Annotated in this window: 104 protein-coding genes and 1 tRNA gene (2 of these 105 cut by a window edge); 69 read left to right on the top strand and 36 right to left on the bottom strand. The window is 62.4% G+C overall.

Translation table 11 applies throughout. From position 1 onward, the window contains the following. The 3 genes from WDN01_02490 to WDN01_02500 form a co-directional block, all read right to left on the bottom strand. On the bottom strand, positions 1 to 351 hold the beginning of the coding sequence (locus WDN01_02490; GenBank protein MEJ0024872.1) for a tetratricopeptide repeat-containing sensor histidine kinase. It extends 1,788 nt beyond the left edge of the window; the window shows 351 of its 2,139 coding nt (coding positions 1–351); the start codon lies at positions 349 to 351; its stop codon lies off the left edge, out of view. A 161-nt stretch (positions 352 to 512) separates the two neighbouring features. Beyond that, positions 513 to 1,688, bottom strand: coding sequence for an efflux RND transporter periplasmic adaptor subunit (locus WDN01_02495; protein ID MEJ0024873.1), 1,176 nt, complete (start codon positions 1,686 to 1,688; stop codon positions 513 to 515). After that, a complete protein-coding gene (locus tag WDN01_02500) occupies positions 1,681 to 4,887 on the bottom strand; it encodes an efflux RND transporter permease subunit (protein ID MEJ0024874.1) in 3,207 nt (1,068 codons plus the stop codon). Before WDN01_02500 ends, WDN01_02495 begins: the two co-directional genes overlap by 8 nt. Positions 4,888 to 5,118: 231 nt before the next feature. Between WDN01_02500 and WDN01_02505 the strand changes: the two genes are divergently transcribed. The 4 genes from WDN01_02505 to WDN01_02520 all read left to right on the top strand — a co-directional run bounded on the left by WDN01_02505 (position 5,119) and on the right by WDN01_02520 (position 9,646). Further along, positions 5,119 to 5,736, top strand: a complete 618-nt coding sequence (locus WDN01_02505) for a TetR/AcrR family transcriptional regulator (protein MEJ0024875.1) — start codon at positions 5,119 to 5,121, stop codon at positions 5,734 to 5,736. 106 nt (positions 5,737 to 5,842) lie between these two features. Next, the gene (locus tag WDN01_02510; GenBank protein ID MEJ0024876.1) at positions 5,843 to 7,453 is read left to right on the top strand and encodes a toll/interleukin-1 receptor domain-containing protein; all 1,611 of its coding nucleotides are present in this window, start codon (positions 5,843 to 5,845) and stop codon (positions 7,451 to 7,453) included. Next, entirely contained in the window at positions 7,450 to 8,025 is a 576-nt protein-coding gene (locus WDN01_02515) for a nucleotide synthetase (GenBank protein ID MEJ0024877.1), read from the top strand. Before WDN01_02510 ends, WDN01_02515 begins: the two co-directional genes overlap by 4 nt. A 37-nt stretch (positions 8,026 to 8,062) precedes the next feature. Next, on the top strand, positions 8,063 to 9,646 hold the full coding sequence (locus tag WDN01_02520; protein MEJ0024878.1) for a tetratricopeptide repeat-containing protein: 1,584 nt from the start codon (positions 8,063 to 8,065) through the stop codon (positions 9,644 to 9,646). On the opposite strand, the gene WDN01_02525 is transcribed toward WDN01_02520, so the two are convergent. Then, complete coding sequence (locus WDN01_02525; protein ID MEJ0024879.1) at positions 9,643 to 10,287, bottom strand: Crp/Fnr family transcriptional regulator; 645 nt, start codon at positions 10,285 to 10,287, stop codon at positions 9,643 to 9,645. The two genes, WDN01_02520 and WDN01_02525, sit on opposite strands and share 4 nt — an antisense overlap. Before the next feature lie 250 nt (positions 10,288 to 10,537). Between WDN01_02525 and WDN01_02530 the strand changes: the two genes are divergently transcribed. The 4 genes from WDN01_02530 to WDN01_02545 all read left to right on the top strand — a co-directional run bounded on the left by WDN01_02530 (position 10,538) and on the right by WDN01_02545 (position 14,660). Continuing rightward, a complete protein-coding gene (locus WDN01_02530) occupies positions 10,538 to 11,530 on the top strand; it encodes a glutathione S-transferase family protein (GenBank protein ID MEJ0024880.1) in 993 nt (330 codons plus the stop codon). Between the two features lie 67 nt (positions 11,531 to 11,597). After that, positions 11,598 to 12,242: a TetR/AcrR family transcriptional regulator gene (locus tag WDN01_02535; protein MEJ0024881.1), complete on the top strand. Its 645-nt coding sequence runs from the start codon at positions 11,598 to 11,600 to the stop codon at positions 12,240 to 12,242. Next, positions 12,239 to 13,165 (top strand): VOC family protein, encoded by a 927-nt coding sequence (locus WDN01_02540; protein ID MEJ0024882.1) that lies wholly within the window; start codon positions 12,239 to 12,241, stop codon positions 13,163 to 13,165. Before WDN01_02535 ends, WDN01_02540 begins: the two co-directional genes overlap by 4 nt. A gap of 4 nt (positions 13,166 to 13,169) precedes the next feature. Further along, entirely contained in the window at positions 13,170 to 14,660 is a 1,491-nt protein-coding gene (locus tag WDN01_02545) for a bifunctional 3-(3-hydroxy-phenyl)propionate/3-hydroxycinnamic acid hydroxylase (GenBank protein ID MEJ0024883.1), read from the top strand. A 4-nt stretch (positions 14,661 to 14,664) separates the two neighbouring features. On the opposite strand, the gene WDN01_02550 is transcribed toward WDN01_02545, so the two are convergent. Genes WDN01_02550 through WDN01_02565 form a run of 4 tightly spaced genes read right to left on the bottom strand, consistent with a single transcriptional unit; the run spans position 14,665 to position 19,274 of the window. Then, the gene (locus WDN01_02550; GenBank protein ID MEJ0024884.1) at positions 14,665 to 16,215 is read right to left on the bottom strand and encodes a DHA2 family efflux MFS transporter permease subunit; all 1,551 of its coding nucleotides are present in this window, start codon (positions 16,213 to 16,215) and stop codon (positions 14,665 to 14,667) included. Beyond that, the gene (locus tag WDN01_02555; protein ID MEJ0024885.1) at positions 16,212 to 17,360 is read right to left on the bottom strand and encodes an HlyD family efflux transporter periplasmic adaptor subunit; all 1,149 of its coding nucleotides are present in this window, start codon (positions 17,358 to 17,360) and stop codon (positions 16,212 to 16,214) included. The genes WDN01_02550 and WDN01_02555 overlap by 4 nt, the downstream gene beginning before the upstream one ends. Beyond that, positions 17,353 to 18,789, bottom strand: coding sequence for an efflux transporter outer membrane subunit (locus tag WDN01_02560; protein ID MEJ0024886.1), 1,437 nt, complete (start codon positions 18,787 to 18,789; stop codon positions 17,353 to 17,355). Before WDN01_02560 ends, WDN01_02555 begins: the two co-directional genes overlap by 8 nt. Next, complete coding sequence (locus WDN01_02565) at positions 18,786 to 19,274, bottom strand: MarR family transcriptional regulator (protein ID MEJ0024887.1); 489 nt, start codon at positions 19,272 to 19,274, stop codon at positions 18,786 to 18,788. The genes WDN01_02560 and WDN01_02565 overlap by 4 nt, the downstream gene beginning before the upstream one ends. A 445-nt stretch (positions 19,275 to 19,719) precedes the next feature. On the opposite strand from WDN01_02565, the gene WDN01_02570 reads away from it, so the two are divergent. Then, complete coding sequence (locus tag WDN01_02570) at positions 19,720 to 21,954, top strand: PQQ-dependent dehydrogenase, methanol/ethanol family (protein ID MEJ0024888.1); 2,235 nt, start codon at positions 19,720 to 19,722, stop codon at positions 21,952 to 21,954. Between the two features lie 13 nt (positions 21,955 to 21,967). Here WDN01_02570 and WDN01_02575 read toward each other — a convergent pair whose 3' ends face one another. Further along, entirely contained in the window at positions 21,968 to 23,320 is a 1,353-nt protein-coding gene (locus WDN01_02575; protein ID MEJ0024889.1) for a M48 family metallopeptidase, read from the bottom strand. Positions 23,321 to 23,547: 227 nt separating this feature from the next. On the opposite strand from WDN01_02575, the gene WDN01_02580 reads away from it, so the two are divergent. Further along, the gene (locus WDN01_02580) at positions 23,548 to 24,282 is read left to right on the top strand and encodes an alpha/beta hydrolase (protein MEJ0024890.1); all 735 of its coding nucleotides are present in this window, start codon (positions 23,548 to 23,550) and stop codon (positions 24,280 to 24,282) included. Position 24,283: 1 nt separating this feature from the next. Continuing rightward, positions 24,284 to 25,027 carry a tetratricopeptide repeat protein gene (locus tag WDN01_02585; protein MEJ0024891.1) on the top strand — a complete coding sequence of 248 codons (744 nt, stop codon included), beginning with the start codon at positions 24,284 to 24,286 and terminating at the stop codon, positions 25,025 to 25,027. On the opposite strand, the gene queG is transcribed toward WDN01_02585, so the two are convergent. The 4 genes from queG to WDN01_02605 are packed head-to-tail and all read right to left on the bottom strand — an operon-like array spanning position 25,024 to position 27,780. After that, complete coding sequence (gene queG / locus WDN01_02590; GenBank protein MEJ0024892.1) at positions 25,024 to 26,142, bottom strand: tRNA epoxyqueuosine(34) reductase QueG; 1,119 nt, start codon at positions 26,140 to 26,142, stop codon at positions 25,024 to 25,026. The genes WDN01_02585 and queG overlap by 4 nt on opposite strands. Beyond that, positions 26,123 to 26,767, bottom strand: a complete 645-nt coding sequence (locus tag WDN01_02595) for a glutathione S-transferase family protein (GenBank protein ID MEJ0024893.1) — start codon at positions 26,765 to 26,767, stop codon at positions 26,123 to 26,125. The genes queG and WDN01_02595 overlap by 20 nt, the downstream gene beginning before the upstream one ends. Before the next feature lie 37 nt (positions 26,768 to 26,804). Then, positions 26,805 to 27,566 carry a monofunctional biosynthetic peptidoglycan transglycosylase gene (gene mtgA / locus WDN01_02600; GenBank protein ID MEJ0024894.1) on the bottom strand — a complete coding sequence of 254 codons (762 nt, stop codon included), beginning with the start codon at positions 27,564 to 27,566 and terminating at the stop codon, positions 26,805 to 26,807. 49 nt (positions 27,567 to 27,615) lie between these two features. Then, on the bottom strand, positions 27,616 to 27,780 hold the full coding sequence (locus tag WDN01_02605; GenBank protein MEJ0024895.1) for a Flp family type IVb pilin: 165 nt from the start codon (positions 27,778 to 27,780) through the stop codon (positions 27,616 to 27,618). A 186-nt stretch (positions 27,781 to 27,966) separates the two neighbouring features. Between WDN01_02605 and WDN01_02610 the strand changes: the two genes are divergently transcribed. Continuing rightward, a complete protein-coding gene (locus tag WDN01_02610; protein MEJ0024896.1) occupies positions 27,967 to 28,776 on the top strand; it encodes an undecaprenyl-diphosphate phosphatase in 810 nt (269 codons plus the stop codon). Here WDN01_02610 and WDN01_02615 read toward each other — a convergent pair. From WDN01_02615 to WDN01_02625, 3 genes are read right to left on the bottom strand one after another with little or no spacing between them, the layout of a single operon-like run. Next, complete coding sequence (locus tag WDN01_02615; protein ID MEJ0024897.1) at positions 28,751 to 29,725, bottom strand: complex I NDUFA9 subunit family protein; 975 nt, start codon at positions 29,723 to 29,725, stop codon at positions 28,751 to 28,753. The genes WDN01_02610 and WDN01_02615 overlap by 26 nt on opposite strands. Before the next feature lie 57 nt (positions 29,726 to 29,782). Then, entirely contained in the window at positions 29,783 to 30,067 is a 285-nt protein-coding gene (locus tag WDN01_02620) for a hypothetical protein (protein ID MEJ0024898.1), read from the bottom strand. A gap of 2 nt (positions 30,068 to 30,069) precedes the next feature. After that, positions 30,070 to 30,393, bottom strand: coding sequence for a heavy metal-binding domain-containing protein (locus WDN01_02625; GenBank protein ID MEJ0024899.1), 324 nt, complete (start codon positions 30,391 to 30,393; stop codon positions 30,070 to 30,072). Between the two features lie 173 nt (positions 30,394 to 30,566). On the opposite strand from WDN01_02625, the gene WDN01_02630 reads away from it, so the two are divergent. From WDN01_02630 to WDN01_02645, 4 genes are all read left to right on the top strand, one after another. Continuing rightward, positions 30,567 to 30,651, top strand: a tRNA-Leu gene (locus WDN01_02630). Between the two features lie 192 nt (positions 30,652 to 30,843). Then, positions 30,844 to 32,058, top strand: coding sequence for an integrase arm-type DNA-binding domain-containing protein (locus WDN01_02635; protein ID MEJ0024900.1), 1,215 nt, complete (start codon positions 30,844 to 30,846; stop codon positions 32,056 to 32,058). An 890-nt stretch (positions 32,059 to 32,948) separates the two neighbouring features. Next, positions 32,949 to 33,395, top strand: coding sequence for a response regulator (locus WDN01_02640; GenBank protein MEJ0024901.1), 447 nt, complete (start codon positions 32,949 to 32,951; stop codon positions 33,393 to 33,395). Beyond that, entirely contained in the window at positions 33,392 to 34,600 is a 1,209-nt protein-coding gene (locus tag WDN01_02645) for a histidine kinase dimerization/phosphoacceptor domain -containing protein (GenBank protein ID MEJ0024902.1), read from the top strand. Before WDN01_02640 ends, WDN01_02645 begins: the two co-directional genes overlap by 4 nt. Before the next feature lie 179 nt (positions 34,601 to 34,779). Here WDN01_02645 and WDN01_02650 read toward each other — a convergent pair whose 3' ends face one another. From WDN01_02650 to WDN01_02665, 4 genes are all read right to left on the bottom strand, one after another. Continuing rightward, positions 34,780 to 35,601, bottom strand: coding sequence for a class III extradiol ring-cleavage dioxygenase (locus WDN01_02650; GenBank protein ID MEJ0024903.1), 822 nt, complete (start codon positions 35,599 to 35,601; stop codon positions 34,780 to 34,782). 223 nt (positions 35,602 to 35,824) lie between these two features. After that, positions 35,825 to 37,186 (bottom strand): hypothetical protein, encoded by a 1,362-nt coding sequence (locus WDN01_02655; GenBank protein MEJ0024904.1) that lies wholly within the window; start codon positions 37,184 to 37,186, stop codon positions 35,825 to 35,827. 221 nt (positions 37,187 to 37,407) lie between these two features. Beyond that, positions 37,408 to 37,779, bottom strand: coding sequence for a hypothetical protein (locus tag WDN01_02660; protein ID MEJ0024905.1), 372 nt, complete (start codon positions 37,777 to 37,779; stop codon positions 37,408 to 37,410). 22 nt (positions 37,780 to 37,801) lie between these two features. Further along, positions 37,802 to 38,233 (bottom strand): hypothetical protein, encoded by a 432-nt coding sequence (locus WDN01_02665; protein MEJ0024906.1) that lies wholly within the window; start codon positions 38,231 to 38,233, stop codon positions 37,802 to 37,804. A 213-nt stretch (positions 38,234 to 38,446) separates the two neighbouring features. Between WDN01_02665 and WDN01_02670 the strand changes: the two genes are divergently transcribed. Continuing rightward, on the top strand, positions 38,447 to 40,690 hold the full coding sequence (locus WDN01_02670; protein MEJ0024907.1) for a TonB-dependent receptor: 2,244 nt from the start codon (positions 38,447 to 38,449) through the stop codon (positions 40,688 to 40,690). Here WDN01_02670 and WDN01_02675 read toward each other — a convergent pair. Beyond that, complete coding sequence (locus WDN01_02675) at positions 40,684 to 41,595, bottom strand: LysR family transcriptional regulator (GenBank protein ID MEJ0024908.1); 912 nt, start codon at positions 41,593 to 41,595, stop codon at positions 40,684 to 40,686. The genes WDN01_02670 and WDN01_02675 overlap by 7 nt on opposite strands. A 102-nt stretch (positions 41,596 to 41,697) precedes the next feature. Here WDN01_02675 and WDN01_02680 point away from each other — a divergent pair, with 102 nt between their 5' ends. After that, the gene (locus tag WDN01_02680) at positions 41,698 to 42,129 is read left to right on the top strand and encodes a DoxX family protein (protein ID MEJ0024909.1); all 432 of its coding nucleotides are present in this window, start codon (positions 41,698 to 41,700) and stop codon (positions 42,127 to 42,129) included. Between the two features lie 148 nt (positions 42,130 to 42,277). On the opposite strand, the gene WDN01_02685 is transcribed toward WDN01_02680, so the two are convergent. Beyond that, positions 42,278 to 43,111: an alpha/beta hydrolase gene (locus WDN01_02685; protein MEJ0024910.1), complete on the bottom strand. Its 834-nt coding sequence runs from the start codon at positions 43,109 to 43,111 to the stop codon at positions 42,278 to 42,280. Between the two features lie 175 nt (positions 43,112 to 43,286). On the opposite strand from WDN01_02685, the gene WDN01_02690 reads away from it, so the two are divergent. From WDN01_02690 to hcaB, 6 genes are all read left to right on the top strand, one after another. After that, positions 43,287 to 43,973: a GntR family transcriptional regulator gene (locus WDN01_02690; GenBank protein MEJ0024911.1), complete on the top strand. Its 687-nt coding sequence runs from the start codon at positions 43,287 to 43,289 to the stop codon at positions 43,971 to 43,973. A gap of 62 nt (positions 43,974 to 44,035) precedes the next feature. Further along, positions 44,036 to 45,391, top strand: a complete 1,356-nt coding sequence (locus tag WDN01_02695) for an aromatic ring-hydroxylating dioxygenase subunit alpha (GenBank protein MEJ0024912.1) — start codon at positions 44,036 to 44,038, stop codon at positions 45,389 to 45,391. Next, a complete protein-coding gene (locus tag WDN01_02700) occupies positions 45,378 to 45,950 on the top strand; it encodes a 3-phenylpropionate/cinnamic acid dioxygenase subunit beta (GenBank protein MEJ0024913.1) in 573 nt (190 codons plus the stop codon). Before WDN01_02695 ends, WDN01_02700 begins: the two co-directional genes overlap by 14 nt. A 7-nt stretch (positions 45,951 to 45,957) precedes the next feature. After that, the gene (locus tag WDN01_02705; GenBank protein MEJ0024914.1) at positions 45,958 to 46,281 is read left to right on the top strand and encodes a bifunctional 3-phenylpropionate/cinnamic acid dioxygenase ferredoxin subunit; all 324 of its coding nucleotides are present in this window, start codon (positions 45,958 to 45,960) and stop codon (positions 46,279 to 46,281) included. Beyond that, positions 46,278 to 47,519, top strand: coding sequence for an FAD-dependent oxidoreductase (locus WDN01_02710; GenBank protein ID MEJ0024915.1), 1,242 nt, complete (start codon positions 46,278 to 46,280; stop codon positions 47,517 to 47,519). The genes WDN01_02705 and WDN01_02710 overlap by 4 nt, the downstream gene beginning before the upstream one ends. Continuing rightward, entirely contained in the window at positions 47,506 to 48,354 is an 849-nt protein-coding gene (gene hcaB / locus WDN01_02715; protein ID MEJ0024916.1) for a 3-(cis-5,6-dihydroxycyclohexa-1,3-dien-1-yl)propanoate dehydrogenase, read from the top strand. Before WDN01_02710 ends, hcaB begins: the two co-directional genes overlap by 14 nt. Positions 48,355 to 48,481: 127 nt before the next feature. Here hcaB and WDN01_02720 read toward each other — a convergent pair whose 3' ends face one another. Then, positions 48,482 to 48,961, bottom strand: a complete 480-nt coding sequence (locus WDN01_02720; protein MEJ0024917.1) for an IclR family transcriptional regulator C-terminal domain-containing protein — start codon at positions 48,959 to 48,961, stop codon at positions 48,482 to 48,484. A gap of 445 nt (positions 48,962 to 49,406) precedes the next feature. Between WDN01_02720 and WDN01_02725 the strand changes: the two genes are divergently transcribed. From WDN01_02725 to WDN01_02750, 6 genes are all read left to right on the top strand, one after another. Further along, positions 49,407 to 50,195 (top strand): fumarylacetoacetate hydrolase family protein, encoded by a 789-nt coding sequence (locus WDN01_02725; GenBank protein MEJ0024918.1) that lies wholly within the window; start codon positions 49,407 to 49,409, stop codon positions 50,193 to 50,195. Further along, positions 50,192 to 51,136 carry an acetaldehyde dehydrogenase (acetylating) gene (locus tag WDN01_02730; GenBank protein ID MEJ0024919.1) on the top strand — a complete coding sequence of 315 codons (945 nt, stop codon included), beginning with the start codon at positions 50,192 to 50,194 and terminating at the stop codon, positions 51,134 to 51,136. Before WDN01_02725 ends, WDN01_02730 begins: the two co-directional genes overlap by 4 nt. Then, positions 51,133 to 52,170: a 4-hydroxy-2-oxovalerate aldolase gene (dmpG, locus tag WDN01_02735; protein MEJ0024920.1), complete on the top strand. Its 1,038-nt coding sequence runs from the start codon at positions 51,133 to 51,135 to the stop codon at positions 52,168 to 52,170. The genes WDN01_02730 and dmpG overlap by 4 nt, the downstream gene beginning before the upstream one ends. An 87-nt stretch (positions 52,171 to 52,257) precedes the next feature. Next, positions 52,258 to 53,136, top strand: coding sequence for a VOC family protein (locus WDN01_02740; protein ID MEJ0024921.1), 879 nt, complete (start codon positions 52,258 to 52,260; stop codon positions 53,134 to 53,136). A gap of 45 nt (positions 53,137 to 53,181) precedes the next feature. Further along, entirely contained in the window at positions 53,182 to 54,969 is a 1,788-nt protein-coding gene (locus WDN01_02745; GenBank protein ID MEJ0024922.1) for an FAD-dependent monooxygenase, read from the top strand. A 106-nt stretch (positions 54,970 to 55,075) separates the two neighbouring features. After that, the gene (locus WDN01_02750) at positions 55,076 to 55,867 is read left to right on the top strand and encodes a DUF2285 domain-containing protein (protein MEJ0024923.1); all 792 of its coding nucleotides are present in this window, start codon (positions 55,076 to 55,078) and stop codon (positions 55,865 to 55,867) included. 6 nt (positions 55,868 to 55,873) lie between these two features. On the opposite strand, the gene WDN01_02755 is transcribed toward WDN01_02750, so the two are convergent. Together WDN01_02755 and WDN01_02760 are read right to left on the bottom strand one after the other, a co-directional pair. Continuing rightward, positions 55,874 to 56,140: a DUF2285 domain-containing protein gene (locus tag WDN01_02755; GenBank protein MEJ0024924.1), complete on the bottom strand. Its 267-nt coding sequence runs from the start codon at positions 56,138 to 56,140 to the stop codon at positions 55,874 to 55,876. A gap of 148 nt (positions 56,141 to 56,288) precedes the next feature. Beyond that, on the bottom strand, positions 56,289 to 56,735 hold the full coding sequence (locus tag WDN01_02760) for a helix-turn-helix transcriptional regulator (protein ID MEJ0024925.1): 447 nt from the start codon (positions 56,733 to 56,735) through the stop codon (positions 56,289 to 56,291). 125 nt (positions 56,736 to 56,860) lie between these two features. On the opposite strand from WDN01_02760, the gene WDN01_02765 reads away from it, so the two are divergent. Continuing rightward, positions 56,861 to 57,100 carry a helix-turn-helix domain-containing protein gene (locus tag WDN01_02765; GenBank protein ID MEJ0024926.1) on the top strand — a complete coding sequence of 80 codons (240 nt, stop codon included), beginning with the start codon at positions 56,861 to 56,863 and terminating at the stop codon, positions 57,098 to 57,100. 447 nt (positions 57,101 to 57,547) lie between these two features. Further along, on the top strand, positions 57,548 to 58,567 hold the full coding sequence (locus tag WDN01_02770) for a DUF4238 domain-containing protein (protein ID MEJ0024927.1): 1,020 nt from the start codon (positions 57,548 to 57,550) through the stop codon (positions 58,565 to 58,567). Between the two features lie 47 nt (positions 58,568 to 58,614). Here the strand turns inward: WDN01_02770 and WDN01_02775 are convergent, their stop codons facing one another. From WDN01_02775 to WDN01_02790, 4 genes are all read right to left on the bottom strand, one after another. Then, positions 58,615 to 59,784: a restriction endonuclease gene (locus tag WDN01_02775; GenBank protein ID MEJ0024928.1), complete on the bottom strand. Its 1,170-nt coding sequence runs from the start codon at positions 59,782 to 59,784 to the stop codon at positions 58,615 to 58,617. Between the two features lie 403 nt (positions 59,785 to 60,187). Continuing rightward, the gene (locus WDN01_02780; GenBank protein MEJ0024929.1) at positions 60,188 to 60,979 is read right to left on the bottom strand and encodes an alpha/beta hydrolase; all 792 of its coding nucleotides are present in this window, start codon (positions 60,977 to 60,979) and stop codon (positions 60,188 to 60,190) included. A 188-nt stretch (positions 60,980 to 61,167) separates the two neighbouring features. Then, entirely contained in the window at positions 61,168 to 61,758 is a 591-nt protein-coding gene (locus tag WDN01_02785) for a TetR family transcriptional regulator C-terminal domain-containing protein (GenBank protein ID MEJ0024930.1), read from the bottom strand. Positions 61,759 to 62,123: 365 nt separating this feature from the next. After that, on the bottom strand, positions 62,124 to 64,025 hold the full coding sequence (locus tag WDN01_02790; GenBank protein ID MEJ0024931.1) for a hypothetical protein: 1,902 nt from the start codon (positions 64,023 to 64,025) through the stop codon (positions 62,124 to 62,126). A 178-nt stretch (positions 64,026 to 64,203) separates the two neighbouring features. Between WDN01_02790 and WDN01_02795 the strand changes: the two genes are divergently transcribed. The 7 genes from WDN01_02795 to WDN01_02825 all read left to right on the top strand — a co-directional run bounded on the left by WDN01_02795 (position 64,204) and on the right by WDN01_02825 (position 74,076). After that, a complete protein-coding gene (locus WDN01_02795) occupies positions 64,204 to 64,527 on the top strand; it encodes a hypothetical protein (GenBank protein MEJ0024932.1) in 324 nt (107 codons plus the stop codon). After that, the gene (locus tag WDN01_02800) at positions 64,473 to 64,796 is read left to right on the top strand and encodes a HigA family addiction module antitoxin (protein ID MEJ0024933.1); all 324 of its coding nucleotides are present in this window, start codon (positions 64,473 to 64,475) and stop codon (positions 64,794 to 64,796) included. The genes WDN01_02795 and WDN01_02800 overlap by 55 nt, the downstream gene beginning before the upstream one ends. Positions 64,797 to 65,077: 281 nt before the next feature. Further along, positions 65,078 to 67,969: an ATP-binding protein gene (locus WDN01_02805; protein MEJ0024934.1), complete on the top strand. Its 2,892-nt coding sequence runs from the start codon at positions 65,078 to 65,080 to the stop codon at positions 67,967 to 67,969. Then, on the top strand, positions 67,959 to 69,455 hold the full coding sequence (locus WDN01_02810; GenBank protein MEJ0024935.1) for a hypothetical protein: 1,497 nt from the start codon (positions 67,959 to 67,961) through the stop codon (positions 69,453 to 69,455). Before WDN01_02805 ends, WDN01_02810 begins: the two co-directional genes overlap by 11 nt. A 467-nt stretch (positions 69,456 to 69,922) precedes the next feature. Further along, on the top strand, positions 69,923 to 70,942 hold the full coding sequence (locus tag WDN01_02815) for an IS110 family transposase (protein ID MEJ0024936.1): 1,020 nt from the start codon (positions 69,923 to 69,925) through the stop codon (positions 70,940 to 70,942). Positions 70,943 to 71,325: 383 nt separating this feature from the next. Then, entirely contained in the window at positions 71,326 to 72,267 is a 942-nt protein-coding gene (locus WDN01_02820; protein ID MEJ0024937.1) for a zincin-like metallopeptidase domain-containing protein, read from the top strand. Positions 72,268 to 72,348: 81 nt separating this feature from the next. Further along, positions 72,349 to 74,076, top strand: a complete 1,728-nt coding sequence (locus WDN01_02825) for a ParB/RepB/Spo0J family partition protein (protein MEJ0024938.1) — start codon at positions 72,349 to 72,351, stop codon at positions 74,074 to 74,076. 52 nt (positions 74,077 to 74,128) lie between these two features. Here WDN01_02825 and WDN01_02830 read toward each other — a convergent pair whose 3' ends face one another. Beyond that, a complete protein-coding gene (locus WDN01_02830) occupies positions 74,129 to 75,778 on the bottom strand; it encodes a hypothetical protein (protein ID MEJ0024939.1) in 1,650 nt (549 codons plus the stop codon). Positions 75,779 to 75,921: 143 nt separating this feature from the next. Between WDN01_02830 and WDN01_02835 the strand changes: the two genes are divergently transcribed. The 24 genes from WDN01_02835 to WDN01_02950 all read left to right on the top strand — a co-directional run bounded on the left by WDN01_02835 (position 75,922) and on the right by WDN01_02950 (position 101,699). Beyond that, positions 75,922 to 77,016: a hypothetical protein gene (locus WDN01_02835; protein ID MEJ0024940.1), complete on the top strand. Its 1,095-nt coding sequence runs from the start codon at positions 75,922 to 75,924 to the stop codon at positions 77,014 to 77,016. A gap of 565 nt (positions 77,017 to 77,581) precedes the next feature. Further along, positions 77,582 to 77,905 (top strand): DUF736 family protein, encoded by a 324-nt coding sequence (locus WDN01_02840; GenBank protein MEJ0024941.1) that lies wholly within the window; start codon positions 77,582 to 77,584, stop codon positions 77,903 to 77,905. Positions 77,906 to 78,270: 365 nt separating this feature from the next. Then, positions 78,271 to 78,447 carry a hypothetical protein gene (locus tag WDN01_02845; GenBank protein ID MEJ0024942.1) on the top strand — a complete coding sequence of 59 codons (177 nt, stop codon included), beginning with the start codon at positions 78,271 to 78,273 and terminating at the stop codon, positions 78,445 to 78,447. A gap of 187 nt (positions 78,448 to 78,634) precedes the next feature. Continuing rightward, complete coding sequence (locus WDN01_02850; GenBank protein ID MEJ0024943.1) at positions 78,635 to 78,895, top strand: helix-turn-helix domain-containing protein; 261 nt, start codon at positions 78,635 to 78,637, stop codon at positions 78,893 to 78,895. 85 nt (positions 78,896 to 78,980) lie between these two features. After that, positions 78,981 to 79,436 carry a S26 family signal peptidase gene (locus WDN01_02855; GenBank protein ID MEJ0024944.1) on the top strand — a complete coding sequence of 152 codons (456 nt, stop codon included), beginning with the start codon at positions 78,981 to 78,983 and terminating at the stop codon, positions 79,434 to 79,436. Then, the gene (locus tag WDN01_02860; protein MEJ0024945.1) at positions 79,424 to 80,170 is read left to right on the top strand and encodes a lytic transglycosylase domain-containing protein; all 747 of its coding nucleotides are present in this window, start codon (positions 79,424 to 79,426) and stop codon (positions 80,168 to 80,170) included. The genes WDN01_02855 and WDN01_02860 overlap by 13 nt, the downstream gene beginning before the upstream one ends. 199 nt (positions 80,171 to 80,369) lie before the next feature. Further along, positions 80,370 to 82,337, top strand: a complete 1,968-nt coding sequence (rlxS, locus tag WDN01_02865) for a relaxase/mobilization nuclease RlxS (protein ID MEJ0024946.1) — start codon at positions 80,370 to 80,372, stop codon at positions 82,335 to 82,337. Between the two features lie 84 nt (positions 82,338 to 82,421). Continuing rightward, positions 82,422 to 84,275: an AAA family ATPase gene (locus WDN01_02870; protein ID MEJ0024947.1), complete on the top strand. Its 1,854-nt coding sequence runs from the start codon at positions 82,422 to 82,424 to the stop codon at positions 84,273 to 84,275. 151 nt (positions 84,276 to 84,426) lie between these two features. Further along, on the top strand, positions 84,427 to 86,463 hold the full coding sequence (locus tag WDN01_02875; GenBank protein ID MEJ0024948.1) for a conjugal transfer protein TraG: 2,037 nt from the start codon (positions 84,427 to 84,429) through the stop codon (positions 86,461 to 86,463). A 7-nt stretch (positions 86,464 to 86,470) separates the two neighbouring features. Next, positions 86,471 to 86,920, top strand: coding sequence for a CopG family transcriptional regulator (locus WDN01_02880; protein ID MEJ0024949.1), 450 nt, complete (start codon positions 86,471 to 86,473; stop codon positions 86,918 to 86,920). Continuing rightward, the gene (gene trbB, locus WDN01_02885; GenBank protein MEJ0024950.1) at positions 86,920 to 87,915 is read left to right on the top strand and encodes a P-type conjugative transfer ATPase TrbB; all 996 of its coding nucleotides are present in this window, start codon (positions 86,920 to 86,922) and stop codon (positions 87,913 to 87,915) included. The genes WDN01_02880 and trbB overlap by 1 nt, the downstream gene beginning before the upstream one ends. A gap of 17 nt (positions 87,916 to 87,932) precedes the next feature. Next, positions 87,933 to 88,256, top strand: a complete 324-nt coding sequence (locus tag WDN01_02890; GenBank protein ID MEJ0024951.1) for a TrbC/VirB2 family protein — start codon at positions 87,933 to 87,935, stop codon at positions 88,254 to 88,256. Next, the gene (locus WDN01_02895) at positions 88,253 to 88,507 is read left to right on the top strand and encodes a VirB3 family type IV secretion system protein (GenBank protein MEJ0024952.1); all 255 of its coding nucleotides are present in this window, start codon (positions 88,253 to 88,255) and stop codon (positions 88,505 to 88,507) included. The genes WDN01_02890 and WDN01_02895 overlap by 4 nt, the downstream gene beginning before the upstream one ends. Further along, positions 88,501 to 90,966 (top strand): conjugal transfer protein TrbE, encoded by a 2,466-nt coding sequence (trbE, locus tag WDN01_02900; GenBank protein ID MEJ0024953.1) that lies wholly within the window; start codon positions 88,501 to 88,503, stop codon positions 90,964 to 90,966. Before WDN01_02895 ends, trbE begins: the two co-directional genes overlap by 7 nt. Beyond that, positions 90,963 to 91,673: a P-type conjugative transfer protein TrbJ gene (gene trbJ, locus WDN01_02905; GenBank protein ID MEJ0024954.1), complete on the top strand. Its 711-nt coding sequence runs from the start codon at positions 90,963 to 90,965 to the stop codon at positions 91,671 to 91,673. Before trbE ends, trbJ begins: the two co-directional genes overlap by 4 nt. A 25-nt stretch (positions 91,674 to 91,698) precedes the next feature. After that, entirely contained in the window at positions 91,699 to 93,048 is a 1,350-nt protein-coding gene (trbL, locus tag WDN01_02910) for a P-type conjugative transfer protein TrbL (GenBank protein MEJ0024955.1), read from the top strand. After that, entirely contained in the window at positions 93,049 to 93,732 is a 684-nt protein-coding gene (gene trbF / locus WDN01_02915) for a conjugal transfer protein TrbF (GenBank protein MEJ0024956.1), read from the top strand. Between the two features lie 14 nt (positions 93,733 to 93,746). Beyond that, positions 93,747 to 94,757: a P-type conjugative transfer protein TrbG gene (gene trbG, locus WDN01_02920; protein ID MEJ0024957.1), complete on the top strand. Its 1,011-nt coding sequence runs from the start codon at positions 93,747 to 93,749 to the stop codon at positions 94,755 to 94,757. 5 nt (positions 94,758 to 94,762) lie between these two features. After that, positions 94,763 to 95,977: a TrbI/VirB10 family protein gene (locus WDN01_02925; GenBank protein MEJ0024958.1), complete on the top strand. Its 1,215-nt coding sequence runs from the start codon at positions 94,763 to 94,765 to the stop codon at positions 95,975 to 95,977. 12 nt (positions 95,978 to 95,989) lie between these two features. Next, positions 95,990 to 96,247, top strand: a complete 258-nt coding sequence (locus WDN01_02930; GenBank protein ID MEJ0024959.1) for a DUF2274 domain-containing protein — start codon at positions 95,990 to 95,992, stop codon at positions 96,245 to 96,247. A 35-nt stretch (positions 96,248 to 96,282) separates the two neighbouring features. Beyond that, on the top strand, positions 96,283 to 96,597 hold the full coding sequence (locus tag WDN01_02935) for a DUF736 domain-containing protein (protein MEJ0024960.1): 315 nt from the start codon (positions 96,283 to 96,285) through the stop codon (positions 96,595 to 96,597). A 442-nt stretch (positions 96,598 to 97,039) separates the two neighbouring features. Then, complete coding sequence (locus WDN01_02940; protein ID MEJ0024961.1) at positions 97,040 to 98,425, top strand: Fic family protein; 1,386 nt, start codon at positions 97,040 to 97,042, stop codon at positions 98,423 to 98,425. Further along, positions 98,422 to 100,185, top strand: a complete 1,764-nt coding sequence (locus tag WDN01_02945) for an ATP-binding protein (GenBank protein ID MEJ0024962.1) — start codon at positions 98,422 to 98,424, stop codon at positions 100,183 to 100,185. Before WDN01_02940 ends, WDN01_02945 begins: the two co-directional genes overlap by 4 nt. Next, positions 100,182 to 101,699, top strand: a complete 1,518-nt coding sequence (locus WDN01_02950; GenBank protein ID MEJ0024963.1) for an ATP-dependent helicase — start codon at positions 100,182 to 100,184, stop codon at positions 101,697 to 101,699. The genes WDN01_02945 and WDN01_02950 overlap by 4 nt, the downstream gene beginning before the upstream one ends. A gap of 79 nt (positions 101,700 to 101,778) precedes the next feature. Here WDN01_02950 and WDN01_02955 read toward each other — a convergent pair whose 3' ends face one another. Then, on the bottom strand, positions 101,779 to 101,970 hold the full coding sequence (locus WDN01_02955) for a hypothetical protein (protein ID MEJ0024964.1): 192 nt from the start codon (positions 101,968 to 101,970) through the stop codon (positions 101,779 to 101,781). A gap of 106 nt (positions 101,971 to 102,076) precedes the next feature. Here WDN01_02955 and WDN01_02960 point away from each other — a divergent pair, with 106 nt between their 5' ends. Beyond that, entirely contained in the window at positions 102,077 to 104,920 is a 2,844-nt protein-coding gene (locus WDN01_02960; protein MEJ0024965.1) for a hypothetical protein, read from the top strand. Here the strand turns inward: WDN01_02960 and WDN01_02965 are convergent. Further along, a complete protein-coding gene (locus WDN01_02965; GenBank protein MEJ0024966.1) occupies positions 104,880 to 105,578 on the bottom strand; it encodes a glycosyltransferase in 699 nt (232 codons plus the stop codon). The two genes, WDN01_02960 and WDN01_02965, sit on opposite strands and share 41 nt — an antisense overlap. A 1,092-nt stretch (positions 105,579 to 106,670) precedes the next feature. Here WDN01_02965 and WDN01_02970 point away from each other — a divergent pair. Continuing rightward, positions 106,671 to 107,729, top strand: coding sequence for a hypothetical protein (locus tag WDN01_02970; protein ID MEJ0024967.1), 1,059 nt, complete (start codon positions 106,671 to 106,673; stop codon positions 107,727 to 107,729). Here WDN01_02970 and WDN01_02975 read toward each other — a convergent pair. Further along, entirely contained in the window at positions 107,641 to 108,366 is a 726-nt protein-coding gene (locus tag WDN01_02975) for a methyltransferase domain-containing protein (protein ID MEJ0024968.1), read from the bottom strand. The two genes, WDN01_02970 and WDN01_02975, sit on opposite strands and share 89 nt — an antisense overlap. A 236-nt stretch (positions 108,367 to 108,602) precedes the next feature. On the opposite strand from WDN01_02975, the gene WDN01_02980 reads away from it, so the two are divergent. From WDN01_02980 to WDN01_02990, 3 genes are all read left to right on the top strand, one after another. Then, positions 108,603 to 109,235 carry a hypothetical protein gene (locus tag WDN01_02980; GenBank protein MEJ0024969.1) on the top strand — a complete coding sequence of 211 codons (633 nt, stop codon included), beginning with the start codon at positions 108,603 to 108,605 and terminating at the stop codon, positions 109,233 to 109,235. A 328-nt stretch (positions 109,236 to 109,563) separates the two neighbouring features. After that, a complete protein-coding gene (locus tag WDN01_02985) occupies positions 109,564 to 111,621 on the top strand; it encodes a DUF6328 family protein (GenBank protein ID MEJ0024970.1) in 2,058 nt (685 codons plus the stop codon). Then, the gene (locus WDN01_02990) at positions 111,618 to 112,157 is read left to right on the top strand and encodes a nicotinamide-nucleotide amidohydrolase family protein (GenBank protein ID MEJ0024971.1); all 540 of its coding nucleotides are present in this window, start codon (positions 111,618 to 111,620) and stop codon (positions 112,155 to 112,157) included. Before WDN01_02985 ends, WDN01_02990 begins: the two co-directional genes overlap by 4 nt. A gap of 186 nt (positions 112,158 to 112,343) precedes the next feature. Here the strand turns inward: WDN01_02990 and WDN01_02995 are convergent, their stop codons facing one another. From WDN01_02995 to WDN01_03005, 3 genes are all read right to left on the bottom strand, one after another. Then, a complete protein-coding gene (locus tag WDN01_02995; protein ID MEJ0024972.1) occupies positions 112,344 to 112,754 on the bottom strand; it encodes a hypothetical protein in 411 nt (136 codons plus the stop codon). A 79-nt stretch (positions 112,755 to 112,833) separates the two neighbouring features. Next, entirely contained in the window at positions 112,834 to 113,052 is a 219-nt protein-coding gene (locus tag WDN01_03000) for a DUF6496 domain-containing protein (protein MEJ0024973.1), read from the bottom strand. 36 nt (positions 113,053 to 113,088) lie between these two features. Beyond that, on the bottom strand, positions 113,089 to 113,823 hold the full coding sequence (locus tag WDN01_03005) for an inorganic diphosphatase (protein MEJ0024974.1): 735 nt from the start codon (positions 113,821 to 113,823) through the stop codon (positions 113,089 to 113,091). Between WDN01_03005 and WDN01_03010 the strand changes: the two genes are divergently transcribed. Then, a protein-coding gene (locus WDN01_03010; GenBank protein ID MEJ0024975.1) for an SDR family NAD(P)-dependent oxidoreductase crosses the window boundary here: on the top strand, positions 113,822 to 114,063 show its 5' portion. It continues 544 nt past the right edge of the window; 242 of the gene's 786 nt are visible here — the first part of the coding sequence; it begins with the start codon at positions 113,822 to 113,824; the stop codon falls past the right edge of the window. The two genes, WDN01_03005 and WDN01_03010, sit on opposite strands and share 2 nt — an antisense overlap.

The following is a 114,063-nucleotide window of genomic DNA, read 5'->3' on the forward strand; positions in this document are numbered from 1 at the left end:
TCTGTTGTCTTCGCTCGCGATCCTGATCGCCTTGTCGAGAATGACGCGGGCCTCGGCGACCTTGTTGAGCCGGGTAAGCGCCTCGGCCTCGAGCCACAGGCTCGTCGCGAGGCTCCTGTCCTGGTCGGGCGATACGGCGAGACGTTCGGCGATCGTTTCCGCGGCGTGCGCCTTTTGCAGGGCGGCATTGGGGTCCGCCATCATCGCCTTCTTGGCGGCCGCGATGAGGTCGTTATAGTCGGCAGGCTTCGCCATGGGCTTGATGCGCTCGGGACGGCCGCCATCGTCGGCGCGCGCGCCGGTCGCGCCGAGCAGGCAAAGCGTTAGGACTAGGCTAACCCTCTTTAACATTCGGTACTCCTCGTCGGAGCATGCCGGATGTTTCTTGACGAACGATTAGTCGCGCCGGTGAGGGCGCCGTCAACATGCGGTCGGTACGGAACGTCGGAGCACGCGCTTCCGGGGGACTCGAAAAGTTCCCTATCGACCTGTGCGTGCGATAGGCCGCGCGGTCAGTGGGGCGCGCTGAGCGTGGCCAGCCGCACCTGATCGCCCTGGCGCAACGAGTCCGGCGGATTGTCGACCACGCGGTCATGCCGCGTCAGGCCCGAAGAGACCTCCACCGACGTGCCGTAGTCGCGCAGGATCGTCACCGGCTTGAGGATGACACGGTCGCGCGGCCCGACCACGGCGACTTGCGGGCCACTGTCGCTGAAGATCAGCGTGCTGGCCGGAAGGCGGATGGCGTCGCCGCTCGCCACAAGATCGAACGTCACCTGGGCATAGTCGCCGGGATTGAACATATTGTCGGCATTGTCGGCCTGGAACTGGATCAGGATCGTTCCGGTCTGGGTGTTCACCGACTCGGCGTTCGCGACCAGCGTTGCCACGAACACCTGTCCGGGATGCTGCGGCACCGTGAAGTTCGCCTTCATGCCGGGCTTGATCTGCTCGGAGTAGTTCTGCGGCACGTTCACATAGATGCGCACCTTGCTGTCGTCGGCGACCGTGAAGAGCGGCGCCGATCCCGTCGTGGTGGTGGTGGGGACGGTCACGAGGTCGCCGACGTCGACCGCCCGGCTGGTGACGGTGCCGTCGAACGGCGCGACGATGCTCTTGAAGCCCTCCAGCGCCACGAGCCGGTCGACATTGGCCTTCGCCGAGGCGACGGCGGCCGTCATCGCCGCTAGGTTGGCGTTCTTGGTGTCGACGTCCTGCGGCGCCACCGCGTTCTGCTTGGCCAGATCGTTCCAGCGCTTGGCGGTGACCGCCGCGAGTTTCTGGTTCGCGATGGCGGTGCCGAGATCCGCACGGGCCTGCGCCAGCTGTTGGTCCTGGTCCGGAATGTCGATCTCGGCGAGGAGCTGTCCCGCCTTCACCTTGGTCCCGATGTCGACATACCACTTCTTGAGGTATCCGCTGACCCGCGCATAGATCGGCGAGCTGTTGAAGGCCTGCACATTGCCGGGAAGCGCCAGGCGGCCGTTGGCGCCGCTCTGCAGGTTGATCACGCTGACGGTCGGCAGCGCGTTCGCCTCCGTCCAGTCGTCGACCTCGCGGCTCGCCATGACGCGCGTGACGAGACCGACGACGACGATCAGGATCGCGACGCCGCCGGCGACATAGCCGATCAGCCTCAGCCGCTTCGGCGGCACATAGCTCAGGGGATTGCTGCTGGTCTCAGGCATAGGCTTCTTCTCCGGAGGACGGCGCGGCCCGGCCGACTTCGCCGCTGGCACGGTGGGCCTTGCGTCCATGGACGATACTGAAAACGACGGGTACGAAGATAAGTGTCGCGCAGGTTGCGAAAACCAGGCCGCCGATCACGGCGCGGCCGAGCGGCGCGTTCTGCTCGCCGCCCTCGCCCAGGCCCAGCGCCATCGGCGCCATGCCGATGATCATGGCGAGCGCGGTCATCAGCACCGGGCGGAAGCGGGTGATGCCGGCCTCGACCGCCGCGAGCATTGCGTCGCCGGTGGCTTCCAGCCGCTCGCGCGCGAAGCTGACGACCAGGATGGAGTTCGCCGTCGCCACGCCCATGCACATGATGGCGCCGGTCAGCGCCGGCACCGACAGCGTCGTGCCGGTGCCGAACAGCATCCACACGATGCCGGCCAGCGCCGCGGGCAGGGCGGTGACGATCACGAAGGGGTCGAGCCAGGACTGGAAGTTCACCACGATCAGAAGATAGATCAGGACGATGGCTGCGAGCAGTCCGAAGGACAGGCCGGTGAACGCCGCGTCCATCGTGACGACCTGCCCGCGCACATGCACCGTCACGCCCTTGGGCAGGTCGCCGGCCGTATCGGCGATGGCTTGGCGCACATCGGCGGCGACCGCGCCGAGGTCGCGATCCTGCGTCGTCGCATAGAGGTCGATGGTGGGCTGCACATTATAATGTGAGACCACCGCATCGGACTGTTCGCGGGTGATCTTGCCCAGTCCGCCCAGGATCTGCAGGCCCCCTCCCGAACCGGTCACCGGCACGTTCTCCAGCGCCGCCAGGTTGGTGATCTGGTATTCCGGCGTCTGCGCCACGATCGGATAGGACACCCCGGTCTGCGGATTGAGCCAGAAGGTCGGCGCGGTCTGCGAGCTGCCGGCCAGCGTGGTCACCACGCTGTTCGTCACGTCGCGCTCGGTCAGGCCGAACTGCGCCATCCGCGAGCGGTCGACGTCGACGCGCAATTGCGGATTGCGGAAGGACTGCTGCATGCGCGCATCCGCGATGCCCGCGATGGCTTGGATGCGGTGCAGGAGCAGGAGCGCATAGGCGCGGTCCTTGTCGATCTTCGGGCCCGCGATCTGCACGTCGATCGGCGCCGGCGCGCCGAAGTTCAGGATCTGGCTGATGATGTCGGCCGGCAGGAAGGAGAACGCGGTCCCGGGGAACTGGCGGGGCAGGGTCACCCGCAAGGTGCGGACATAGTCCGCCGTCGCGTGATGGTCGGGCTTCAGCGTCACATAGATGTCGCCGTCCTGGTAACCGATCAGGCCGGAGTTGTTGTAGACCGTGTTGATCGCGCTGGTGGGCAGGCCGATATTGTCGACGATGGATTCGATCTCCTTCGGCGGGATCGTCCGGCGGATTTGCTTCTCGATGTCGCCGAACATCGCCGCCGCGTGCTCGATGCGCGTGCCGACCGGCGGGCGCACATGCAGCGTGATCTGGCCGGCATCGACCGACGGGAAGAAGTTCGAGCCCAGGAACGGGAACAGCACGAAAGACAGCAGGACGAAACCGACGAAGCCGATCACGAACGGCCGGCGGTTGGCGAGCGCCATCGCGAGCAGATTGCGGTAGCCCTCGCGGATCTTCTCGAACCGGGTCTCGAAGCCGCGCTGGAAGCGCGCCAGCGGATTGTTTCCCGCGGCGGCGCGCGCCTCGTGGCCCGCGGCATTGGCGTGCGGCTTCAGCAGATACATCGCCATCGTCGGCACCAGCGTGCGCGACAGGATGAAGGACGCGATCATCGCGAACACGACCGCCTCGGCCAGCGGCACGAACAGGAAGCCCGCGACGCCCTTCAGCGCGAACATCGGCACGAACACGATGCAGATGCAGAGCAGCGAGACGAAGGCCGGCTGCACGATCTGCGCCGCGCCGTCCAGGATCGCGGTCTTGACCGGCTTGCCGTGCTCCAGATGCCAGTTGATGTTCTCGATCGTCACCGTCGCGTCGTCGACCAGGATGCCGACCGCCAGCGCCAGCCCGCCCAGCGTCATGATGTTGAGCGACTCGCCCACGTACCACAGGCCCGCCAGGGCGCAGAGGATGGCGAGCGGGATCGAGATCGCGATGATCACGGTGGAGCGCCAGCTTCCCAGGAACAAGAGGATCATCAGGCTGGTCAGCGCCGCGGCGATCGCGCCTTCGCGCACCACGCCGGAGATCGCGCCCTTCACGAACACCGACTGGTCGTTGAGCAGGTTGATCTTGAAGGCGGGCGGCAGCGTCGCCTGCAGTCCCGGTAGCGCGTCCTTTACGCCCTGCACGATGTCGAGCGTCGAGGCCGAGCCGGTCTTGAGGATCGTGGTGAGCACGGCGCGCGCCCCGTCGACATGCACGATGCTCTGCTGCGGCGGGTTGCCGTCTCGCACATGGCCGACGTCGTGGACGTAGATCGTAGCCCCGTTCACCGCCTTGATCGGGATGTTGTTCAGATCCTCGATCGTCACCGGCGCGTCGTTCAGCTTCACCGTATACTGCGTCGCGCCGAACTTGACCGTGCCGGCGGGCAGGATCTGGTTCTGCGCCGCGATGGCGTTCTCGACATCCTGCGCCGACAGGCCCTTGGCCTGCAGCGCCTGGGAATCGAGGTCGATCTGGAGTTGGCGCACCTTGCCGCCATAGGAATAAGGCACGGCGGCGCCCGGGATCGTGCTCAGCACCGGCCGCACGAAATTCTGCGCCAGGTCGAGCACCTGCTGCTCCGACATGTGCTGGCCGGAGAAGGCGAGCTGCAGGATCGGCACGGTGGAGGCGTTGTAGTTCAGGATCAGCGGCGGCGTGGCGCCCGGCGGCAATTGCTTGAGCACCGTCTGCGAGATCGAGGTGACCTGCGCGGTCGCGGTGCGGATGTCGACGCCCGGCTGGAAATAGATCTTCTCGATGCCGATGCCGGGGATTGAGGTGCTCTCGATGTGCTCGATGTCGTTGACGGTCGTCGTGAGGATGCGCTCATAAGGCGTGACGATACGGCCCGACATCTCGTCCGGCGACAGGCCGGTGAACTGGAACGCGACGCCGATCACCGGTATGCGGATGTCGGGAAAGATGTCGGTCGGCATCGACATCGCGGCCAGCGGGCCGACGATCACGATCAGGATCGCCATGACGATGAAGGTGAGAGGCCGCTCCAGCGCGACGCGAACGATCCATGTCATACGGGCAGGCCTTCAGCGATTCAAACGATCCACCACACGGCCGGGCCGGCGGCCCGACTGAATATTCTCCCCGTGCGGTTCGCGGCGCCGAACCGTCTTTCTCGCACCGCGTTTCGCTCTTCGCCGGCTCCATCGGCTTGCAGGGCGAACTGTCGCAAACTATGTTAACGACCGGTACGGTGCGATGCAGCATATAGGTACCGCTCGGTTACATCGTCAAGGCGCAAGACTGTGACAAAGAGAAAGCCTCTGCCGGCCGGTCGGCGGGCCGCGAAACCGCCCAAGCGGGCGGTAGAGCGGATTCGCGAATCCGCTCGCGACCTGTTCTACCGCCAGGGCATCCGCGCCGTCGGCGTGGAGGAGATCGTGACGCATGCCGGCGTCACCAAACCCAGTCTGTACCGCAGTTTCCTGTCGAAGGACGCACTCGCCGCCGACTATCTCCGCCATCTGGGCGAGGACGCGCTGGCGCGGTTCGAAGCGACCCTCGCGGCCGATCCGCAAAATCCGCGGGAGCAGTTGCGCGTCTGGCTCATGGAACTGCAGGCCCGCGCGAACAAGGCCGACTATCGCGGCTGCGGTACGACCAATGCGGCCGTCGAATATCCCGACCGGCGCCATCCCGCGCGCAAGGTCGCGAGCGACATCAAATCCCGCTTCCGTGCCCGGCTCACGGCGCTGGCCGCGTCGCTCGGCGCGCGGGAGCCCGACCGGCTGGGCGATGCGCTGATGCTGCTGTTCGAAGGCGTCTATGCCTCCGGACAATTGTTCGGCGCCGGCGGGCCTGCGCGCGTTTTGCTCGAGGCGGTCGATGCGCTGGTCGACAGCTATTGCGCCCCGGGTCGCTGATTCTACATCCGAAGAATGACGGGCCAATATTCGCCGCTTTTGCGCGGCGTTGTGCCTCACCTATATTTCTGCCAGACTTTGCCTGCTTTACCCGGGGGCGGGGGCAATGTCGGTCGATACTGGAGCCGGACCCGGTCGCTACCGGGCGTTCATCTCCTATAGCCACAAGGATGCCGCGTTCGGCCGCCATCTGCACCGGCGGCTGGAGGCCTATGTCCTGCCGCGCCGAATGGTGGGGCGCGCAGGCGCCGACGGCATCGCGGTGCCAGGCCGGCTCGCGCCGATCTTCCGCGACCGCGAGGAATTCTCCGCCGCGCAGGACCTGAGCGCGCAAGTGCGCGCCGCGCTCGCCCAATCGCGCAGCCTCGTCGTCGTGTGCTCGGCCGCCGCCGCGCAATCGGTCTGGGTCGCACGCGAAGTCGAGCTGTTCCGCGAACTGCACCCCGACCGCCCCGTGCTCGCCGCGATCCGCGCCGGCGAACCGCCCGATTGCCTCCCCCCGGTGCTCCGGCAAAGAACCGCATCGGGTGAATTCATCGAGCCGCTTGCCGCCGATTTCCGCAAGGGTCGCGACGGCTGGGAGCACGGCATCCTCAAACTCGTCGCCGGCATCGTCGGCGTCGGTCTCGACGAGCTGGTGCAGCGGGATTTGCAGCGCCGCGTGCGCCGCGTGACGGCCGTCACGGCCGCCGCCCTGGCGCTGGTGTTAGTGATGGGCGTGTTGACGGTTTTCGCCTTGAGCGCCCGGTCCGAAGCCGAGCGCCAGCGCGGCGAAGCGGAAGGCCTTGTGGAGTTCATGCTGACGGATCTGCGCACGACGTTGAAAGGGGTGGGACGCCTGGACGCCATGACGGCGGTCAACGAGCGGGCGCTGAAGTACTACACCGATCAAGACTTGAGCCGACTGCCGCCGGACTCGCTGGAACGCCGCGCCCGCACGCTGCATGCGATGGGCGAGGACGACGAGACGCGGGGCGATCGGAACGCGGCGCTCAAGAACTTTCAGGAAGCGGAACGCACAACCGGCGCGCTTCTCGCGGCCGCGCCGAACGATCCCGAACGCCTCTTCGATCATACGCAGAGCGAATACTGGATCGGCCTGCACAACTACATGCAGAAGAATTTCGCCGCGGCGAAACCGTATTTCCTCGCCTACAAGCAATTGGTGGATCGCATGATCGCCATTGCGCCCGAGAATCCGAAGTACATGAGAGAGCTCGGATATGCAGAAGGCGATCTCTGCTCGCTTGCAATCCAGCCTCCGCGCGACGGCCTTGCGGCCCTGCGGCTTTGCAAGGCGGCGCTTGCGCAGATGGAGGCTGTGGCGAGGCATGCGCACTGGTCGGCGGAGGCGATGTCCGACGTCGCCAACCGGCATGGCTGGCTGGCGGACGCCTACTTGGCCAACGACGACCGCGAACACGCCATCGCCGAACGCCGGGCACAGGATCGGATCATGCGGCGCCTTATGGCGGCCGACCCCTTGAATATGGATTTGAAGAGCGACTGGATAGCGCTTCAGCGCGTCCTCGCCCGAATTGAAGCAAAGAGCGGCGAGCGCGATGCGGCTTTGGCCCGGCTCGGCCAGGCATTGTCGACGATCGACGAAATGGTCGGGTTTGATCGCAACAACAAAGTGTGGCCCGTCGTGAAATCCAAGCTGAATGCCGACAAGGCTACGATTTCGTCGCAACCACCCGAAAGGATCGAGCTATGACAACGTTCAAGGCATTGAAGTCGCCCGGCGAGTCGCATCCTCTTCCGACGTGGAACGGCGATCCGGCGCCATTTCCGGACACGCGAACCTACACCTTGAGCCTGCGAATAGGATCCGACGGGTACTTGGAACCTAATGTCGTGAGCGGCACCGACTACGATCCCGCCGAGGATGGGCCGCTCGAACTGAGAGTCCAAAAAAAGGACTGTATGGTAACGATAGAACTCGACAAGGCTATCGATTGGGAATTCCGCCGCGAATTGCCAATGTCGCTCGGTGTGGCGCCGGACGGTCAAGATCGCTACTTCGATGTGCAAGGTTTGCCGGTGGATGCGGCGTCGCGGTGCATGTCGATCTCGTTCCGGGCGCTGCTGCTGAAACAAGGAACGCCGAAGGTAAACAAGGATCCGTATAATCTCCACTTCAGGGTCTATTTGAGAAGGATGGACGGCACTCGAATTAATACGCCGCTCAGCCTCACGATCGATCCCGATATCAAGAATCCGGGAGACGTGGTGGGACACGGGATCCTTTCGGCGGCACGCGGAGACGCCGGTCCAGCGACGCGATGAGGGATTGAAAGGTTTCAGCAAAGGCGAAAGCGCGGTTTTGCCCAACACGTCCTCCCTTCTCTCCATCATCGCCCACGCCCGGGCCGGCGCGCTGGACCACGCATGCCGGCTCTTCCTGGAGGGCGGTTTCGAGCTGGTGAACGACGACCCCTCTGTGCTCAGCGTGCGAGGCCGCCTGTTGAAGGACCGTGCGCTCGCCGCCGAGGGGGCGGAGCGCCGGCGGCTTTACCTGGAGGCCGCCGGCGCTTACGCCCGCGCTGCGGAGCTCGGCGGCGCGACCTATCCGCTGGTCAACGCGGCGACGCTGTTCCTGCTCGCCGGCCGCGGCGAGCAGTCCAAGGCGCTGGCGGGCAAATTGCTCGAACGGGCACGCACCGGCGGAGACGAATTGGAGACGCCATACTATCGGGCCGCGACGGAGGCCGAGGCGCTGCTGCTTCTGGGCAATGCAGCGCAGGCCCGGACAGCGCTGCGCAAGGCGGTCGCCCTGGCGCCGAGGGCCTTTGAGGACCACGCCTCGACGCTGCGCCAGTTCGAGCTGATCCTGCGCGAATTCGGCAAGGACGATGCCTGGCTCGATTCCTTCCGGCCGCCGCGCGCGCTGCACTTCGCCGGCGGCATGGGCGTGTCGCCGGACAGCGAAGCGGTGCGGCGGCGGGTGCGCGCGCATATCGCCAAGGAGCGCATCGGCTACGGCTATGGCGCGCTGGCGGCCGGCGCCGACATTCTCATCGCCCAGGCGCTGCTCGAGGAAGGCGCCGAGCTTCATCTCGTGCTGCCGATGCCGCGCGAACGTTTCCGCGAACATTCCGTCGCCGCCTTCGGCTCGAGCTGGACCACGAAATTCGACCGCATCCTGGCGCGCGCGGCCAGTGTGCGTGCCATCGCGGATGCGCCCGACCCGGTCTTTCCGCTCGCCATCCAGCTCGCGGCCGAGATCGCGATGGGCAGCGCCGTGATGCAGGCCCAGTCCCTGATGACGCAGGCGGTGCAGCTCCTGATCCTGGACAAGCCGGCGGGCCGCGGCGGCGGCGTCACCGCCTGGATCGCGGCGCAATGGAAGAAGAGCGGAAGGCGGCAGTTGACGGTCGCCGCTTCGCGCGCCAAGGGCCGCGCCGCGGAGACCGCGCGCGCCGCCGCCGGGCCCATTCGTCTCGCCGCGATGCTCCGGATCGATCTGTCCGAAGCGGGCGCCGACCGCTTGTCGAAGGAGCTGCTGCCGCGCCTCGCGCGCGCGCTGGGCAAACCGAGGCCGCTGTTCGCGCCGCGCTGGACCGGCGAGGCGCTGCTGGTGGCCTATCAGGCGACGGCGGCCGCCGCGGCCGCAGCGCATGCCGCCGCCGCGTCGCTGGCCGATGCCGGAGGCGTGCGCATCGCCGGTCACTATGCCAGCGTCCGCCAGGCCGACGACGTTTTCAGCGGCAAGCCGTTCCTCGCCGGCCCCGCCACCCGGCTTCTCGAACGGATGGTCCGCTCCGTTCCGCCCGGCGCGATCCATCTGAGCGAGGATTTCGCGGCGGCGCTGCATGCCGGCGCCGGCCATCCGCATACCGAATATGTCGGCGATCTCGACGCCGAGGGGTCCGACGAACCCGTGCGCCTGTTCGCGCTGAAATCCTAGACCGTCAGGTCCTGCAGTGCGCGGGGCGACACGATCGTCAGTTCTTTGGCGCTGCGGCGGATGATGCCGCGCCGCTCCAGCGCGTTGATCGTGCGCGACACGGTCTCGCGCGTGGAGCTGACCCGCGTCGCCAGCGCCGCGAGGACCGGCGGCGGACGGATGGTCCGGCCGTCGCCCAGCCGCGCCAGCCGCAGCAATTCGGCATGGATCCGACCCGCCGCCGACAACGTGGTGCTCTCCACGATCCGCGCCGACGAGGCGCGCAACTGCTTGAGCAGCACGCGCGAGACGACCAGCCCGACGCAGCTATGGGCGTCGATCAGCGCCAGGAAGTCCGAAGCGCCGAACACCGCGGTCCGCACCTCCTCGACCGCCACGACGTCCGCGTCCTCCGGGGCCGGCTCGGCGAGCGCCCCGAAGAAGTCGCCGCGCAGGAATTCGCGCAGCAGCACCGCCTGTCCCTCGCCGCCATAGGTCACGGCATGGGCGCGCCCGATGACGAGAAGATAGGTCGCGTCCGCGCGGTCGCCCTGTCGAAGGATAATCGCGCTCAGCGGATAGCGGCGGTCGATGGCGCGGCGTCCGATGCTTGCGGCGACATCGGCCGGGCAACCGAAAGTCTCCCGCAGAAACGCAAGCATGCCGGTGTCCAAAGGCAGCCCCATTCGCGATTGATCGATGCGGTCGAGATTGGCTGTGACAACATGAATAGACAAGGCCGGCGCCGGGGCGCGACCGGTTGCAATTTGACACCCGCCGCCCCCGTCTTGATTGCGAATCAAAATTCCGATTTGTAGGGCCCATCCGTCGATGGGCGGTTCGGCGCGAACCGGGCGGGAAGCGTCTGCCGGTCGCGGCAGGCATGCGGCGACCAGCGCGAGGACCACGGCCATGGCAGGGGTGTACCGGATTTTCGGCTCGGAGATGTCGCCCTATTCGGTGAAAGTGCGGTCCTATTTCCGCTACAAGGCGATCCCGCATGAATGGATCGCACGCCGCCCGGCGGTCGAGGAGGAATACAAGAAATACGCGCGGCTGCCGATCGTGCCGACCGTCGCCACGCCGGACGATGAGGGCATCCAGGACTCCACGCCGATTTTGGAGCGGCTGGAAGCCGCGTATCCCGAGCCTTCGATCCATCCCGCCGATCCCGCGCTGAAATTTCTGTCCCGCCTCTTCGAGGAATTCGGCGACGAATGGGGCAACAAGCTGATGTTCCATCATCGCTGGTGGGCGCCGGTCGACCGGCAGGCTTCGGCGCAGATCCTGGCGCGGCTCAACCTGCCTCATGGCAGCGCGGACGACATTGCCGGCCTTGCGACGATGATCCTGGCCCGCATGTCGGGCCGCGGCGGCTTCGTCGGCTCGAGCGCCGAGACCGCGCCGCTCATCGCCGCGTATTATTTCGAGCTGCTAGATCTGCTCGAACCGCATCTGCAGGCCCGCAAATACCTCTTCGGCGCGCGCCCGGCCTTCGGCGATTTCGGGCTGGCCGCCCAGCTCTACGAATCCTCGATCGATCCGACCTGCGGCGGCATCATCCGTGCGCGGGGACCGCATGTGCTCGACTGGTGCTACCGCATGAACGAGCCGCGCAACGACGGCGGCTTCGAGGACTGGGAGACGCTGAAGCCGACCATGGAGCCCCTGCTGCGCTATGTCGGCCGCTACTTCCTTCCCTGGACCCGGGCGAACGCCGCGGCGCTCAAGGCGGGAGCCGCGCAATTCTCCGTCGATCTCGACGGCAAGGCGTATGTGCAAGCTCCCCAGAAATATCACGCCAAATCGCAGGGCGTCCTGGAAGAGGCCTTCCGGGCGGTGGCGGACAAGCAGGCGCTCTTGCCGATCCTCGAAGCCGCCGACTGCCTGCGCTATCTGGCCTGACTGCTGTCTTGCTGAAACTGACTGTTTCGTCTATTTTTGACTAGATAGTCATAACATCGCGAGCGGGATGGAACAGGCCGATACCCGTCAGACGCGGCGCCGTGCGCGGACGCGCGGCGCGCTGCTCGCCGCCGCCGAGGAGCTGTTCGCGGCACGCGGCCCCGATGCCGTGAGCGTGGACGAGATCGTGGCCGGCGCGGATGTGGCCAAGGGGTCGTTTTACAATCACTTCTCCGACAAGAACGATCTCGCCCGCGAAGTCATGCTCGGCGTGCGCGGCGAGATCGAACGCCAGGTGATCGAAGCGAACCGCGGCATCGTGGACCCTGCCGCGCGCGTCGCCCGGGCGCTGTGCGTCTTCGCGCGCTACGCCCTTGAGCGGCCCGACCGCGCGCGCAGTCTCCTGCACTTGTCGCGCAACGCGACCGATCCCGACGCGGAGGTGAACGAAGGCGTGCGGCACGACGTTTCCGCCGGCCTGGCCGCCGGTCGGTTTGGCGGCGAAAGCCGCGACGCCGCGATCCTCCTCGTGATGGGCGCCGCGCAGGCCGCCTTCCAGCGCGCGCTCGATGCCGATGCGGCCACGGCGCGCAAGACCGTGACGGGCCTCGTCGCGCTCCTGCTGCGCGGCCTCGGCGTGCGCCTGGCGGAGGCGCAATCGATCGCGGCGGCAGCCGCCTCCGACATCCTCACGCGAAAGGACAGGTCATGAGCACGATCGCCGTCGACGACATCGCCCATGTCCGCTTCCGGGCGCCGGACCTGGATGCGATGGAAGCGTTCCTCGTCGAGTTCGGCCTGCAGCGCGCGGCGCTGATCGATCGCACCCTGTACATGCGGGGCACCGGGCCCGCGCCCTTCCTCCATGCGACGGAAGAGGGGCCGCCCGGATTTGCCGGCCTCGCCCTGCGCGCCAAGTCCCAGGCCGATCTCGAGCGTTTGGCGGTCAGCGAAAACGTTGCGGTCGAGGCCTTGGACGCGCCCGGCGGCGGCCATGTCGTGCGCCTCACCGATCCCGATGGAGTCGCCGTCGAGATCGTCGCCGGACAGAGCTCCACCGGCTCCATCGCGTTGCCGCCGCGCCAGCCCTGGAACGGCGCCGACGGTCGCGCACGGCTGCGGGCCGTCAAGCGGGTCGGCGCCGGTCCCGCGCATGTCCTGCGGCTCGGTCATTGCGTGCTCAACGTGTCCGACTTTCGCGCCTCGGAAGCCTGGTACAAAGCGCGCTTCGGCTTTCTCACCTCCGACGAGATCGAGCTTCAGCCGGGCTTCGCGCTCGGCGCCTTCCTGCGCTGCGACCGCGGCGAACTGCCGGCCGACCATCACACCCTGTTCCTCATCCAGAGTCCGAAAGGCCCGGGCTTCAACCACGCGGCGTTCGAAGTGCGCGATCTCGACGACCTGATGACCGGTCACGATTTCCTCCAGGCGCGGGCGCGGCAACCCGAATGGGGCGTCGGTCGCCACATCCTCGGCAGCCAGGTGTTCGATTATTGGCGCGACCCCTGGGGCCACACCGTCGAGCATTGGACCGACGGCGATCTTCTCACCGCGGCGGACGGTTCGAACAAGGCCGGTCTTACGGAGCTGCTCGGCGTGCAATGGGGACCGCCCGCGCCCCCGACCATGGGCTGAGCCGATGACCGACGCGGTCGATTGCGATGTGCTGGTCGTCGGCCTCGGGCCGGTCGGCGCGGTACTCGCGGCGCTGCTTGCGCAGCAGGGCGTGCGCGTCATCGCCATCGACCGGGACAAGGAGGTCTATCCCCTGCCGCGCGCCGCGCATTTCGATCACGAGATCATGCGCATTTTCCAGCAATTGGGCATCGCCGCCGAGGTGGCGGCACACGCCCGCGTGGCGCCGGCCTATGAATTCCGCAATGCCGCGGGCGAGGTGCTGCTGCGTTTCGACCAGGCGGGGCAGGACGGCCCCTCCGGCTGGCCGCCGAGCTTCATGTTCAACCAGCCCGGCATGGAACAGGCGGTGCGGGCGCGGCTCGCCACGTTTCCGAACGCGCAGATCCGCCTCGAACGCTGCTTCGAGAGCTTCGCGGAAGTCGAGGGTGGATTGCTCGCGGCGCTGTCGGGTCCGGCAGGATGGGAAACCGTCCATGCCAGATTCATCGTCGGCTGCGACGGCGCCCGCAGCGCGGTGCGCGAAGCCTGCGGCATCGCCTTGTTCGACTACGCGTTCGACGAGCCCTGGCTGGTGATCGACGCGGTGCCGCTGCCGGGCGCCCGTGTGCCGGACGTCTGTCTGCAGATCTGCGATCCGGCGCGTCCGACAACCTGCGTTCTGATGGGCCCGGGCCGGCATCGCTGGGAGTTCATGCTCAAGCCGGGCGAGACGCCCGCGCAGGTGCTGGACGATGCGTTCATCCGCGACCTGCTCGCCGCCTGGGATTGCGCCGACACCGTCGAGGTCGTGCGCAAGGTGGTCTATCGCTTTCATGGCCTTGTCGCGGAGTCCTGGCGGTCCGGCCGGGTACTGATCGCCGGTGACGCTGCCCACCAGATGCCGCCCTTCGCGGGGCAGGGCATGTGCTCGGGCCTGCGCGACGCGGCGAACCTTTCCTGGAAGCTCGCCGCGGTTCTCGCCGGCGCCGACGACGCTATTCTCGACACCTATCAGACCGAACGCGAGCCGCATGTTCGAGGCCTGATCGAACTCGCCATCGCGATGGGGCGTCTGGTCTGCATGTCCGATCCCGCAGCGGCGGCCGTGCGCGACGCCGGGCTGCTCGCCCAGCGCGCCGCCGGCACCAGCGCGGTGCCGCCGCTCGCGCCCGCGTCTTTCGCGGCGGGCTTTCTACTCGCCGGCAGCCCCGCCGCCGGCTCCCCGATGCCGCAGCCGCGCCGCGGCGAGCGGCGGCTGGACGATGTCCTGGGCGACGGCGCCTGGCTGATTGCGAGAGGCGCGCCGCCGCGATCGCGTCGGCTCGACGGCGTTCCGCTGACAGCGATATCGCTCGGCGACGAGGGCCTCGCCGACTTTGCGGATGTCCTGTCCAATTGGCTGGACCGTCAGGCGTCGGAGGCGGTTCTCGTCCGCCCCGACCGCTGCGTGTTCGGCTGCGGCGACCCCGACGCGCTGCTCGCCGCCTTCGCAGCACAGCTTCGCGGCACCTAAGCCGTCACTCTCCGCCGACCGGCGTGCCGCCGCCGCTCACCGCCCGGCGCGCCAGCCAGACGACGCCGATCATCGCGACGCTGAGCCAGCCCGAAATCCAGAACAGGTCGTCGCTCGACAGCAGATAGGCCTGGTCGGTGAGGCTGCGCGTCAGCAGCCGATAGGCCTGCGCGTCGGTGAAGCCGAAATGGTTCAGCCGGTCCACGGCCTGCTGCATCGCCGGGTTGAAAATGCTCGACGAGTCGGCGAGCCGGGCCTGGTGCAGCGCCTCGCGCCGGTCCCACATCGTGGTCGTGATCGAGGCGGCGAAGCCGCCCGCCGTGATGCGGGCGAAATTGGAAATGCCGGACGCCGACGGAATGCGGTCCGGCGGCACGCCGTCCAGCGAGATGGTGAGCATGGAGACGAAGAACATGCTCATCGCCACCCCCTGCACGAGCAGCGGCATGACGAAATCCCAGAACCCCGCGTCGGCGGTGAGACCCGAGCGCATGAAATAGGATATCGCGAAGGCGATGAAGGTCAGCGTCGCCATGATGCGGGAGTCGACGCGCGACATGAAGCGCGCCGCGATGGGCGTGAGCAGCACGGCGACGACACCGCTCGGTGCCGCCACGAGGCCTGCCCAGGTCGCCGTATAGTTGAGATTGGACTGAAGCCAGAGCGGCAGGAGCAGAAGATTACCGAAGAACACCGCATAGCTGAGGCTAAGCGCGATCGTCCCCAGCGCGAAGTTTCGATTCTTGAACTGGGAAAGATCGACCACCGGGTGCATGTCGGTCAGCTCCCAGATGATGAAGGCGGCGAAGCCGATCGCGGCGATGATCGCCTCCACGACGATGGTGGTCGAGGCGAACCAGTCCGCGTCCTTGCCGGTGTCCAGCATGATCTGCAGCGAGCCGACCCAGACGGCGAGCAGGATCAGGCCGACCGTGTCGATGGGCAGCGCCCGCGTCGCGGTCTCCCGGCTGGAAAGGTTGACCCAGCACAGGATACCGGCGAGCACGCCGATGGGCACGTTGATCAGGAATATCCAGCTCCAATGGTAGTTGTCGGAGATGTAGCCGCCCAGGATCGGACCCACGATCGGCGCCACCAGGGTCGTGACCGACCAGATGCCGAGCGCCGTCGACCGCTTGTTCGCCGGAAAGATCGCGATCAAGAGAGCCTGCGAGCCGGGAATCATCGGCCCCGATATCGCGCCTTGCAGCACGCGGAAGGCGATCAGCGAATTCAGGCTCCAGGCGATGCCGCAGAGGAACGAGGCGATCGTGAATCCGAACACCGCGACGACGAAGGTGCGCACGACGCCGAAGCGCCCCATCAGCCAGCCGGTCAGCGGCACCGCGACGCCGTTCGCCACCGCGAAGGAGGTGATCACCCAGGTGCCCTGGTCGGTCGAGGTGCCCAGATTGCCCGCGATGGTGGGCAGCGAGACATTGGCGATGGTGGTGTCGAGCACCTGCATGAAGGTGCCGAGCGCCAGCGCGATCGCCGTGACCGCCAGTCTTCCGCCGGCCAGCGGAGTCGGCCCGGCCGCGCCGGGCGCGCTCATGCGCCGTTCTGCTTCAGGATGCGCTTGATCAGCGCATCGGCTTCGGGGGCGCCGTCATTGCCGATGTCGCCGCGCAGCTTGCGCACCGCGACCGTGGATCCCACGGCCGAGCCGGACGTGTCGCGGATATTGACGCTGGCGACCACCGAAAGTCCGACGCGCAGCGGGTGACTGCGCAGCTCGGCCGGATCGAGCGAGATGCGCACCGGCACGCGCTGAACGATTTTGATCCAGTTGCCGGTGGCGTTCTGCGGCGGCAGCAGCGCGAAAGCGCTTCCGCTGCCCGCGCCCAGTCCCAGCACGTGGCCGTGGAAGACCACGCCGCCGCCATAGATGTCCGCGGTCACGGTGACGGGCTGGCCGACGCGCATGTCCTTGAGCTGGATCTCCTTGAAGTTGGCGTCGACCCAGACGTCATCGAGCGGCACCACCGCCATGAGCGGCGTGCCGGCCGCGATCTGCTGGCCGAGCTGCGCGGTGCGCTGCGCCACCACGCCGTCCACCGGCGCGTAGAGATTGACGTGCGAATACGCGATCGCCGCCTGGCGCAGCCGCGCCATGGATGCGAGCACGTCGGGATTGTTGGAGACCGCGGTGTTCTGCACCGCCGCCAGCGCCTGGGCGAGGCCGCTCTCGGCGGCGTGGACGTTCGCCTGCGCCGAGGTCAGCGCGTCGCGGGCGTGCACGAGCTCCTCGTGCGACACGGCGGCGCCGGCGTCCAGGCGGCGGCGATAGTCGCTTTGCGCTTGCCCCACCGCGACCCGCGCCGCGGCAAGCTGGGCGCGGTACTGGTCGACCTTGGAGAAATTCGTGCGCACGGCGCGCACCGTCTGTCCCAGATCGGCTTCCGCCGCCTCCAGCGCGACCTTCGCCTTCACCGGATCGAGTTCGACCAGCAATTGTCCGCGCCGCACGACCTGGGTGTTGTCGGCGTGCAGCGCCAGGATCGTCCCCGGCTCGCGGCTGGTGATGACGACGATGTCGCCGCCGACATAGGCGTCGTCTGTGCTTTGGAAATAAATCGCGTAGAGGAAATAATAGAGCGCATAGGCCAGCGCGCAGACCAGAATCACCGCTCCCAGGATGATGAACCAGCGCCGGCGCGGATCGGGACGATGGCGGCCGACGGGTGTTGCGTCACTCATGGGAATTGTCCGGCTTGTCGTTGACGTTCGCGCTGGCTTGACGCTCCGGCGCATAGCCGCCGCCGATCGCCATCAGCAGGGTGACGCGCGCCGCGATCGTATCGCCGGCCAGCTGCGCGCTCTGCATGCGCGTCTGGATCAGGAGGCCCTCGGCGTCGAGCGTGGTCTGCTGCGGGCTAAGGCCGCTGCGATAGCGCTCGCGCGCCAGATCGAAGCTGGCCTGCGCATCGGTCACCGCGCCGCGCTGGTCGGCGCTGCGGTCCTGCAGGCTCTTCAGGTCGGTCAGCGCGTCGGCGGTCTGGCGCACCGCGGTGACGACGGCCCAATTGTAGTTGGCGACCGCTTCATCGAGCTGCGCCGTGGCGCCCGCGTAATTCGCGTCGATCTCGCCCGCGTCGAAGATCGGTAGATGGATGGCGGCGCCCGCGCCGTACTGGAAAGAGGTCGAATTGAACAGGTTGTTGACCCCGAAGGCGGCGGTGCCCGCGAGCGCCAGCAGGTTGATGTCGGGATAATAGGCCTTGCGTGCCACTTCGCGGCCCTGGAAGGCGCTCGCGATGCGCGCCTGGGCCGCTGCGATGTCGGCGCGCCGCGCCAAGAGGTCCGCCGGAAGGACCGCCGGCAGCGCCAGCGCCGTGTCGTTCAGGTTCGGCCGCCCAATGTCATAAGCGTCGGCGCCGCGTCCGATCAGCGCCGCGATCTGGTGTACGGCGATATCGCGGGTGGCGCGCGCCTGCGTCAGGCCCTCGCGCGACAGCGCGAGCAGGGCGGAGGCCTCCTTCTGCGACGCCAAGGTGTCGAGGCCGGCGCGCACGCGCCCCGCCGTCAGCGCCAGGATGCCCTGGCGCTGCTTGACGGCCTCCTGCGCGACGTCGATCAGAACGTCGGCGCGCCACAGCCAGACATAGGCTTGCGTCACCGTGCCGGCGAGCAGCAGTCGGGATGCGGTGGCGTCGAGCGCCGCGGCCTGCGCGCTGGCGCGCGCCTGCGCGACTTGGGCCTCCTGCTTACCGAAGAAATCGATCGACCAGGAAAGATCGGCCTCGAACGAACCGATCCATCGGTCCGACCCGCCGAAAGGCGGCGGATAGAGGTAGTCGTTGCTGAAATGCTGGTGCGTTTCATTGCCGTTCAGCGTGACCTGCGGATAGGTCGCGGCCCGGGCGGCCGAAAGCTGCGACTGCGCCGCGCGCACGCGCGCCAGCGCCGCGGCCAGCGGCGGATTGCCCTTGAGTGCCTGTTCGACAAGGCCGTTGAGCTGCGGATCGTTGAACGCCGTCCACCAGGTGTCGGCGACGGCCGGTGCCGACGCGGTGCCGAGGCCCAGGCTTTCGCTCTTCAGCGTCACTTCGCGCGGCGTGGTTGAAGGCGTGTCGACGCAAGCGCTCGCAAGCGCGCCGGCAAGCGTCACGGCCAGCAGCCCCTTCATTCGGCGGCGACTTTCGCCGCCGGCTCGACGGGCGTCTTTTCCATGCGGTTCAGAAGGCGCGTCAGCAACCCGACAAGCTGCGCCGCCTCCTCGTTGGAGAAATCGCCGAGCATCTCGTTCCAGAACGCGATCGTTGGAGTCGCCATGGCCTTGGTCACGGTGCGTCCCTCCGGCGTGAGCGCCAGGTGCACCACGCGCCGATCGGTGAGGCTGCGGCTGCGCGTGACGAAGCCGCGCGCTTCGAGCTGGTCGACCACGCGTGTGATCGCGCCGCTGTCGTAGTTCATGTGGCGCGAGATGTCGGCGCAGGTCGCCGCCAGCCCGTCGCGCAGGCACATCAGCGCCACCCAGTGCGAGAAGGTCAGGCCCTCACCGGCGAAGCGGGCCTCGGCACGGGGAACCATGAGATTGGTAAGCCGACGCAGCAGGCAGCCTAGGGAGGTCTGCGCCTCGAAATTATCCTGGTCATAGAAAGGCTTGATCATATTCTGCCTACCAAGTTACTGCTCAAACAATAACTGTTCTAGCAGTGAAATACAACTTATACGAATCCGTATGCTTCGAAACGCGAAGCGATTTTTGCATTTTGGCCTGTGGCGTCCTGTCTGACTCGCTCAGGCTTTGGCGAAAACTGTCGAAAAAATGCGCCCGCATCGGGTCCCCGTCACAGGGCGCGCGCATGCACGGACGATGAGACCGACGCGTCGCGGCACGCGCGATTCACGTCGTCGGCGATGGCTTGGCGAATATCGCGCCCGAGAGACCGGCGGCTTGCCGTTTCGTAAGGGCAACCGACATCTCTTCGGATTTGTTCGCGCGCTCCGCCGACACACCCGGTAACAAATTACCTCTCCCTCGGAAGGGCTTGGGCGTGTAGCCTCCGGCCGGACTCGCGCCGCCTATGAGCGCGAGACCGACCAGGGGGTCTTCATGAATCTGCGTCGCCATGCCGGACTTGCGGTATTCCTCGCCCTCGCGCTGTGCGCCTGCGGGCAGGGCGACAAGCAGAAGCAGGCATCGGCGCCGGCCAAGCCCGTCGCGGCGGCGCCCGCGCCGGCGGCGGACAATGCCGATCCCGCTTCGCGCCTCGGCGATGCCGCCAATGTCGACGGCGACCGCATCGTCCATGCCGATGCCACGCCCGGCGACTGGCTGAGCCATGGCCGCACCTATGGTGAGCAACGCTATTCGCCGCTCAAGGACGTCAACATCGACACGGTCAAGCAACTCGGCGTCGCCTGGGAATTCCGCACCAATACGGTGCGGGGGCTGGAAAGCACGCCCATCGTGTCGGACGGAATCATGTTCGTCACCGGCTCATGGAGCAAGGTCTGGGCGCTCGACGCCAAGACCGGCCGCCAGCTCTGGTTCTACGATCCGGAAGTGCCGGGCCAATGGGCCCGCTATGCCTGCTGCGACGTCGTCAATCGCGGCGTCGCGGTGTGGAAGGGCGCGGTCTATGTCGGCACGCTCGACGGCCGCCTCGTCAAGCTCGACGCCAGGACCGGCAGGCCGGTATGGGACATCAACACGATCGACCGCACGCGGCCCTACACCATCACCGGCGCGCCGCGCGTCGTGAAGGGCATGGTGCTGATCGGAAACGGCGGCGCCGAATACGGCGTGCGCGGCTACCTGACCGCCTATGACGCCGACACCGGCAAGCAGCTTTGGCGCTTCTACGTCGTTCCCGGCGATCCCGCCTTGCCGCCGGAGGACAAGGCGATGGCCGCGGCGCTGAAGACCTGGTCGACGGGGGGCACGCAGAACAAATGGTGGGAGCAGGGCGGCGGCGGCACGCCGTGGGACGCGATCACCTACGATCCCGATCTCGACCTGCTCTATGTCGGCACGGGCAACGGCTCTTCGTGGAATCGCAACCTGCGTTCGCCCGGCGGCGGCGACAATCTCTATCTGTCCTCCATCGTGGCGCTGAAGCCGGAAACCGGCGAGCTCGCCTGGTACTACCAGACGACGCCGGGCGACGACTGGGACTACACCGCCACGCAGCACATCATCCTCGCCGACGTCGTCATCGACGGCGTCCTGCGCAAAGTGCTGATGCAGGCGCCGAAGAACGGCTTCTTCTATGTGATCGACCGCACCAACGGAAAGCTGATCTCCGCCAAGCCCTATACGACGATCACCTGGGCCAAGGGCGTCGACATGAAGACCGGCCGCCCGATCGAGACCCCCGGCGTTCGCTACGCCCGCAATCCCTCGGTCCAGATTCCCGGGCCCATCGGCGCGCACAATTGGCAGCCCATGGCGTTCAATCCGCAGACCGGCCTCGTCTACATCCCGGTGATCGACGGCAATTTCATCTACGCCCAGCAGCGCATGCTGGCCTATCATCCCGGCGCGTGGAATGTCAGCGACTTCGCGCAGCTCGGCCAGATCGTGCTCGACGGCATCAAGAAGGGCCAGACCGCCCCGCCGACCAAGGGCTATATCCGCGCCTGGGATCCGGTGGCGCAGAAGATGGTGTGGCAGGTCGAGATGACCGGCGGCTGGAACAGCGGCATGCTCACCACGGCCGGCGGGCTCGTCTTCGCCGGCGGCGCGGACGGCATTTTCGCCGCCTATGACGCAAAGACCGGCGCGCGGCTGTGGAACATCGATCTCAAGACCGGCGTGAACGCGCCGGCGATCACCTACACCGTCGACGGCGAGCAATATGTCGCCGTCGCGGCGGCCTATGGCGGCGCCGGCGGCCTGGGCGCGGTCCCCGACGCCAACACCGCCCTGATGAAATGGCGCAACAACCAGGGCCGCATCTTCGCCTTCAAGATCGGCGGCACCGGCACGGTGCAGGCGATCACGGCGGACATCAACGCCGAGGTGCCGCAACCGCCGGCCGAGACCGTCGATCCCAAGCTGGCGCAGAAGGGCTTCGCGCTGTTCCAGAACAATTGCGCGTCCTGCCATGGCGTGCTGATGCTGTCCTCCGGCGTGGTGCCGGACCTGCGCATGGTCAATCCGGACATCTGGAACCAGTACGACGCCATCGTGCTCGGCGGCGCGCTCGCGGATGCCGGCATGGGCTCGTTCAAGGACATCCTGTCGGCCGACGACGTGAAGGCGATCCGCGCCTATGCCTTGAGCCAGGCCCAGGCGCTCTATGCGAGCAAGCATCCGCCGCCGGCGACGCCGCCCGCGCATTGAGACGCGAAGCGGTTCACTGCGGCGAGACGGGACCGGCCTTGATGTCGGGATCGTTCAGGTGCTCGGCCTTCCACCGCATCATCTCCCAGATGCGTGTGCGCCCCGACGGGTGGTCGTAGAAGATCGCCTCCTCCCACGGCGCCGGATCGAGCTTGCGGTAGTTCGCGAGTTTCAGCACGGATGTGGCGAACGCGTCGGGCTTGCGCGCCGCGTTGATGCCGTACATGTCGGCCTGGATCTCCATCGTGCGGGTGATGGTGTTGAGCACCGGCGTCGCCAGCATCAGGAACACCGCGGCCAGCGCCGCCAGCACCGGCAGGCCGGCCGGATCGTCGATCCGCCGGACGTCCCAATTGCCGCCGAATATCCCGACCAGGGCCGTGAATCCGCCGTCCAGGAACAGGAACGTGACCAGCGCCACAAGCGACAGCCAGGCGAGCTGCACGACCTGATGGTTCATCACATAGTGGCCCATCTCATGGCCGAGGACGGCCAGGACCTCGTCATGGCTGCTCTTGTTCAAGAGGTTGTCGTTCAGCGAAATCCGCGTCGTGCCGAACAAGCCCGAGACGTTCGCCGAGATGCGGTCCGATTGCTTGGAAGCATCGAACAGGAACACGTCCGTCGCCGGAATGCCGTTGGCGCGCGCCAGAGACAGGATATCGTTCTTCAGGGGGCCCGCGGGCAGCGGCGTGTAGGTGTTCGTCAAGGGGGCGAGCAGCACGGGCGCAATGACGGCGACTACCGCGAAGAAGGCGGCGAAGACGCCGGTCGCCCATATCCACCAGGTCCGCCCCGCGCTGCGGATCGCCCAATAGAGAAGCGTCAGGCCGATGGTGAACAGGATCAGGTTCACGCCGGTGACGGTCAGGAATTCGAGGAACCAGCCAAAGAAAGTCTGGTTCATCAGGCCATAAGCCCTCTCGCGCAGAAAGCTCTCATAGAGCGTCAGCGGGAACGACAGCACGGTCACGATCAGGATATAGGGCCCGACATAGAGCGGCGCCTGCCAGAACGCCGAGCGCGTCTGGCGCTCGGCGAAATCGCGCAGCGCCGCGGAGAACCGCGTCCACAGCAGCAGCGCCGACACCGCGACCGCCCAGAATGTGTCGACCAGGATCAGCCAGTAGCCGCCCTCGAAATAGGAATCCGATTGCGCCCTCGCCGCGCCGCTGACGCTTGCGAGATAGGCGTTCGTCGCCTTGGCGGGATCGAACGTCACGGGCGCGCCGATGGGCGGCAGCGCGTGCGACTGGATGATCGTCACCGGTGCGGCGCGCGGCCCCGCCTGCTGTGCCTGGGCCGTGCCGGACACAAGCAGAAGCACGATGCCGATGAGCCCCAGCCAGGGCAGCGGTCTGGTCATGGAATCCTCCCGCGCGGAGACTAGTGCATGATCGGGCTTTGTAGAAGAAACGGTCCTGTCATGCCCGCGAAGGTGGGTACCCAGCGACTGGGTCGGCAGCCGGACGTGGATTCCCGGCCGCGCGGGAATGACAAATCTGGAATTGCACGCGGCAGCGGCGCCCTCGCCCAAACGCCGTTCACCCCCCGCCGGTTTGCCGCCATCCGCCGCTTGGGCTATGCGAAGCCATGACCGATTATCTCGTTCGCCCTGACGGCGGACGCATCGCTTATGACCGGTATCGGGGCCAGGGGCCCGGTGTCGTCTGGCTCGGCGGCTTCAAGTCCGACAGGACCGGCACCAAATCCCAGGCGCTCGGCGCCTGGGCGCGGGAGCGGGGCCGCGCCTTCGTGACCTTCGACTATTCCGGCCATGGCGCTTCCGACGGCGACTTTCGCGACGGAACGGTGACGCGCTGGCTGGCCGACAGTCTCGAAATCCTCGACCGGCTGACCGAAGGCCCGCAGATCCTGGTCGGCTCCAGCATGGGCGGCTGGCTCGCTTTGTTGACGGCGCTCGCGCGGCCCGACCGTGTCGCGGGCCTGCTGCTGATCGCACCTGCCGCCGACTTCACGCAAGAGTTGCTCTGGAAATCCTATCCCGACGCGGTGCGCCGCCGGATCGAGGAGAAGGGCGAATATCTCTGGCCGTCGCTCTACGACGCCGAGCCCTATCCGATCACACGCGGCCTCATCGCGGACGGACGCAGGCATCTGCTGCTCGGCGGGCCGATCGCCATCGCCTGTCCGGTCCGGATCGTGCAGGGCATGGCGGATCCCGACGTGCCGTGGGAGCATGCGATGCGGCTCCTGAACGCGCTGGGTCCCGATGCCGAGATCACGCTGCTGAAATCCGGCGAGCACCGGCTTTCGCGGCCGCGCGAGATCGCGACGATCCTGCGGCTGCTGGAAGCGATGACGTGAGATGAATCCATCAACCAAAATCCTCGCCGCGCTGCTGCTGGCCCTTGCCGCGTCCGGCGCCGATGCCGCCGGTGTCGATCAATACGACGCCTGCCTGAACCGCACCCAGAGCGATCCCGCCGGCGCGCTGACCCAGGCGTCGAACTGGAGCAAGCAGGGCGGCGGCGCCGCGGCCGATCATTGCGCCGCCCTCGCGCTGGTGGGCCTGCGCCGCTTCGACGAGGCCGCGTCGCGGCTGGACGCGCTCGCGCGCAGCCCCTTTGCCGCCGACCCGGGGCGCAAGACGGCCCTGTTCGACCAAGCCGGCAACGCCTGGCTTCTCGCCGGCCGCCCCGACAGCGCCATCGCCTCGTTCAGCGCCGCGCTCGGCGTCGATGCGTTCGACGCCGACCTGTTGGCGGACCGCGCCCGCGCGCTGGCGCTCAAGCAGAACTGGCCCAAGGCCGAGTCCGATCTGAATGCCGCGCTGCTGGTCAATCCCGACCGCGCCGATCTCTACGTCCTGCGCGGCAGCGCCCGCCATGCCCTGGGCCGCAAGGCCGATGCGCGCAGCGACTTCGACCGCGCGCTCAGGCTCCAGCCGGGCAATGCGGATGCGCTGGTGGAGCGCGGCACGATGAAGTTCGAAGCCGGCGATGCCGCCGGCGCAAAGACCGACTGGCAGGCGGCCGTCTCCGCCGCCCCGAACAGCGCCGCCGGACAGGCAGCGCGCCAGCGTCTTGCCGACAGCACGGCGCCACACTAGGCAACCGCCGATCTATCGGTCGGCATCATTTCGGATCGGACGTCCGGATCGCTCTCGGCCCGCTGCGGCAGCGCGATGCCCAGCCGCCCAAGCGCCCACACTGCCATTGCCCGCACGAGCGGCGACCCGTCGTCCAGCAAACGCAGCGCTTCTTCGCCCAACGCCGCGTTGCCGCTGTTGCCGATGGCGATCAGCACATTGCGCACGAAGCGGTCGCGCCCGATGCGCTTGACCGGCGATTTGCGGAACAGGGCGCGAAACGCCGCGTCGTCGAGACGCGCCAGTTCCCGCAGGGACGGCGCCGTCAACTCTGTGCGTGCGGACAGCAGCTGCTCGCGACCCGCCTGCGCGAACTTGTTCCACGGGCACACCGCCAGGCAGTCGTCGCAGCCATAGATGCGGTTGCCGATCGCTGCGCGGAATTCGCGCGGGATATGTCCTTTGTGCTCGATGGTGAGATAGGAAATGCAGCGCCGCGCATCGAGCTGATATGGCGCCGGAAACGCGTCCGTCGGACAGGCATCGAGGCAGCGCCGGCACTGCCCGCAATGGTCGGCCTCGGCATCGTCCGGCGCGAGGTCCAGGCTGGTGAAGATCGAGGCCAGGAAAAGCCAGGAACCGAACTCGCGACTGACCAGGTTGGTATGCTTGCCCTGCCAGCCCACGCCGGCGGCCTCTGCCAGCGATTTTTCCATCACCGGCGCGGTGTCGACGAACACCTTCACCTCGCAAGCGAAATCCTTCGCGATGCCGCCCGCCAGCCGCTTAAGCTTGGCCTTGATCACGTCGTGATAGTCGTCGCCCTGCGCATAGACCGAGATCGCGCCCAGGTCGGGCCGCGCCAGGACATCGAGCGGATCGCCGTGCGGCCCGTAGTTAAGTCCCAGCACCACGACGCTCTTCGCCGCCGGCCACAAAACGTCGGGATAGGCCCGCCGTGCCGCGTCGCGCGCCAGCCAGTCCATCGTGCCGTGCCGCCCGTCGGCGAGGAAGGCGCCGAGCCTTTCGGGCGCGCGCAGCGGCGCCGCGGCCCGCGCGAAGCGCACCATGCCGAACCCTTCCGCGCCCGCGCGCGCGCGGATCGCGGATTTGGGATCAGAAATCGAGCTCGGCATAGCTCGCCGTCGGCGGCTGTCCCGGCACGCGGTCGGCGAGCAGGGTGCGGAACGAGGGCCGCGATTTTATCCGGACGTACCATTCCGCCGCCTGGGGATAATCCGTCCACGGAATTTCTCCGAAATAGTCCAGGCAGGAAAGCTGCGCCGCGACCGCGAAATCGGCGATGTTGCAGTCGCGGGCCGACAGGTTGCCGTTGGCGTCGGTCGCCTCGCCCAGCGTCTTCAGCACGGCCTTCAGGGCCTCGCGCCCGCCCCGGATCACGTTCATGTCGGGCGCCGAGCGCTGCGGCGCACCGGTGTAGCGCTGCGCCCCCTTTTCGAAGAGGATGCGCCGCGTGACCTGCTCGTGCAGCGGCCCGCATGCCCAGTCGAGCCAGCGCAGGGCCTCGCCCCGCGCCGCCGGGTCCTCCGGCATGAGGGGATTATCGGGATAGGCGCCTTCGAGATGGTCGACGATGGCCCACAGGCCCGTCGCCCGCGTCCCGTCGAGGTCGACGAAGACCGGAAGATGCGCCAGCGCGTCGTCGGACAGCACCGGATCGCAGGCGAGCCGTTTCTCGCCCACCAGCAGCCGCGCCAGCCGCGAAGCGGGCGAAAGCGTCAGATGAATCAGTTTGCGCATGGCGCGGCAATGTAGAGCATATTTGCCGCGGCTAAAATTACTTCACGCACCAGTCCAGCGCGTCGCGCACCACCTGGCGCTGGCGCTCGACCAGCGTCCCGGTGCGGTGGCGCACATAGCGGCCCGGATGCACCGCCTGCCACCGCTGCGGGTTGGGCAGGATGGCGGCGAGCCGGGCCGCCTGGGCCTGGCTCAATTGCGCGGCCGGTATGCCGAAATAGCTCTGCGACGCGGCCTCCGCCCCGAAATTGCCGTGCCCCCAGTCCACCACGTTGAGATAGACGGTCAGGATACGCTTCTTCGGCCACAAGGCTTCCATCAGGACGGTGAGATAGGCTTCGGTGCCCTTGCGGATGAAACTGCGCCAGGAGGTCAGGAAAACCTCGCGTGCCGTCTGCTGGCTGAGGGTGCTGGCGCCGCGCAGCGCCTTGTGCCGGACGCGATAGTCGTGCCAGGCATCCTGCATTTCCTTCCAGTCGAAGCCGTCATGATTGCAGAAATTCTGGTCCTCGGCGCCGATCACCGCCCGGCCCAGATAGGGCGAGATCGCGTCCGCGCCGCGCCAGGCGTAATGGACCTCGTCGAAGGTCGCGAGCCGCAGGAGGATCTGCGGCGTGACCGGAACGGGCACGAAGCGGAAGATCAGCAGAAGCAGGACCGGAGCGGGCAGGGCGAAGAAGAACAGCAACGCGAGCACGCGCCGCACCCAGGGCGTCCTTGCGCCCTCTCGGCCGTACCAAAGCCAGCGGAAGAACCCTCCCGCCTGGCCGGTCGCGCCCGGCTCGTCGTCCCCAACCATGCGCCAGCATAGCAAACTCCTGCCATGCCGGCGCAAGGCTGGCAGGCAGTTACTTGATCTTGCCGGACACCGTATCGAACGTCGTCGACAGGTTGGTACCGACGACCTGCACCGCGCCGATGATGACGACGGCGATGAGGGCGGCGATCAGCCCGTATTCGATGGCGGTGGCACCGGATTCGTCGCGAAGGAAAGTCTGGATCAGCTTGGACATGGAAAACCCCGTTGCAGAATTCGAATGGCTGCGCCCATTGCGGCGCGGTTGGATGCTGCCATCTATGTCTTTCGACAAATTTACATTCAGTCGTTAAAATCGAATTGAATTTGCCGACAATGGAGTGCGAATGTCCCGCCCGGCCGCCTCTTCCGCGGCTTCGTGGCCGGGTGCGGGAAAATACTTATGGGCGATATTGTTAATTCGGTGCTCCTCGGCATCGTCGAGGGGCTGACCGAGTTCCTTCCGGTTTCCTCGACCGCGCACCTTCTGGTCAGCGAGAATTTCCTCGGCCTGAGCAAGGACCAGTGGGAAGTCTTCACCGTCGTCATCCAGTTCGGCGCCGTCCTCTCCGTGGTCGCGGTCTATTGGCGCAAATTCTGGGACGTCCTGGTCGGCCTGCCGAGCCGGCCGCAGGCGCGGCAATTCACGCTCAACGTGCTCGTGGCCTTTCTGCCGGCGGCCGTGCTCGGCGTGGCCTTGATCAAGGTGATCAACGGCTTTCTTCTCGACCCGCAGCGCGCCCTGCCGGTCATCGCCGCCTCCTGGATCGTCGGCGGCATCGTCATCCTCCTGTTCGAGCGCATCGCACCGGTGCCGCGCTACATGGACGGCGACAACCTGCCGCTGGGCAAGGCGTTCCAGATCGGTCTGTGCCAGTGCCTGGCGCTGCTGCCCGGCGTCTCGCGCTCCGGTGCCACGATCCTCGGCGGCGAGCTGCTCGGCGTGGACCGCAAGGCCGCGGCCGCCTTCACCTTCTACCTCGCCGTCCCGACCATGCTCGGCGCGAGCGTGTTCGAGCTCTACAAGCACCGCGCGGCGCTGACCGGCGCGAACCTTCAGATCATCGCGATCGGCTTCGTGGTGTCGTTCATCGTCGCCTGGATCGTCGTGAAGACGTTCATCGGCTTCGTCGGCCGTTTCGGCCTCAAGCCCTTCGGCTGGTACCGCATCCTGGCCGGCCTGGGGATTATCGCGGTGCTGGCGTTGCGCTGACGCGGTCGCGGACCAGTTCCTCGTACTGGCCCTTGGACCGGAAGCGCCACAGATAGGCCGGCACCTCCGCCTCGACCGACGCCGGCGCGATGCCGAGCGCGGCCAGGCCGTTCTCGCCGGTCACCACATTGTCGGATTTGAGCAGCGTCACCTGATCGGGCGTCAGGAGCGGCTTTGGCAGGAATTGCAGGAACAGCGCCTTGAGCGTCGCGAGCGCGAAGGGCACCGGCACGAGCAGCCGCTGGCGGCCGGTCTCCCGCAGCACGATCTGCATCAATTCCTTGAACGTATAGACCGCCGGCCCACCGAGTTCGTAGATCCTGCCGCCCAGCGCCGGATCCTGCGCCAGCCGGGCGATCGCGGCGGCGACGTCGCCGACGAACACCGGCTGGAACCGCGTATGCCCGCCGCCGATCAGCGGCAGCGCCGGAAGAATGCGGGCAAGCGCCGCGAAGCGGTTGAAGAAATCGTCCTCCGGCCCGAACACCAGCGACGGCCGCACGATGGCGGCTTCCGGGAAGGCGGCGCGCACGCGCTCCTCGCCTTCGCCCTTGCTGCTGGCATAGGCGCTGGCGGCGTCCTTGTCGGCGCCGATCGCCGAGACCTGCACCAGGATCCTGGCGCCGGCCGCCTTCGCGGCCTTGGCGATCGTCTCAGCACCCTCGACATGCACCGCCTCGAAGCTCTGCCCGCCGCTGGGGGCAAGGATGCCGGTCAGGTTGACGACCGCGTCCGCCCCGGCCACCGCCGCCGCGACCTCGTCCGCCTCGCGGACGTCGCAGCGCAGCAGCACGATCTGGCCGACCGCGCCCATCGGGCGGAGGAAGAATCCCGCATTGGGATAGCGGACCGCGACGCGGATGCGGTGGCCGGCCTTGGCGAGCGCGCGAATCGTATGGCGGCCGAGGAAGCCCGTTCCGCCGAACACCGTGATCTGGGACTTGGTCATGGGACGCTTCTTAGCGGGCCGGCGCGCTTCAGAAAAGGCCGCGCCTTGCCGCGCCGCTCACTCGCGGACATAGGCCCGCTCGCCCGTCCCGGGCTCGATATAGACGGTCACGTTCTGGCCGGTCTCATCGTCGACGAAGCGCTCCGCCGTGCGCTGCCAGCCCGGACCCGGCCGCGCCGGCGCGAGGGCCTTGTAGCGGAAGCGCTCGAACAGGACGGCCAGCACGAGGACCGCGCCCCAGGCGCCGAAGACCGCCGCCAGCGGGAACGCGCCGGTGGCGAGCGCGATCAGGCCGCAGAAGAGCGCCGCGGCGCCGATCGCGATCAGGGCGGTGCGCAGCATCTTCAGCCCTCCGGCTCGAGCACCACGGCGGTGCCATAGGCCACGATCTCGCTCATGGTCTGGCCGATCTCCGAGGAATCGAAGCGCATCATCACCACCGCGTTGGCGCCCATCGCGGTCGCGTTGCGCACCATGCGGTCGATGGCCTGGCGTCGGGTCTCTTCCAGGAGCTGCGTATATTCATGAATCTCGCCGCCGACGATCGAGCGCAGCCCGGCCATGATGTTTCCGCCGAGTCCTCGGGAACGGACCACCACGCCGAACACCTGGCCCAACACGGCCTTGGCACGCTGCCCGCGGACGTTTTCTGTCGTGGTCACCAGCATCGCATCCTCACTGACCGCTGCGCCGCCGAACGCGGTGCATTCATAAGATAAGGCGTGCGGACGCCGGGCAGTAGGCGCGGCGAGGGAATTATGTGTGGGCTGTCGTAAGGTCTTGGCGGGGTTGCTTCATTGACAGCGCGGGGCGAGGTCCCTAAACATCGCGCCCTTCCATCGCCCAGATGGCGGAATTGGTAGACGCACTAGTTTCAGGTACTAGCGCCGCAAGGCGTGGAGGTTCGAGTCCTCTTCTGGGCACCATTTGTTCTTTCGCCAACGTTCGCGAAAGACCGCAAATCCCGCAAAACCCAATGAAATAGCGACTTTAGCGTTCGCCATCGTTCGCTGTCGCTCTGGGCTACCCGAGAAATTCGTGGGTATTTTATGGGTACAGGGCGGTCACAAAAGACCCCTGTGGGTACGGAAACTCGTCGTCACGAGAGGGACACAATCATGGCTCTGACGGATGTCAAATGCAGGGGCACCAGACCCGAGAAAACTCGTCAGAAACTCTCGGACGGGGGCGGTCTGCAGCTTTGGATTCAACCGAATGGGGCCCGGCTCTGGCAGCTCATCTATCGCTATCAGGGGAAACAGGCACAGATGGCGCTCGGTCCATATCCTCAGGTTTCGCTTCTCGACGCTCGAACCAAGCGGGATGAAGTGAAAGCGAAAATCCGTTCGGGTATCGATCCTGCTGCCGAGAAGCGCCTCGTGGCGACGGCCGAGCCGGGACCGGGCGACACCTTCAAGGCGATAGCGCTGGAGTTTATTGCCAAGTGCCGGCGAGACAATTTGGCGGCACCGACGATGGTGAAAAAGGAATGGCTGTTGGATTTCGCATATCCGATGCTCGGTTCGAAACGAGTTTCCGAGATTCGACCAGTCGATGTTCTCAAGGTTGTCCAGGAAATCGAATTCAAAGGGAACTACGAGACCGCGCGCCGCTTGAAATCGACGATCGGACAAGTCTGTCGCTATGCAGTGGCCACCTCGCGAGCCGAGTTTGATCCCACCCCCGTGTTGCGGGGAGCCATCACTCCCCCAAAGGTAACCCCGCGGGCGGCGATAACCGACCCGGAGAAATTTGGCGGCTTGCTCCGCGCCATAGATGGATTCGACGGACAGCCAGCGACCATCGCTGCGCTCAAGCTTATGGCCCTTCTATTTCCTAGACCTGGCGAACTGCGCTTTGCGGAATGGACTGAGTTCGATTTCGACAAGTCGATTTGGACCGTCCCTGCCGAAAAGACAAAGATGCGGCGCGAACATCGCATTTTTCTTGCGCGCCAGGCAGTCGAGACATTGGAGGATCTGCGCAAGATCACCGGCCATCGCAAATTGCTGTTCCCAAGCTTTCATGGTGCCGCAAAGCCAATTTCGGAGAACACCTTGAACACTGCGCTACGCAGAATGGGGTATGGGCAGGAAGAAATGACATCGCATGGCTTTCGGGCCAGCGCTTCGACCTTGCTCAACGAGTCCGGCAAGTGGCATCCCGACGCTATTGAACGGCAGCTGGCGCATGTCGAATCCAACGATGTCCGGAGGGCCTACTCCCGCGGCTCATTTTGGGATGAACGCGTCCGAATGATGTCCTGGTGGGCCGACTACCTTGACCAACTTCGGAATGGCGCAAATGTCAGGCAATTCCGCAAAGCTTCCTGAATTCGCCCATTCACGCACGGACCGACGCCTTCACCTGCGAAAGAATGCTGCATGAACCAAGCCAGCGAGTACAAATGGTACGTCTTCAGCGTGAAGCGCGACGAACGGAGAACCCCAAAACGGTGGGATCAGACTCGACCTAATTTTAGCGATAGATAGCGCTTTCGCTGGGTGGGCTATCTTGGTGACGGCAAGGCACGCCGTGGCGGATGATATTGAGTCATGGCCGGTATTTGATGTCTCAGTTCCTGAGCGCACGGTCGAACACTCGGACGGGCGACGGGCCCCGAGGACAGATTGCCTCCCTTCCAAGTTCAGGCTTGGTGCAACATGCAGATCAAGCGGATGGCCAACGGTGACGAGCCGGACCTCGCTTTGGCCGGCGAGGCAGCGGTAGAGCAGTTCAAGGCTTTGGAGGGGTGCTATCTCCGGGCCTGGTTGAAGCGAGACGCTGTCAAGGCATCTAGCGCGAGCGCTGTCACCTGACTTCGCCACCTTCTCAGGCATTGAGTCCGACTTGTGTCTCGCTGGACCCTGGGGCGGCTCGCAAGCTTCTGATCGCCGCTGCTCCGATTTCACAATCGCCGCCGACCGTACACGGTGCGCCCGCCGCAGGCGTGGAAGGAAATCCACCGAGGCGGAAGGAATGTCGGTGCAGACGCGGAGTTCAATAGAGGAGTTTTCCACATCGCGTTCAACCGCTTGGCTGCATTCGTGTAAATCGGAGTACGTCCACTAGGTTCCCGCCCAGTTGAAGCGTATAGTTGTCCCGGGAGTGGCCGTGCGTGCCGCGCCATGCCTAATTGACATAGCCGCGCTTACGCAAGACTCGCCATCGGCGGTCAACCTCCGTGCACTATCCGACCGGCAACGCCGGGGAGGGCATTATGATGCTCAAGGTTCTCATCGCAGAAGACGAGTTACTCATCGCCGATGCACTCGAAGAAGCGCTTATCGAAAATGGCTACGAGGTCTGTGGCATAGCCCGGAATGTGGAGCAGGCCGTAGTGCTCTGCGAACTGCATCTTCCCGACCTTGCCGTTCTCGACGTTCGGCTTGCCAAGGGCGACCGAGGCCCGGAGATTGCCCGGCGGTTGAGCAGCAAAGGAAAGATCGGCGTACTGTATGCAACTGGCGACGATGCCCGCATAAGCACGCTAACGTTCGCCGATGGTGAGGCTTCAATCACAAAGCCGTATCGCACGGTTGATGTAGTTCGCGCCTTGGCAATCGTCCGCGAGATCGCGACAGGCGGAACGGCCGTACCGCCGTTCCCCACGGGCTTTCGTTTGTTGCCCGAATTCGGCGCGCGGCCCGCCCCAGTGTCGGCGGCGTGACAGAGGCGCGTACGACTGAGAAGCTACTGCGTCAGCAGGCGGCGCTTGCGGATTTTGGCAGCTTCGCGTTCAGCGAAACGGATCTGAAAAAAATACTGACGGAAGCAGCGCGCATTTGTGCGCAAAGCCTGAGCGTGCCCTTCGCAAAAATCTGCCGCTATCGTGCTGAGCGGAATGACCTTCTCATCGAAGCAGGTTACGGGTGGCATGCGGGCGTTGTTGGCTATGTTGTGTCTCCAGCAGATGAAAGCTCGACGCAGGGTCGGGCCTACGTCACCGGGAAGCCCGTCATCTTGGAAGACCTTGCGAAAAACAACAGCTACGCGCTGCCGCCGTTCTATGCGGAGCATGGCGTTGTCGCGACCGTCGACGTCCTGATCAAAGGCAACGCGGGGCCTTGGGGTGTGTTGGAGATTGATAGCCCGATTGCGCGTGCATTCGATCAGCACGACATCGCCTTTCTGACCGGCTTTGCAAACGTCGTTGCGGAAGCGGTCACCACCGCAGAACGAACTGCTGCGCTGCAAGCGGCGGTCGAGCGGCAGACATCCCTGATTGCCGAGAAGGACAGGTTGTTGGTGGAGCGCCAGGGGCTTTTGGTCGAGAAGGATGTATTGGCCGAGGAGTTACAGCATCGAGTTCGAAACAACCTGCAACTAATATCGGGAATGCTGAATCGTCAAATCGACTTGAGTGACGAAGCCGATAAAGAGGGAATACGTGCCATCGCGCGGCGGGTGATGAGCCTGGCCGCAATCTACGACCATCTACTAGGAAACGGGCTCACCCGCACCATAGATTTCGACAAATACGTGAGATCGATCTGCGAGAGCTTACGGGACTTTCAGGATACTCGGGAATTTGGCGTGACGCTTACTTGCGAAGGCGCGCCAGACCCGTTGCCGCTTGACCTCGACTCCGTGACCGCCCTCGGCATTGTCATTGCTGAGATCGTTTCGAATGCCTATCTCCATGCGTTCCCTGGGCGCGAGGGAACAATCCGTCCAACACTGACGCGGGACGCCACAGGCGCAACACTTACCATTGGCGATGATGGCATCGGATTTGTGGAGCCGCCCTCAAGCAAGCGTCACGGCCTTGGACTGGTGAGGCGTCTGATGGAGCAGATAGGCGGTACAGTAGGCGTCGTCTCGGACCATGGTACGAAGTGGACGCTGGGGTTTTCGACGCTCGAAGGAAATTGAACCCAGTTTGTCTGGCAACCCGAACTTCTTCGCAAATTCCGAACGCCGCGCGGTATAGTTCGGCGCGACCTTCGGGTAGTCGAGCGGCAGCCTCCATCTCCAACGCCGGTACAAAGTCAATTGACCTTGGAGAGCGAGCTCTGGAGCGGACAATTCTGCCAAACTCACCGACCGTCTGATTAGGAGGCCGCACACGATCCAAAGCGGAAGCTCGAAACCGTCACGCCTCCCATGAAATCGTCCTGATGGTAGAAACAGACTCCCGGGTCTTCGCCGGCGGAGCCGACGGCGACCATCAAAGGCAACAAATGGTCCTCGTTCGGGTGGGCGAAGCGCGCCTGGGGCGCGTCACTCCATCTGCAAAGCCGATCGCGTCGGTCGGCGGGCGACAAATCTGCGAGCGTCTCCTGAAGCCAGCCATCGAATTGGCGCGAAGGTCCGGCGGCCCCCCGATCCATCCGGCGCAAATTGTGATAGCTCAGACCGCTGCCGAGGATCAGCACCCCCTCTTCGCGAAGCGGAGCCAGTAGTCGTCCGGCCTCGATGTGGGTCGATGGATCGTATCCCGCCTTCAGCGACAGCTGCACGACTGGAATGTTGGCTTCGGAATAGAGAGGCTCCATCACCGTGAAGACCCCGTGATCGAAACCGCGAGTCTCATCGCTCAGGCAGTCCAAGCCGCCCCCGGCGAGCAGCGACTGGACGCGAGCCGCAAGCTCGGGCGAGCCTGGCGCCTTGTACTGCACATGATAGGTATGCTCGGGAAACCCATAATAATCGTAAATCATCGACGGACGTGGGCTCGCCGACACGGTGAACTCCCTGCACTCCCAGTGGCCGGAGATTATCAACACCGCGCGAGGGCGGACGCCGAGTTGGCGTCTAATATCGATGATCGATGCCTCGAGCTTATCAAAAAGGCTTCCCCATTCTTCCTTCATGTAAGGCCAGGGGCCACCCCCATGGGACAGAAAATAAGTGGGAAGGCGGAGAGAAGACATTTGGTTTGCCGATCAACTAGGTGCCATCGCAGTACCTTATCAACTCCACGCCGCTGATCATCATGCAAAATCTTCATGTAGCATTCTTTCGCAGCCAAACATCGACATGCGGGCTTTCCCGCGCGACGCCCTGACGCTGCGTGGAGTGGCGGCGAGCGCTTCCGTCGCGCGGCGAAGGACGCCCGCGATCAAGAGCGTGTCCGGTGGTGCCAGTCGATAATGACTAGGCGGCCCGGTAGCTTCGGGCTTGCCTGGAATAGGGCCAGGGTTCGACGCTGGCGCGGATTTCCTTCTGGACATGACGTTCAACTGGGGGGCGGTGTGAGCCAGCATTTTCTTCGCCCCAGATAACCGTCACATCGTTGCCAAACTGAGCGCTGGGTTCGTTCAAAATCGCAAGCGATATCCATTTCCGATAGGCTGGGATGAAGCATGGATAGGTCGAGATGCCGACCATCTTCCCCTTGTGCATCACCTTGTCATAGGGGTGCGCAGCATAGTGTCCATTGGGATATTCCAGGAATTTTCCGTTGGCGCCTTCGTTGAACTGGCTGGCATGGATCGCCGTGACATCTTCGTCTTTCCACTCGAGCGTCACTTTGCGCCGACGCGGTCCGTCGGTCATCTTCTCAAGCGCGTCGCGGCCGATGAAGTCGTGATCGAACTTCACCAACCGTCCATAGTCGAGATCCCAAGGCGTCAAATAGTAGTCCTCGACATTGTCGGAGTAGAAGCTACCCCCGAGTGAGGCGAGGGCCTCGAAACTGTCTTCCTTCAGCCATTCGCGGTAGGGCCGCATCTTCTCGCCCGTGTAGATGGCTTGGAGCGGAGAGGGAATCCAGCCAGCTTCGACTGCGCATATGCCATAGGCGCGCCTTCCGACCAGACGCAGGCCGAATTCCTTGCCCGCTTCGATGATCGCGGCCTTTACCTCGGGGCCGTGTTCCTGCGGACCCCAGAACTCGAGTCCTGGCGCTCCAGCAAAACTATGGGCGAGCGCGCGCAATGAACGTCCTGCGACACGGATTTCGCTCATTTGGAAAAATTTGATGCTGGGGAGGGGGTTGCCGTTCAATTTCTCGAGGAGTGCCCAGGCGTTCGGCCCTTGAAGTTCGAACCGAAATGTCTTGCGCGGCTTCGGGTTGGAAACAAAGCGCTCGTCGCGTTCAACCCGGACATCGTAGCCGCCGGTTTCCGCGTGATACTGAACCCAATTCGCAACCGGCGGTCGGCCGACGATGTTGACCTTGTCGTCCTCCAGCCCGAACAGGACCATGTCGCCGATAATGAAGCCATCATAGTTGCAGCACACGAGCTGCTTTCCCTTGTTCTTGCCGTAGCTCTTGAAGGTGTTGACGCCAACATCCGAGAGCAGACGGATCGTGTCTGGCCCCTCGACATAGAGATCGGTCATGTGAAGAGATTGATCGAGAAGTCCGACGGTCTCGTGCCAGGAACGCCCCTCGTCCCGCCAATTGGTGAACTCCGCCTGAACCGGATATACATAAGCGCCCATCTGCGAATTGCGGAGCATGGCCACCGGATTGCCCCAGTGGTCTATCTTCTCCTGAAGACTCTTGAACATGAGTTTTCTTCTCCCAGACTGCAGCCTGTTGCTGTGTTGGAAAGGCGAGCCACGCCTCAGTGTCGCCGCATCGCGTTCAGAGTGCCCGCGCCACTCCCGCACGCGCGTGAGGCCGGTTCGGACTCGTCTCCAACCTGACCGAATCGTCAAGCATGCGAACAAAGATGCCGCTTACGCTGTCCGCAAAAGATCCCGCCAAGCGGCGGCGTTCGCCGGGGCCATCAACGGCCTGACTTAATGACGCCCGTGAACTTTCCGGTGGCATCTTCGCCAGCGAAGGAGTCGCCGGCGTTATATTCCTTCGACGGTACGCAAACGGGCTTGGCGTCGGGGGCTGGCGGCGGATCGGTCGGCGTAAAGCAGCTCTGGCCGTTCGCCTCCGCCCAATTTCCCTTGATCGTCGCGCCGCTGGGCAGCGCGATCGAATAAGTGTGATCCGCGTTGACGTACCCCTTGGCGACGCGGCCGTCCGCGTAAGTAAAATCAATAGTGCCGCCATAGGCGACGGACCAGGTATCGGCAAACGCGGGCTTGGCCGCAAGCGCGGTGAATATCACGGCCGCAGCCGTCAATAGCGTGTTCATAGCGCGCATCGGGATTTCCTCCTGCCCTTGTTCAATCGATATTCAGTGGCTGGCCGAGAAGATTCTCGGTGCGATCGACCTCGACGAGAACGGCCCACCCCTTCTTATCCGGGTCCCATTGCTTCTCCGGCTCGATCAGACGTTCCCACACCTTCTCATAGACCGGGCCGGATTTGTGGACGCTTGCCGTTCCGTAGAAGCGGACGATACCGCCGATGGGAAGAACTTCGCGCGCGCCAAGATTGAAGTAGAAGACCGTGACCTTCGTCCCGTCGGCAAGCAACGCAGTGGTGGTTCCGCGGCCACGCTCCCAGATCGAGATGTGATTGTCGTCATAGACTTGCGCGCTGCCGCGGGGCGTAATTTGGGCGAAGCCGGTGCTCAGTACCGTGCCGACAAGACAAACGTGCTCGGGAAACGCCGCATCGATCAGTGGGCGGACTGCATTGGGGATCGACGCCATGATTAATCCTCGCCCGTTAGACGATCGATGTGTGACTGAAGATGCCTGAGGCGTCAATCGGCAAGGCGTGACAGCGCGCAAAACATTTCTGCGCGCCGCTGACAAATCTCCATCTCTATCAACGCAGCCGAACATGTCCTTCAAACCATTCCGGCTATCCCGATATTCAAAAATGTCCAATAAGCAAAAAAAACTGTCTCGGGGGGACTCCAAATGCCGAATTTCTGCAATGCCATTCGTGCGGTCTCGGTGCTCAGCGCCGTACTGCTATGTGCGACCGGATCTGCGTTCGCGCAGGCGGACGGCGGCGCCGCGCCGACAAAACCGGCAAGCACGTCCGAAGCATCGACCGGGTCGCAGCTCGAGACAGTTGTGGTGACGGCGGAAAAAACCGGTGAAGACCTACAGCGGGTTCCGGTGAATGTCAGCGCGGCGAGCGCTGCCACACTGGAAGAGAAGGGCGTAACGAATATCGGTGATATCCAGGCTGCGATTCCCTCGTTGAACACCGTAAATACTTTGGGCTATCTGACGTTCTTCCTTCATGGCGTCGGGACGATCCAAAACGGCATAGGATTTGAAAACCCCGTCGCACTGTACGTCGATGGCGTGTATATCGGCGACCAAGGGGTAGGTCTGTTTCAGTTCAACAACATTGCGCAGGTGGAGGTCGACAAGGGCCCCCAGGGGACCTTGTTCGGTCGAAATGCGACGGGCGGCGTCATCCAAATAACCACGCTCGAACCCACCGAGGATTTTCATATCAAGGCAAGCCTTGGGGTCAGCAGCTACGGTGGAGTAAACGGCTCGCTCTATGCGGCTGGTGGCATTGCGCCGGACTTGGTCGCAGACATTTCCATTGCGGCTTCGCGTCGAGATGGTTGGGGAAAAAACCTTTTCAACGGTCAGGAGGTCTATGCCGTTCCGCATGATGTGGCTGTGCGGTCGAAGTGGGTTTACACGCCCGGCGACTGGAAGTTCACATTAATTGCCGACTACGCGAATACCCTGAATAGCAATAACTCGGCGAGTGTCGTTCAGGGATCTCGCGTCGGCAATGGCGTTGGACCAATTGGAAGTCCCATCTTTTACCCGAACCCATGGGATACGGACGCGAATGTCCAGCCTCGGGAGACGGTTGAAGGCGGTGGAGTGAGCCTGAAGGCGGAACGGAGTTTTGGCACTGTTCAGATGTCAAATCTTGCCTCTTGGCGGACGAATACGTTCCGTTCCATCGCCGATTATGATGCAACCGCTACGGCGGGAACCGGCCTCGATATCCATTCGCGTGCCTGGCAGTTCAGCGATGACTTGCAATTTGCTTCATCTGGCGATGGCCCGTTCAAGTGGGTTGCCGGCCTCTACTATTTCCGAGCGAATGGTCGCTTTCTCCCAGACGGGGTCTCAATTGGAGGCGTGGTGACTCCTACTGGTCAGACCATCCCCTTCTTCACCGCCGCGATCTTTGGGCAGGAGAATACCCAGGCCGAAGCGGTATTCGCTCAAGGTTCCTATGAAATCCTTCCCGCGCTGACGCTCACCTTGGGAGCTCGATACAGCCTCGAGCAGCGCGATACTTCGGGGTTCGAAGATGCAGTAAACTGCAGCTTGCCGCCCGGGTTCTGCCCGCCACCCGTACTTGTGCCGCCGGTGAGCGCTTCGCGAGACTTCAATCAGCCAACGTTCAAAGGTGCACTCGCCTATCAGCTGACACCTGACACGCTCGTCTACACCTCGGTAAACACCGGCTTTAAGAGCGGCGGCTACAATGCTACCGACCCGGCCAGCGCATTTTGGCTATACTTACCGGAAAAGATCATTGCGTATGAAGCCGGCGTAAAATCGGATCTCCTGGACCGGAAACTGCGCGTAAACGCCTCGGGGTTTTACTACGACTACAAGCACATCCAGAGCGAAATCTCGGGGACTACCTCTACAGACATCAACAATGCCGGATCGGCTCACATCTACGGTCTCGATGCCGACATAACCGCATTTCCAGCTGGTGATCTTCAGCTCGATGCTTCGCTCTCGCTTCTTCATGCGGAATATTACGAATTTCCCACAGCTGCCCTGGGCCAACCGGGAGGCGGATATCCCGTCCTCACCGGGAACGGGGCAGGGAATACGCTTCCGCACTCTCCGAGCGTGACTTTGACCGCCGATGCGCAATATCCATTTGAGTTTGCGAACGGAACACTCACGCTTGGCGGAAATGTCTATTACAACAGCGGATATTACCTCGAATCGGACAATATTATTCACCAGAACGCCTACGCTATGGAGGGCGCCACGATCCGCTGGACGAACGACGGCCATTTTTCGCTTCTGGTGTACGCGAATAACATCAGCAATGAGGCCGTCAAGAGTATTGGCGTCACGATACCAACTGGAAATCAGTGGAACGTTCTCGGAGCGCCACAGACTTTCGGGGCCACCCTCACTTACGCCTATTGATTGGTGTCGGGGTATGCACGTCCGTCCACCAGTGCTTGGAATAGGAACGCACTGGCGGGCCCCTGTGGATGGTCTCGATTTCGAGATACTACCACCTCGAAGCTGGGAAGGTGATCCAAGCCATCCCAGCGGTCGACGGGCAGTACGACCAGCCGCCCGGACGCAATGTCCGCCTCGACGAGCGGCCTGGGCATGCTGCCCCAACCGATGCTCGCACATATCAGGCTGCGTTTGGTTGCAAGGTCGGTTACACGCCAAGCGTCAAACGCAGCAACCCCGTGATCCTTGCCCTCTGTCGCCTCGCCACTTTCGGTCAATACGATTTGCAATTCGTGTCGCAAGACATCGACGGTGATCGGCCCCGCACACCGGGCCAATGGATGGTCCGGTGCCGCGACCGCTACCAGCTCCGTCATCGCAATTCGGTTGCTTTCAAGGGTGTCGGGTAAAATTGGTTCGACAAGGACTGCCAAGTCGAGGACCCCGCGCTGCAATGCGTCCGGTAGCCCGAATGACTTTCTAAAGATCTTGAGCCCGACCGCTGGAAATTTGGCGCGAAACGAAGACAGCGCGGCTGCCACGTCGGCAAAGGGAACCATTTCCGACAATCCGAGACGCACTTCAGATTCGAGGCCGCCGGCCATGCCTTTGACCTGGGTTCCAAACTGCGCGACGTCGGCAAGAATACGGCGCGCGCGCGGCACCAGTGCTTGGCCCGCTCTCGTGGGAATTGGCCGATATCCCGTGCGATCGAATAGCGGGGCGCCCACCTGATCTTCTAACTTCTGAATTGCATACGTTATCGCCGATTGTGCGCGGTTTAAGCGACGGGCGGCGCCAGAGAAGCTGCCCTCGTCGACGGACGTGACGAAAACCAGCAATTGGTCGAAGCTCGGTGTCTCCATTTCTATTGACTTTTCCGAACTTCTTTATCGAAACAATCCCAATTTTTTCGAGCAAATCTTCTCCCTATGCTGAGAGGCTCGATAAGAATTGGAGAAGCGTTCATGGATGAGGGAATAGCGGTCCAGCATGCGCGTGGATCGGACGGCAAGATTCTCAATATCGCCCTCTGGATAGCGCAAGCTGCCATCTTTGTTCTCTTCGGCATGTCGGCGCTCATGAAGCTGACTTTTCCCATCCCCCAACTGGCCGGCATAATGCCGTGGACCGGGCAGCTTCCGACGACCTTTGTGCGCTTCATCGGTGTCGTTGACCTGGCCGGGTCGCTCGGCATTATTCTTCCCTCGCTCACGCGAATTTTTCCGCGCGTAACGGTATTGGCTGCGCTGGGCTGTACGGTCCTGCAAATCCTCGCCATTTGCTTCCACAGCTGGCGCGGAGAATTCTCCTCGCTGCCTCTCAACTTCGTGCTGTTGCCGCTTTCAGTCTTCGTTCTTTGGGGCCGGTCGAGCAAAGCGCCCATTCGTTCACGCTGATCTCGCAGTCAACGGGCCCAGCCGCACTCGGCCGCGCCGTCGTGTTCAGCGCGCACTGAATGTCGCGAGCGGCGCTCCATCGGCCGCTAGCCGGCGGACGGCGACTTAGCGCTCCGTACAAACAACGCGAACCGTTCCGCATCGAATATCAGGAGCGCTTGAGGAAAGACGATGTCACGTCCGCGAACAGACGCGGGCGCTCGATCATGGCCCAATGGCCGCAGTGCGGTATGAAGTAGCCGGTCGAATTCTCAAGCAATTGGATGAAACGGTATCCCTGACTCATCGGCACGACCTTGTCGTCCTTGCCGTTGACGACCAATGTCTCGACCTTGCAGCGGGCGACGTCTTCGTCCTGATACATGCCGCCGCCAGTCCTCGCGGCGCCAGCGTCTAGGAGGGCCTTGAAGGCAGCTTGCAATTGCGGGCGCATCGAAAGGGCATGACGATAGGAGATCAATTCCGGGGGCGCCGCAAAGTCCGGGTGGGTCAGCGCCTCGACCACTTTCTTCATGCCCGCGACAGTGAAGTCGTATTGTGCGAGTGCCATCAATGCAGGAGAGGGTTGTGGATTGCTGAGGCCGGCGCTTCCCATCAGTACCAGCTTGCGAAGCCGTTCAGGGTGACGCATCGCGACGCCCAGGGCCGTCGCGCCACCCATTGAATTGCCGACGATGTTCGCACTCTCAAGGCCAAGGGCATCAAGAAACGCAAGGAGCTGCTGGAATCGCGCGTTCTGGCCGTAATCGAAGCGGGCGGGATCGGGCGCGTCGGAATCGCCAAAGCCGACCATATCGTAGGCCATCGCCCTAAAGCCTGCTGCGGCGAACAACGGCAGCGATCCCTTCCAATTACCGCGCGCGTCGGCACCGGGGCCCGCGCCGTGGATCAGGATGAGCGGCTCACCCGCTCCGGATTCAATGAAATTGGTGTTGTAGTCGCCAGTTCGGATGGATTTCCGCGGCAGCTCGGACTCGCTCATCCCCATACCCCTTTTTTTGATGGTATCTCGTATTGGAATATGAGATATGATATCCGAACGAAGGCGACGTCAAGCTGATTGGCCGTGCGCGGCCGGAGAAGAAATTGTGCCGCGTCGATGCGGCAGTGTCTCCGCGCGGCTCAGGAAGCTTGATTGATAGGCATTAGGAATTTCGATGGATTCCATTCCAAGCGTGCCGGCAATCGGAGACGTCGTGTACCAACGAATCTTGGACGCGATCGTGAACGGCACACTTTTGCCTGGGGCGCAGATCACCGAACAGGCGTTGGCCGAAAGGTTGAATGTCTCGAAGACTCCCGTTCGCGAGGCTCTCTTGCGACTCCGCCAACACGGGCTCATCGAAGCCAGCGGCAAGCGGGGATATCGTGTCGTCCTGCTCTCCACCGAAGCGTTGCGGGCAACGATGGAAATCCGCGAGGCGCTCGAAATTTATCTTGCGGTGTGTGCGGCTGAACGAGCTAACGAAAAGCAGAAGGGCCAAATTATGGCCACTGCCCAAGCGTCTCTGACCGCAGCTGAGGCAGGCGATTTTGATGCGTTCCATGTTCAGGATCGCGAATTTCACTCCGCGATTGCCGGGGCCGTCAGCAATTCTGCGATGGACGAGCAGGTCGCCCGCTGCATCGTCCTGATCCACACGGCGGTGCGTCGGGACCTGCCGCCGGATGGCGAAGAAATCGTGCGTTGCGGGCAACGTCATGTTCAAGTTGCGAAGGCGATTTTCGCTGGCGACGCGCGGGCCGCATCAATCGAAATGATGGGGCACCTTCGAAGCTTTCATGCAGTGGTGATCGAACAGCGTGAAGCCAGCTTGGCAGCGCGAGGCATGGCCGCGGAATAAGCTGCACGCCCCATGCAATCTACGACGATGGGTAATCGGTGTCACAACAAGAAAGGTACGTCATGGAGGACGCAACGCAACGGTCGGCCAAGTGGAAAGAAACGGATATTAGGGCACTCTTCGATGAAGAAGGAGGCACGGTCGACTCCCGAATCTACACCGACCAGGATCTCTACGATCTCGAGATGGAGCGGTTATTCGGTCGCTCGTGGCTGTTCCTCGCCCACGAATCCCAATTCAAGAAAACGGGAGACTATTTCGCCACCTATATGGGCGACGATCCCGTCATAGTCGTCCGACAACAGGACGGCAGCATCAAGGCTTTTCTCAATCAATGCAGGCACCGCGGCATGCGCATCTGCCGCAACGATGGCGGGAATGCACGGGCATTTACGTGCCCCTACCACGGCTGGGCCTATGACATAGGCGGCAACCTGGTCAACGTGCCGATGGAGAAGGAAGCTTACGGCGCCGTCGACAAGCGCAAGTGGTCGGCCACGGCAGTGCCACGCGTGGAACACCACAAGGGACTGATCTTTGGCAACTGGGATGTAAACGCCCCGTCTCTTGCAGACTATCTTGGCGAGGCGCGCTTCTACATGGACGCGATGCTCGATCGTGCCGAAGGCGGCACTGAGATGATCGGGGGCGTCATCAAGTGGGTCGTTCCCTGCAATTGGAAGCTCGCGGCGGAGCAGTTCTGCAGCGACATGTATCACGTATTCATTACACATGCCTCCGGTTTCATCGCGATGGCGCCCCCGGAAGCTCCAGCTGGCGGGCCTGGTCCCGTGCAAGAAGGCCTACAGTTCCGTGCTTCGTGGGGCGGTCATGGGTCCGGTCTCTTTATTGGCGCCGGCGGCTTTGAGCAGATGGCCATGACCGCAGGTGTCGAAACCGCTGAGTATTGGTGTATCGACTCTGCGCCGGAAGCCGAGCGGCGGCTGGGGAGGTCGCGTGGTCGCGAGATGAACGGCGCGCATATGACGGTCTTTCCGTCACTGTCCTTCCTTGCCGGCACCAACGCGGTGCGCGTTTGGCACCCGCGCGGTCCCAACGAGATCGAGATATGGGCGTTTACGCTTGTTGATGCTGCCGCTCCGGACAATGTGAAGGAGCAAGTTCGCCTCAGTGGCCAACGTGGCTTTGGACCATCGGGCATCTTTGAACAAGATGACGGCGAGAATTGGGTCGAGGTTCAGCGCGTATTGCAAGGGCATCAGGCGCGCAAGACGCGCTTCAACGTACAGATGGGTCTTGGCAAAGGCGGGATCGACGACGCTCGCTTTCCGGGCCGTCTCGGCTATGTCTACTCCGAGAATGCGGCGCGTGGCTTCTATGCCCATTGGCTACGCATGATGACAGAACCGAATTGGTCGACCCTTGGCCCGACGCAGGTGAAGCATGCCGCAGAATAGCCCCCGAGCGGCCGGCGTCGAGTTGCAGCCGAACAGCCCGCAGATAGTTGGCGTCGAGTTGCAGCACGAAATCGAGCAATTCCTTTACCGTGAAGCGGCGCTTCTCGACAACCGGCGTTTCGAGGAGTGGTTGGACGTACTCGCCGAGGATATTCGCTATTACATGCCTCTTCGCACGAATCGTTCGCGGCGAGAACAGTCGCTTGAATACTCAAGCGAGCATGAGAGCAGCTATTTCGACGAGGACAAACGCATGATGAACGTGCGTGTCAAGAAGCTCCGATCGGAGTTCGGCTGGTCGGAGGATCCGCCGTCACGCACGCGGCACCTCGTCAGCAATGTCCAGATCGAACCAAATGTGGATGGCGAGTCATTCGCCATAACAGCGGCCGTCTTGGTGTATCGGAATCGTGCCGAGCGCACCGTCGATATCATATCGGGTGAAAGACGGGACGTTTTGCGTCGGGCAAACAATGCATTGGGCTTCGAGATCGCCTCCCGTACTTTCCTGATCGATCAGTCGACCGTGCTCGCATACAACATCAGCTTCTTCCTTTGAGATAACGATGGCGTTTACGCTCGTCTGCACGACGTCCGACATTGCTGCAGGAGAGGCGCGCCGCATCGATCATGAGGAACCGGTAGCCCTCTTCAATGTCGATGGCACCTTCCTAGCAGTGCAGGACAAATGCACCCATGGCGATTGGTCGCTTGCGGAGGGATATGTCGATGGCGATGTCGTGGAGTGCACGCTCCACATGGCGAAGTTTTGCCTGAGGACTGGCAAGGTTCTCGGCCCGCCGGCAACACGCCCTCTCAAGGTCTATCCTGTGCGTGTCGAGGGAAACAATGTCCTGGTAGACCTTTCAGCGGGCGCCAGCGTCATATGATCGGTTCAATCGCAATCATCGGTGCGGGGCTCGCGGGCACGGTTGCGGCGCAGACTCTGCGAGCAGACGGCTATGACGGCCAAATCCTGCTGATCGGCAATGAAGGTGTTGCTCCCTATGATCGGCCGTCTCTGTCAAAAACCGTGCTCGCGGGCGAATTGGCAGATCCGCCAAGACTTATCGATGATGGCTGGCTTGAAAATGCTGGGGTCGAATTCCTGCCCGGCAATCCGGTGGTCGATCTCGATCCGGCGAATGGCAAAATCACATTGCATCGGGGCCACGGCTTTCACGCGGATCGCATCCTGATCGCGACGGGCGCACGCGCACGAGTTCTAAGAGGCGGCGCGGCGCTGACCGGCGTCCATTATCTGCGCAACCTGGCCGACAATCGTTCGCTGGCCGCGGCCATGGCCAGGGCGCGGACCATGGTGGTGATAGGGGGTGGGCTGATCGGCTGTGAAGTTGCCACGACGGCACGCAAGCTCGGTCTATCTGTTACGGTCGTCGAAGCGTCGGACGAGCTTGTAGCACGCGTTCTCGGTCGATCGATCGGCCAGCAATGTCGGGCTTGGCTCAACGACCTCGGTGTCGCGACAATAACCGATACAACAGTGTTGCGCATGATCGGCGACAGCGACGTGGAAGCGGTCGAGCTGAGCAATGGCCGGGTCGTTCCCGCCGACGTCGTTCTTGTCAGCATTGGCGCGGAGCCGGAGACCGCGCTTGCAAAAAGGATATCGCTTCCCTGCCGCAACGGAATCATTGTCGACGCGACAGGCGCGACTTCAGCGCCGCGGATATTTGCGGCGGGCGACGCCGCCGCATGGCCCGTGCGCGATGGCGAGAGCAGATCGCTCGAAACCTATCTCAACACGCAAGAACAGGCCGCCATCGTGGCGCGGTCGATGCTTGGTACGCCTCGTCCGATGCCGCAATTGCCACTCGCGTGGACCGAAATTGCCGGCCGGTATATCCAAGTCGCCGGCCAATTCACCGGCCCCGGCGAGATAGTCGAGCGCACCGACGCCGACGGAATCGGTTCCGTTTCATTCCGAATCCACAACGAGCGAGTCGTTGCCTGCGTCGCCATCGCTGCAACACGTAGCTTCGCTCTTGCGCGACGCATGGTCGAGAGCGAGTTGCGGATTGGTGCCGCCACGCTTTCCGACCCGAACACGAGCCTGCGCGACTTGCTGCGTCAGGAAGGGAGGGAGAGGAGACATGCCACGGCTTGACGGAGAAGTCGTCCTCATCACGGGCGGCGCATCGGGACTAGGCAAGGCAATCGTCGGTCGCTTGGTTGCGGAGGGCGCAAAGGTGATGGTGCTCGATCGTTCTGCGGACCGTTTGGCTGCGCTGACCGAAGAGCACGGCTCGCAAGTCTTGGGCGCGACCGGTGACGTCCGCGTGCTCGCCGACCAAGAAAGGGCAGTGCAGACATGCGTGGCGCATTTTGGGCGCCTCGACTGTCTGATCGCCAATGCCGGTATCTGGGACTATTCGATCCCGCTCGTGGATCTTGCGCCGGAGAACATTGACGCAGCGTTTGACGAGATGTTTCAGGTCAATGTCAAAGGCTACATCCTGTCTGCCAAGGCTGCGCTTCAGGCGCTTGTCGCATCCCGCGGCAGCATCATCATGACGATTTCAAATGCGGGCTTCTATCCGGGCGGCGGGGGACCTCTGTACACAGCCAGCAAGCATGCGGTAGTGGGCCTCGTGCGTCAGCTCGCCTATGAACTCGCGCCCTATGTCCGGGTCAACGGCGTTGCGCCGGGCGCAATCGACACGGATTTGCGAGGGCCGACCAGTTTAGGGCTCGCGGAGAAGTCCATTGCGAGTCTTGATCTGCCGAGTATCGCGGGGCCGATGATGCCGATCGGGCGAATTCCGACGGCTGCCGAATACACCGGCGCCTATGTCTTGTTCGCGAGTCGAGGCGATAACGTACCTGCGACCGGCGCCCTGCTGAACTACGATGGTGGAATCGGAATCCGCGGCTTGGCGCAACCCGCGGGAGGCACCCACTTGGCAGACCACTTCGCCCGTCAACAGAAATCCAAAGAATGATAGGCGCGATCCAGGTGCCCGCACAACGTTCGTCCATTCGGGACGATTCCACTCAGCCGAACGTTTGACCGAAGCTTTGCACTGGCATGGCGATCAAGATCGCCGTGGCAAAGGAGAGCCACGATCGTCAGGTTTTTCGAGCGGTCGGCGCCTCCCCAATCTTCCTTGGACCGTGCTCGACCAATGGCTGGTTGGCAGCGCCAAGTCGTTTGCCAATTCGTCGGGCGCAGTTCTGCAATGGCTGCAATAGCTCCAGGCTGATCGGTCTGTCGGACCGCATAGAAATTGAGACCGCAGCCACAACCTGAGCACCTGCCGCCATGACCGGGACGGCAAGGCAGTAGAGGCCGGACTGCAGTTCCGCATCGTCAACGGCAAAACCTTGTCGGCGGATTCGTTCGAAAAGCCGTCGCAACCGGTTAGGGTCGGTCGTGGTGCGTTCGGTCAAAGCGATAAAGGGGCTAGCTGCCAGGTAGTCTTCCCGTTGAGCCGCCGCCTGATGCGCCAAGAGCGCCTTGCCGATTCCTGAGCAATAGGCTTCCAGCTGGATTTGTTCACTCGTCAGCACCGGCTCGCCGCCGCCATGCGCCTTGACGAGGTAGGTCACCATTCCTCCCTCAAGCACACCAAAATGCACCGTCGCTCCGACCTCTTTGGCCAGTTCCGTGGCCAATGGGCGTGCGACAGCCGCCAGGGTGCCGGACCAGTCACAAGACTTGATCAATCGTGCCAGGCGAACCCCGGGCGCGTATTGACCCGGTCCGACCCGACAGAGCATGCCGTTCCGGATGAAGACTGCCGTCAATCTCTGAGCCGTCGAAATCGGAATCCGCAATCGATCCGCCAGCTGAGTCAGCTTCGCGGAGGTTCCTGATTCGATGATGAGGTCCAGAAGGGCCAGTCCGCGTTCCAGACTGGTGGCCCCCTGGAGGGACGAGTGGGAGGGCCTAAAATTCATTCTCTCACTATATGAGAGAAACACGCGCCGGCCAATTGCGAAAGCCGAGCCGGTCGGGCGTTAGTGTGCCCGACGAATTTTGAGTCGCACCACCATGCCCGCTTCTTACCAATCCCTGGCCGATCGGCTTCGCCTCGCCTATCGCGACGGCGTGACCCCGCCGCTCCGTGACGGTCTGGAACCCAGCGATATCGATGGAGCCTATGCTGTCCAATCGATCAACACGGCTTACTGGGTTTCGCAAGGCCGAAAGATCGTCGGCCGCAAGATCGGGCTTACATCCAAAGCCGTTCAGGCCCAATTGGGAGTTGATCAACCCGATTTCGGTGTGTTGTTCGAGGACATGGAAATCAAGGATGGCGGTGTCCTCCCCATTGCCTCGGTACTTCAGCCCAAGGCAGAAGCCGAGATCGCTCTGATCCTTGGGTGCGACCTGAACCGGGACGGTCTCGTCGCCCACGACTTGCTGCGCGCCGCCGACTGCGCTTCTGCCGCCATCGAGATTGTCGACAGCCGGATCGCTGACTGGAAGATTACCTTTGCCGATACCGTCGCCGACAATGGCTCATCAGCGTTTTTCGTGCTCGGCGCTCGCAAGCTACTGCTTCAAGGACTCGACCTTTTCACCTGCGGTATGGCGCTCAAGGTGAATGGAGAGATTGCTTCTGTCGGAGCCGGCGCCGCCTGCCTCGGCCACCCGCTGAACGCAGCCGCATGGCTCGCCAACACCCTCGCGCGGCGGGGCGAGCCGCTCAAGATCGGCGACGTCCTTCTCACGGGCGCGCTCGGCCCCATGGTGCCGATCCGGGACGGGGACGAGGTTTCCGCCCAGATCGGCGGCCTTGGCAGGGTTGGCTTTTCGATGGAGCTGGCGCGGCGATGATCAGAACTACGAAGGTCGCCATCATCGGCTCCGGCAATATCGGCACTGACCTGATGATTAAAATCAAACGCCTGTCGAAGGTGCTCGAGATCGCCGCCTTCGTCGGCATTGATCCGACGTCGGACGGATTGAAGCGAGCGCACGCCTTGGGCGTGCATACCAGCGCGAATGGGGTTCAGGGGCTCGTCGAGATGCCTCAGTTCGCAGACATCGACATCGTTTTTGATGCAACGTCCGCAGCGGCCCATAACGGGCATGACGCGATCCTGCGTCGCCATGGCAAACGGGTGATCGATCTCACCCCGGCCGCAATCGGGCCCTACATTGTTCCTGCGGTAAACTCCGAGGCCAATCTAGACGCCCAAAACGTCAACATGGTCACCTGTGGCGGCCAAGCCACAATCCCGATCGTCGCCGCTATCAACAGAATCGCGCATGTCCGCTACGCAGAGATCGTCGCATCAATCGCCTCCCGTTCGGCAGGCCCAGGCACGCGGGCGAATATCGACGAGTTTACGGAGACGACGGCGCGCGCGATCGCTGAAGTGGGGGGAGCGGATCGGGGTAAGGCGATCATCATCCTCAATCCGGCCGAACCGCCGCTCGTCATGCGTGACACGGTTTACTGCCTGACCGACAATGCCGATCAAAATCTGATCGTCGCGTCCGTCGAGCGCATGGTCGCCGAGGTGCAGGCTTATGTGCCGGGGTATCGGCTCAAGCAGGCGATCCAGTTCGAACACATCGGCGATAATCAGCCCCTGCATATCCCCGAGATGGGCGGCGACTTCACCGGGCTCAAGGTCACGGTTTTCCTGGAGGTTGAAGGCGCTGCGCACTACTTGCCCGCCTATGCCGGAAACCTCGACATCATGACCTCAGCCGCACTGCGAACGGGCGAACACATAGCGCTTCGAATTCAGCGAGAACGTGCCGCATGACGGACCCCGCAAAGCTCTACATCCAAGACGTCACGTTGCGCGATGGGATGCACGCGATCCGGCATCGTTACGGTATCGACCAGGTTCAGACGATTGCTCGCGCGCTCGACCAAGCCAAGGTCGATGCGATCGAAGTAGCCCACGGGGATGGGCTCTCGGGCTCCAGCTTCAACTACGGCTTCGGCGCACATACCGACTGGGATTGGATCGCGGCCGTGGCCGAGGTCATCACGCATGCCAAGCTGACCACGCTCCTGCTTCCCGGCATCGGCACGATCCACGACTTGAGGCACGCCCACGATCTTGGCGTCCGATCCGTCCGCATCGCAACCCATTGCACGGAGGCGGACGTCTCGCGGCAGCATATCGAATTCGCGCGCGAGCTGGACATGGATGTGTCCGGCTTCCTGATGATGAGTCATATGATCGATCCCAAGGCTCTCGCCGCTCAGGCGAAGCTGATGGAAAGCTACGGGGCACATTGCGTTTACGTCACCGACAGCGGCGGCGCGATGACGATGGACCGCGTGGCAGCGTGCTTCCAAGCCTACGATTCGGTTCTGAAACCTGAGACGCAGCGCGGAATTCATGCGCATCACAATCTATCGCTTGGCGTAGCCAATTCGGTTGTGGCCGTGCAAAACGGAGCTATTCGAGTCGATGCGAGCCTCGCCGGCATGGGTGCGGGCGCAGGCAATGCCCCGCTGGAAGTCTTCATCGCCGTCGCCGACATCTATGGGTGGCAGCACGGGACGCGTCTCTTCGACCTGATGGACGCCGCCGAGGATCTCGTGCGGCCGTTGCAGGACCGGCCGGTACGGGTCGATCGCGAGACACTCAGTCTCGGCTATGCGGGTGTCTATTCGTCATTCCTGCGCCATGCCGAGAAGGCCTCGAAAGATTACGGGCTGGATACGCGCGACATTCTGGTTGAGCTCGGCCGGCGCCGGATGGTCGGCGGCCAGGAAGACATGATCGTTGATGTCGCGCTCGACTTGCTGAAACTGCAGGGGACTTCGAGTGAAAGTGGCTAGCCCCGTCTCTGTGCGGACCCGGTCACCGGCGGTTAAGGCCGACAGTCGACTCTGAAGATACGCGCCAACATTGCGAGGTAATCAACCATGAGTGTACGCGCCCTATCCTATATCGGCCTCGAGGCGAGCGATCTGCGCGCTTGGCTAGCGTTCGCAACCGACGTCTTGGGTCTGATGAACGTACCGTCGGACGATCCCGCAACGATCAAATTCCGGCTCGATTCGCGCGCCTGGCGGATCGCTGTCGATAAGGGGGACCGCAACGATCTCACCTATGTTGGCTTTGAGGTCGCCGGTCGGGACGATCTCGAAGCGATGCGGAAGCGGATTGACGCATTCGGGATAGAGACGGCTTCCGGCGACGTCGAACTTCGGCGCCAGCGCCGCGTGCTGGACCTCTTCCATTTTGAAGATCCGATGGGACTGCGGACGGAACTCTTCTATGGTGCGACCGAAGTCTTTGAGCAGCCTTTCTGCTCCGCAGCGGGCGTAACCTCTTTCGTGACTGCCGAGCAGGGGCTGGGCCACGTCGTGCTTCTCGTGCCCGATTTGGCAAAGGCGCGTGACTACTACGAGCGGGCGCTCGGCTTGCGCCTGACGGATGTCATCGCAATGGCAACGCCCGGCGGAACCGTCGAAATATTGTTCCTGAACTGCAACCCGCGACACCACACGATCGCATTGGCGGAAATACCGAGCCCGCGGAGGTTGGACCATTTCATGATCCAGGTCGCCTCGCTCGATGACATGGGGCTTGCTTATGATCGGGCCTTGAAGTCGAAGGCACCGATACGGGCGACCATTGGCCGGCACAGCAACGATCATATGGTTTCTTTCTACGCCATTACGCCGTCAGGCGTAGCAGTTGAATATGGCTGGGGTGCCCGTGAGCTCGACCACAATTGGAACGTCGTGAGGTACGACTCCACCCGCGTGTGGGGCCATCATCCGCCTTCCAACAGTTAGTTGCTGATTTGTGGAAGCCGACCGACCGAAATCGAAGGGCGTGACATGAACTCTTCTCATCACGGCGTGCGTGCCGATGTGTATACACAGGTGCTAATCGTCGGCGGAGGCCCTGCGGGGCTGACGGCGTCGCTATCGCTGTCGCGGCTCGGCGTGCCGCACATCGTTGTAAACCGCTACCCATCGACGGCGCATACGCCCCGAGCACATATTGTCAATCAACGCACGCTCGAGATCATGCGCGATCTGGGGATCGAAGGGCGCATCTTAGAGAAGGCCATCCCCAATGAACTCATGACCAACAACATCTGGTTTATGAGTATGGCGGGCGACGAAGTGGTCCGCACCCAGGCATGGGGCGGCGGCGAAAACCATTTCTCCGCCTATCGCCTGGCCAGTCCGTCGCTGATCTGCAATCTGCCGCAACATGAGTTCGAGCCCCTGTTGGTAGACGCCATCGAAGAGGCGGCGATCGGCGAGATTCGATTCGGGCACGAGTTCACCCGCTTCGAACAGGATGAGGACGGCGTCACCGCTTGGGTGACCCATCGTGCGTCGGAGCGAACCTATACGATCCGCGCCAAGTATCTGATCGGAGCAGACGGCGCCCGCAGCCGGGTGATGGAACAGGCCGGCTTGAAGTTGGAAGGAAGTGGGGACCTGGGTCAGATCTGCTTCACCTGGCTCCGTGCCGATCTTAGGCGTTATGTGGAGCATCGGCCCGCCGTGCTGTTCTGGCGTATCGACTTCTTCACCGCGCCGGAGGAGGGGGGAAGCTTCATCTGCGTCAAGCCTTGGAACGAGTGGATCGTCAGCTGGATGATCGATCCCAGCAAGCCGTTCGATCCAAACGATCAGGCAACGCTCGAAACCCGCGTGCGCTCGGCGATCGGTGATCGCACCACAGCTGTCGAGATCATCAATGCATCGGTGTGGAGCGTGAATCGGCTCTATGCGCCCGAATACGCCAATGGGCGAGTGATGTGCATGGGCGACGCCGTCCACCGTCATCCTCCGACCAATGGCTTGGGCCAGAACACTTCGATCGCGGACGCCTTCAACTTGGCATGGAAGCTGAAGTTGGTACTGGATGGAAAGGCGGCGCCCTCGCTGCTGGCGACCTACAGCACCGAAAGGGCGCCGATCGGCCGCCAGATCGTCGAGCGGGCGAACCAGACTCTTGTCGAGATGGGTACCATCGCGGCGGCAATCGGCATTACGCCCGGACTGCCCCTCGAAGATCGCTGGGAGCGGATTCAGACCCTGCACGACGCCACAGATGAAGCACGTGCGCGTCGCCGCGCACTGGACGAGGCCGTTGAGCTTCAGGACTTCGGCTTCAACGCAATCGGTGTCGAACTTGGCTATCGCTATCGCGGCGGCGCGCGGGTGGACGACGGCACGCCGGAGCCCGTACCCGCGGCACATCCCGACATCTGCTATCAACCGACGACCTGGCCAGGCGCACGCTTGCCGCATGCTTGGCTTGAACTCGATCGTCGTCGCGTTTCCACCTTGGACATTGTCGGGCATGGCCGCTTTGTGCTGCTGACAGGTCCAGGCGGCGCGGCACCTTGGGGCGAGGCGGCTGAAAAAGCAAAGCGCCTGACCGGGGTCGAGGTCGCCGTGCAGCCGATCGGCTCAGCATATGGCGGTCTGCGCGATCCTCTTGGTCAATGGGCCAAGGTGAGGGAGGTGGACGACAGCGGGGCCGTGTTGGTCCGACCAGACGCGCATATCGCTTGGCGGTCGATGACGTCGGCCGATTCCGCTGAGCTCCCCAGGGTAATGGCCACGATCTTGGGCGGGAGCCAACAGTCGTTGCGGGCATGAGCGCTCCGGGCCACGACTCTCTCTGATTTGGAAGCGAAACGACGGGGGCAACCATAACGACCAATAGCGGGGGCAACTAAGATGGGTGTTACAGGTAGACCGCACAATGCCCCATGCAGCAGCAGCCACCAACGGCGATTGGCGCGACAGCGCGAACTATCACTGGATGACCGAACTTCCGCGTACCGCTTGGGCGTGGGAATTCATGCGGCGCAATCCGAGCTATCGGGACGACTTCTCCCAACATAGCGCAGGCCCGCAAGAGAGCAATGAACCCGAACATCTTGCCGCTCTGCGGTGGGGTCTGCTGCGATTCGAGAATCCTTGCGACGACGCGCGGACCGCCAACGTGCTTTGGCAGATGAAAGCGTGCCGGGACGTGCTCCCGCTTGCCGCAGTCAAGATGCGATCAGGGACTGCCGCCGAGACGCTCAATTTGTCGACGCTTAAATGCCGCAGCGCTGTCTACGATTTTGGGACCGAGGAACGGCGGGAAGTCTTGCTGGCACAAGACGGCCGCTCGCTCCAACTAACGGTATTCGGGTCAATACCGTTGGAACAAGCGTTGCTACTCACGCCGGCACTGCCAGAGGCACGCTACGGCAAGGCGCGCCTCCTGGCTGTGAAGCGCCTTGCCGATGTTGTGAAGCATGGCTGCCTCCGACCGTCACTCTACCGCCGGGAGCGGCAGAGCGTGCGATTGGCACGGGTGGTTCAGGCGCTTGACGGATGGCTCGCTAAGGCGTCGCAGCGCGAAATCGCGATGGCGCTTTTCTCCAAGGGGAGAGTAGATCGGGACTGGCAAGATCCGCGCAATCATTTGCGCGACCATATTCGGCGAGCGGTCGCCTATGGCCGTGAGCTCATGTCTTCCCGATACCGCCGGTTTCTCGATTAGCGCGGACTAGCGCCGCAGCAAACGCTGATAGCCGTGCTCGCTCATCCAGCGTGCGCGTCTCAGATGTGAGGTTAGGCAGCGCTTCGCGCGCTCCGGCTCGCTCACCGGATCGATGGCAAGAACTATCCGTGCGATCTCCCCGTCGTCGGCGCCGCCTGCAGCAGCGTCAAGGAGACGGGCGTAGGTGATGAAGTGAGTCTGATCGTAATCGGTCAGACTATCGGACCAAGGCGCCTCATCGGCAATCGCCGGAGCTCTGCCGTCCTTCGCCATTACCGGTTCTCCATACGCGATAGCTCTCGATAGCGCGATCGAAAATAACGGCTGAAAAATTGCCTCGCCACAATGCGAGTTGAGTTCTCCACAGTCGAGTGAATTTCGAGACACCGCGCACATCTTACTGCTGGTTGTGAAGGCCGCACTATCTCGGCTCCTTCTTGCGTCGACGTGTGACACCAGACTCATGTCGGATCGGTTCATCAGATGCGAGAGTTGAAATGAGAGCGAGCACAACTTTACGCAAGCGCGGGCTGGGAATGCCCGAAAATGTCGCAAAGAGAGTCGACGCCTCGTCTGCGACTACCGGCGCCGCAGGGGAACACTTGTCCAGTCCTTCAAAAAAATAGCCGATCTCGATTTTGAGAACGACAGACGCCTCGAACAGCCGACCCGCGCTAATGCGGTTCAGGCCGCGCTCGTACTTTTGCACCTGCTGGAAGGTCAGGCCCAGGTCTTTGCCGAGATTGCCCTGTGATAGGTTGCGCGCCATGCGGGCAAGCCGTAGGCGTGCGCCGACATGCCGATCATAGTGTGTCGAGCGCTTGTGGGTCTGCGGCTGATTCGCTTGCCCCTGTGTTGACGGCCGCATTGGTTGGTTGCCCTACATCCTGTGGCTGCAAAAATATCCTAAGAAGGGTATAAATCAACCGAACAAGGCGTAGAAAAACCCTCTCTGTAGCAAAAAGCAGGCCCGCGTGGCGATTGTGCATGTGCATGATCACAGCGCGTCAAATACGAGGGGCAAGAGCTTTGCTGGGGTGGTCACAGCAGACCCTCGCGGACAAGGCCGTCGTGTCCCTGAATGCGATCACGCGCCTGGAACGCGGAGAGGTCGATCCGCGCTTCAGCACGGTAATGGCCGTGCAGAAGGCCATTACCAAGGCTGGCATCGAATTCATTTCAGAAGATGACAAGAAAGGTGAGGGCGTCCGACTCGCCAAAGCTGGCACCTAACGACAGCGGCGCTTGATTTGGGAGCAGACGGCGGTCGCACTCGGTCCCGCGGCTTCGCCGCTCCTGCGGGTGTGCCGCTTCGCGCGCGCTGGTCGCGCGCCGCCGGCCGCTCGACGGCGCATTCGCCCGCGCGAAGGGCGCGGGCTTCTGCAGCCTCCTTCTTCCGAGGCACGGCTGCCGCCGTGGTCATTCGCTTCTTTTCGGAGCAGACGCTCCGGCTCGGTCGCGGGATCGCTTGCGCTCGGACGCGCCACATCCCCGGTCCTGCGCTGCCCCGCGACCTGCGACCGTGGGCGTGCTCGGACCGGGTGACCCCTTGACGCGTCCGCCCGCGACCTCGGCTCGGTCGGGCATTTCGTTTATCCACGGTCGCGTTACGTGAAATCGTACTTCGCGGCAGGCTTCAGCACCCCACTCTATATACTAGGAGCAGTATGGGCGTTGGCCATGACCGCACAAAACCAGCACTATGTCCCCAGGTTCATCCTCCGCCAGTTCCTGTCCGACGCGGAGAAGGAGCAGGTGCAGGTCTACGACAAACACGCAGACAAATCGTTTGTAACCTCCATCAAGAATATCATGGTGGAACGGCGTTTTAACGACTTTGTCTTTGAAGACTGGATTGTCTCATTCGAGGGCATCGCCACCGGCATCGAGAACATCGTCTTGCCGAGCTATCGCCGCGTGATTGAGCGTCGGCAGCTGGATGGTACGCCGCAGGAAAAGGCCGATCTGGCGTTTCTCGTTGCCTTTCAGCTGCTGCGAACCAAGGCCCATCGCGAGTATGGAACCGCGGTTGAAGACGAAATACGAAAGCGCATCGAGTCCGAGGGTGGCAAGATGCAAGACATCAAAGGGTGGGCGCCATCGACCGAAGACACCATCAAGCAGGAACATCTAACGTTCATCCGCAAGCACATCGCGGACTTCGCCGGCATTATCGCACAAAAGGATTTTGCGCTCATTTCAAGCATGCCGTCTCGAAGCTTCTATCTGGGCGACAACCCTGTCTGTCTGCACAACGAGCGTGATTTCGGTCCCTATGGCAATCTCGGTCTCGCGGTCGAAGGTATTCAGATCTACATGCCGCTAAGCGCCGAGCTCATGTTGTGTGCCTGGTGCCCCACCATCATGACGGCAAGTCGCAAGATGTTGGACGACGCAAAACAAATGGCGGAGCGCGAAGCACTTGCCGAGCTCATGGCTGGGCACATTACGGCGGACCAAATGCGGCAGAATCTTGATGCGAGCCGAACCCGCTTTAGTGTCGCAGAGTCGATGCACCAAGCCTTTGCAGAGGGACGCCCCATCGACTCGGTCGATGCGACGATGGACTTCTATAACTCGTTGCAGCTTAGCTATGCGCATCGCTACGTGGTCAGCCGCGAAGGAGATTTTGATTTTGCGCGCACGTTCAACCGGGAGAATCCTGAGGTGCGGCACGGCCGCCGGCCGCAGGTCGCATAAGCAGCGGATGAGCGCCATGATTGTGGGCTAAGCGATGGCTTTCGATGTCATCGAAGCGAGAATTCCGCGATGAGCGCCGGTCGAGCTGCCAGGAGGCGTTCGAGGTGGCTCTCCGGCCACATTTCAATGCGCGGCAGGACGCCCGAGACGTTGTGTTTTTCAATCCAAGTCACGGCGTCCGCCGTGAAGCGCCCGCTCGTGGCGATTACAAGAACGTCCACCCTCGGATCGCTCCAGAGCGTCATCTGATCTTTCGCGCCGGCGGCATCCGGGACGGCCACGCTGCGCGACAGCCAATGCTTGCATTGCAGGATGACGCGCTGTCGGAACGTGCCGGCCAGCTCGTCCTTGCTGACGCGCCATACCGAGAGATCGCGGCCGCGATCCGGCGCGCGCATCTGCATCAGCCATTCTGGATTCTCATAACCTGGCGCGTCGCTGATGAGACTGAAGACCAGTCGCTCAAAATCGTCGTCGCCGAGCTTCGACCACGCCAGCTCTGTCGCGATCGTACCCCTTGGCTTGGCGGCGACGAGTTCGGCCAGGTCGTCCACGCCGACCGGCAGCGCCTCATGCGTGCCGTAGAGCCCTTTGCGCAAGCCATCCTTAACCTGAGGCCAATCCATCCTCTCGATGTCGTCCAGGTCGCCGATGTGACCGAAATGCATGTGCCGATGCATGTCGCTCCATCGCGCAGGCTTCTGCACGCTGCTTCCGAGCAAGACCTCGATCTGCTTCACATGGAGCTTGAAATCCGCCCACAGTGCGGCATCGAGCTGGTGCGGCGGTTCGAACGCATTGGCTTTCTGTCGCAGGGTGCGTAAGTCGGCATCAACGGTGTCGATCAGCGACACAAGAGCCTCGCGGATCAACGCGCGACGCTTGTTGTTCAACCGAAAGCGGTATTCGCGCAGTTCGCGGCCGGGTTCTTCGACCCAGCTTTCGACACTTACATGCGCGCTCGGCTCGCCGAGCTCGTGGGCGTCAAATCGATTCTGCGCAATCGAATCCAGATCCTGCGGTTCGGCAGACGGCTTCCAGCCGTCGATCTTGGGCAGGGCTGCGAGCAGCAGGTTGTAGGAACGGCATCGGTCCTCATATTCCGGGTTGGTGCCGAAGGCGATCCCGCCGGGGGTGAGGGACTCGACCTCAGACCACAATCGTTCGAGTTTTGCGAGATTGGCTTCGGCTGCCTCGAACTTTTCGAGAGCGGCCATAATGGGACTTCCGGTGTCGTCTGGCATGCGGCCAGAATAGCAGGTTCCTCGGCCAATCGGGCGTCCCGCGTTGGCGCGGCCGGGCTCTCGTGAACCGAGCCCGCGAAGACGTGGTCTCGGCCCTTCGGGCTTCGATCCCTTCTGTAATCGGATCGCCCAGGTCAAGGGGCTAGAGTCCGCTTTTGGCCCAAAGCGGACATTCGAGGCAGCGGCGTCTGCGCAGTGTGTCAGAGGCCCGAGTTGATCTCGGTTAAACCTCTCAGTCGGACCGACAGCGGGGTCATTTCGGAGTGACGATGATCTCGCGGAAGGAACGGGGAGGCATGGATGATACCTCCCCGCATCCATTAGCGTCTTCATATGAAGATGATCAGAGAGACGCAGCCGCCTTCCGGATCAGTCGTCAAGACCTGATGAACGAGAGCAGGTCGGGGTTGAGGACGTCCGCATGCGTGGTGAGCATGCCATGGGGATAGCCGGGATAAGTCTTCAGCGATCCGTTCTTAAGCAGGTCGACCGCACGCGGCACTGAACTTGCGAACGGGACGACTTGATCAGCCTCGCCGTGCATCACCAGCACCGGCACGGTGATCTTCTTGAGGTCTTCGGTGTAATCTAAGAGCCAAGAGTCGACAGTCGCGTAGTGAGCGAGGGCACCGCCGGCCATTCCTTGGCGCCACCAGTTCGCAATGATGGCCTCTGAAGGCTTGGCCCCATCTAGGTTGTAGCCGTAGAACGGATTCTCAGGAACGAAACGGTAGAACTCCGCCCGGTTGGCCAGCATACCCGCCCGGATCGTTTCGAACCACTCCGGCGGTTGACCGGAAGGGTTGTCCTTGCTCCGGTACATGTTCGGCGTCAACGAAGCGACCAGCACCGCCTTCGCGACGCGCTCCTGGTGGCGAGCGACATAGCGAGCCACCTCACCGCCACCTGTCGAGTGCCCGATATGGATCGCGTCGCGCAGGTTGAGGTGTTCAGTCAGGGCCGCGAGGTCGGCAACCCAGTGGTCCATGTCGTTGCCGGTGCTGGGCTGATCGGACCGGCCGTGGCCGCGCCGGTCGTGGGCGATCACCCGGTAGCCGTGACGAAGGAAGAAGGTCATCTGGGCGTCCCAGTCGTCCGCTGTCAGCGGCCAACCGTGGCTGAAAACGATCGGCTGACCTGATCCCCAATCCTTGTAGAAGATGTTCACGCCGTCTGTAGTAGTGATCGTAGGCATTGTTCAGTTCCTTTCGATTAGCCGCGGGTTGAGTTTCATCGCTCGCTGGCGCGGCGTTCCAGCGGGTGATCTCTGCGAAACAGTTGGTACGCTTCGGCGTCAGAAGAGGCGGCGCCGGTCTCCGTATAATATGACCAGTCGTCTATTAACGCGGCAATGTTTTAGGCAAGTAGGCATGGCAACACACACCTTTCAAAACTTTCGAACGGCTTCCCGCTGCGTTCCACCTTCGCGCGCATGACAGTGCCTTCAAACGTGTCTATGAGCGCAACGGCAAGCTGTTTTGTATCTTTGGTTGAAGCCAGTTCTTTGTGCGTCTGCGCTTCATGCAAACAATCGGCAAGTTGTTCCGACCATTCTCGATAAACGGTCACTAGCTTTGCACGCACGTCTGCGCTGGAAGGCGTAACTTCAAGAGCCATGTTTCCGATCAGGCAACCGGAGGCATAACGGTGACGCTTGTGATATTCAGCCAGCCCCCGAAAGTAGTTGGCAATGCGGTGAAGCGGCGGGGTCGCCTTATCCCGCAAGAGCGGTCCATACATCTCTGCGACTGATCCCCAGTATGCTCCCAGCACCTCAACTGCGAATGCCTCCTTGCTTTCAAAGTAGTTGTAGAACGATCCCTTGGGCACGCCGGCTGCAGCGGTTATTTCCTGAACGCCGGTGGCATTGAAGCCAATGCGGCTGAGCAGATCCCCTCCCCTTTCAAGGAGTTTAGAGCGGGTATCTGGGTTTGCGGGTCTGGGCATGGTTGTAAGATGACCGGTCGTCTTGTTATTGTCAAGCGGTATTTTTTGGCGACCCGGTCGTCGCTCTGAATGTCCGCTTTTGAGCGCAAAATGGACGTTCCAGGTGGCTGCCAGACGGACGGGGCATATAACAGTTCTCTGGACATATCATGGCGGACCTCGGCTGCGCCGAGGCCGCGCTCTACTGCGCACGGCCGGTGTCGCCGGCCATCTGATGCAAGAAGAAGAGCTATCGCCGCCGCGCGCTCGTGCGCTGTCACTACGAGCCTGCTAGGCCCGCCGCGGGATGGCGCAACGGGGCGAACGGGGCACATCTTCCGCTTCGAACCAGTGGTGCGGATTTGGCAATGGTTGAAACAGATCGCTTAAACCCCATCCTGGGGGACAAAGTGCAGCGTTGTTGACCCGAGAGGATGCCACTCGGGCGTTGTGCTCTTGACCTGGCCGTCGGGGCGCAGGCGATGGTGGGCGGCGCCGGGAAACTGACCGGGATGAAGCGGTTGCTTGGCGTTCGGGTTGTGCCAGATGTCGATGCCCTCGGCCCAGCTCTCGAAATAGTCCGGCGCGTTCACATCATGGCGGAAGGCTACAGGCGTCGTCGCTTGCGGGTCATGATTGACTGCCGTGCCGACACGATGGATACGCACGCGGCGCGACCCGAATCCCGCCAGTGTCCCCATCCGGTTGAACTTTGCGATCGTGCCGGCATTGGAGAACAAGACGGCCGAGACGTTCTCGGTGCCGGGAAGGGTGAAAAAGCCGGACGCCACCGTCTTCGCCTTCCACACATGCTGCCCGATCTTTTCGGTTACGATTTTGAGCGTGCCGTCCGCGGCCTTCTCATAGGTGTGCCGGTAGCCGGTCACATAGGACTCGAACGCCGAGCGCGTGAAGGTCATCGACCGCGGGCCGGAAAAATCCTGGATCGCGAAAAGCAGCGGCTTGCCTTTGACATGGGGTAGCTCCCAATAGCGCTTCGCGAGCTTCGTCGTCAGCGAGCCGGCGAAGCGGATCGGCATGTAATTGCGCAGATAATCGTCGAAGTCCGGACCGGCATCTTTGGGCATGATGTCGATCGGCTGGCCTGACGGATCGCGGCTGGGGTTTACCGTGACGGCTTCGATGAAGAATTCCGCCAGCGGGTTGCGGCAGTAGAGATCGGGAGCTGCATGCTTGCGCTCGATGTCGTAGCCCATTTCGGTGAAAGCGGCGAAAAGGTAGAGCTCCCAGATGCGGGCGTCGAAGCCGCTGGTCTGGAACTGTTCGATGAAGTTGCCGTCGGCATCCTCGTACCAGCGCATCATCGGCTCGATGATGCCGCGTGCCGCGGAATAGCCCTCGTCATCGCGCAACGCCCGAAATCCTGGATTGAGCTTGGTCTCGGGCGCCAATCGCTGGAAGAAGTCGATCGGTGTGCCCGCCTCGTCGCCCTGGAAGAATTCCTCGTCCGACTGGTGGGCGAGGCGTTCGATCTCCCGCCGCAGATGGGCTTCGGCATGGCGCTGGCTGCGATAATAGTCTTCCGCCGCGCCGATCCAGCGATAGCGGCCCTTGCGGTCCTTTCCGAACGCCATGCCGCCATAATCGTCGTCGGTCCGGTCGCGAAACACCATGCCCAGAACCCGGCCGTCCGCATGCTCGAACCAGGCGAGCTCGTCGATCATGAACCGGATGGCAGCTCGGCGGGCATAGCCGGCCAGCGCATCGAACCGGATGAGCGATATCCGCTTCATTGTGGGGATTCCTTGACACCTGTAATGAGGTAATATACACCATTTCCCATGATGCAATACCTTGCCCGCATCGAGCCCCTGGCCGTCTTCGATCGGACTGTGACGCGTGGCGTTTGGGGCGCCGAAAGCCCCTTGGCGCTGTCGGATACCGCGATTGGGGTGGCGCAGGATTATCTGCTGGAGATCCGCCAGACGCAGGCGGGACGCGATGGCGTTTCGGCGGTCTGGCGGGCCAACCTCAACCGCTTGCTTGGGCGCGGGTCGTCGCACCGCGAATTCTGGCGCGCGCACGAGCTTCTTCATATCGATGTCGTTTTTCGGATTCCCGTGGTGGACGGCCAGCACCGTCTTCTGGCGGTCCCGGCGCATGGCAACGTCACGTTCGGCGCCGGTCTGGTGGTCGAGCCCGTGGTCTCGGCCAAACTCCGTGCCGACATCGTCGACATGGTGTTCGATGTGTTGGGAGACGTGGCGAACGAGAGTTTCGCACCCGATCTTGTTCGCGATGTTTTTGCTGCCGCGCTTAAACAGCATATCCGCATCCGCATCCGCTTCGCCCGTGTCTTTGTCGAGACGACAGCAAGCGTTCCTTCCATGCACTCCTGGGTCCACGGCTTCATGCTGTGGACCGGCATCTCTCCTCCTGTTGCCGTGACGGCGGGGCTGGCGATCCAGCTCGATCCCTTCACGCATATCCGAACAGGAGGACATGATGTCCGAGATTCCCGATCCTACGCTTGCCGCCATCGCCGGCGGCTATTCCACCGGCGGCCTGTCCAAGGCGACCGCCGCCGCCCTCTATCGCGTCGTCCGCTTGTTGCTGGCGTCGCGGTCCCTCAACGATGTGAGCGTGTTCGCCCATGTGCACCACGATCCGGGCGGGCGCTGCCTCGTCCCGGTCGTGGGCAAGTGGGCCATCAGTTTCGTCATGACCGCCAGCAGCGGGCCTGACGATCTGCGCTTGGAGAAAACGGGAAAGACATGGTCAGAAAGTCCGAACCTCTCTTCGCACCCGAAAGGCCCGGCGACGTCCTGAAGCGCTATATCCTAAACGGCGCCCAGCCGATCACCCAAGACGAGCTCGCCAAGGCGATGGGCGTGTCGCGGTTGACGATTAATCAACTCGTTCGCGGCAAGCGGGCGGTGACCGCGGTGATGGCGCTCCGCTTGGCGCGCGTCTTGTCGACCACGCCCGACTTTTGGCTCAACCTCCAACGGGAGGTTGACTTGTTCGAGGCGCGAAAGATGGTCGCCGGTCAACTCAAGGGGCTACCTATTCTCCGCAGGGCGCAGTTGGCTGCCTAGTCTGTCATCCCGCCAGCCGAACCGCACAGCCAAGCCGGCACACAGGATATTCGGCGGTCAGCGCCCGCCAGATTCAGTTCGCCTGCGGCGCCGTCACATGGGTCCATTTAGAATCGCAAAGGGGCGAAAGGCTCTTTTCTGGATACGCCCGAACCTTTCGAGCCCACTCTTCCTCGAGCGAACAAGTCAAGAAAGGCGGGTCTAAACCGCTCGGGGAATGTCCGCTATCCTATGAGACTTCGGTAGGGTGATTCGCGAACAAGCTCGTTCGGTCAATTACAATGAAGATGCAGTACAGCCCGATCGGCAAGCTCTATCGCTTGCTCACCACGCAGCCGGCGCCTGTTCTCCTCTTGGGGGCAGGTGCTTCGGTGAAGTCGGGCGTTCCGCTTGCCGGGCAGATGGTCGAACGCGCGGCCCGTTGGGCGTACGCCAATGCTCATGGCCGGTCTCCGGACGATCCGCGGCTGCTGCGCAGCGACTGGATGCCGTGGCTGGAAGATCAAGCCTGGTATAAAAAAGACGCGCCGCCCTACGACAACTACCCCGCCGCCGTGGAGAATCTACTCCAGCCGCGACAGGCACGGGCCGACTTCTTCCGCCAGCTGCTCATGACGGGGATTGCCCCCAGCCCAGGATACGAGACGCTCGCCGAATTCATGGCGCAGGGTCTGGTACCCGTCGTGCTCACGACCAATTTCGACACGCTCCTTCCCGAGGTCAGGGTTCTCAAACGCCGTCCTCACTATATCGATGTGATCCAAACCCCATCCGACTATGTGAAGTTTTCCACGACACCGCAGTACCCACTGCTCGTGTACGCGCACGGCTCGGTCGACCACTATACCGATAAGAACCGCGAGAACGAGGTGCAAAGGCTCGACGATGACTTGGTCGTCAAGCTAATCCCGCTGCTGCGCGACCGTCCCCTTATCGTTGTGGGCTATCGCGGTGCGGAAGCATCCGTAATGAAGCACCTCCTTCTCGATAACACCGACCAAGCGAACGCCTACAGACATGGCATTTTCTGGTGCAAGCTGAAGAATGAGCGGGAGGACGATCTCTCGCCCATGGTCAAGGAACTGGCTACGCGAATCAGTGGCAATTTCAGCTTGGTCGATATAGACGGCTTCGACGAACTGTTCAGCCGGGATCTCTGGCAGCTGCATTTGGACGCCGGCGCCGCGTCGGGGACGGTCTCGGCGCCCGCGACCGCGCTTGCGCCGACCTTCGACATGGCGCCGACGGGTTCCACCCAACTCGACGGACTCGACTGGCCGACACTGCGGCCCCGCCTTCAGAAGTATTGCTCCGAGCTGCAGATCAAGGTGCCTGCCGACCCGGACGACAACTGGTACGCAGATCAGCTCTTCCAGGCCAATCTTGCGCTAAGGCTCGAAGACCGGTCGGTGCGCGCAACGCGCGCCGGTTGCTTGCTGTTTGGCTTGGCACCGCAGACCGAGGTGCCAGGTGCCAAAGTGCTCATTCGTGCGGCCGGCAATGTCGATTGGATCGGTGCGGCCCTTGGACAAAAAGCGGGAGAAGTGGAAGACGCCAAACTCGAGCGGGTGATCGAGGGTAATCTGTGGGCGCAATACGACACGGTGATGGGCCTTCTCGGATCGTTCAATCGACCGTTCCGATTGAAGGGTGCAACATCGGAGACCGTGACGCCCTATCCGCCCCTTGCCATCAAAGAGGTGGTCGTCAACGCGCTTGTCCATCGCGACTACGGTGCCGAGGGCATGATCGTGGTGGATCTTGAGCCGGGATCGATCCGGATTACCAACCCAGGTGGTCTGGTCGAGGAAGTCCAGCGACGGGTCGGCGACTCCATCGAAAGCGAGATCAGGAAGGGGCGACGCGGGATCAAAGGATATCGCAACCCCGTCATCGCCGACCTGTTCTACGGCAGTGGCGAAATGGACAAGCGCGGATCGGGACTGTCGGACGTTTACCGCACCGTGCGTGACGCCGGTGGTGACGTGACTTTCGGTCCTGCGGAGGACAATTCAGCCTTCTCAGTCCAGCTGTTCTCGCGCCCGGAAGCCGTGGATCAAACCACCGGTACTGCTTTGCCGACGGTTTTGACCTCCACGACCTACGCCGGAAATGCCCTGGAAGTTGTGGAGCTGCCCAAGACGCTCTTTCATGGCCACACCGAGATCGAATGGGTCGGCGAGATATGGCGGCGGCTGCCGAACCAGTTCATTCCACCCTTCCTATTGCATGAACACAAGATTTTCACGTTCCATGACCTGGACGATGAGGCCAATCCCCTGCGGTCGTTGGTCGACCCAGGAACGATTGAACCGATCGCCACGAGCGAATTCTTCCAGGGCGCCGACGGCGAACGCCTGCTCGTCCGCATCTTAAACGACAGCCTGCGCAAGCATCTCTATTCCCGCGGACTCATCGTCGATAACAAGCGCAAGCGCGCCTATTTTTCGAGAACGCCGCAGGGTGTCCGCACCATCTCGTATCAAGGTCGGCTCCGGCGGGCGCGAAGAACCGTCGTGAAGGCACGAACATCGCCCGCCACGGGCAAGATAACGTATTGGGAACATGAAGCCCTTGGCTATCAATTCCTCAAATTCGGAAACACTTGGGCGTTGATGCTCGAGCCGGGCTACGTGTTCACCTTTGATGGCAAGAAGGGGCTCCTGGCGCCCGAAAAGATAAATAAGCTCTCTACGAAACGGGCGTCGCGGGACTACAACAGTGCTGTGCTCAACGACCTGTCGTTCTGGACATGGCTTATCGCCGGTGGAACTTCTCCGATTTTTTCATTCAACGTCTGCGGCGAACACCTTCCCATTGTCGCTGATCTCGAAGAAGAGCCTGCCGCAGAACCTGATCGACGGCCAGCCGAGCACGAAGACGAGCGCTGGGACGTTGTCGCGATCGATCGGGCGCAGCGTGCGTCGCAGTTCACCTCATTCCAGACTGAACCCGGTACTCTGTTCGAACGACCTCCCGTGATCGCGCTCATGGCGAATCTACCGACCATAACGATCAACGACATGAACCTTGCGCCAGAGGACGGCTCAGACCTTCTGGAGGAGAGCGATGACCTGGAGGAACTGGAGGAGGAGCTTGAACAACTAGCCGAGGAGGGACGCCAAGAATCGGAAGCGGCGGCGCGCGATGGGGATACCGGCGATGGCGCTTAAGTTCGAACTTCTGGAGTTTCCGCCGCCCGGGCTCGAATTTGGCGGGTCGGGTGAATTCGAAGACCCACGCTTGGGGCTGACCGCGGGCGGACCCTTTGACCTTCGGTTTGGTGCGGCGCGCTCTGAACGTGTCTGTGTCGGTGTTGTCGGTCCCGTCGACATGATAGAGGCCGCTCGCGCGTGGCTCATCCGCATTCAAGGAGAGTTGCACGATCCTCCTACCGTACAGGCTTATCCGCCTTACCCGGGATTCCAGCACATTTTTCGTTCGAAGCTGAGCGTCGCCGAAAATTGGACGATCTTGCTTGACGAGATGCAGCTGGCCGCTGCGTTGGCGAACTCCAACGTCAGCCAGCGATTTGACCGTGTCCTGGATCTCTATGCAGCCGGTATCCAACACCTGGCGACCTCCGAAACGGTGCGCCCTGATGTCGTGATGTGCTGCCTTCCTGATGAGGTTCTTCTCAAGTGCCGCTCGGTGACAAAGACGATTACGAAAGCGGAAAAAAGAGAGGTTGAAGCGCTGAAAAAGCGCAAGGCTAGCCTCCAATATGAATTGTTCGAGTCGGTCGCCATCGACGAGCCCGAACCAGAAGACTTGTTGTTTCGAGATTTTCGTCGCGCCCTGAAGGCGCGTGCGATGCAGGCCGGTATGCCCATTCAGATCGCCACCAACCGTCTGTTGATTGACGCCAAGGCATCCCAAGGACCATCGACCCGTGCGTGGAACAGCTCGGTCGGCCTCTATTACAAAGCCGGCGGCATCCCGTGGCGCTTGAAGAGCAACGGGCCGGAGACGTGCTTCGTTGGTATCAGCTTCAATCACGTGCGCACTACGGAGCGGCATGTCGTGAAATCGAGCCTGGCGCAGGCTTTTTCAAGCCAGGGGGAAGGATTTGCGCTGCGCGGTGGAGACATAGAGTGGACCGAAGAGCAGGGGCGCACTGTTCACCTGACGGGCGACCAGGCGTTTCAGCTGGGCCGGCAAATCTTGGCCGAGTATGAAGAACGCGTAGGCGGCGTGCCGCTTCGCATTGTGATGCACAAATCGTCGAAGTTTTCGGAAGCAGAGTCGGAAGGCTTTCGATCGGCGCTCGTCGCCGTGCCGCTCGTCGAGCTGATCAATATTATGCCCACAACCTTTCGGCTCGTTCGCTTTGGATCTTACCCACCCAATAGAGGAACCCTCTGCCGGGTGAATGGCAGTTCGGCATATCTGTTCACGACGGGTTACATGCCGGAACTGAGCACCTATCCCGGTCCTCACATCCCGGCGCCGGTGCAAATTCGCAGCGACCAACCGATCGAAATCGAACGCGCAGCACGCGACATCCTGGGCCTGGCCCGCATGAATTGGAACACCGCCAGCATAACGGGCGGTCAACCGGTGACGCTGAGTTTTGCGCGCCAGGTCGGCGGTATCATGGCCGAATACGCGCGAATTGACGATCGTCGGCCGCTCGCATCGTTCCGCTTCTACATGTAAGAAATCGGGCCCGCCGGGCAGGGTCACAATCTGTTTCACGGCGTGAAGTGGAGCTACGGGATCAAAGGACAATTGGCGAATTTCCAAAGCGCCATCGTGCCCTAGCGGCGCTGCTTGAAGCGCACCAGCCTTAGATCGCAAATCAGCAGGTCTTATTCGTGAGCGGCCGTGGCTGGAGGGGGAAAGCCTTCCCCCTGGGCCGAGTCTGAACCGTCTCGGCCCACCCCCTTCGAACGGGGCCAAAGCCCCGCAACGCCCCAAGAGATAAGGACAGCGCCTGCCGGCGCTGGCGTTGTTTGAAGGCAATTCCCCGTCGCGCGGGTGGGCGGCGCTCCCTTCTAGGCCCGCCGCGGCGTGCCGCAACGCGCTACGCGCGTCCTCCGCTGATGGGGTGGACGGCCCCTCCTTACGACATCGATGTGCCAAGGTGTGGCCGTTTCAGGACCCACACGGGAAGGAGCCGCCCCATGCAAGTTAGCACGATCGGATTGGATATTGCGAAGTCGGTGTTTCAGGTACACGGCGTTGATGGCGCCGGCGCCGTGGTCGTTCGTCAGCGCCTGGCGCGCAGCCGGGTTCTCGCGTTCTTCGAGCGGCTCCCGCCCTGCCTGATAGGGATCGAAGCGTGCGGCACGGCCCACCATTGGGCACGGCAGCTCACGGCGCTGGGCCACGAGGTGCGGCTGATGCCGGCGCACTATGTGAAGCCTTATGTGAAGCGGCAGAAGAACGACGCCGCCGATGCCGAGGCGATCTGCGAGGCGGTGACGCGGCCGACCATGCGGTTCGTGCCGATCAAGACGCCGCAGGCCCAGGCTTTGGCATTGGTCCATCGGGTCCGCACCCAGCTGGTGGGCCAGCGTACCGCCATGCTCAATGCCCTTCGAGCCGGTCTGGCCGAGTTCGGCATCGTGTCCGCGCAAGGGCAACGCGGCGCCAACGAGATCCTCAAGATCGCCCAGGCCGGCGACGCCCGCATTCCGGAGCTTGCGCGCGATGTCTACGCCATGATGGCCGCTGCCATCCGAGCCGTCGAGGCGCGCCTCGTCGGCCTCGACCGCAAGATCGCCGCCGACACCGAGACGAACGAAGCCTGCAAACGCTTGCGCACGATCCCGGGCGTCGGACCGATCACCGCCAGCACGGTCACGGCGTTGGCAGGCGATGTCTCGCGCTTCGCCTCGGGCCGCGATTTCGCCGCCTGGGTCGGGTTGACGCCCAAACAGGACTCCTCCGGCGGAAAGACCAGGCTCGGCCGCATCACCAAGGCCGGCGACCGGACCTTGAGGACCCTCTTCGTGATGGGTGCCTTTGCCATGATCCGGCGCGCACGGACCGATCCCGAAAAGGCCTCGCCCTGGCTGCTCTCGCTGCTCGGCCGCAGGCCGGCACTCGTCGCCGCCGTCGCCCTCGCCAACAAAATGGCCCGTATCGTCTGGGCGATCCTGGTCAAAGGCGGAACCTACCGCAGGCCCCTCACCGCATAGGGCACACGCAATTCCCGGGGCGCAAACCGCTCCGGGAAGGCAGGGAAATGCTTGAGCCATGACGACGAACCGGTCGAGCCGGGGACCGCTCAATTCGCAAAGCGCAAGGAGCCTTCGAGCCCGCTTCGCTGATGGAATGGCGCGTCCGCGGATTTCATCAGGGCCAGCGGTCCGCGTACCGCACCAAAAGGCCGTACACATGACCGCATCCACCGCTCCCGTCACAGCCCAAAATCTCCTTGCCAAACCGGGGCCGTCCACACATGCGCTCCGGCCCTGAAGGGTGCGGCCCGCCTCTGACGGCGGGCCTCTCCGGTCGAAGACGCCGCCCACCCCCGCTTTGGGGGAATTGCTGGGGCGGGGTTCCGAGCCGGAGGCACGCCATGCACCAGACCGATCAGCAGTCGAGCAGCGGCTCGCGCCGCGCCAATCTTTATCAAGACGTCACGGACCGCATCATCTGCGAACTGGAGCAGGGGAGCGTGCCGTGGGTGCAGCCTTGGTCCGCCGCCAGCGCGCCGCTCGGCATGCCGCGCAGCGCCGCGTCCCGCAAATTCTACTCGGGCATCAACGTGCTCATCCTGTGGGATACCGTCATCCGGCATGGATATGCGCATCAGGAGTGGCTGACCTTTCGCCAAGCCCTGAGCCTCGGCGGCCATGTCCGCAAGGGCGAGCGCGGCACCGCCATCTGCTACGCCGACCGCTTCATCCCGAAGAAGGAGCAGGAGCGCGCCCGCGAGTCCGGTGACGCGCCCACCGCCGTGCCGTTCCTCAAACGCTTCGTCGTGTTCAATGTGGAGCAGTGCGACGGACTGCCCCCTCATATCGTCGCCGCACCGGAACCCGTTGCGCCGTCCGAGCTATCGCCGGATGCGGAAACCTTGATCGCGGCCACAGGCGCGAAGCTTGTCGAAAGCGGTGGCGAGGCGTTCTATCATCGTGGCGAGGATTTCATCCGGCTTCCCCACCGCGAAACCTTCCTCTCGCCCGCCGACTACTATTGCACCGCGCTGCATGAGCTCGGGCATTGGACCGCGCACCCCGCGCGTCTCAATCGCGACCTGCAACACCGCTTCGGCTCATCGGCGTATGCGCGCGAAGAACTCATCGCGGAACTGACGAGCGCGTTCCTTTGCGCGCATCTGAACATCGTCCCGCAAATCCGCCATGCCGATTATCTCGGCCATTGGCTGAAAATCCTGAAAGAGGACAGCCGCGCGATCTTTCACGCGAGCAGCCAAGCCAGCAAGGCGACCGACTTCATCCTCGCATTCCAGCAGCCGCGCGAGGCCGAGATTCCGACTGCCGAGGCAGCGGAATAGGTGCATCCCGCACCGCCCGGCCTCGCGCGCGATCTGACGACGAACGACGAGGCCGGTTCACTCCCCAAAGGAGCACTCACCATGGAATTGGCACACATCGAGTTCAGCAAGCTCAAAATCTCCAAGACCAACATGCGCTATCGCGATCCACCGCCGGATGTCTCGGACATCCTGCCGTCGATCCGCGTCAAGGGCGTTCTGCAACCCCTCATCGTGCGGCCCGAGGACGGCAAGTTCGGCGTCGTCGCCGGTCGGCGGCGCTGGTTTTCCTTGAAGGCCGTGAAGGAGAAGATGGGCGAGGTCGCAGCCCCGCCCTGCGCCATCATGGCGGAAGGCGATGACGCCGAAGCCATCGAGGCGTCCTTGCTGGAGAATGTCGCGCGCCGCGATCCCGACCCGATGCGCGAATACGAAACCTTCGTGCGGCTCATTAAGGAGGGCCGCACGGTGGACGGCATTGCCGCCACCTTCGGCATGACCAAGACTCAGGTCAACCAGCGCCTCGCGCTCGGCAATCTGTTGCCCAAGATCAGGGACGCCTATCGCGCCGAGGCAATAGACGACGAGACGGTACGCTACCTGACGATGGCCTCGCAGGCGCAACAGCGCAAATGGCTGCGCCTGTTCAACGATCCGCACCAGCATTGCCCGCGCGGCTTTTCGCTCAAGCAATGGCTGTTCGGCGGGCAGCAGATCGCGACCAGCCACGCGCTGTTCAAGCTGGCCGACTACACCGGCCAGACCATCGAGGATTTGTTCGGCGAGGACAGCTATTTCGCCGACGCGGACCTGTTCTGGGCCTTGCAGAACCGCGCCATCGCGGAGAAGCGCGAGGCGCTGCTCAAGTCCGGCTGGAGCGCGGTCGATATCCTCGAAATCGGCCAGCACTTCCAGCAATACGAGCATGTGCGGGTGTCCAAGAAGAAGGGCGGCAAGGTGTTCGTCGCGGTCGGCCATGACGGTGCCGTCGAAATCTTCGAGGGCTGGCTGTCGCAGAAGGAAGCCCGCAAGCTGGCCAAGGCCGGGGAACGCGAGAGCGGCAAAGCCGCGATGGCACCGCGTGCCAGCAGCGGTCCGGTGATGACGCACGCTTTGGAGAACTATGTGGACCTGCATCGCCATCTGGCCGTCCGGCAGGCGCTCATCGCACATCCCGGGGCCGCCTTGCGGCTCGCGGTCGCGCACGTGGCGGCCGCATCGGGCAATTGGAGCGTCAAGCCCGATCCGCAGACGACGCGCAATCCGGCCATCCGCGCCAGCATCGAGAGCAGTGCGGCGCAGACGGCGTTCGCCGCCGAGGAAGACGTGGTGTTCGGATTGCTCGGCTGGTCGCGCGACGACGGCGAGGACGCGGGGTTTGTCACGCGCCGTCAGACCGTGGATGTGTTCGCGCATCTGCTGACGCTGGGCGATGCCGCTGTGCTGGTGATCGCAGCCTTCTTCATGGCCCGGAGCTTGGCTGTCGGCAGTGACGTGGTGGAGGCGGTGGGCGCACAACTGGCCGTGGACGCGCGCGCCTTCTGGCGACCGGACGACACGTTCTTCGATCTCATCCGCGACCGCGCCACGGTCAATGCGCTCGTAGCCGAGGTCGCGGGCGATGCCGTCGCCAAGGCCAATGTCGCGGAGAAGGCCAAGTCCCAGAAGCAGATCGTCCGCGACTGTCTCGCGGGCGCGAACGGGCGCGCCAAGGTGGAGGGCTGGTTGCCCGGCTGGCTGGCGTTTCCGGCGCGGGAGGTGGGGCAGGGCGGTTCTACGCCTGCCAAGCTGGACAGCGAAAACGAACCCGCGCGCATGGCCGCCGAGTAGACACGGCTTAACGTCGATGGGCGGCGGCGCAATCCGCCGCCCGTTTTTTGTCTCAGGCCTTGACCAGCGCGTTGTTCTGGCTCGTCATTGCGGCCGTAGGGCAGCGCATCTCTGCAAAGGTCAGCAGCGCCGCCCGCATCAGCGTCATGAACAGGTCTTCCAGCGCCTGTACGTCATCTTCGGGCAGAATGGTGTGAACCCCGCCCCGGACACGATGCGCCATCACCAGATCGGCGACCTCGCGGCCGCCCGGTTGCGTCCGCAGCGCATCGATCTTCGCCTTGAGCGCCGGCCAATCCTCCGCCAACCGGGCTTGACGTGCCAGACGCGAAACATCGTCGCGATCCAGCAAGGCGAGCACGTCCGCATCCCGCCATAGCTGTTTGAATTTTTCATAGAGCTGCGTCTTGGTCCCGCCCAGGGCGACTGCGATGTGCTCGACCGCGAGCGCCATCCCCTGAAGATCGCTTTTCATGCCCTCGCGCGCGAATTGTTCGCTGCTGAAGACGTGCTTTTCAAACGAACTGAGCCGCCAGAAGAACGCCTCCTGCCCCTTGTCGGCCAGGAAGGTGACAAAGGCGTCCAAGGCGTCGTCGCCGATCTGATATCCCTTGTCCTTAAGCGAGCCCTTCAACGTCCAGCGGACGCGATCCTGTTCCTGTTTGCTCCAGTCGGGCCAAATCACGTCGAGAATCGGCTCGAACCAGCCGCCGGTCTTGCCGACACGGTCGCGCATCGCAGCATAGCTCAGCTTGCCGAAATACCGCGTCAGCCGCACCGTCTCCGCGATCATTTCCCTGTACGCGTCCGCGATAAGCGGACGACCATCGCGCCGCCAATCGGACCAACGCCGTGCCAGAAATTGGCACATCGCGACCAGATCATCGCTCGTCACACCGTGTTTGCGCACGGCATCGACGGCCGCTTTCTCGATGGCGGCGTGATTGCGCGCGCGTTGCTCGGCGTTAAGCCAAAAGCGGCCGCCACCCCGGTCTTTCACGATGTCCAGCAAGGCACGCTCGCATTCCTGGCCAAACCAGACCATCGCATCCATCGCTTTGACATGCTCGTCATATTCTCTGACGACCGAGATCGTCACCAAATTGAACGACGCCACCGGTCCGGGCCCGCGGCCGTTGTCCACCGCCGCATACGCGGCATCGCTGACCGCCTGATCGGCGAGGTTGATCCGGTAGCGCACGCCAGCGTCTGCGACCTCCGCCGCCAGCAACAGCTGCCATGTCGTGTAAAAGACGAGAACATTGTTGGGGTCGTATAGTCCGGTTTCGGCCTCGTTGCTGACATCGATACGCATATCCCTCCATGCCACGAAATCGGTCGTTGCGGGGTCTTGGAGGAACGACACGAAGCGCGGTTCTGGATCGTCCAGCGGATGCACCGTTAGGCCATAAGCCGTAAACGCACTCCAGCGCCACAGGGCGTTTCTGAGCGCGACGGCAGCGTCCCAGCGCGGGCCGTCCGGCTCGACCGGAAGAACCAGAGTGCGCGGGCGGTCATGGGTTTCCAGCCAGTAGCGCCGGCCAACATCGTCGGGAAACCGGATTCGCAGGCGCGGCCGCAACAGCCCGGTGTGCTCCAGCGTTTCCAAAAGACCGTCACCCACATAATCATGAGGGAAGGCGCGCAAAGGCTCAAGTTCGCGAAGGAACTCGCGACTGTCCATGAATCTGACGAAGCGCATCGGCGATACCGGTTAAAGCCGCTGCAATTTACGCTCCGGCTGGGTCCGCGTGAAACCCGAAGAATATACCGAACCGGTATGTCCACATGAAAGGTGGCGGCGCGTCCTGAATCGGGCGGCGATTCGCCGTATTGTCCCGCCCGATGACGATCGACCGCTACGCCCGTGAGCGACAGATTGCGCTGGCGCGCGAGATGGCGCCGCGTGCCAAGATCTACCTCGATTTGCGCTTTTGGATATTGGCGCGCGAAGCCGCGGCCGGGAACGGCACTCCGGCAGACATCAGGATTCTAGAAGCCTTGCGACACGGCGTACGGGCCGGCGTACTGCTTTGTCCCGTCTCCGAAAGCGTCGTCATGGAGCTCTTGAAGCAGGCCAACACGGCCGCGCGGCGCCAAGCGACCGCCACGCTGATCGATGAGCTCAGTCTTGGCGTGTGCCTCGTCCCGATCGATGTTCGCGCCAAAACGGAGGTCGCGCATTTTTGGCATGCGTTGTCCAGCGCGTCCGAGCTTTATCCCGTCTCGGAACTGATCTGGTCCAAGCTCGCCTATGCTTTCGGGTACTTGCATCCGCAGATTGCGGGATGGACGCCGGAGCAAGAGCTCGCGTTCCAAAAGGATTTTCTCGACAAGATGTGGGACAAACCACTTGTCGAAATGGCGACGGCAATTGGCGACACGGGTTGGGAACAACGCGAGGACTTCGAGCGCTTGGCACGAGCCCTGAATCAAGGCAACGCGGATCATCTCCGCGACATCCGCGACTTCAAACAGACCTATCAACTCGAACTCAAAGGCGTGATCGATCTCTACGGCGATGTTGCCGCCGATGTCGTGTGCGACATGGCCGTTGCGAATAATGTCGCTCCACCACGGCGTGGCTCATCCGAATGGAAAGCCACGGCGAATGCCTGCAAGAATGTGCTGTTCGCTGGTTTTGCGCAGGAGCGCACCCGGACCGCGCTTCGGACGGTCCACATCCAGACCTGCCTGCATGCCGATCTGCGGCTGAACAAGCGCCGAAAATTCGTGGCAAACGACTTCTATGACTTCAATCACGCCGCCGCTGCGCTCGGCTATTGCGACGCATTCTTCACCGAGGGGTCGCTCCGTGCGATGGTGACGGCAAAGCATGTGGCCCTCGACAAGCGATACGGTTGTCGCGTCACGGACGATGTGGAGGAAGCGGCCCAAATCCTGGAGGCGATTGTCGCCGGTCGTGAAACCGCCGGCTAGCGACTGCTTTCAGTTCGGTTCCATCCCGCGAAACATTATCGTCCGCCGCACGGCGCATGCCGATTGGCGCTGCGCGCCAAAGAGTCCTCGGGCTCGGCGACACGGACGTCGGGCCAAATTGCCTTCCCAGCCCCCACTTCTTCGCGTCACGGCGAGACCGGAACGGGCGTGTGCGCCGCATGCGGGTTGCCGGAATCGGCGTTGGCGGAAGAGTGTCCGACTGCCCGGCCGCTGCCGATTGCCTCGAGGCGTGCCCGCCGTCCTGACCGTCTCGCGATTGCGTGCCTAAAGGACCATTCCCTCCCTTGCTTTGGCTGTGAACCTACGGGCGGGTCCAGCCCGTTCGAAACCGTTGCGGCCAACTATTTTCCCCGCCGCGCTCGCCCCTGCGGTGCGTTCGCGCGGCTCCTCGCGCATCGCTTCGCTCAAAATAGTTGGCCGCTCGGGTCCTCCGCGATGCTGCGGCCCGGCCCAAGAGGGCCGGGTTCCACGGTCTGTCCCCGCCCGCACCCGGTTCGCCATCGCAAGGGAGAATGGTCTCCCGCGATCTCAAATGGAGACAGCCATGACAGCCATCGGTCACGTCACGAAGCAGAAAGACGGCAACTACAAGGGCCAGCTCAGGACGCTTTCCTTCCGCGCCCCCATCGACATCCTGCTCAACCCCAGCAAGAGCGGCGATACGCAGCCCGACTATCGGGTCTACAGCCAGGCCGTCGAAATCGGCGCTGGCTGGGTTAAGAAGGGCAAGACGTCCGGCGAAGACTATGTGTCGCTGAGCCTCGCGGACCCCGCTTTCGGGCCCAAGAAGCTCTACGCCAATCTCGGCCGCGCCGCCGGCCAGGACGATCCGGACGTGTTTGCCGTGATCTGGAATCCGCAGGATTGATCCCTGCATGGCTCCCCGCGCCCGGCGACGGGCGCGGGGATTTTCCTTGCCATAACTCGCACCGCACGGGCCGCAATTTCGCGGTGCGATCCCGCGCGCCGGCATCGAGCCGGCGCGCGGGATGAGCAGTCGAGGGGCGTCTCGTCGGTTCTTCCAGCCTACGGGGCCGCTCGGGCCCCCTCAAGGATGCGCGGTGCCCCCAATTTTGCCGAGCGCGGAGCGCGCGCGTGCCGCGCGCCCATTTTATTTGGCGCTCGACAAAATCGGCACCCCCGCGCCCCGCTGCGCGGCGGCTTCGCCGTCCTTGACCCAGCCCGAGCGGCCCCGTGCCCCGCCTTCCGTCAACCAGACGAAAGGAACACACCATGATGGCGCTCTACGATCACATCCAGCAGCTGCGGGCCGAGCTCAGCCAGCGCGCATTGCCGCACCGCGAGCGCGCCCGCGTGCAAGCGGAGCTTGCGCGGGCGATCCGCGATCACGACGCGCTCGATCGCGAATTCGATCGCGCGCTTGAGGCTTTCGACGAAGAAGGGAGGTGACGACGTAAGGCGCAGCATGTCATGGCGCGACGGCGCGTGTGCCACGCCGACCTACGCCCTCGCGCCATGGCGAATTTGCGCGACTCGCGTTTTCGCCCGCTGTGCAGCGCTGGTCTTGCCTTTACCGTCGTCGATGGGGGCGTCACGGCTCCTGTCGTGCGCCTCGCCCGAGATACAGCGAGGATCTATGGACAACGACGGCTCCGAGCGCGCGCGCAATTCGGCTCAATCTTCCGAGGGATTGCCGCGCTTTCGCTTCAAAAGCCCCTTTCTCACAACGCAACAAGCCGGGGCCTATGTCGGTCTTTCCGGGCGCACGTTGGAAAAGATGCGCTGCAATGGTGGTGGCCCCGAATATCGCAAGCACGGCCGCTATGTCCGCTATCACATCGACGCCCTCGACGCTTGGTCGGCGTCGCATTCGCAACAGTCCACGGCGGAAACCTAGCGTGTCGCTCCGTCGGAGGTTGTGCGCGCTGGCGGCGCAACGCCCAACGCGCAGTACGCTAGTCGCGGCGCTTTGCGGCCTGGCGATGCTCGGCGCACCGATTGGGCTTGGGGTGGCGCCGAGATTGGTGTGGAACGCGAGCGCGAGTGCGCCGGTCGGCCTCTACGCCGTCGTCGATCCTGCCGTGGCGCAGGGTGACCTGGCGCTGGTGCAGACGCCGGCAACGATCCGCGTTCTAGCCGCCGCGCGGGGATACATCCCAGCGAACGTACCCTTGGTGAAGCGCATCGCGGCGACGAGCGGCGATGTGGTCTGCGCCCAAGGCGGTGCGATTTCCATCGACGCGGTCTACGTGGCCCGGCGCCGCGCACGCGATCGCGCTAGCCGCCTGTTGCCGTGGTGGTCGGGTTGCCGGCGGCTCGCCTCCAATGAGGTGTTTCTGCTCATGGCGCAGGTGCCGGACTCGTTCGACGGGCGCTATTTCGGACCGACGTCGCGCGCCGCGATCATCGGAAAGCTGGTGCCCCTATGGCTGGAATAGTCCTTCTCGCCGCCTGCGTGCTGTGTTCGGAACCTGCCGCCGCCGCGCCGCCGCTGTCCGTGGTGCAGGCAGACCAGCCACTGTCCCCGTCGCCCTGGCAAACCTTCGTGGACCAAGCCGCCAGGCAATTCGGCATTCCCGACGCATGGATTCGCGGCGTCATGCAGGCCGAGAGTGGCGGGCGAACGGTGCTCCGCGGCAAGCCGATCACCTCCGTTAAGGGCGCGATGGGCCTGATGCAGATCATGCCCGAAACCTACCGCGCGCTGCGCGCGCAATATGGACTGGGCGACAATGCCTACGATCCCCGGGACAATATTTTCGCGGGCGCGGCCTATCTGCGGCAGATGTATGAGCGCTTCGGCTATCCCTCCTTGTTCGCCGCCTACAATGCCGGTCCCAGGCGGCTCGACGACTTCCTGCTGCGCGGACAGCCGCTGCCGCGCGAGACCTTGCGCTACGTCCAAAGCATCGTCCCGGGTGCGGAAGTCGCACTCTCGACCGAGCCGGGCGCGACGCCATCCTTGCCGCTCCAGAACCCGTCGCCAGCGGTTCCGCAGCCTCCGACCGTGTCTCTGAACGCGCTGTTTTTCCTGCGGGCGGACACGATTTCGGGGTCCAGTCCGCCTGCACAGGCCACTCCGTCGCCATCACAGACCAACGATCACGGCGGGGGATTTGCCGCTCCGAACAGCGCTGGACTGTTCGTCCCGCTGTCGGGTTTGAGCCGCTAACCATCGCAGATCATCGCAAGTGAGCGCAGATGAAAGGTCCGATCATGAATTGGAGCGCGGTAGGGCAAGATAAAGGACGGCACCATCGGCGCCTAAGTCGTTGTCTGCACGTCCAAATGCACGGTGCCAGCGCGTTTGCGCCGGCACCAATGCGGCACCAGGCGCACGCAGCGCCATGGTTGCGCGGATCGGTGCCGGCGTGAGCGCCGACGACGAGTTCGAGCCGAAGCTCGGTCGAATCCGGCATGGCGGGAGCAAGACCGGCCGGCGCTTTTTGCAGCGCGTGCTGCAGTCGGCAGCCTTGGCGGGACGATCGGCCGGCAAGGGCAAGACGTTCCATGGCAATCGCATCGGCCGTGGCTCCGGCGTCGGGCGCGTCCTGGCGTCGCGGGATAAATACGCCGCCTTTCGGCAGCGGCGGGTCATCGTCAAATCCCGCGTCGTCAAGCTCCGGGGCGCCGGGCTCAGGGCCGCCCAGCAGCACTTGCGCTATATCCAGCGCGATGGCGTGACGCGGGACGGCGAACCGGGCCGGGCCTACGACGCCGCGAACGACCGCGCCGAGACGAAGCCGTTTCTGGACCGCAGCGAGGGCGATCGCCACCAGTTTCGCATCATCGTCTCGGCCGAAGACGGGGCGGCGTATGACGACCTCAAGCCGGTAACGCGGCGGCTGATGCAGCAGATGGAGGAAGACCTCGGAACCAAACTCGACTGGGTTGCGGTCGATCACTTCAACACCGGCCACCCGCATACCCACATCGTCCTGCGCGGCAAGGATGACCGCGGACAGGACCTCGTCATCGCGCGCGACTACATGGCGGACGGCATGCGGGAGCGCGCCGCCGAAATCGTCTCGCTTGACCTGGGACCGAAGTCGGACCGCGACGTGGAAGACCGGCTGCGAGGCGAAGTGGAGCAAGAGCGGTTCACCAGTCTCGACCGCGATCTGCTGCGGCGGTCGGGGGACGACGGCGTTGTTGCGTTCGGGGAGACTGAACGCGACGCATTCCGGCAGACGCTCAGGACCGGGCGGTTGCAGAAGTTGACGCGGCTCGGCTTGGCGGACCAGATCGGTCCGGGCCGTTGGCAATTGGCGACGGAGATGGAACCGACGCTGCGGCGCATGGGCGAGCGCGGCGACATCATCAAGACGCTGCATCGCGAATTGCAGGCCGCGGGTATGGCCCGCGCCATGTCCGACTATGCGATCTTCGATCCGGGCGCGGCGCAGGCCAAACCCGTGCTTGGCCGGATTGCCGGGCGCGGTCTGTCGGACGAACTCAACGACCGCCATTATCTGATCGTCGACGGCGTGGACGGCCGCGCTCACTATGTCGAGATCGGGGAGGTCCATGAGGACCTTGCCTTGGGATCGATCGTCCGGGTGACGGGCCGTCCTGCCGAACCGCGCGAGGTGGACCGCACGGTGGCGCGGATTGCCGAGCGGAATGCCGGCCGCTACAGCGCGGAGCTGCACCATCGCGCCGACCCGGCGGCCTCGCCGGCGTTCGTGGCGGCGCATGTTCGGCGGCTGGAGGCCATGCGGCGGCTCGCCGGCGCCGCCGCCCGCGAACCGGATGGCGTTTGGCGGATCGCGCCCGACCATCTGGCGCGGGCGTCGGCCTTTGAACAGAGCCAGGCCGGCAAGTCGCCTGTCATCGTCGAAACGCTCTCGCGGTTGTCATTGGAGCAGCAGATCGGCACCGAAGGGGCAACCTGGTTGGACCGCACCTTGACGAACGGCGGAGGCCCGGCGTTCCGCGACGCGGGGTTCGGGCGCGAGGCGAATTCGGCTCTGGCGCGGCGGCGGCAATGGCTGATGGAGCAAGGGTTTGGCGATACGGCCGTAGAGGGCGCCGTCAGCCGGCCCGACATGCTGGCCGCTCTGACTCGCCGTGAGCTCGCCAAGACCGGCTTGCAAATCGCCCGCGACAGCGGGCTCACCTATGTCGAGGCGGGCAAGACGATCGAGGGCGTCTATCGGCGCGCGGTCGATCTCGCCAGCGGCCGCTTCGCCGTGATCGAGAAGAGCCGCGAATTCACGCTGGTCCCGTGGCGGCCGGCCCTGGATCGGCAGCTTGGCAAGCCGGTGAGCGGTATCGCCCGGGGTGACACGATTTCTTGGTCGATGGGAAGGCAGCGTGGCGGACCTGGGGTATCGTGACCATACCTTTTGCGGTCATGTAATTGAGCGATCTTCGCGGTAATATTGCCCCGCAACTAGCCGAGCAGAGAACACCAGTCGGACATGCCGAATTTCATTCAGACAATCCGCCTGCCGGGGACAAAAGATGTTCTTGATCTGGCATACCCCGATCTGGACGGCCGCAACGCCATCAACGTTGTTTGTGGCTCGAACAATTCGGGCAAATCATATCTTCTTGAGCGAACGCGGCAGTTCCTGGAAAAGGGAACGCAAAGCAAGCCGCCGGCTGTCACGCATCAAATTGGAATCGCGCTAACGGAGCCCAAGTCGCCACCGCCCAGCTGCCAGTTTTTCGGCAAGAGCTGGCTGCGTAAGGAGCAACTCAAGACAATTGCCTATCAAAGACAACATCGTCGACCACATTCGAGCGATGTCCTCGACTATGCTTCGGCATCTCTCACCATTCTATATTTTCTCGTCGCAGATAGTTTCGCGCAAGGCAACGCCGTTCCGCTTTCCAAATGGTTGGATGATCACGAACTGCGGACACGGACCATCGGCGGCTTTCCGGTTGATGAAGAAAAGTTGCACAGGGGTCGGAGCACCGACACGCTGATGATGGAATTTGAATCCATTGTCGGTGGGCGGCTTTACTTTCGGCGTGCACAAGAGAACACCGTGGACCTGGTTCTAGCTTATGGCGATGGAACGACAGCGCACTTCGAGGAATGGAGTGACGGTCAGAAAAATATCCTTCTGATCATGGCCCTCATACAGCAGGCGGCCACACAGGTTGTCCTGCTCGATGAAATAGAGAATCACTTTCACCCGAAGTACATCACGCTGGTGCTGGACTATCTTCGCCGAAATGTTCCGCAGTCGATCGTGACGACGCATCACCCACATGTGATATTTAGTGAGCTTGTGGACCGCGTGTTCTATCTTGAGGCGACGCGCCCGCCATTCCCGGAGGGCGACCCGCCTCTTGAGCTGCGTCATCTCAAGCAGCCTGCGCAGCAAGCTCCATCGCGAAGCATGCATCGCCTTATAGACTCATTTGGGAAAGTCACGGCCATCTATCGGCTGTTTCACGATCAAGACCGACAGCTGATCAAGCAGGCGCAGCAAATCCGCGGTGACGCCGATATCATTTTCCATACGGCTCTCACACGGATCTTCTTGCAGGACATTGTGCCGGCGAAGGGCGGTCCTCTGCCGGACCGACAGTCTCAGCAGTTGCTTACGGTGCTACGGGACGAATTTCACGCGCTCGCTGGAAGACCTGTTCGCTTACTCGAGATCGGTTCTGGACTCGGCCGTATTCCAGCGGACATGAACAAATTATCTCCCGATCAAGTCGGCCCGAGCGTAGATTGGCAGTGTTGGGAACCGAACGTTGGGGTTCGTGCTCGCCTGCGCGAGGAAATTCGCCAGAAACACATTCGGGCTACGGTGTTAGAGAAATTGGACGCCGCCACAGGATACTTCGATGTCTGTTTGGTCGCTAACGTATGCCATGAGCTAACACCTGAGCAATTTATCGACGTGCTGTCTGTTGTGACAAGTCGGCTTCGCGTCTCTGAAGGTTTATTGTTGGTTCAGGAGCTATATCCCCTCTTGAATGCCGAGAAATTCGCGGTGCCTTACTCGGCCGATCACATGGCCCGCATCGTCACCGCGTGTGGGTTTGCTGTCCATTCGTTGCAGTTTCCCGTCCGGGATGCCTCGGCATATTGCATCGTCGGGCGAAAGACCGTTGACCAGCCGGACATTCGCACGACAGCGGCTACGGCGATCTCCGCTGCCTGGAATGAAATCGAGAGGGCCGCCATCGACAGTTACGCGTCGAGGTCGGGGGTTTCTAGTTACGAAGGATATAGCAGCGCAGTCCAGGACATGACCACGATTGCCAGCATAGCGGCTTGGAGGAAGGGGCGGTGGACGGCGAGTCCTTAACACCACCAGGACTGACCGCTGCGAAACACGGTGCCGTCAGAATTATCCGAATCTCATAGCCTCATCTACGACAGCGAAGATCGGCGTAGATAAAGGCGATTTTCATTTTGTGATTTTTCCGCGACTCCTGATTCGCCAGGAGATAGATCGCGTGACGCCAACCAAATTCCTCATCGGTCAAATCACGGTCGTTTTCGCCGTCGCCGTCGGCGGGATGTGGTTCGCTACGGAGTGGGCAGCGTGGCGCCTCGGCTATCAGCCGCAGCTCGGATTGCCCTGGTTCGTCCTAGCCGGTCGGCCGATCTATCACCCCTGGTGTTTGTTCGTCTGGTGGTATGCCTACGACGCATATGCGCCGAGACTCTTCAACGAAGCTGGCGCGATCGCGGCCACCAGCGGTTTCGCCGGCTGTGCCGTCGCGATCATCGGCTCCCTGTGGCGCGCGCGGCAGACCCAACACGTTACGACGTATGGCTCGTCGCGCTGGGCCACCAGCCGTGAAATCCGCAGTGCCGGGCTCTTTCGGCCTTCGGGCGTGTTTCTCGGCCAGCTGGGCACCGACTATCTGCGCCACGACGGCCCCGAGCATGTGATGGCCTTCGCGCCCACGCGCTCCGGAAAGGGCGTCGGCCTGGTCGTTCCGACCCTGTTGTCCTGGACTCAGAGCGTCGTCATCCACGACATCAAAGGTGAGAACTGGCAACTCACGGCCGGTTGGCGCAGCCGCTTCTCCTATTGCCTTCTGTTCAATCCGACCGACGCTCGCAGTGCCCGCTACAATCCGTTGCTCGAAGTGCGCAAGGGCCCGGATGAAGTCCGCGATGTGCAGAATATCGCCGACATTCTGGTCGATCCCGAAGGTGCGCTTGAGCGGCGGTCGCATTGGGAGAAGACCAGCCACTCGCTGCTTGTCGGCACGATCCTGCATATCCTGTATGCGGAAGAGGAAAAAACCCTTGCGCGCGTCGCGAGCTTCCTGTCAGACCCCAAGCGGTCGTTCGAGCACACGCTGCGGGCGATGATGGCGACAAACCACATCGGCACGCCCAAAGCGCCGATCGTCCATCCCGTGGTCGCGTCCGCGGCGCGCGAAGTGCTCAATAAGTCCGAGAATGAGCGCTCCGGCGTGCTGTCGACCGCCATGTCGTTCCTCGGCCTGTACCGCGATCCGACCGTCGCCAGAGCGACGGCGGCTTGCGATTGGCGCATCGCCGATTTGGTCGATGCCGCACGGCCGGTCTCCCTCTATCTGGTCATACCGCCGTCCGACATCTCGCGAACCAAGCCGCTCGTTCGGCTGGTCCTCAATCAGATAGGCCGGCGGCTGACCGAGCGCCTGGAGGGCGATCCGAGCAAGAGCCGCAAGCACAAGCTACTGATGATGCTCGACGAATTTCCCGCACTTGGCCGGCTCGATTTCTTCGAGACCGCGCTCGCCTTCATGGCCGGATATGGAATCCGCGCCTATCTCATCGCGCAATCGCTCAATCAGATCTCGAAGGCCTATGGCGAGAACAACGCCATCCTCGACAATTGCCATGTGCGCATCGCGTTTTCGTCCAACGACGAACGTACCGCCAAACGGATCTCGGATGCTTTGGGCACGGCGACCGAATTGCGGGCCCAGAAGAACTATGCCGGACATCGTCTTTCGCCCTGGCTATCCCATGTGATGATCAGCCGGCAGGAGACGGCGCGCCCGCTCCTCACGCCGGGCGAAGTCATGCAGCTGCCGCCGGATGACGAGCTGGTCCTGGTGTCCAGCCTAGCGCCGATCCGCGCCCAGAAGCTGCGCTACTACCAAGACCAAAACTTCATCACCCGCGTGACCCCGGCACCTGTCCTAGCGGAGGGCGCCTTCCGGGATGCCCCGGAGCCGCGCCCGAACGATTGGAGCGGGCAGGTGCGGGGTCTCCATCAGGAACTGGCAGCCGCATTGGGCGGCGAGTTCTCGTCTGCCGAGGACGAGGGCGGATTGCAGTTGCAGCGACATCCTGGGCTCGGCGAGCAACAGGACGGTCAGCGTAACGATCAAGACATGGGCGTCTCCGCCGAAAGCGATGACGAGACGGACTCGCAGACTGTCTCGATTAGCCAGGGCGGTCTGAAGCCGCTCGGCCGGGCGCACGCCATCAACGAGGGCGAACACCGGCACGGTGCCGATGACGACCTTATCCCGGCGTTCTGAGGGCACCATGAAACCGCGGCAGAACCTTTATCTCGACCAAGACGTGGCGGAGCAGCTCGACGCGCTGACGGCCAAAGTCGGCTCCTCGAAATCCGCCATCGTCAACGACGCGGTACGAGCCTATCTGGCCCGGCGCGGTGCCAAGGAGCTCGATGACGCTTTCAAGGCGCGACTCGACCGCGTCAGCGAACAGCTCCGGCGGCTGGGGCGCGACCAGAGCGTGATGATCGAAAGTTTCGCGCTCTTCGTGCGCTACCACCTTGGCATCACGCCGGCTTTGCCGGCGTCCGAGCAGGCGGCGGCGCAGGCCCTCGGCCGCGACCGCTTCCAGCAGTTCATCGAGCAGGTCGGGCGCCGCATGGCCGGCGACAAGCGCATCGCGCAGGAGGTTGCCGAGCGCGCGATTGCCGCGCGGACGACGAGCGAATCCAAGCTTCAGACGATGGCGGCCGAGTGATGGGCGCGATCCGCGAACATAGCGAAAGCCACGAGCGCCGCCGCACGATGCTCCGCACCGCGCTGGGGCCGGCGATCGCCGAAGCGCTGTCGGACCCGCTGGTGATCGAGATCATGGTCAATCCGGACGGCCTGCTTAGGCTTGACCGGCTCGGCGCGGGTCGCTGCGAAACCCCATCGCACCTTGCGCCCAGCGAGGTGGAACGCATCATCCGGCTGGTCGCCTCGCATGTCCGCCTGGAGGCGCATGCGAACAATCCCATTGTCAGCGCCGAGCTTCCGTCGCGCGAAGACGGTGTTGCCGGCGAACGCTTCGAGGGCCTGTTGCCGCCGGTCGCCTTGGCGCCGTGCTTCACGATCCGCAAGCCTGCCAGGCGAGTCTATACCCTCGACGACTATGTGAATGACCGGATCATGCTGCCGCTGCAGGCCGAAGCGCTCCGCGTGGCCGTCGCGTCCCGCAAGAACATCCTAGTCGCGGGCGGCACCAGCTCGGGCAAGACCACGCTGGCGAACGCGCTTCTTGCGGAAGTGGCGACGCTCAATGAGCGCGTGATCCTCATCGAGGATACCCGTGAGCTGCAATGCGCCGCGCCGGACTGTGTAGCGTTGCGCACTAAGCCCGGTGTCGTCTCGCTGGCTGACCTGGTGCGGTCGACGCTGCGCTTGCGGCCGGACCGCATCATCGTCGGCGAGGTGCGCGGTCCCGAAGCGCTCGACATGCTCAAAGCCTGGAACACTGGCCACCCGGGAGGCGTGGCGACCGTGCATGCGAATTCCGCACAGAGCGCGCTCTACCGGCTGGAGCAGCTTGTGCAGGAAGTCGTCGTCACGGTGCCGCGGCGGCTGATCGCGGAAGCGATCGATCTCGTCGTCTTCATCAGCGGTCGCGGCGTCTCCCGCCGCATCGAGACAATCGCCGACGTGCGCGGTCTGTCGCCGGACGGCGACTACCTCATCGACATGCCCATCGCCCCGAAACTGCAAGTGCTCTGACAAGGAGAAAATTCGTCATGACAAATGCTCGGTCCATCCAGCGCATCGCGGCTCTGTCGGTCGCCGCCTCTCTGCTTCTGATCTCGTCGGCGCAGGCTGCCGGCACCAACATGCCGTGGGAGCAGCCGCTTCAGCAGATATTGGATTCGGTGCAGGGGCCGGTGGCCAAGATCGTTGCGGTGATCATCATCATCGTCACCGGCCTGACTTTAGCCTTCGGGGAGACGGCCGGAGGTTTTAGGCGCCTGATTCAGATCGTGTTCGGCCTCTCGATCGCCTTTGCGGCTTCGAGCTTCTTCATGTCGTTTTTCTCCTTCGGCGGCGGAGCGCTGGTGTCGTGATCGAAGGTTTCGAGATTCCGCTGCACCGTTCGCTCACCGAGCCGATCCTGCTTGCCGGAGCGCCGCGGGCCATCGCGATCGTCAATGGAACGATCGCGGCCGCACTGGGTCTCGGCCTTCAGCTCTGGATCGCCGGTCTGTTGCTCTGGGTGGTCGGCCACTCGGTGGCCGTCTTCGCCGCCAAGCGCGACCCGGATTTCGCAGACGTTCTGCGCCGGCATCTTCGTCAGAGGTCTTATCTGTCATGCTGAATCTTGCCGAATATCGCAACGCGTCCGACCGACTGGCCGACCATCTGCCGTGGGCGGCATTGGTGGCGCCGGGCGTTGTCCTCAACAAGGATGGCAGCTTCCAGCGCACGTTCCGCTTTCGCGGGCCGGACCTGGAAAGCGCAACGGAGTCCGAGCTCGTCGCCGCCTGTGCGCGCGTCAACAACGTCTTACGACGCCTCGGCACCGGCTGGGCCTTGTTCTTCGAGGCCGATCGCTTTGCGGCGCCTGGCTATGCGCAGTCGGCTTTTCCCGATGCGGCGTCCTGGCTGGTAGACGCGGAGCGCCGCGCACAGTTTGAGGACGGAACACTGGCGGGCGCCAGCGAAGTCCGCGCGGTGCATCGCGAGCACTATGAAAACGCCTACTACCTCACACTCTTATATATGGCGCCGCCGGACCAAGTGGCGCGCGCCGAACGGGCTCTGGTCGAGACCGGCGAAGATCGGCAATCGCGAGATTGGCGCCATGAGCTTGGCGCTTACGTGGCGGAAGCCAATCGCACGCTCGATCTTTTGGGCCAGGTCATGGCGGAAATCGCTCCGCTCGACGATGGCGAGACACTGACCTTTCTGCACCGCACCGTCTCGACCAAGCGGCATGCCGTCACGGCGCCCGACGAGCCGGCCTATCTGGACGCGATCCTGACCGATCAGCCGCTGCACGGCGGCCTTGAGCCGATGCTGGGCGAAGCGCATCTGCGCACAATCACCATTCTCGGCTTTCCGAACACGACGCGGCCGGGATTGCTCGATGCGTTGAACCACCTCGATTTTCCCTATCGCTGGACGACTCGCTTCATCGCCATGGACAAGACGGAAGCCACCAAGGCGCTCACCAAACTGCGCCGTCAATGGTTCAACAAACGCAAGTCCGTCACCCAGCTCCTGCGCGAGGTGATGCACAACGAGCCGGTCCAGCTTCTCGATTCGGACGCTGACAACAAGGTCGTGGATTCGGACGAGGCCCTGCAGGCACTCGGCGGCGATCACGTCGCCTTCGGCTATCTGACCACGACGGTCTGCGTGACGGACGAGAACCGCATGCGCGTCGAGGAGAAGGTCCGCGCTGTCGAACGCGTCATCAATGGCTTGGGCTTTACGACGATCCGCGAGAGCTTGAACGCTGTGGAAGCATGGCTCGGCAGTCTGCCGGGACATGTCTACGCCAATGTCCGCCAACCGCTCGTGCACACGCTGAACCTAACGCATCTGATGCCGCTCTCGTCGGTCTGGGCCGGGCCGAAGCGCAATGAGCATCTGGGCGGTCCGCCATTGTTCTATGCGGAGACCAGCGGCTCAACGCCGTTCCGTTTCTCGACCCATGTTGGCGACGTCGGCCATACGCTGATTGTCGGACCCACCGGCGCCGGTAAATCCGTTCTTCTCGCGCTCATGGCGATGCAATTCCGGCGGTATGCCCGTGCGCAGGTCTATATCTTCGACAAGGGCAATTCGGCGCGTGCTGCGGTGCTGGCGATGGGCGGCGCGCATCATGAACTGGGATCAGACGGAGCACTGACATTTCAGCCCTTGATCGGCATCGACGATCCTGCCGAACGGAGTTGGGCAGCGGAATGGGTCGGGACGCTACTCGACCACGAGAAGATCGCGCTGACGCCGGAGGTAAAGGAATCTCTCTGGTCCGCCTTAACCAGCCTGGCGTCCGCCCCCACAGCCGAGCGCACGCTGACCGGGCTTTCGGTGCTGCTGCAATCGAACGCCCTCAAATCGGCCCTTCTGACCTACACCCTGGAGGGACCGTTCGGCCGCTTGCTCGACGCGGCGGAAGACAATCTCGCGCTGGCAGACTTACAGTGCTTCGAGACCGAGAATTTGCTGCACCAGTCCAGCGTTGTCCTGCCGGTGCTGACCTATTTGTTCCATCGGCTCGAAGCGCGGTTCACGGGACGACCCACGCTTCTTATTCTGGACGAGGCCTGGGTCTATCTCGACAACCCGCTCTTTGCCGCGCGTATCCGCGAATGGCTGAAAGTGCTGCGCAAGAAGAACGTGTCCGTCGTGTTTGCGACGCAATCCCTCGCGGACATCGCCAACTCCTCCATCGCGCCTGCGATCATCGAGAGCTGCCCGCAGCGCATATTTCTGCCCAATGAGCGCGCGGTCGAGCCGCAGAGCCGCACGGCCTATGAGCAGTTCGGACTCAACGACAGGCAGATCGAGCTGGTCAGTCGCGCTGTGCCGAAGCGGCAATATTACCTGCAATCGCGGCGCGGCAATCGTCTCTTCGAGCTCGGGCTTGGCCCCATCGCGCTGGCGTTCTGCGCGGCGTCGTCGCCGGCAGAACAGGCAATCATCGAGCGCGTCCGGGGTGTGAGCGCTCCGGATGCCTTCGCCGCAAGTTTCCTGGACGCCCGCGGACTGGACTGGGCGTCCAGCCTTCTCGATCAGCAACCCAACCAACTGGAGGCCGCCGAATGAAACTCTTTCGCACAATACTTCTCGCCACCGCGCTTTCCGTCGCGAGCCTTGCGCCGGCTCAGGCCCAATGGGCCGTCTTCGACTCCGCGAACTACGCCCAAAACCTTCTTGAAGCGGCGCGCGCGCTGCAACAGATCAACAATCAGATCCAATCGCTTCAGAACGAGGCGACGATGCTGCAGAACATGGGGAAGAACCTCACCTCGCTCAACACCTCGCAGCTCGGCACGATGGTCACGGCGCTGACCCAGATCAGCACTCTGATGAATCAAGGTCAGGGCATCGCCTTCAACGTTAGCGCCACAACCGCGGCCTTCGCGCAGACCTATCCGCAGTCCTATCCCAGCGGCACGTCGACGGCCACGTTGGCGGCAGATGCCTTAAAGCGCTGGCAGGACTCGATGGCGGCATTCCAGCAGACGCTGACCATCCAGGCGCAGGTCGCCCAGAATGTTCAGGCCGATACGGCGACCCTCACCAGCCTGACGAACGCCTCTCAAGCCGCCGTCGGCAATCTGCAAGTCAGTCAGGCGACCAACCAGCTTCTTGCTCTGTCGATCAAGCAGCAGCTCCAGATTCAAAACCTGATGGCGGCGCAGTACCGCGCGGCATCGTTGGATCAGGCGCGCAATGCCGAATCCGATGTGCAAGCCCAGTCCCAGTTTTCCACCTTCCTGGGCAACGGCTCCGCCTACACCCCGCAATAGCGAAAAACCGACAAGGCTCACGGGCGTGAACAATCTCAACGTCATCGACAACTTCATGCAGACGTTCATCCGCTACATCGACAGCGGATTTGGGCTTCTGCAAGGTGATGTGGCGGCGCTCACGACCGTCCTGATCGGCATCGATATCACGCTCGCGGCTTTATTCTGGGCGATGGACGGCGAGGCGAACGTCCTCGCCCGTCTCATCAAAAAGGTTCTCTATGTCGGAAGCTTTGCCTTCATCATCAACAACTTCTCGACGCTCTCGACGATCATTTTCAATTCATTCTCAACCCTGGGACTGGACGCGACCAATAGCGGCCTGACGGCGGCCGATCTGTTGCGGCCCGGCAAACTCGCGGGAACGGGGTATCAGGCGGCCTATCCGCTTCTTCAGCAAGCTGGCACGCTCATCGGCTTCACCACTTTCTTCAGCAACTTCGTGACCATCGTGGTCCTGCTATTCGCTTGGGTTGTTGTTATCCTTTCCTTCTTCATCCTCGCCATTCAGCTTTTCATCACGATTCTGGAATTCAAGCTGACGACGCTGGCCGGATTTGTCCTGGTGCCCTTCGCGCTGTGGAACAAAACGGCGTTTCTCGCCGAGCGCGTCCTCGGCAATGTGGTGTCGTCGGGCATCAAGGTCATGGTGCTGGCCGTCATCGTCGGTATAGGCACGACGTTCTTCAGCCAGTTCATTTCGGCGCTCCAGGGCCACCCGCCAAGCCTGTCCGATGCCATGTCGCTGGCGCTCGCGTCGTTGTCGTTATTTGGACTTGGGATCTTCGCTCCCGGCATCGCAACCGGCCTTGTTTCCGGTGCGCCGCAGCTCGGCGCGGGTGCGGTTCTTGGGACAGCCGGAGCGCTCGTTGGCGGCGCGGCGCTTGCGGGCGCCGGCGCGGCCGGGGCCGGACGCTTGGTCGGAGGCGCCGGCATGAGTGCGGTTCGCGCCGGGACGGCGCTGACATCCGGAGCCTCGACGGCCAACCAGCTGGCCCAGGCGACGTCCGGCGAAAGCGGCGCTGCCGGTGTTGGTGCCGGATTGGCGGGCGTGGCGCGCGCCGGGGCCGGTGCTGTCAAAAATGCCGCTCAAGGTATTGGCGAGCGGATGGCATCGGGGTTGAGCGACAGTGCCCAGGCCGGGCGCGATGCCGCCTTCCGGGCCACCGGCGGCACGCGATCGGGCCAAGCCGCCAACGAGAACAAGGCGGGCGGAGCCCAGTCCGCGACATCGGGCGGAGCGCCCGACTGGGCGCGCCGGCTGCGCAGCGAACAGCGCATGCGCGCCCATGCCCATGCCACGACCCAGGCCATCAAAGAGGGCGACCGGCCGGGCGCCGCCGCCACGCCAGACCTCGACCAGCGGGAGAGCTAGATGTTCAGACGGACCTTGCAACGCTACGGCCAGACTTCGGAAGCCATCACACCCTATCAGCGCGCCGGCCAAGTGTGGGACGACCGCATCGGCTCGGCGCGGGTTCAAGCCCGAAACTGGCGGCTCATATCCTTCGGGTCGCTGAGTCTCGCATTCCTGCTGACGGGAGAAATCGTCTGGCAGTCGACGCAGAGCCGCGTCGTGCCATACGTCGTGCAAGTCGACAAGTTCGGCGCGGTACAGGCCATCGGCCCCGCGGTCCAGAACTATACGCCGACCGATGCGGAGATCGCCTGGTATCTGGCGCGCTTTGTGACTGACATTCGGTCGCTCTCGCTCGATCCGGTCATCGTTCGCCACAATTGGTTGGAAGCCTACGACTACGCGACCGATCACGGCGCCGTATTTCTCAATCAATACGCGCAGACCAACGATCCCTTCAAAGCCGTCGGCCAGCGCACGGTATCCGTGCAGGTCACCAGCGTGGTCCGCGTCTCCGACAATTCGTTTCAGGTCAAATGGACCGAGCAGACCTTTGAGCACGACACGCTCGCGAAGACGGAGCGCTGGACCGCGATTCTCGCCGTCGTGACCAAGGAGCCAGCCACGGCCGAGACGCTCAGGAAGAACCCGCTCGGGCTCTACATCAACGGCGTGAACTGGTCGCGCGAACTCGACAGCTAACCAAGGAGAATTCCATGAACTATCTCGCCCGAATCGTCGTGTTGCTGCCGCTCTGTGCGATCGCGCTGTCCGGCTGCGCCAGCGCCACCTGGCTGCCCTCGTTTCTGCAGAAAGATCCGCCGTTTCAACAGGCCGCAATCGCGCCCGATGCCCCGCCGATCGTCCATACGGTGCAGATCGTGCAGCCGCTTCCGCTGCCCGGTCAACTTCAGCCGCCGCCGCGCCGCGCCACCCATGTCGCCCGCCCGCCAAAATCCCGCGTCGAGTCCGCAAACCAAGCTGCGCTGCTGGAGCCGACCAGCGAGGGCTACATCAATGCGATACAAATCTATCCCTATTCCGAGGGCGCACTCTATCGGCTCTATGCCACGCCGCAGGAAGTCAGCGACATCGCCCTGCAACCCGGCGAAAACCTGACCGCGATTTCGGCCGGCGACACGACACGCTGGGTTGTCGGCGATACGACGAGCGGATCGGGCTCGAACAAGCAGGTCCACATCCTGGCAAAGCCTTTTGCAGCCAACCTCAGAACCAACCTCGTCATCACGACGGATCGCAGGAGTTATCACCTACAGCTCGAAAGCACGGACCGGACCTACATGGCGGCGATTTCCTGGACTTATCCGCAAGATGGCCTGGTCACGGAGAGCCGCGGCGGGGGCGCGGTCGCGCCAGCGCGGCCGGCTGACAACATCCCGGCGCTCGACAGTCTGCATTTCGACTATGTGATCAGCGGCGACAATCCGCCGTGGAAACCGACGCGCGCCTTCGACGACGGCACGCACGTCTATATCGAATTCCCGACATCGCTCAATCAGGGCGATGCGCCGCCGCTGTTTGTTGCCGGACCCGGTGGCAGCAGCAACCTCGTGAACTATCGTGTTCGCGGCAACTATTACATCGTCGATCAACTCTTCCAGACCGCCGAATTGCGTCTCGGACAGGACCATCAGCAGATCGTCCGTATCAAACGAACGGGCGAGCTGCGCACGGCCGATGCCAACCGCAACCAGCAGGCCCGGTGAGCACCATGAGCGACGCTGCTATCAATCCGGGTGGTCCGCCGAAACTCGATCCGGAGTCGCTTGTCCTTCGTGGACGACCGAGGCCGGTCGCCCGCATCAAGCGCCATGTTGTGATCGGAGTCGTCGGCGTCGCGGCCGTCGGCATTTTTGTCGCGACGTGGCTTGCGCTCAAGGCGTCGCCGCTCGCGAGACCGGCCTCGAACGAAGAACTCTACAACATCGACCGGAAGCCCACGGCGGACGGTCTCGCGGCATTGCCGTCCGGTTACGACAAGATCAAGCCGGCTCTCGGCCCGCCGCTACCGGGAGACTTAGGACCCGCGGAATTGCGCGCGCGCAACAATCTCGGCGTGCCAGTTGTCGGAGCAGCGGGTGAGAACGATGCCGCCCGCGCGGAGGAACTGCACCTGGCCCAACTCGCCCGTCAGGCGAACGAGGGCAATGTCTTCTTTCAGGCGGGGGCTGGTCACGCCGGAACAATCGATCCGACGACCACAGCGTCGGGCGGTTCCACGCCGACCGCTGACACCACAGTCGCCGGCGATCACGTCGCGCTGGACCCGACGCGCGACCCCGGTGATGTGCAACGCAAGCTTGACTTCGTCAACGCGCATGATGATCGCAGCGTTTACAATCCGCATGCGATCCAGGATCCGGTGTCGCCCTACGAAGTCATGGCGGGCACGTTGATATCGGCCAGCCTGATTACGGGATTGGACTCCGACCTCCCGGGCCTTGTCGTCGCCCAGGTCACACAGAATGTCTATGACACGGTCAGCGGACAAACGCTCATGATCCCGCAGGGGTCTCGGCTGATCGGCAGCTATGACAGCGTTATCGCCTTCGGCCAAAGCCGCGCGCTTGTCGTGTGGCAGCGGATCATCATGCCGGACGGCTCGTCTATCCAGATCGACAATCTGCCCGCGACCGACGCGCAAGGCTATTCAGGTCTCGAGGATGATGTCGATTACCACACCTGGGCCCTCATCAAGGGCGTGGCGATCTCGACCTTGCTCGGCGTCGGCACCGAACTGTCGCTGAGCGGCCAAAGCGACCTTCTGCTTTCGATCCGCGAGTCGACGCAGGACAGCGTCAACCAGGCCGGCCAACAGATTACGCAAAAGAATCTGAACATCCAGCCCACGATCAAGGTGCGGCCGGGCTGGCCTCTGCGCGTCGTCGTTCACAAGGACCTGGTGCTGCGGCCATACCGCAGCTGATGGAATGTTACCATGTCGAACCTGAAGCTCGCAAAGCTCCCCGACCGGAAGCCAGTCAAGATCACGATCACCGTGTCGGCGGAGTTGAGCGCGTCCCTCCAAGCCTATGCAGCGACCTATCGCGAAGCCTATGGCGATGAAGAGGAAGTCAGCGAGCTGATCCCCTACATGGTGGAGCAATTCCTGGCGGCCGATCGAGCGTTCGCAAAGTCGCAGAAGGCGAGTCCCGTCCCGCGGGCGAATGGCGCGCGCGAGGCGCGGGACAAGTAGTTTAGTTCGCAGCAGCGGCAACAAAGGAGAAGATCATGGCTATCATCGGCACATTCACACCCACGAAAGACGGAGGCTGGAGCGGCGCTATCCGCACATTGACCATCGACGTCAAGGCGAAGTTCGTCCCGAACGACAATCGCGAGAATGACCGTGCGCCGGCATTCCGCATTTTCGCCGGCCGCTCAGAACTAGGAGCGGCGTGGGCGCAGAGGACCAAAGACGAAAATCCGCGCGACTATCTCAGCGTCCAGATCGACGATCCGAGCCTTCCCGAACCGATATCGGCGGCGATGTTTCACGGCAGGGACGGCGAAGAGGCGCAATTGGTTTGGAATAGAAGGCAGTAAAAAGCGCACCAGAAAGGATGTTGCATGAGACCCGAAGTTAGCGCGCCCGCGGGCGCAGCCAGGAAGTTCGCCGGTTCTACCGTTCCCTTTTCGGAGCGGCCGACATGCACGATCGCCGAGGCCTGTAGCGCAGTCGGATTTGGAAAGACCAAGCTCTACGAACTCATCGATGGGGGAGAGGTAGATAGCATTAGAATTGGCCGGCGAAGGCTTGTTCGAGTGCCCTCGCTGCTCCAATTTCTTGGGCCCTCGAAGTAGAGGTTTCGCGACAGGTCGGGTCTGGTCGGTTTTGATCCAAATCGGATATGGATACGGCCGCGGCTTTGCGCATTCTTTGCGCAGGTTATAGTTGCGCTTACAAACTTTCGTTGCGCATATGCCTTGATAGTTGCGCATAAAAATGGTTTAGTTGCGCATAGATTCTACGCGCAACGAGGGCTGAGTGGCAAAACGAATCCCGGACGAAGATCTGCTGGCGATCGAGTCGGTCCTGCGGCGCCATCCGGGCGGTGCGTCAGCCCAGCAAATCCAGGCCGAACTCAGCCCTCAAACGCCCCAGCGAACCCTGCAATACCGGCTCCGGTATCTGACCACTCATGGCCGCGTAGTGCGGGACGGCGACGGCCGCTGGGCCAAATATCACCTGCCGGTAGCCGCGCCGAACGCCGCTGATCCGACGGACCGAGACGATGCGATCATAACGGTCTCGGAGGCCGGCAGGGATATACGGGACTATATGCGCCCGCCGCCGGAGGCACGCAAACCAGCCGGCTACAATCGCCACTTTCTCGATGCCTATCGCCCGAACGTCACCGCCTATCTGTCGGCGGCAGAACGCGCGCATCTGGCACAGGTGGGAGGCGCGGATGTCCGTGAGCAACCAGCCGGCACCTACGCCAAACATATTCTGAATCGGCTTCTGATCGATCTGGCGTGGAATTCGAGCCGGCTCGAAGGCAACACCTATTCGCTGCTCGATACCAAACGCCTCATCGAACTGGGAGAGGAAGCACAGGGGCGCGAGCATCTCGAAGCCCAGATGATCCTGAACCACAAGGATGCGATCGAATTCCTGGTCGGCAGCGCCGAGGAGATCGGCTTCAATCGCTATACGATGCTCAATCTCCATGCGCTGCTGGCGAATAATCTGCTGGCGGACCCAGCAGCGGCGGGCAGGCTTCGGCACATCGCGGTCGGCATCGAACGATCCGCATTCCATCCGCTCGAGGTGCCGCAGCTGATCGCCGAATGTTTCGATCAGATTCTCGCCACGGCGGCCGCGATCAAAGATCCGTTCGAGCAGGCGTTCTTCGTCATGGTGCAGCTTCCCTATCTTCAACCCTTCGACGACGTGAACAAACGCGTGTCGCGCCTCGCGGCCAATATTCCGCTGATCAAAGGCAACCTCTCACCGCTGTCTTTTGTCGACGTTCCCCGGGCGACCTACACCGAGGCGGTGCTCGGCGTGTACGAGTTGAACAAGGTCGATCTTCTGAAAGATGTGTTCGTATGGGCCTATGAGCGCTCGGCAGCGCGCTACGCCGCGGTCCGCCAATCGCTGGGGGAACCTGATCCCTTTCTGCTGCGTCATCGCACTCATTTGCGCGAAGTCATCGGCGAGATCATCCGCAGCCGCATGAACAGAAAAGATGCTGTCGCCCATATCGCTGCCTGGTCCAGGAACAAGATCGCTCCCGCGGACCGGTCGCGCTTCACCGAGGCGGCGGAGAGGGAATTGACGAGCCTGCACGAGGGAAATTTTGCGCGGTATCAGATTCGGCCGTCCGAGTTCGCCGCATGGCAGGAGATTTGGGGAGGAGCGCGATGAGCGCACCTGGATCACCAGCTTCGGCGCCTGCGATCTATCGCTTCTCGATCGAGCGCTTTCGAGGAATCAAATCGCTCGTCTGGCAGCCGGCAAAGGGTGTCAACGTCATTCTTGGCGGCGGCGACGTTGGCAAGACGACCATCCTGGACGCAATCGGCCTGCTGCTCAGCCCCGTCAACCCGGCTAATCTTGCCGATACCGACTATCACGCGCGCGACATCGCGGCGGGCTTTTTGATCGAGGCGGTCATCTCTCTGCCGCCAGGCAGCGGCATCAGCGATCAGTTCAAGCCGTCTTGGCCGTGGGAGTGGAATGGTACGGACGTCTCGGTTCCGAGCACCGACGACGACGGCAACCCTCCCGGCGATCCGGTATATCGCGTGCGCGTGCGGGGCACCGAGGATCTGGAGCTCATTTACGAGATCGTGCAACCCGATGGCTCGACCGACGGCTTCCCGGTTGGGTTGCGCCGTTCGATCGGGCTGGTGCGACTGAGTGGCGATGACCGAAACGACCGTGACTTGCGGCTCGTGCAAGGCTCGGCACTCGACCGGCTGCTCTCCGACAAAGGCCTGCGTTCGCGCATGGCGAGCGAGTTGGCTAAAAGCGATGTGAAGAGTGAACTGACGGATGGCGCGAAGAAGGCGCTCGAAGATCTCGACGCGGCCTTCAAGGCCAAGAGCCTACCGGCCGGACTCGATCTCGCCATCACTGGCGGGCAGGGTCCCTCCATTGCATCGTTAGTCGGCCTGACAGCAGACCGCGACGGCACGCCTCTGCCGCTCGCAAGCTGGGGCGCAGGAACGCGTCGGCTCTCCGCTCTCGCGATTGCCGAACAGAACCAGGGCGAGGCACCGATCACGATCGTTGACGAAGTCGAACGTGGGCTCGAGCCTTATCGCCAGCGAACGCTCATGGACAAGCTGCAGGCCGCCAAGTCGCAGGTATTCGTCACAACGCACAGCCCGGCAGCAATCTCAGCCGTGTCCGAGGCGGGCGTTTGGTATGTCGATCCTGCAGGTAGGATCGGGGCGCTCGATGCCCTCAAGATTGCGCGACATCGCAAAGTCGATCCCGAGACGTTTCTGGCGCGTTTTGCGGTTGTCGCCGAAGGCGCGACGGAAGCCGGCCTGACCGCATCTTTGCTGGAGCGGGCGCTGGGCGCGGCGCTGGAACAACACGGCGTGCATGTCACGGATGGCGGCGGGCACGAAAACACGTTGGGCCTGCTCGAAGCGCTGGCCGCGGGCGGGCTTCGCTTTGGTGGGTTCGTCGACGACGAAGCCAAGCATCCGGAGCGCTGGGCGAAGCTCGCCGCGAAGCTCGACAAGCTGCTCTTCCGTTGGCCTTCGCTTTGCACCGAAAACAATGTGATCGCGACCATACCGGACGACAAATTGGAAGCACTGATCATCGATCCGAAGAACGAGAAGACCGGCATGCGTTGCCGGACACTGTCCGAGCGTCTGGGCATCGCGGACAAGGATTTCGCGGCGCTCAAGGCAAAAGCGGGAGACGGCTTCCGGGCGCTCATCATCGAGGCCGCACGGGGCTCGGTGCCGCCCGGCAAGGAAAGCGAGAATAAACAGTACAAGGCGCATGCCGGGACATGGTTCAAATCGATGGAGGGTGGGCGCGAACTCGCAGGCAAAATTTTCAGCCTCGGCGCCTGGCCGGTCTTGAAGCCGCAACTGCTGCCGTTCTGCAACGCAGTCCGGAAGGCGATCGACCTGCCGGACGTCGCGGACTTGCCGCCTTGAGCGACGAGACCGTCCGCGCAGCGCTGCGATCCGACGTTCCGCTCGTTCTGGTCGAGGCGCCGGCCGGCTGTGGCAAGACGCACCAGGGCGCTGATTATGCGCACGAGGTTGCACCGTCCGTCCTAGGCCGGCTCCTCATTCTGACCCACACGCATGCCGCCTGTTCGGTCTTCGCCGAACGAACGCGAATCGGCCAATCGCGCGTCGAGATTCGCACGATCGACAGCCTTATCGCGCAGATTGCGACAGCTTATCATGTCGGGCTTGGTCTACCCGCCGATGCCACAGCCTGGGCGCGGCGAAATACGGACGGCTATGCGCAGGTTGCTCTGAAAGTGGCGAGTCTATTGGCGCGGCGCCCAATGATCGCGGCGTCCCTAGCTAAGCGTTATCCGGTCGTGATTTGCGACGAGCATCAAGACTGCAGCGGCGACCAGCACGCCCTGGGCATGGCGCTGCTGGCACACGGATCGCGGCTTCGCGTGTTCGCCGATCCGATGCAACGCATTTACAAGGAGAAAGCGCTCGCCGGTTCCAGCCCTGGCTGCGACTGGGCTGCCCTCACAAAGAAAGCGCAGGCCTATGAGCAGCTCGATACACCACACCGCTGGGAGACGGGTTGCCCGGAGCTCGGAAAATGGACCTTGCAGGCGCGCGCCGCACTAATGTCCGGCGGAAAAGTTGATCTCCGCAATGGATTGCCGCCGAGCGTCAGCGTGGTATTTGCCGAGAATCAGGCGCAAAGAAATCTGGAATATCATCTCGCAACCGCAGATCGGAAGCCGATCGATGCGTTCGAGAAAGCGCAGACCTCGCTCCTTGTGTTGACCCATCACAACGACACGGCGCGCTCGTTTCGCGGGTTCTTCAACCGGCGCCTTCCCCTTTGGGAAGGTCATACGCGCGCCGCCTTGGAGGGGCTGGTGGACGCTGTCGGTGCTCAGCACGGCGATGCGCCGATGCTCGCTGCTGCGGTCGTTACGTTCATGAACGACGTTGGCAAAGGATTCAGTCCGTCTGCCTTTGGCGATCGACTCGAGAAGGAAGTTCGTGACGGCTGCACGGCCCGAAGCAGGGGCAAGCCCGCGATCATCCAGGAGCTTGGCCGGTGCCTGCTTGCCGATCCCGATCATCGGGGTGTCGCCAACATGCTTCGCCGCCTTGCGGAACTGAAACAGTCGAATGGAGACTTCGCGGACATCGAAATGGACTGTCACAAAGAGTTCTGGGATGCGGTCCGGCTGGGCGCGTTCGACAGTATCGACGAAGGGCTGACCGAGATCACGCATCGCCGTACCTATTCAAGGCCAAAGCCGCCGGATAAGGCGATCAGTACGATCCACAAGGCCAAGGGACTTGAATGCGGCAGCGTCATTATTATGCCTTGCGATGCCAAGACGTTTCCCGAACGGCCGGACGCGCGCTGTCTTCTGTATGTTGCGCTCAGCCGCGCCAAGAGCCGTCTCTTGCTTGTCGTGTCGCGCAACGCTCCGAGCCCGCTCCTAGCAATTTAGGCGGCAATGCCAAGGACTTGGCGCGCGTCCCCGTATACAAAATCTGCGAGAATGCCGGACGCCGATCGATCGTCGCTGCTCAGCTGAGGTTCGAAAGATTTTGCCGGCCCCAGTCATGGGAATGCAGTTGTTCGCCGCCGAGCAGATGTAGGTTCAGATGATAGATGGTCTGCGCGCTATCGGAACTGGTGTTGATCAACGGCAGGAAGCCGAACCGGTCAGTATGCTTCTGGCGCGCGAGCTTCACCGCCAATCCAGCCATCTCAGCCACGACTGCCGCTGCCCGCAGAAACGGGGGTATCGTCCAGAGTTGGCATTTCGGGTTTGGCTGGACCCGCGGTGCTGGCAGCGTTTGTGCCGATAACTTGGAATTATGTATGGCGAGACTACTCCTAACCGGAGACGCGCCGCTTGATCGAAATATTTTTTATGACCCTTCGGAAACTGTTGGGGCGCTCCTTGCAGCCGTTATTGCCTTCTTTCGCGGCGAAGGTACAGCTCATCTTCTGTTGAGCGCCGGGGAAGGATTGAATTCAAGACAAATTCTCTTGAAGGCTCTTCAGTTGGCGCCTTCATTGCTCGGCTTCGATTTACGCACTTTTTGGGTAAGCGCGGCGCGCGGAGATCGGCAGGACGATGTTTTGAAGCAAGTCTACCGGCACCTTTCGAAAACGTGGCTCGAATATCTGCCAATCCGAAGCCTCAGCCCGGATATCAATTTTCTTGAAGAAGCGACCGAACCTGGCCGCCACGTCGATCGCATCCATTCGATCCTATCGCGACTTTCGTCTAGCAATCTCGTATTTGTCGCCGATCTAACTAAGTGGCGCTCGGATCAGGAGACTACACGCGATTATCGCGAAACGCTTGAACGGATCGCATCGCGCACACTCGTTAGAAATTGCTTATTCATAACAATTGTTCACCAGGCACAATCGCGGCAGGCTAAGGGTAGATCGGGCATTATCGAGATCCCCGAAGTCGAAGCCCGGTTTGAAAAAAGTCTGAACAAACTCCTGAGAGCGCGTCGTCGGGGAAACGGCGAATTGAGGAGTCTCCCATCTCAGCGTGTGCAGTACGAACGCATATTGGCGCCATGGTACGCATATGGCCGACCGATCGCAGGATCACGCTCCGAATTTCTTACGGAGCAGATACCCGCGACGGCAGATACCATAAAGCTATTGCTCCAAGAAGATCTGATCTATCCCTTGATAGCGGACGGCTATTCTCTGACGGTCGACGGGCTTCAAGCCGCGTCGCACGATCTTAAAGCGGCGCGCCAACAGGCCAGCCAATTAGCCGACATAGCGCCAAACGTATTGCGAATTATGGACTTCATGCCGCCCGAAAGGTTATCCGAAGTGCGATCTGATGTTCAGCGACTTCTCAGCAATGACCCAACGCCGTCCACACTGTTGAGGATGATTGCTGCCGTCATGGCGCCTGAATCTGGTGCCGCGGAATGGCAAAGCCGCCTGCTCGAATACCTGTCGGCGCCAAAAACACTCCGACAGGATTCGGAGCTGGTAAGAAACGGTTCATACTCGCGCATCGCCATAAATTATCTCGGCCAGGCTCTTCTGGCGAATGCTCATAAGCTCGACACCGCCCATTTTCACGCATTCGAGACAATTTCTTATCTTTATGCCGATTCGATCGTCAACAAGACGGATGTTCACCCGAGCGATATCCTTGAAGCCTCTGGCTGGGTATACAATATTGGGTACGTGTATGACCGGGCGCACGCGCTCGAACGCAAGACATCGATTTCCGCTCGGAAAAAGCTGCAAAGCGATGCGGCGGCTCTGTACGCGCTGACCAGAATCTACGATGCACCTCTAGGCATGCGGTTGGAGGTTGGTTTTCTAAAAGGTCTGTATCAGTACAACATCGGGGCATTTTCCGAGTCCTCCGATACATTTTTGCTTGCGTTGCGCGAGTCGCTCGAAAACGGTTCCACAACGATAGATTCTGCAGACGATTTCGATTTATCGGCAGGGGAATTAGCGCCTTCGCTGTTTACCAACGCACTGCGATCCGCTGAATCATGCCCGCCCGCAAAACGCGCGCAAATCTTCTTGTATCTGCGCCAACTTGACAGGCATTTCGTCCATCGCTTCGGATTTTCGATATTCAACGATGTTGTTAACTCTACGGACAATGGCGGAAAAGCCTCCTTCCGTTCCGAGCTATGGAATTTCTCGGCCAGCAGCAAACCGGACCTGGGAATCGTAAGTCACACGGCAGCGTCTGGGGACACCGCCTATTTGGGTTCTTTGATATTTCGCGAACTTAATCTCTCGGTTCGCTGCTTCTCGCCGGATTCGTTGGATGCGTTACGAAAAGTAGATAGCGATGCGCGGTATCCGTTATTGGTTTCGGGAGGTCCGGAATCTCGCTTCGGATTGGGGGATTTTATCACTGAAATGGATCCTTCAATTAAATCTCTTTTCCAATTTATCAGCAGCGGTCCCGTCGGAATTCCAATTGAAATAGCGACGAGAAGGCCCTCTCGCACTGTATTAGCAACTTGGTCGCTCGGCGACAGTGTTCGCGCAACTCGCCGTTGGATTCGCAACGCAAAGGAGACACGCATGTTAGATGGCACGATCGTTCAGCAACTGCTCGACAATCCGATTGTTAGTTCAATAACGTCAAAGGTGGGCGTCAAGATCATCGACCGCTTGGTCGACGCGGCAGTTTCAGCGATCTCGAAGCGCATGACCAAAATTGGTGCGGATGTCGAGAACGACATGGCCGCGTTGAAGGCACGTATCGAGCCCGTTTTTACTGCCAAGCGAAATCAGTCGATGTCTGGCGCTTCCCCTCAGCGTGTAGCCGAAGAGGCGCTGTCGAAAGTCAGCACATTGGAGCAGCGCGCGTTGCTAGAAACCTTGAGCGGAACGCAATGGATCGTCGTTCTCGAAGACGCCCTTGACCAGCTGAGAGCTTCGAGCGTTTCTTTGGCCGAACTTCAGTCGATTCTCGAACTTCTACTCGGCGTCGCCACAAGTGCCATGGTCGAAGGATTTCGCGATGAGCGACGCCGACAAAAGTTGATCGGCTTTCAATCGGCGTTTCGAGAGTTCATCTTCGAAACGGACAATATGTCCATTCGCGAACAGGCACGATCTGTCCGTAACAACGAATTGGTTTCCGATCTAATGACCCGTGTCTTCACGAGCTCAACGGCATTTTTGAGTTTTCTTCGCGAGTAGCAAGCCCTGCGGCATCAAGCAGAAGATCGATCGTGTCGGCTGCCATTTTCAGATACTGTGAATGCGGTCGCAGGTAATCGACGACAGGCTCGATTTCATGCACCCTGATATCATAACCTTTGGCCAGCGCATTGATGTGAACTGCTGTATCAAAACCCCATCCGTCGCCAAACTTATTGAAGTCGATACCAGACTTGTCGACCAGATACATTCCCGAATTTAGTAGAGCGACATGCTTTAGTCCGTGAAAATAGCGGTCGACGAACGGCTTGATCACGAAATAAGTCATCGCCCAGTACTGTTGATCGTGCGGCCATTGCCCTGAGACCAGCGACGCCTCTCGCTCGCGCGTATTCCAAAAGTCTTCAATCCAATGAGATTGGGTATTCAGAATATCGGCGTCAATTTTGAAAACCCATTTTGTCTCTGCTGCGGAAAAGCCGGCTTTCAAGGTCGCTCCGAAACCTGGCACCGAGCAATTGACAACCCGTGCGCCAGCCTTTGTCGCAAGAAGCGCAGTGTCGTCCGTGGAAGCATTGTTAGACACGATGACTTCGCGGACGAGCTTTGATTTCATGCATTCATGCACAACTTTCGATATCGTTCCGGACTCATTTCTGGCGGGAATGACCACCGTGATCGGCGCCGTACTGACCATCGGTAATTCCAAGTTATCGCTAGAAGCCCCGTGCTAAAGATAACCCAAGGTTGTCGGCAAGTACAGATCAGACCAGGGCGCGCATAACGTCCGCCCGTTCTAGGGCGCTCCGGAGGGCGGCGTCGCTGACGTGCGTGTATATTTGAGTCGTAGCAATGCTTGCGTGGCCGAGAAGGCGTTGAACAAACCGAATGTCGACTCCGCCCTCAAGCAGCAGAGTCGCGGCGGTGTGACGTAACATGTGCGGTGTTACTCGGCCGAGGCGCCCGCGGCGGGCCACTGAATGGAGCCTAAGGCGAAGACATTGCGGCGTGAGCTGCCGACCTCTGCGGTTTCGAAATAGGGGGGCTGTCGCTCGGTCAGGTTCGGGCAGGGTCCGAATGTGCGATGCCATCACCTTGCGGACACGACTGTTTGCGATGATGACGATCCGCTCGCGGGCGCCCTTGCCGTAGACGCTAATTTCACCGGTGTCCGGTCGTATGTCTCTTACCCGCAAGGAACAAAGCTCGGACACGCGGAGTCCCGTTGCTGCCATTAGTGCCAGACACAGGTGCGTCGTGTCTTCGCCCGGCACTAGGTCGGATTGATGCGCGCGAGCGTTATCGAGCAATACGCGCAGTTCGTGGCGGGGAATTGCCTTCGGAAGCCTCGTCGGCATCCGAATTTTCAATTTCCACGCGCCAAATGCTTCCAGCGCAAGTGCTTCATCAGTTGCGTGAAAGAAGGCGCGAACCGATGCAAATTTGCGTTTGATCGTTGCCGGAGAATACTTTGGATCCTCCGCAATCCTGATCACGCAGTTCCGCACCGAGGTAGCCGACGGCATCTCTCCGCGTGGCATCAATGCGTCAAACTGGTGGAGGTCGTTCTCGTAAGCGTCGAGTGTATGAGACGAAAGCCTACGAACCGACCGACATCGTTCCAAATAACTATCAATCTGACTACGCAACGCACCCATCTAAACCCCCAGCTTTCAAGGAGAGGGGTATCAGCAGCACTTTAATTTGAGGTTCCTAGCCAACCCTGAGGGGCACGATCTAACGATAACTGTCAATTATGGAGAGCTTTAGGTCCGTTCACGAGTTGCGTATGTTTGACCGCACTGCATCGGGACGGCGCGATCTGAATGCGGCGCTAGCCATTTTCGCACGCAACACTTCGCCCCTCATCCGCACGCAGATAAATCAGATTCAAGAGAAATTCGAGACGCCGGAGAGTGCGACGGGCCGCTTTTACTACGCCGGCTTCTATGCCAATGACTGCATCGTCGGCTTCAATATGTTCGCATACTATCCGCGATCGCGCGTAATCATCGTGGATCACATGGCGCTTGAGCCGGAGCATCGCCGACATGGCTCTTTTTACATTTTCGCATCTCTACTTCAGCAATGGATTTTGACGAATATCCCTGACGTCTCATACGTGGTGACCGAGGTCGGCGTCGATCCGGCATTCGATCACGGGGACATAACAGGGTCGCTTCTGGTCCGCCTGCTGCGCCAAGTTGGCTTTGGGCGCGTACATGTGAAGTACTATCTTCCGAACAACGAGCCGAAGATCTATCAGAAGAAATTCGAGGCGGCACTGATGTTGCGCGGGCTGAACCGTGTTCCTCAGGTCCGGGCCGAAGACCTGATAGATATTGTAAAGGTCATTCTATTTGAACATGACCTAACTTGGTACCAGGACTACTTCGGCGATTTTCTGCCGCGCTATAAAGCCCATCTCTCAGAAATCCTGGCTGACATTCAGCGCCAGGTGGAGCACGAGCCGACGATCGAGGTGAACGGAGACGCTTATGATGAACTGGGCGGCCCGGCACCAATCGCGAAGTCCGTTCTAGGCCTTCCGTTTTCGGCTTTAGGTCATTCCGTCCTCTTTGTCGTGATGCTCGCGGCTGTGACCCTCGCATCGTGGTTTCTTGGCCTTGGCCAAGGCGTCATGGCGTTCACCTTGATCGTGGTACTGGCATATGCAGGACTAGCCGCCTTGTCCGAAGCCCGCGCACTGAACGTCTTCGACAGGCTGGGTAAAGTGACGATCGATCTGGTCGAACGCCTCAAGCCGACTTCCGGCAAAAAAAGAATCCATTATCGGCAAACTCGCCGATCCCTGGTATCAAAGTCAAAGGACGATCCAGCCAGCTAAACTTTGCTGAGAAATTCGAGTTCCTTGTGATTTTGTACGCCAGGGCGGATGCGATGTGGGAGTAGTCGGATGCCACAATCTCGAATCCAGCCGCCTTAAGAGTCCGCAAAACATTCTTGCGGCTATACATCCAGAGTTGTTCGTCGCCCTTGTAGAAGGTGCTTACGAATGCCGCATCGGACCGGTACTTCGGGCTGAACAACAGCTCGAATGTATTGGAGAGCTCCACATGCAACAACATCGGAGCGCCGTGGGCCGCCACGCGCGCCATCTCAATTACCAGTTCGACAAGCGAGCAATAGCTTGCTACCGCACCAACACAGATTACGGCGTCGGCGCATCCGTCGGCGAGCGGCAATTTGTGCGCATCTGCGCACACGGCCAAAGGCTGTCCGACCAAGCGATCGAAGGCGAAATCGACTTGGATATATCTCGAACACGAAACATTCTGGCGAATTCCACCAGATCCTATGTCGATGACGACATCGGGATTGTTTAGCAGCGCCGAAAATCTTTCGATGGCGCGTTTGACGCGCGTGAGCATATACGCATGCCACCGATCTTCGTCCGAATAGATGTCGGCGACCGCATTGTATTTCGCCTGTACGCGAGCCGAGTAGTCGGCCGGTCTCTCCATAATTGACAGTTATCGGTAATTTGCCCCGACACAACTATACCTTGCATCCGTGCGCGCTGCTAGTATTCGTTTGGCCCGATTTGCCAAATGACTAAGAAGCTAGCGCGCATCACCTTGGCGCCGTGTTGGAAGGCTTGCTAGGTCCACTGGTCCGCAATCTAGTTCTGAGCCTCTCCGCCGAACAGGCAGACTGTAGGTTACAGCCGAGGTGACGCTGAGTGGTACGAGACGCGGGCATGGCTATTTCTGCACACGACTATCTGGCGATTGCCAGGGAGGCACAACGTCAGGACACGCGCACCGTGATCGCGTACCTTGATCAGATTTTGCCATTCCTATGGCAGGCGGACTACGAGGCACAGGCACCGGCCACGTCAAACCTACTAACGATCACGTTTGGCGGCCGCCGTCCAGGTGAGCCTTTCTGTCGCTATTTGTTTGATCAAGCGAGTGCCAGTTCGGGTACATCCCTTGTCGAGGATCGGGTGGTTGCAGCGTGGGGGATCAGCAGGCATGTGCCGGCCGCGAGTCGGAACCGCTCTCGGATGCACGGTTTTCTGCGGAGCGTTTGGTCAACGGTCTACCCGGGCGCGGACCGCGGGCATTTTCTGGCCCACACCCTCGGCGGCGGGCTCGATATCAACCTGTTCCCGCAATCCAAAAGGGTGAATCGCTCCGGTCTATGGCGGCAGATGGAAACTTACTGCAGCCGGAATCCAGGGACCTTCTACTTTGTCCGGCCGCTCTACCAGAACGGCAGCTGGATTCCATCCGAGCTGGAGTTCGGTATCTTCAAGACTGTAAGCCCAGATCCCTCGGAGTATTGGGGTCATGTGTTTGTGAATGATATGCTATCTGACAAGGCGTGAGGCGTAGTAAAGAAAGCGGCTCAATTGTTTGGCAAGAAACATGTTTCGGAAACCGACGCGGCACTGTAAAATCTTCATGATGATCGTGGTCGTTCGTTATTGAGCTCGACCAGCCGCAGAATTTCTGGGTACGGCCTGGGTACAGTAGCTTTTCGTAGGAGACAGAATTGTTGGATGTCAGCAGGTTACAGGGCTTTCGCGAGTCCTCTTCTGGGCACCAGGAAAAATTCAATTAAATCAATCGCTTAGTTGAAAACATAAGCCGTACACGGATGAATAAGAAAGAAATCTGCCAGTAAAACCAGGCTCTTGCTATCCAGCCCATAAAGTGGGTTCGAGTCCGCAAACGGGATTCAAACTGTCTCACGACCATCGAACCACGGTTGGCTTCAGCACGGGTGTCTTGCCGCCGCCTTCGAACATGTTGGCGATCTTCGGCACGCCCTTCAGAACGAGGCGCGCCATTCAGTTTCCCGATCAGGCGCGATTTCATGCAATCAAATATGTGAAGGGGTTGATCGGAGCACTCGAAAAGCGCGATGTCCCGATATTAGGCGATACGCGTGTGCTCTCTGTGCAGGAAACCAAAGACGGTGTGCGGCTTGAAACGGAAGGCGGCTTTGACGTCCGCGCCCAGCATGCCGTCATCGCGACCAACTCGCCGGTCAACGACCTCGTTGCGCTTCACACCAAACAGGCGCCCTACCGCAGCTACGTCTTTGCGTCGCCTGTGCAAAAGGGCCGGGTGCCGGATGCGCTGATTTGGGATACGGAAGACCCCTATCATTATGTCCGCATTCAGCCAGGCGAGACGGACGATCTGCTGATCGTCGGCGGCGCGGACCATAAGTCCGGCACCGAAGACGACGCTGGGCAGCGCATCGAAGGCCTCCGGCACTGGGCTGAGACACTGTTCGGGCCCTTGGCGGCGCCGGAATACGCCTGGTCCGGTCAAGTCTACGAACCGGTCGACCATGTCTCCTTCGCCGGCCTCAACCCCGGCAGCAAGCGCACCTATGTCATCACCGGAGACAGCGGCGAGGGCCTGACGTCCGGTGTTGCCGGCGCCCTTCTTATCGCGAGCGCGCTGGAGGGTCATGCCGATAGGGAGACGGAAGAGCTCTACGACCCGGCTCGCAAATCGCTGCTGGCGATCGGGACCTTTGTGAGGGAGAACGTCGACGTCCCGATGAACCTCGCCGAGCATCTCACGGGCGGAGAGGTTGCGAGCCTCGATGCGCTGAACCCGGGCGAGGGCGGCCTCGTGCGGCGGGGTCTCGAGAAGATCGCTGCCTACCGCGACGACGCCGGCGAAATCCATTGCGTCTCGTCCCACATGCACCCATCTGGGGTGTGTCGTGCACTTCAACAGTTTCGAGCGCTGTTGGGACTGCCCGTGCCACGGGTCGCAATTCGGGATCGACGGCGACGTTCTGGCCGGACCGGCGCGAATGCCGCTCCGCAGGATCGAACCCGACGAATGAGCCTTCAGCAGACGCTTCACACCGCTCTGGACGAACTGCGCATGCAAATGCTCGGCACGCAGGTCCTGTTCGGCTTCCAGTTTCAAGGCGTCTTTCAGGAGGGATTTCCGAGCGTGCCTGCCGCCGCGAAGGCGGCCGTTCTTGCCGGTTTCGCGCTCATTGTCGTCACGCTGGGGCTTCTCGTGGCGCCCGCGGCACAGCACCGCCTCGTCGAAAGGGGCATCGCAACGCGTCGCGTTCTTTCCGTTGCAAACCGCTTTGCGGAACGCGCGCTCGCGACATACGCGCTCGCGATCGGCTTGGACGTGTTCGCCGTGGCAGATGGGTATTTCGGCCAAGGTCTGTCGGCCGCCGCCGCCGCTATAGCGGTCCTTACCGCCGTCATCCTTTGGTATGCCCCCGGTTTCTGGATTCGCGCAACGAGAAAACAAAGGAAGCCCGCCATGCCGGAGAAAGAAGAGCCGCAGCTTCACGAAAAGATCGACCAGATGCTGACCGAGTCGCGGGTGATCCTGCCCGGCGCGCAGGCGCTGCTGGGCTTTCAGTTCGTTGTCACCATGACAAAGGCATTCCATGACCTTCCGCCGTTCGCCCAGGACGTGCATTTCTGCGCGCTGGCGCTCATCCTCCTCGCAGTGACGTTGCTCATTGCGCCCGCCGCGGTGCATCGTCTCGGCTTCGGGGGCGCGTTCGTCGAACGGATGCATACCGTCGGCTCCGCCCTCGTTACCGCAGCGCTCGTGCCGCTGGCCGCCGGCATCGCGGCCGATCTCTACGTTGCGTTTGGAAAGGTCGCCCCAGGACCGCTCGCGCCGGCCGCGGCGATCGCCGGGTTCCTTCTGCTTGTGACGCTCTGGTACGTATTGCCGCTCTGCATACGCGCGACGCGAGCCGGGCGGTGAGTCACGCCTGTATTCCAAAGGGTTTGGTACGGGCGGCAGCGCGTGCGCTCAAGGCGGCGATGCAAAAGGGTCTCACCATCGTGACGGCGGAGTCCTGCACGGCGGGCTTGATTGCTGCGTCGCTCTCGACGGCGGAAGGGGCCGGCAAGACACTGCATGGCAGCTTTGTGACCTACACGAAGGCCCATAAGACGCGCGCGCTTGGCATTCCGGCGAAACTGCTCGCCAGGGAAGGTAGCGTAACGCGCCGCGTGGCGGCGGATATGTTGCGTGGCGCGCTGCGGCACTCTCCGGCCGATATAGCGGTCGCCGTGACGGGCGTGTTGGGTCCCGAACCGGACGAAGACGGCAATCCCGTCGGGCTCGTCTTCATCGGCTGTCAAAGGCGCGGGGCGCGCCCGAAAATATTGAAGAAGCGATACGGCAAGCGCGACGCCGACCAGCTCCGCCGCAAGACGGTCTGCGATGCCTTGGCATTGCTCGAAGATATGATGGGATTCAGGCCGTCTCAGCGGCGTGGCGAACCGCGACCGTAGGGGCTAGGTGCTACCTGATCCAGACCGACGCGAGCGGCCCCTCTTTTCCATAGACCGGGTCTTTGGCCGGTCGCGGCACGCGCGCGACGGACGCTGTCGTCTTCGCATTGGTGTCCTTGGGCTCGCACTCATCGTATTTGCGGTCCCCGGGATATGCGCCGACAATGAGGAGGTCAGATGACTTTCTTAGCCTGTAGTGTCCGGTTCCAGCGGGAAGCACGAGAACGTCGCCGGGACGATGCGGCCCTTTTTGCCGCCGAACCGGCCATGCAGCCATCCTTTCGCGATGCCAAGAACTTCATGCGTGTTAGAGTGATAGTGCAGCCAGTCATACATGCCGTCGCGCCATTGACCCTTCCAGCCGTTCTTTTTGAAAAGAGTCTCGAATATCGCGGCAGGATCGTAGCGACCATCAAGAGTGACGGCGTCGCGGTAGACGAGCATCGGCCATCGGTTGTTCGAAATTTCGCTGGTGCTGGCAAAGCGAAAACGCAGGGGCTTGCGCTCCCGCAGGAGGCTGGCAAGGCCGCGCCGGTCCGGAGTGCCGATGCCCGTGGCCGCCTCGATCAGGGACTTTGCGCTTTCCAGCAGGGGCATCGTCGCGTTCTCTCATAAGAAATCAGGATCGCATCGTCGCCAAATTGCGCTTGCGGGGAGCGCGAGGTAATGGCCGGCCTCAGCTCTTTTTCTTGCGTCCGCCCTTGCGGCCGGTCGCCTTCTTCGGAGCCTTCTTGCCTTTCTTGCGGGCCTTCGAGAGCGCGATCGCGATCGCCTGCTTGCGGCTCTTCACCATGCCGCCTTTACCGCCCTTGCCGCTCTTCGCGCTGCCCTTCTTGTACCGGTGCATCTCATTCTCGACCTCCTTGCCGGAGCTTTTCGAGTATTTCCGGGCCATTGCCGTCCTCCTGTTATCTGGCGCAGGTCATCGTGCCTATTGCGCCTTCGCTTTCTTCATGCCCTTTCGAACCAGCGTCTCGGCCTCCTTGGCGTCGCAGTTGCCGAGATGCCGGAATTTCTTCCCTTCGAGCTTGTTGTATTGCTCGAAGAAGTCTTTCAACTCGTCGAGCTGTTTGGGATGCAGGTCGTCGAGCGACCGTATCTCGGCTAGCGTCCGGCTATGGCCCATGACGGCGATGAGGCGGTCGTTGCGCTCCCACTCGTCGCCCTTTTCCTTCTGCTCCGCCTTGATCGCGCCGATCAGCCGGACCTTCACGAGGGCGCCCATCTCGCCGGGGTGATCGAGGATGACCAGGACATCGACGGGATCGCCGTCGCCGGCCCGGGTATCCGGAATAAAGCCGAAGTCCAGCGGAAAACTCATTCCCTCGGGCAGTGTCTTCTTGAGCTCGAAACAGCCGAGCTTCGGCTCGAAATCGTATTTGTGCCGGCTGCCTTTCGGCGTTTCGATCACCGCATGCCAGCACTTTGTCTCTTTGTCGAAGGCCGGAAGTTTGGTCAGGAGCATGCCGAGGCCGGGGGAACGTGGGTTGTTTTCCCAACGCGGAACGGAACCCGAGGTTCCAGCGGCAACAGGTCGAATGGCGCGACCGCGAGGGAATTTGCCTCGTTTTCCCGACATGGCGCGCGAAATCGCCGGAACCGTTTTTTGCCATTTTGGTTGTGAATCCGAAGCGGCAAAAGCGGCTGAATAATGGGAGATTGGCATGGCGAGCAGAACGAAATTTGCTGTAGTAACGGGCGCGTCTAGCGGCATCGGCCTCGAACTGGCCAAGTGCTGCGCGCACAAGGGCTTCGATCTCTTGATCGCAGCCGACGAGCCGGAGATCGAAGATGCCGCCATGGAACTGCGCAGCCATGGTATCGGCGTCGAGACCGTGCAGGCCGATCTGGCGACCATCGACGGCGTGGACAAGCTTTACAGTGCGATCAAGGGGCGGTCGGTTGA

The organism is Rhizomicrobium sp. (assembly GCA_037200985.1).
Taxonomy (GTDB): Bacteria; Pseudomonadota; Alphaproteobacteria; order Micropepsales; family Micropepsaceae; genus Rhizomicrobium.

What these genes read in the sequence shown, in the direction of transcription:
- WDN01_02495 (MEJ0024873.1), bottom strand. Translation starts at nt 1,688, where the DNA reads ATGCCTGAGACCAGCAGCAATCCCCTGAGCTATGTGCCGCCGAAGCGG.
- WDN01_02500 (MEJ0024874.1), bottom strand. Translation starts at nt 4,887, where the DNA reads ATGACATGGATCGTTCGCGTCGCGCTGGAGCGGCCTCTCACCTTCATC.
- WDN01_02510 (MEJ0024876.1), top strand. Translation starts at nt 5,843, where the DNA reads ATGTCGGTCGATACTGGAGCCGGACCCGGTCGCTACCGGGCGTTCATC.
- WDN01_02515 (MEJ0024877.1), top strand. Translation starts at nt 7,450, where the DNA reads ATGACAACGTTCAAGGCATTGAAGTCGCCCGGCGAGTCGCATCCTCTT.
- WDN01_02525 (MEJ0024879.1), bottom strand. Translation starts at nt 10,287, where the DNA reads ATGCTTGCGTTTCTGCGGGAGACTTTCGGTTGCCCGGCCGATGTCGCC.
- WDN01_02530 (MEJ0024880.1), top strand. Translation starts at nt 10,538, where the DNA reads ATGGCAGGGGTGTACCGGATTTTCGGCTCGGAGATGTCGCCCTATTCG.
- WDN01_02535 (MEJ0024881.1), top strand. Translation starts at nt 11,598, where the DNA reads ATGGAACAGGCCGATACCCGTCAGACGCGGCGCCGTGCGCGGACGCGC.
- WDN01_02540 (MEJ0024882.1), top strand. Translation starts at nt 12,239, where the DNA reads ATGAGCACGATCGCCGTCGACGACATCGCCCATGTCCGCTTCCGGGCG.
- WDN01_02545 (MEJ0024883.1), top strand. Translation starts at nt 13,170, where the DNA reads ATGACCGACGCGGTCGATTGCGATGTGCTGGTCGTCGGCCTCGGGCCG.
- WDN01_02550 (MEJ0024884.1), bottom strand. Translation starts at nt 16,215, where the DNA reads ATGAGCGCGCCCGGCGCGGCCGGGCCGACTCCGCTGGCCGGCGGAAGA.
- WDN01_02555 (MEJ0024885.1), bottom strand. Translation starts at nt 17,360, where the DNA reads ATGAGTGACGCAACACCCGTCGGCCGCCATCGTCCCGATCCGCGCCGG.
- WDN01_02560 (MEJ0024886.1), bottom strand. Translation starts at nt 18,789, where the DNA reads ATGAAGGGGCTGCTGGCCGTGACGCTTGCCGGCGCGCTTGCGAGCGCT.
- WDN01_02565 (MEJ0024887.1), bottom strand. Translation starts at nt 19,274, where the DNA reads ATGATCAAGCCTTTCTATGACCAGGATAATTTCGAGGCGCAGACCTCC.
- WDN01_02570 (MEJ0024888.1), top strand. Translation starts at nt 19,720, where the DNA reads ATGAATCTGCGTCGCCATGCCGGACTTGCGGTATTCCTCGCCCTCGCG.
- WDN01_02575 (MEJ0024889.1), bottom strand. Translation starts at nt 23,320, where the DNA reads ATGACCAGACCGCTGCCCTGGCTGGGGCTCATCGGCATCGTGCTTCTG.
- WDN01_02580 (MEJ0024890.1), top strand. Translation starts at nt 23,548, where the DNA reads ATGACCGATTATCTCGTTCGCCCTGACGGCGGACGCATCGCTTATGAC.
- WDN01_02585 (MEJ0024891.1), top strand. Translation starts at nt 24,284, where the DNA reads ATGAATCCATCAACCAAAATCCTCGCCGCGCTGCTGCTGGCCCTTGCC.
- queG (MEJ0024892.1), bottom strand. Translation starts at nt 26,142, where the DNA reads ATGCCGAGCTCGATTTCTGATCCCAAATCCGCGATCCGCGCGCGCGCG.
- WDN01_02595 (MEJ0024893.1), bottom strand. Translation starts at nt 26,767, where the DNA reads ATGCGCAAACTGATTCATCTGACGCTTTCGCCCGCTTCGCGGCTGGCG.
- mtgA (MEJ0024894.1), bottom strand. Translation starts at nt 27,566, where the DNA reads ATGGTTGGGGACGACGAGCCGGGCGCGACCGGCCAGGCGGGAGGGTTC.
- WDN01_02605 (MEJ0024895.1), bottom strand. Translation starts at nt 27,780, where the DNA reads ATGTCCAAGCTGATCCAGACTTTCCTTCGCGACGAATCCGGTGCCACC.
- WDN01_02610 (MEJ0024896.1), top strand. Translation starts at nt 27,967, where the DNA reads ATGGGCGATATTGTTAATTCGGTGCTCCTCGGCATCGTCGAGGGGCTG.
- WDN01_02615 (MEJ0024897.1), bottom strand. Translation starts at nt 29,725, where the DNA reads ATGACCAAGTCCCAGATCACGGTGTTCGGCGGAACGGGCTTCCTCGGC.
- WDN01_02620 (MEJ0024898.1), bottom strand. Translation starts at nt 30,067, where the DNA reads ATGCTGCGCACCGCCCTGATCGCGATCGGCGCCGCGGCGCTCTTCTGC.
- WDN01_02625 (MEJ0024899.1), bottom strand. Translation starts at nt 30,393, where the DNA reads ATGCTGGTGACCACGACAGAAAACGTCCGCGGGCAGCGTGCCAAGGCC.
- WDN01_02635 (MEJ0024900.1), top strand. Translation starts at nt 30,844, where the DNA reads ATGGCTCTGACGGATGTCAAATGCAGGGGCACCAGACCCGAGAAAACT.
- WDN01_02640 (MEJ0024901.1), top strand. Translation starts at nt 32,949, where the DNA reads ATGCTCAAGGTTCTCATCGCAGAAGACGAGTTACTCATCGCCGATGCA.
- WDN01_02650 (MEJ0024903.1), bottom strand. Translation starts at nt 35,601, where the DNA reads ATGTCTTCTCTCCGCCTTCCCACTTATTTTCTGTCCCATGGGGGTGGC.
- WDN01_02655 (MEJ0024904.1), bottom strand. Translation starts at nt 37,186, where the DNA reads ATGTTCAAGAGTCTTCAGGAGAAGATAGACCACTGGGGCAATCCGGTG.
- WDN01_02660 (MEJ0024905.1), bottom strand. Translation starts at nt 37,779, where the DNA reads ATGCGCGCTATGAACACGCTATTGACGGCTGCGGCCGTGATATTCACC.
- WDN01_02665 (MEJ0024906.1), bottom strand. Translation starts at nt 38,233, where the DNA reads ATGGCGTCGATCCCCAATGCAGTCCGCCCACTGATCGATGCGGCGTTT.
- WDN01_02670 (MEJ0024907.1), top strand. Translation starts at nt 38,447, where the DNA reads ATGCCGAATTTCTGCAATGCCATTCGTGCGGTCTCGGTGCTCAGCGCC.
- WDN01_02675 (MEJ0024908.1), bottom strand. Translation starts at nt 41,595, where the DNA reads ATGGAGACACCGAGCTTCGACCAATTGCTGGTTTTCGTCACGTCCGTC.
- WDN01_02680 (MEJ0024909.1), top strand. Translation starts at nt 41,698, where the DNA reads ATGGATGAGGGAATAGCGGTCCAGCATGCGCGTGGATCGGACGGCAAG.
- WDN01_02685 (MEJ0024910.1), bottom strand. Translation starts at nt 43,111, where the DNA reads ATGAGCGAGTCCGAGCTGCCGCGGAAATCCATCCGAACTGGCGACTAC.
- WDN01_02690 (MEJ0024911.1), top strand. Translation starts at nt 43,287, where the DNA reads ATGGATTCCATTCCAAGCGTGCCGGCAATCGGAGACGTCGTGTACCAA.
- WDN01_02695 (MEJ0024912.1), top strand. Translation starts at nt 44,036, where the DNA reads ATGGAGGACGCAACGCAACGGTCGGCCAAGTGGAAAGAAACGGATATT.
- WDN01_02700 (MEJ0024913.1), top strand. Translation starts at nt 45,378, where the DNA reads ATGCCGCAGAATAGCCCCCGAGCGGCCGGCGTCGAGTTGCAGCCGAAC.
- WDN01_02705 (MEJ0024914.1), top strand. Translation starts at nt 45,958, where the DNA reads ATGGCGTTTACGCTCGTCTGCACGACGTCCGACATTGCTGCAGGAGAG.
- WDN01_02710 (MEJ0024915.1), top strand. Translation starts at nt 46,278, where the DNA reads ATGATCGGTTCAATCGCAATCATCGGTGCGGGGCTCGCGGGCACGGTT.
- hcaB (MEJ0024916.1), top strand. Translation starts at nt 47,506, where the DNA reads ATGCCACGGCTTGACGGAGAAGTCGTCCTCATCACGGGCGGCGCATCG.
- WDN01_02725 (MEJ0024918.1), top strand. Translation starts at nt 49,407, where the DNA reads ATGCCCGCTTCTTACCAATCCCTGGCCGATCGGCTTCGCCTCGCCTAT.
- WDN01_02730 (MEJ0024919.1), top strand. Translation starts at nt 50,192, where the DNA reads ATGATCAGAACTACGAAGGTCGCCATCATCGGCTCCGGCAATATCGGC.
- dmpG (MEJ0024920.1), top strand. Translation starts at nt 51,133, where the DNA reads ATGACGGACCCCGCAAAGCTCTACATCCAAGACGTCACGTTGCGCGAT.
- WDN01_02740 (MEJ0024921.1), top strand. Translation starts at nt 52,258, where the DNA reads ATGAGTGTACGCGCCCTATCCTATATCGGCCTCGAGGCGAGCGATCTG.
- WDN01_02745 (MEJ0024922.1), top strand. Translation starts at nt 53,182, where the DNA reads ATGAACTCTTCTCATCACGGCGTGCGTGCCGATGTGTATACACAGGTG.
- WDN01_02750 (MEJ0024923.1), top strand. Translation starts at nt 55,076, where the DNA reads ATGCCCCATGCAGCAGCAGCCACCAACGGCGATTGGCGCGACAGCGCG.
- WDN01_02755 (MEJ0024924.1), bottom strand. Translation starts at nt 56,140, where the DNA reads ATGGCGAAGGACGGCAGAGCTCCGGCGATTGCCGATGAGGCGCCTTGG.
- WDN01_02760 (MEJ0024925.1), bottom strand. Translation starts at nt 56,735, where the DNA reads ATGCGGCCGTCAACACAGGGGCAAGCGAATCAGCCGCAGACCCACAAG.
- WDN01_02765 (MEJ0024926.1), top strand. Translation starts at nt 56,861, where the DNA reads ATGATCACAGCGCGTCAAATACGAGGGGCAAGAGCTTTGCTGGGGTGG.
- WDN01_02770 (MEJ0024927.1), top strand. Translation starts at nt 57,548, where the DNA reads ATGACCGCACAAAACCAGCACTATGTCCCCAGGTTCATCCTCCGCCAG.
- WDN01_02775 (MEJ0024928.1), bottom strand. Translation starts at nt 59,784, where the DNA reads ATGGCCGCTCTCGAAAAGTTCGAGGCAGCCGAAGCCAATCTCGCAAAA.
- WDN01_02785 (MEJ0024930.1), bottom strand. Translation starts at nt 61,758, where the DNA reads ATGCCCAGACCCGCAAACCCAGATACCCGCTCTAAACTCCTTGAAAGG.
- WDN01_02790 (MEJ0024931.1), bottom strand. Translation starts at nt 64,025, where the DNA reads ATGCTGTTTAAGCGCGGCAGCAAAAACATCGCGAACAAGATCGGGTGC.
- WDN01_02795 (MEJ0024932.1), top strand. Translation starts at nt 64,204, where the DNA reads ATGTCCGAGATTCCCGATCCTACGCTTGCCGCCATCGCCGGCGGCTAT.
- WDN01_02800 (MEJ0024933.1), top strand. Translation starts at nt 64,473, where the DNA reads ATGGTCAGAAAGTCCGAACCTCTCTTCGCACCCGAAAGGCCCGGCGAC.
- WDN01_02805 (MEJ0024934.1), top strand. Translation starts at nt 65,078, where the DNA reads ATGAAGATGCAGTACAGCCCGATCGGCAAGCTCTATCGCTTGCTCACC.
- WDN01_02810 (MEJ0024935.1), top strand. Translation starts at nt 67,959, where the DNA reads ATGGCGCTTAAGTTCGAACTTCTGGAGTTTCCGCCGCCCGGGCTCGAA.
- WDN01_02815 (MEJ0024936.1), top strand. Translation starts at nt 69,923, where the DNA reads ATGCAAGTTAGCACGATCGGATTGGATATTGCGAAGTCGGTGTTTCAG.
- WDN01_02820 (MEJ0024937.1), top strand. Translation starts at nt 71,326, where the DNA reads ATGCACCAGACCGATCAGCAGTCGAGCAGCGGCTCGCGCCGCGCCAAT.
- WDN01_02825 (MEJ0024938.1), top strand. Translation starts at nt 72,349, where the DNA reads ATGGAATTGGCACACATCGAGTTCAGCAAGCTCAAAATCTCCAAGACC.
- WDN01_02830 (MEJ0024939.1), bottom strand. Translation starts at nt 75,778, where the DNA reads ATGCGCTTCGTCAGATTCATGGACAGTCGCGAGTTCCTTCGCGAACTT.
- WDN01_02835 (MEJ0024940.1), top strand. Translation starts at nt 75,922, where the DNA reads ATGACGATCGACCGCTACGCCCGTGAGCGACAGATTGCGCTGGCGCGC.
- WDN01_02840 (MEJ0024941.1), top strand. Translation starts at nt 77,582, where the DNA reads ATGACAGCCATCGGTCACGTCACGAAGCAGAAAGACGGCAACTACAAG.
- WDN01_02845 (MEJ0024942.1), top strand. Translation starts at nt 78,271, where the DNA reads ATGATGGCGCTCTACGATCACATCCAGCAGCTGCGGGCCGAGCTCAGC.
- WDN01_02850 (MEJ0024943.1), top strand. Translation starts at nt 78,635, where the DNA reads ATGGACAACGACGGCTCCGAGCGCGCGCGCAATTCGGCTCAATCTTCC.
- WDN01_02855 (MEJ0024944.1), top strand. Translation starts at nt 78,981, where the DNA reads ATGCTCGGCGCACCGATTGGGCTTGGGGTGGCGCCGAGATTGGTGTGG.
- WDN01_02860 (MEJ0024945.1), top strand. Translation starts at nt 79,424, where the DNA reads ATGGCTGGAATAGTCCTTCTCGCCGCCTGCGTGCTGTGTTCGGAACCT.
- WDN01_02870 (MEJ0024947.1), top strand. Translation starts at nt 82,422, where the DNA reads ATGCCGAATTTCATTCAGACAATCCGCCTGCCGGGGACAAAAGATGTT.
- WDN01_02880 (MEJ0024949.1), top strand. Translation starts at nt 86,471, where the DNA reads ATGAAACCGCGGCAGAACCTTTATCTCGACCAAGACGTGGCGGAGCAG.
- trbB (MEJ0024950.1), top strand. Translation starts at nt 86,920, where the DNA reads ATGGGCGCGATCCGCGAACATAGCGAAAGCCACGAGCGCCGCCGCACG.
- WDN01_02890 (MEJ0024951.1), top strand. Translation starts at nt 87,933, where the DNA reads ATGACAAATGCTCGGTCCATCCAGCGCATCGCGGCTCTGTCGGTCGCC.
- trbE (MEJ0024953.1), top strand. Translation starts at nt 88,501, where the DNA reads ATGCTGAATCTTGCCGAATATCGCAACGCGTCCGACCGACTGGCCGAC.
- trbJ (MEJ0024954.1), top strand. Translation starts at nt 90,963, where the DNA reads ATGAAACTCTTTCGCACAATACTTCTCGCCACCGCGCTTTCCGTCGCG.
- trbF (MEJ0024956.1), top strand. Translation starts at nt 93,049, where the DNA reads ATGTTCAGACGGACCTTGCAACGCTACGGCCAGACTTCGGAAGCCATC.
- trbG (MEJ0024957.1), top strand. Translation starts at nt 93,747, where the DNA reads ATGAACTATCTCGCCCGAATCGTCGTGTTGCTGCCGCTCTGTGCGATC.
- WDN01_02925 (MEJ0024958.1), top strand. Translation starts at nt 94,763, where the DNA reads ATGAGCGACGCTGCTATCAATCCGGGTGGTCCGCCGAAACTCGATCCG.
- WDN01_02930 (MEJ0024959.1), top strand. Translation starts at nt 95,990, where the DNA reads ATGTCGAACCTGAAGCTCGCAAAGCTCCCCGACCGGAAGCCAGTCAAG.
- WDN01_02935 (MEJ0024960.1), top strand. Translation starts at nt 96,283, where the DNA reads ATGGCTATCATCGGCACATTCACACCCACGAAAGACGGAGGCTGGAGC.
- WDN01_02945 (MEJ0024962.1), top strand. Translation starts at nt 98,422, where the DNA reads ATGAGCGCACCTGGATCACCAGCTTCGGCGCCTGCGATCTATCGCTTC.
- WDN01_02960 (MEJ0024965.1), top strand. Translation starts at nt 102,077, where the DNA reads ATGGCGAGACTACTCCTAACCGGAGACGCGCCGCTTGATCGAAATATT.
- WDN01_02965 (MEJ0024966.1), bottom strand. Translation starts at nt 105,578, where the DNA reads ATGGTCAGTACGGCGCCGATCACGGTGGTCATTCCCGCCAGAAATGAG.
- WDN01_02970 (MEJ0024967.1), top strand. Translation starts at nt 106,671, where the DNA reads ATGTTTGACCGCACTGCATCGGGACGGCGCGATCTGAATGCGGCGCTA.
- WDN01_02975 (MEJ0024968.1), bottom strand. Translation starts at nt 108,366, where the DNA reads ATGGAGAGACCGGCCGACTACTCGGCTCGCGTACAGGCGAAATACAAT.
- WDN01_02980 (MEJ0024969.1), top strand. Translation starts at nt 108,603, where the DNA reads ATGGCTATTTCTGCACACGACTATCTGGCGATTGCCAGGGAGGCACAA.
- WDN01_02995 (MEJ0024972.1), bottom strand. Translation starts at nt 112,754, where the DNA reads ATGCCCCTGCTGGAAAGCGCAAAGTCCCTGATCGAGGCGGCCACGGGC.
- WDN01_03000 (MEJ0024973.1), bottom strand. Translation starts at nt 113,052, where the DNA reads ATGGCCCGGAAATACTCGAAAAGCTCCGGCAAGGAGGTCGAGAATGAG.
- WDN01_03005 (MEJ0024974.1), bottom strand. Translation starts at nt 113,823, where the DNA reads ATGCCAATCTCCCATTATTCAGCCGCTTTTGCCGCTTCGGATTCACAA.